The 114,730-nt window shown below is 68.6% G+C and carries 103 protein-coding genes and 1 pseudogene (2 of these 104 running past the window's edge); 61 read left to right on the plus strand and 43 right to left on the minus strand.

The genetic code is table 11. The features are described from left to right. The 4 genes from HZI36_RS01710 to HZI36_RS01725 form a co-directional block, all read right to left on the minus strand. A protein-coding gene (locus HZI36_RS01710) for an MFS transporter (RefSeq protein ID WP_179400872.1) crosses the window boundary here: on the minus strand, positions 1-835 show its 5' portion. Its footprint begins 563 nt before the window's first position; only the first 835 of its 1,398 coding nucleotides appear in the window; the start codon lies at positions 833-835; the stop codon falls past the left edge of the window. 156 nt (positions 836-991) lie between these two features. Next, the gene (gene ahpF / locus HZI36_RS01715) at positions 992-2,569 is read right to left on the minus strand and encodes an alkyl hydroperoxide reductase subunit F (protein WP_179400873.1); all 1,578 of its coding nucleotides are present in this window, start codon (positions 2,567-2,569) and stop codon (positions 992-994) included. A 125-nt stretch (positions 2,570-2,694) separates the two neighbouring features. Continuing rightward, on the minus strand, positions 2,695-3,258 hold the full coding sequence (ahpC, locus tag HZI36_RS01720; RefSeq protein WP_179400874.1) for an alkyl hydroperoxide reductase subunit C: 564 nt from the start codon (positions 3,256-3,258) through the stop codon (positions 2,695-2,697). A 250-nt stretch (positions 3,259-3,508) separates the two neighbouring features. Beyond that, on the minus strand, positions 3,509-4,375 hold the full coding sequence (locus tag HZI36_RS01725; protein WP_179400875.1) for a hypothetical protein: 867 nt from the start codon (positions 4,373-4,375) through the stop codon (positions 3,509-3,511). Positions 4,376-5,317: 942 nt separating this feature from the next. Between HZI36_RS01725 and HZI36_RS01730 the strand changes: the two genes are divergently transcribed. The 6 genes from HZI36_RS01730 to HZI36_RS01755 all read left to right on the plus strand — a co-directional run bounded on the left by HZI36_RS01730 (position 5,318) and on the right by HZI36_RS01755 (position 16,210). Further along, on the plus strand, positions 5,318-6,760 hold the full coding sequence (locus HZI36_RS01730) for a circularly permuted type 2 ATP-grasp protein (RefSeq protein ID WP_343049932.1): 1,443 nt from the start codon (positions 5,318-5,320) through the stop codon (positions 6,758-6,760). A gap of 79 nt (positions 6,761-6,839) precedes the next feature. Beyond that, positions 6,840-7,781, plus strand: coding sequence for an alpha-E domain-containing protein (locus tag HZI36_RS01735; RefSeq protein WP_179400877.1), 942 nt, complete (start codon positions 6,840-6,842; stop codon positions 7,779-7,781). 7 nt (positions 7,782-7,788) lie between these two features. Beyond that, positions 7,789-8,805, plus strand: coding sequence for a transglutaminase family protein (locus tag HZI36_RS01740; protein WP_179400878.1), 1,017 nt, complete (start codon positions 7,789-7,791; stop codon positions 8,803-8,805). A 110-nt stretch (positions 8,806-8,915) separates the two neighbouring features. Next, positions 8,916-12,356 (plus strand): transglutaminase family protein, encoded by a 3,441-nt coding sequence (locus HZI36_RS01745; RefSeq protein WP_179400879.1) that lies wholly within the window; start codon positions 8,916-8,918, stop codon positions 12,354-12,356. Between the two features lie 249 nt (positions 12,357-12,605). Continuing rightward, complete coding sequence (locus HZI36_RS01750; protein WP_179401048.1) at positions 12,606-15,212, plus strand: circularly permuted type 2 ATP-grasp protein; 2,607 nt, start codon at positions 12,606-12,608, stop codon at positions 15,210-15,212. Beyond that, positions 15,206-16,210 (plus strand): transglutaminase family protein, encoded by a 1,005-nt coding sequence (locus tag HZI36_RS01755; RefSeq protein ID WP_179400880.1) that lies wholly within the window; start codon positions 15,206-15,208, stop codon positions 16,208-16,210. The genes HZI36_RS01750 and HZI36_RS01755 overlap by 7 nt, the downstream gene beginning before the upstream one ends. A 90-nt stretch (positions 16,211-16,300) precedes the next feature. On the opposite strand, the gene acs is transcribed toward HZI36_RS01755, so the two are convergent. The 6 genes from acs to HZI36_RS01785 all read right to left on the minus strand — a co-directional run bounded on the left by acs (position 16,301) and on the right by HZI36_RS01785 (position 22,607). Next, entirely contained in the window at positions 16,301-18,361 is a 2,061-nt protein-coding gene (gene acs / locus HZI36_RS01760; RefSeq protein ID WP_179400881.1) for an acetate--CoA ligase, read from the minus strand. 131 nt (positions 18,362-18,492) lie between these two features. Continuing rightward, on the minus strand, positions 18,493-19,071 hold the full coding sequence (locus tag HZI36_RS01765; protein ID WP_179400882.1) for an acetate uptake transporter: 579 nt from the start codon (positions 19,069-19,071) through the stop codon (positions 18,493-18,495). A gap of 298 nt (positions 19,072-19,369) precedes the next feature. Continuing rightward, positions 19,370-19,690 (minus strand): pyrimidine/purine nucleoside phosphorylase, encoded by a 321-nt coding sequence (ppnP, locus tag HZI36_RS01770; protein WP_179400883.1) that lies wholly within the window; start codon positions 19,688-19,690, stop codon positions 19,370-19,372. A 169-nt stretch (positions 19,691-19,859) separates the two neighbouring features. After that, positions 19,860-20,183 (minus strand): Rieske (2Fe-2S) protein, encoded by a 324-nt coding sequence (locus tag HZI36_RS01775; protein WP_179400884.1) that lies wholly within the window; start codon positions 20,181-20,183, stop codon positions 19,860-19,862. Next, a complete protein-coding gene (locus HZI36_RS01780; protein ID WP_179400885.1) occupies positions 20,180-20,920 on the minus strand; it encodes a DsbA family oxidoreductase in 741 nt (246 codons plus the stop codon). The genes HZI36_RS01775 and HZI36_RS01780 overlap by 4 nt, the downstream gene beginning before the upstream one ends. A 151-nt stretch (positions 20,921-21,071) precedes the next feature. Then, positions 21,072-22,607 (minus strand): DHA2 family efflux MFS transporter permease subunit, encoded by a 1,536-nt coding sequence (locus HZI36_RS01785; RefSeq protein ID WP_425485189.1) that lies wholly within the window; start codon positions 22,605-22,607, stop codon positions 21,072-21,074. Positions 22,608-22,748: 141 nt separating this feature from the next. On the opposite strand from HZI36_RS01785, the gene HZI36_RS01790 reads away from it, so the two are divergent. After that, positions 22,749-23,189, plus strand: coding sequence for a MarR family winged helix-turn-helix transcriptional regulator (locus HZI36_RS01790; RefSeq protein ID WP_179400886.1), 441 nt, complete (start codon positions 22,749-22,751; stop codon positions 23,187-23,189). A 129-nt stretch (positions 23,190-23,318) separates the two neighbouring features. Here the strand turns inward: HZI36_RS01790 and HZI36_RS01795 are convergent, their stop codons facing one another. Then, positions 23,319-24,590, minus strand: a complete 1,272-nt coding sequence (locus HZI36_RS01795; RefSeq protein ID WP_179400887.1) for a hypothetical protein — start codon at positions 24,588-24,590, stop codon at positions 23,319-23,321. Between the two features lie 241 nt (positions 24,591-24,831). On the opposite strand from HZI36_RS01795, the gene HZI36_RS01800 reads away from it, so the two are divergent. The 4 genes from HZI36_RS01800 (at position 24,832) to HZI36_RS01815 (ending at position 28,100) form a co-directional block, all read left to right on the plus strand. Beyond that, the gene (locus tag HZI36_RS01800) at positions 24,832-26,037 is read left to right on the plus strand and encodes a helix-turn-helix transcriptional regulator (protein ID WP_179400888.1); all 1,206 of its coding nucleotides are present in this window, start codon (positions 24,832-24,834) and stop codon (positions 26,035-26,037) included. Between the two features lie 73 nt (positions 26,038-26,110). Beyond that, on the plus strand, positions 26,111-26,725 hold the full coding sequence (locus HZI36_RS01805; protein WP_179400889.1) for an HAD-IA family hydrolase: 615 nt from the start codon (positions 26,111-26,113) through the stop codon (positions 26,723-26,725). Positions 26,726-26,847: 122 nt separating this feature from the next. After that, on the plus strand, positions 26,848-27,312 hold the full coding sequence (locus HZI36_RS01810; protein ID WP_179400890.1) for a hypothetical protein: 465 nt from the start codon (positions 26,848-26,850) through the stop codon (positions 27,310-27,312). 47 nt (positions 27,313-27,359) lie between these two features. Further along, on the plus strand, positions 27,360-28,100 hold the full coding sequence (locus HZI36_RS01815) for an SH3 domain-containing protein (RefSeq protein ID WP_179400891.1): 741 nt from the start codon (positions 27,360-27,362) through the stop codon (positions 28,098-28,100). Between the two features lie 121 nt (positions 28,101-28,221). Here the strand turns inward: HZI36_RS01815 and HZI36_RS01820 are convergent, their stop codons facing one another. Then, positions 28,222-28,755 (minus strand): cytochrome b, encoded by a 534-nt coding sequence (locus tag HZI36_RS01820; protein ID WP_179400892.1) that lies wholly within the window; start codon positions 28,753-28,755, stop codon positions 28,222-28,224. A 313-nt stretch (positions 28,756-29,068) separates the two neighbouring features. On the opposite strand from HZI36_RS01820, the gene HZI36_RS01825 reads away from it, so the two are divergent. Next, positions 29,069-29,506: a hypothetical protein gene (locus HZI36_RS01825; protein WP_179400893.1), complete on the plus strand. Its 438-nt coding sequence runs from the start codon at positions 29,069-29,071 to the stop codon at positions 29,504-29,506. A gap of 208 nt (positions 29,507-29,714) precedes the next feature. Here HZI36_RS01825 and HZI36_RS01830 read toward each other — a convergent pair whose 3' ends face one another. The 3 genes from HZI36_RS01830 to HZI36_RS01840 form a co-directional block, all read right to left on the minus strand. Further along, a complete protein-coding gene (locus HZI36_RS01830; RefSeq protein WP_179400894.1) occupies positions 29,715-30,734 on the minus strand; it encodes an Ldh family oxidoreductase in 1,020 nt (339 codons plus the stop codon). Continuing rightward, positions 30,727-32,319, minus strand: coding sequence for an aldehyde dehydrogenase (NADP(+)) (locus HZI36_RS01835; protein ID WP_179400895.1), 1,593 nt, complete (start codon positions 32,317-32,319; stop codon positions 30,727-30,729). The genes HZI36_RS01830 and HZI36_RS01835 overlap by 8 nt, the downstream gene beginning before the upstream one ends. An 85-nt stretch (positions 32,320-32,404) precedes the next feature. Further along, complete coding sequence (locus tag HZI36_RS01840; RefSeq protein WP_179400896.1) at positions 32,405-33,325, minus strand: dihydrodipicolinate synthase family protein; 921 nt, start codon at positions 33,323-33,325, stop codon at positions 32,405-32,407. A 250-nt stretch (positions 33,326-33,575) separates the two neighbouring features. Here HZI36_RS01840 and HZI36_RS01845 point away from each other — a divergent pair, with 250 nt between their 5' ends. The 16 genes and pseudogenes from HZI36_RS01845 (at position 33,576) to HZI36_RS01920 (ending at position 49,036) form a co-directional block, all read left to right on the plus strand. Continuing rightward, a complete protein-coding gene (locus HZI36_RS01845; RefSeq protein WP_179400897.1) occupies positions 33,576-34,508 on the plus strand; it encodes a 4-hydroxyproline epimerase in 933 nt (310 codons plus the stop codon). 14 nt (positions 34,509-34,522) lie between these two features. Then, positions 34,523-35,647: an FAD-dependent oxidoreductase gene (locus tag HZI36_RS01850; protein ID WP_179400898.1), complete on the plus strand. Its 1,125-nt coding sequence runs from the start codon at positions 34,523-34,525 to the stop codon at positions 35,645-35,647. Then, positions 35,647-35,880, plus strand: a complete 234-nt coding sequence (locus HZI36_RS01855) for a (2Fe-2S)-binding protein (protein ID WP_179400899.1) — start codon at positions 35,647-35,649, stop codon at positions 35,878-35,880. The genes HZI36_RS01850 and HZI36_RS01855 overlap by 1 nt, the downstream gene beginning before the upstream one ends. Beyond that, positions 35,877-37,139, plus strand: a complete 1,263-nt coding sequence (locus HZI36_RS01860) for an FAD-dependent oxidoreductase (protein WP_179400900.1) — start codon at positions 35,877-35,879, stop codon at positions 37,137-37,139. Before HZI36_RS01855 ends, HZI36_RS01860 begins: the two co-directional genes overlap by 4 nt. A gap of 951 nt (positions 37,140-38,090) precedes the next feature. Then, a complete protein-coding gene (locus HZI36_RS01865) occupies positions 38,091-38,285 on the plus strand; it encodes a Flp family type IVb pilin (RefSeq protein ID WP_179400901.1) in 195 nt (64 codons plus the stop codon). Positions 38,286-38,364: 79 nt separating this feature from the next. Further along, positions 38,365-38,835, plus strand: a pseudogene (locus HZI36_RS01870) (A24 family peptidase); the annotation flags it as partial. Positions 38,836-39,015: 180 nt separating this feature from the next. After that, positions 39,016-40,035, plus strand: a complete 1,020-nt coding sequence (gene cpaB / locus HZI36_RS01875; RefSeq protein WP_179400903.1) for a Flp pilus assembly protein CpaB — start codon at positions 39,016-39,018, stop codon at positions 40,033-40,035. Between the two features lie 22 nt (positions 40,036-40,057). Beyond that, positions 40,058-41,476 (plus strand): type II and III secretion system protein family protein, encoded by a 1,419-nt coding sequence (locus tag HZI36_RS01880; RefSeq protein ID WP_179400904.1) that lies wholly within the window; start codon positions 40,058-40,060, stop codon positions 41,474-41,476. Between the two features lie 42 nt (positions 41,477-41,518). Further along, complete coding sequence (locus HZI36_RS01885) at positions 41,519-41,896, plus strand: CpaD family pilus assembly lipoprotein (RefSeq protein WP_179400905.1); 378 nt, start codon at positions 41,519-41,521, stop codon at positions 41,894-41,896. A gap of 17 nt (positions 41,897-41,913) precedes the next feature. After that, on the plus strand, positions 41,914-43,149 hold the full coding sequence (locus HZI36_RS01890) for a CpaE/TadZ family protein (RefSeq protein ID WP_179400906.1): 1,236 nt from the start codon (positions 41,914-41,916) through the stop codon (positions 43,147-43,149). Next, a complete protein-coding gene (locus HZI36_RS01895) occupies positions 43,110-44,603 on the plus strand; it encodes a TadA family conjugal transfer-associated ATPase (RefSeq protein ID WP_179400907.1) in 1,494 nt (497 codons plus the stop codon). The genes HZI36_RS01890 and HZI36_RS01895 overlap by 40 nt, the downstream gene beginning before the upstream one ends. After that, entirely contained in the window at positions 44,600-45,580 is a 981-nt protein-coding gene (locus tag HZI36_RS01900; RefSeq protein ID WP_179400908.1) for a type II secretion system F family protein, read from the plus strand. Before HZI36_RS01895 ends, HZI36_RS01900 begins: the two co-directional genes overlap by 4 nt. Positions 45,581-45,596: 16 nt before the next feature. Then, a complete protein-coding gene (locus HZI36_RS01905) occupies positions 45,597-46,535 on the plus strand; it encodes a type II secretion system F family protein (protein ID WP_179400909.1) in 939 nt (312 codons plus the stop codon). Between the two features lie 14 nt (positions 46,536-46,549). Further along, the gene (locus HZI36_RS01910; protein ID WP_179400910.1) at positions 46,550-47,470 is read left to right on the plus strand and encodes a tetratricopeptide repeat protein; all 921 of its coding nucleotides are present in this window, start codon (positions 46,550-46,552) and stop codon (positions 47,468-47,470) included. Next, a complete protein-coding gene (locus tag HZI36_RS01915) occupies positions 47,467-47,895 on the plus strand; it encodes a TadE/TadG family type IV pilus assembly protein (RefSeq protein WP_179400911.1) in 429 nt (142 codons plus the stop codon). Before HZI36_RS01910 ends, HZI36_RS01915 begins: the two co-directional genes overlap by 4 nt. Continuing rightward, positions 47,888-49,036, plus strand: a complete 1,149-nt coding sequence (locus HZI36_RS01920) for a TadG family pilus assembly protein (RefSeq protein WP_218883529.1) — start codon at positions 47,888-47,890, stop codon at positions 49,034-49,036. The genes HZI36_RS01915 and HZI36_RS01920 overlap by 8 nt, the downstream gene beginning before the upstream one ends. Before the next feature lie 37 nt (positions 49,037-49,073). Here the strand turns inward: HZI36_RS01920 and HZI36_RS01925 are convergent, their stop codons facing one another. The 3 genes from HZI36_RS01925 to HZI36_RS01935 form a co-directional block, all read right to left on the minus strand. Further along, positions 49,074-49,346: a CppA family protein gene (locus tag HZI36_RS01925; RefSeq protein ID WP_179400912.1), complete on the minus strand. Its 273-nt coding sequence runs from the start codon at positions 49,344-49,346 to the stop codon at positions 49,074-49,076. Between the two features lie 83 nt (positions 49,347-49,429). After that, positions 49,430-50,578, minus strand: a complete 1,149-nt coding sequence (locus HZI36_RS01930; protein ID WP_179400913.1) for an FAD binding domain-containing protein — start codon at positions 50,576-50,578, stop codon at positions 49,430-49,432. 273 nt (positions 50,579-50,851) lie between these two features. Further along, positions 50,852-51,526, minus strand: a complete 675-nt coding sequence (locus HZI36_RS01935) for a TetR/AcrR family transcriptional regulator (protein ID WP_179400914.1) — start codon at positions 51,524-51,526, stop codon at positions 50,852-50,854. Positions 51,527-51,763: 237 nt separating this feature from the next. Here HZI36_RS01935 and HZI36_RS01940 point away from each other — a divergent pair, with 237 nt between their 5' ends. Further along, a complete protein-coding gene (locus tag HZI36_RS01940; protein WP_179400915.1) occupies positions 51,764-52,699 on the plus strand; it encodes a VOC family protein in 936 nt (311 codons plus the stop codon). 55 nt (positions 52,700-52,754) lie between these two features. Here the strand turns inward: HZI36_RS01940 and HZI36_RS01945 are convergent, their stop codons facing one another. Both HZI36_RS01945 and HZI36_RS01950 read right to left on the minus strand, forming a co-directional pair. Further along, positions 52,755-53,660, minus strand: a complete 906-nt coding sequence (locus tag HZI36_RS01945) for a LysR family transcriptional regulator (protein WP_179400916.1) — start codon at positions 53,658-53,660, stop codon at positions 52,755-52,757. A 97-nt stretch (positions 53,661-53,757) separates the two neighbouring features. Beyond that, positions 53,758-54,666: a helix-turn-helix domain-containing protein gene (locus HZI36_RS01950; RefSeq protein ID WP_179400917.1), complete on the minus strand. Its 909-nt coding sequence runs from the start codon at positions 54,664-54,666 to the stop codon at positions 53,758-53,760. Between the two features lie 164 nt (positions 54,667-54,830). Here HZI36_RS01950 and HZI36_RS01955 point away from each other — a divergent pair, with 164 nt between their 5' ends. Further along, positions 54,831-57,833 carry a winged helix-turn-helix domain-containing protein gene (locus HZI36_RS01955; protein ID WP_179401051.1) on the plus strand — a complete coding sequence of 1,001 codons (3,003 nt, stop codon included), beginning with the start codon at positions 54,831-54,833 and terminating at the stop codon, positions 57,831-57,833. A gap of 73 nt (positions 57,834-57,906) precedes the next feature. On the opposite strand, the gene HZI36_RS01960 is transcribed toward HZI36_RS01955, so the two are convergent. From HZI36_RS01960 to HZI36_RS02020, 13 genes are all read right to left on the minus strand, one after another. After that, complete coding sequence (locus HZI36_RS01960; protein ID WP_179400918.1) at positions 57,907-59,028, minus strand: alkene reductase; 1,122 nt, start codon at positions 59,026-59,028, stop codon at positions 57,907-57,909. Between the two features lie 105 nt (positions 59,029-59,133). After that, a complete protein-coding gene (locus tag HZI36_RS01965) occupies positions 59,134-60,351 on the minus strand; it encodes an MFS transporter (protein ID WP_179400919.1) in 1,218 nt (405 codons plus the stop codon). A gap of 156 nt (positions 60,352-60,507) precedes the next feature. Next, on the minus strand, positions 60,508-61,425 hold the full coding sequence (locus HZI36_RS01970) for a LysR family transcriptional regulator (protein ID WP_179400920.1): 918 nt from the start codon (positions 61,423-61,425) through the stop codon (positions 60,508-60,510). Beyond that, complete coding sequence (locus tag HZI36_RS01975) at positions 61,425-63,683, minus strand: xanthine dehydrogenase family protein molybdopterin-binding subunit (protein ID WP_179400921.1); 2,259 nt, start codon at positions 63,681-63,683, stop codon at positions 61,425-61,427. Before HZI36_RS01975 ends, HZI36_RS01970 begins: the two co-directional genes overlap by 1 nt. After that, positions 63,683-64,186 carry a (2Fe-2S)-binding protein gene (locus HZI36_RS01980; RefSeq protein ID WP_179400922.1) on the minus strand — a complete coding sequence of 168 codons (504 nt, stop codon included), beginning with the start codon at positions 64,184-64,186 and terminating at the stop codon, positions 63,683-63,685. The genes HZI36_RS01975 and HZI36_RS01980 overlap by 1 nt, the downstream gene beginning before the upstream one ends. Continuing rightward, complete coding sequence (locus HZI36_RS01985; RefSeq protein WP_179400923.1) at positions 64,183-65,463, minus strand: cytochrome c; 1,281 nt, start codon at positions 65,461-65,463, stop codon at positions 64,183-64,185. Before HZI36_RS01985 ends, HZI36_RS01980 begins: the two co-directional genes overlap by 4 nt. Positions 65,464-65,662: 199 nt before the next feature. After that, the gene (locus HZI36_RS01990) at positions 65,663-66,361 is read right to left on the minus strand and encodes a hydrolase (RefSeq protein ID WP_179400924.1); all 699 of its coding nucleotides are present in this window, start codon (positions 66,359-66,361) and stop codon (positions 65,663-65,665) included. 172 nt (positions 66,362-66,533) lie between these two features. Next, on the minus strand, positions 66,534-67,703 hold the full coding sequence (locus HZI36_RS01995) for an FAD binding domain-containing protein (RefSeq protein ID WP_179400925.1): 1,170 nt from the start codon (positions 67,701-67,703) through the stop codon (positions 66,534-66,536). A 34-nt stretch (positions 67,704-67,737) separates the two neighbouring features. Continuing rightward, the gene (locus tag HZI36_RS02000; protein ID WP_218883531.1) at positions 67,738-69,435 is read right to left on the minus strand and encodes a cation acetate symporter; all 1,698 of its coding nucleotides are present in this window, start codon (positions 69,433-69,435) and stop codon (positions 67,738-67,740) included. Next, the gene (locus tag HZI36_RS02005; RefSeq protein WP_343049939.1) at positions 69,432-69,797 is read right to left on the minus strand and encodes a DUF485 domain-containing protein; all 366 of its coding nucleotides are present in this window, start codon (positions 69,795-69,797) and stop codon (positions 69,432-69,434) included. Before HZI36_RS02005 ends, HZI36_RS02000 begins: the two co-directional genes overlap by 4 nt. Before the next feature lie 47 nt (positions 69,798-69,844). Further along, positions 69,845-71,068, minus strand: a complete 1,224-nt coding sequence (locus HZI36_RS02010; RefSeq protein ID WP_179400926.1) for an FAD binding domain-containing protein — start codon at positions 71,066-71,068, stop codon at positions 69,845-69,847. A gap of 1 nt (position 71,069) precedes the next feature. Continuing rightward, positions 71,070-71,552 carry a VOC family protein gene (locus HZI36_RS02015; RefSeq protein WP_179400927.1) on the minus strand — a complete coding sequence of 161 codons (483 nt, stop codon included), beginning with the start codon at positions 71,550-71,552 and terminating at the stop codon, positions 71,070-71,072. An 89-nt stretch (positions 71,553-71,641) separates the two neighbouring features. Then, positions 71,642-71,926 carry a UBP-type zinc finger domain-containing protein gene (locus HZI36_RS02020; protein WP_179400928.1) on the minus strand — a complete coding sequence of 95 codons (285 nt, stop codon included), beginning with the start codon at positions 71,924-71,926 and terminating at the stop codon, positions 71,642-71,644. Between the two features lie 240 nt (positions 71,927-72,166). Here HZI36_RS02020 and HZI36_RS02025 point away from each other — a divergent pair, with 240 nt between their 5' ends. From HZI36_RS02025 to HZI36_RS02080, 12 genes are all read left to right on the plus strand, one after another. Then, positions 72,167-73,126, plus strand: a complete 960-nt coding sequence (locus HZI36_RS02025; RefSeq protein ID WP_179400929.1) for a LysR family transcriptional regulator — start codon at positions 72,167-72,169, stop codon at positions 73,124-73,126. A gap of 260 nt (positions 73,127-73,386) precedes the next feature. Then, entirely contained in the window at positions 73,387-73,878 is a 492-nt protein-coding gene (locus HZI36_RS02030) for a cupin domain-containing protein (RefSeq protein WP_179400930.1), read from the plus strand. A 58-nt stretch (positions 73,879-73,936) separates the two neighbouring features. Further along, positions 73,937-74,929, plus strand: coding sequence for a hydroxyquinol 1,2-dioxygenase (locus tag HZI36_RS02035; protein ID WP_179400931.1), 993 nt, complete (start codon positions 73,937-73,939; stop codon positions 74,927-74,929). A gap of 166 nt (positions 74,930-75,095) precedes the next feature. Beyond that, positions 75,096-76,559 carry an aldehyde dehydrogenase family protein gene (locus tag HZI36_RS02040; protein ID WP_179400932.1) on the plus strand — a complete coding sequence of 488 codons (1,464 nt, stop codon included), beginning with the start codon at positions 75,096-75,098 and terminating at the stop codon, positions 76,557-76,559. Between the two features lie 19 nt (positions 76,560-76,578). Continuing rightward, the gene (locus HZI36_RS02045) at positions 76,579-77,637 is read left to right on the plus strand and encodes a maleylacetate reductase (RefSeq protein ID WP_179400933.1); all 1,059 of its coding nucleotides are present in this window, start codon (positions 76,579-76,581) and stop codon (positions 77,635-77,637) included. Positions 77,638-77,790: 153 nt separating this feature from the next. Then, entirely contained in the window at positions 77,791-79,080 is a 1,290-nt protein-coding gene (locus HZI36_RS02050) for an ABC transporter substrate-binding protein (protein ID WP_179400934.1), read from the plus strand. 12 nt (positions 79,081-79,092) lie between these two features. Beyond that, positions 79,093-79,815 carry an ABC transporter ATP-binding protein gene (locus HZI36_RS02055; protein ID WP_179400935.1) on the plus strand — a complete coding sequence of 241 codons (723 nt, stop codon included), beginning with the start codon at positions 79,093-79,095 and terminating at the stop codon, positions 79,813-79,815. 1 nt (position 79,816) lies between these two features. Continuing rightward, positions 79,817-80,545: an ABC transporter ATP-binding protein gene (locus HZI36_RS02060; RefSeq protein WP_179400936.1), complete on the plus strand. Its 729-nt coding sequence runs from the start codon at positions 79,817-79,819 to the stop codon at positions 80,543-80,545. Continuing rightward, entirely contained in the window at positions 80,542-81,405 is an 864-nt protein-coding gene (locus tag HZI36_RS02065; RefSeq protein WP_179400937.1) for a branched-chain amino acid ABC transporter permease, read from the plus strand. The genes HZI36_RS02060 and HZI36_RS02065 overlap by 4 nt, the downstream gene beginning before the upstream one ends. A 15-nt stretch (positions 81,406-81,420) precedes the next feature. After that, a complete protein-coding gene (locus tag HZI36_RS02070) occupies positions 81,421-82,536 on the plus strand; it encodes a branched-chain amino acid ABC transporter permease (RefSeq protein ID WP_246326926.1) in 1,116 nt (371 codons plus the stop codon). A 224-nt stretch (positions 82,537-82,760) separates the two neighbouring features. Next, positions 82,761-83,039 (plus strand): Rieske (2Fe-2S) protein, encoded by a 279-nt coding sequence (locus tag HZI36_RS27335; RefSeq protein WP_343049948.1) that lies wholly within the window; start codon positions 82,761-82,763, stop codon positions 83,037-83,039. Further along, positions 83,040-84,149: a porin gene (locus tag HZI36_RS02080; RefSeq protein ID WP_246326927.1), complete on the plus strand. Its 1,110-nt coding sequence runs from the start codon at positions 83,040-83,042 to the stop codon at positions 84,147-84,149. 74 nt (positions 84,150-84,223) lie between these two features. Here HZI36_RS02080 and HZI36_RS02085 read toward each other — a convergent pair whose 3' ends face one another. After that, a complete protein-coding gene (locus tag HZI36_RS02085; RefSeq protein ID WP_179400938.1) occupies positions 84,224-85,045 on the minus strand; it encodes an alpha/beta fold hydrolase in 822 nt (273 codons plus the stop codon). A 306-nt stretch (positions 85,046-85,351) separates the two neighbouring features. Here HZI36_RS02085 and HZI36_RS02090 point away from each other — a divergent pair, with 306 nt between their 5' ends. Together HZI36_RS02090 and HZI36_RS02095 are read left to right on the plus strand one after the other, a co-directional pair. Next, positions 85,352-85,777, plus strand: a complete 426-nt coding sequence (locus tag HZI36_RS02090) for a DUF3331 domain-containing protein (RefSeq protein ID WP_179400939.1) — start codon at positions 85,352-85,354, stop codon at positions 85,775-85,777. Positions 85,778-85,811: 34 nt separating this feature from the next. Next, complete coding sequence (locus HZI36_RS02095) at positions 85,812-86,054, plus strand: DUF1427 family protein (protein WP_179400940.1); 243 nt, start codon at positions 85,812-85,814, stop codon at positions 86,052-86,054. Between the two features lie 86 nt (positions 86,055-86,140). Here the strand turns inward: HZI36_RS02095 and HZI36_RS02100 are convergent, their stop codons facing one another. The 7 genes from HZI36_RS02100 to HZI36_RS02130 form a co-directional block, all read right to left on the minus strand. Further along, on the minus strand, positions 86,141-87,754 hold the full coding sequence (locus HZI36_RS02100) for an efflux transporter outer membrane subunit (protein WP_179400941.1): 1,614 nt from the start codon (positions 87,752-87,754) through the stop codon (positions 86,141-86,143). Next, complete coding sequence (locus HZI36_RS02105; RefSeq protein WP_179400942.1) at positions 87,733-88,878, minus strand: HlyD family secretion protein; 1,146 nt, start codon at positions 88,876-88,878, stop codon at positions 87,733-87,735. The genes HZI36_RS02100 and HZI36_RS02105 overlap by 22 nt, the downstream gene beginning before the upstream one ends. Positions 88,879-88,963: 85 nt before the next feature. Then, positions 88,964-90,592, minus strand: a complete 1,629-nt coding sequence (locus tag HZI36_RS02110; protein WP_246326928.1) for an MFS transporter — start codon at positions 90,590-90,592, stop codon at positions 88,964-88,966. Positions 90,593-90,689: 97 nt separating this feature from the next. Beyond that, positions 90,690-91,343: a hydrolase gene (locus HZI36_RS02115; RefSeq protein ID WP_179400943.1), complete on the minus strand. Its 654-nt coding sequence runs from the start codon at positions 91,341-91,343 to the stop codon at positions 90,690-90,692. A 52-nt stretch (positions 91,344-91,395) separates the two neighbouring features. Beyond that, positions 91,396-92,037 (minus strand): HD domain-containing protein, encoded by a 642-nt coding sequence (locus HZI36_RS02120; RefSeq protein ID WP_179400944.1) that lies wholly within the window; start codon positions 92,035-92,037, stop codon positions 91,396-91,398. A gap of 11 nt (positions 92,038-92,048) precedes the next feature. Continuing rightward, positions 92,049-92,465, minus strand: coding sequence for a DoxX family protein (locus HZI36_RS02125; protein ID WP_179401058.1), 417 nt, complete (start codon positions 92,463-92,465; stop codon positions 92,049-92,051). Between the two features lie 23 nt (positions 92,466-92,488). Continuing rightward, positions 92,489-94,366: an amidohydrolase gene (locus HZI36_RS02130; protein ID WP_179400945.1), complete on the minus strand. Its 1,878-nt coding sequence runs from the start codon at positions 94,364-94,366 to the stop codon at positions 92,489-92,491. A 242-nt stretch (positions 94,367-94,608) separates the two neighbouring features. Between HZI36_RS02130 and HZI36_RS02135 the strand changes: the two genes are divergently transcribed. The 3 genes from HZI36_RS02135 to HZI36_RS02145 all read left to right on the plus strand — a co-directional run bounded on the left by HZI36_RS02135 (position 94,609) and on the right by HZI36_RS02145 (position 98,804). Then, the gene (locus HZI36_RS02135) at positions 94,609-94,980 is read left to right on the plus strand and encodes a CidA/LrgA family protein (RefSeq protein WP_179400946.1); all 372 of its coding nucleotides are present in this window, start codon (positions 94,609-94,611) and stop codon (positions 94,978-94,980) included. Beyond that, positions 94,977-95,714 (plus strand): LrgB family protein, encoded by a 738-nt coding sequence (locus HZI36_RS02140; RefSeq protein WP_179400947.1) that lies wholly within the window; start codon positions 94,977-94,979, stop codon positions 95,712-95,714. The genes HZI36_RS02135 and HZI36_RS02140 overlap by 4 nt, the downstream gene beginning before the upstream one ends. 240 nt (positions 95,715-95,954) lie before the next feature. Further along, on the plus strand, positions 95,955-98,804 hold the full coding sequence (locus tag HZI36_RS02145; protein ID WP_179401059.1) for an ATP-binding protein: 2,850 nt from the start codon (positions 95,955-95,957) through the stop codon (positions 98,802-98,804). Here HZI36_RS02145 and HZI36_RS02150 read toward each other — a convergent pair. Next, the gene (locus tag HZI36_RS02150; protein ID WP_179400948.1) at positions 98,788-99,696 is read right to left on the minus strand and encodes a LysR family transcriptional regulator; all 909 of its coding nucleotides are present in this window, start codon (positions 99,694-99,696) and stop codon (positions 98,788-98,790) included. The genes HZI36_RS02145 and HZI36_RS02150 overlap by 17 nt on opposite strands. Positions 99,697-99,986: 290 nt before the next feature. Here HZI36_RS02150 and HZI36_RS02155 point away from each other — a divergent pair, with 290 nt between their 5' ends. From HZI36_RS02155 to HZI36_RS02180, 6 genes are all read left to right on the plus strand, one after another. After that, on the plus strand, positions 99,987-100,340 hold the full coding sequence (locus tag HZI36_RS02155) for a hypothetical protein (RefSeq protein ID WP_179400949.1): 354 nt from the start codon (positions 99,987-99,989) through the stop codon (positions 100,338-100,340). A gap of 265 nt (positions 100,341-100,605) precedes the next feature. After that, a complete protein-coding gene (locus HZI36_RS02160) occupies positions 100,606-101,520 on the plus strand; it encodes a dioxygenase family protein (protein ID WP_179400950.1) in 915 nt (304 codons plus the stop codon). Between the two features lie 13 nt (positions 101,521-101,533). Further along, positions 101,534-102,283 carry an SDR family oxidoreductase gene (locus tag HZI36_RS02165; RefSeq protein WP_179400951.1) on the plus strand — a complete coding sequence of 250 codons (750 nt, stop codon included), beginning with the start codon at positions 101,534-101,536 and terminating at the stop codon, positions 102,281-102,283. Positions 102,284-102,301: 18 nt separating this feature from the next. Next, on the plus strand, positions 102,302-103,183 hold the full coding sequence (locus HZI36_RS02170; protein ID WP_179400952.1) for a beta-keto acid cleavage family enzyme: 882 nt from the start codon (positions 102,302-102,304) through the stop codon (positions 103,181-103,183). A 108-nt stretch (positions 103,184-103,291) separates the two neighbouring features. Next, positions 103,292-104,269 (plus strand): quinone oxidoreductase family protein, encoded by a 978-nt coding sequence (locus tag HZI36_RS02175; protein ID WP_179400953.1) that lies wholly within the window; start codon positions 103,292-103,294, stop codon positions 104,267-104,269. Beyond that, complete coding sequence (locus HZI36_RS02180) at positions 104,266-104,640, plus strand: cupin domain-containing protein (protein ID WP_179400954.1); 375 nt, start codon at positions 104,266-104,268, stop codon at positions 104,638-104,640. The genes HZI36_RS02175 and HZI36_RS02180 overlap by 4 nt, the downstream gene beginning before the upstream one ends. Positions 104,641-104,708: 68 nt before the next feature. Here the strand turns inward: HZI36_RS02180 and HZI36_RS02185 are convergent, their stop codons facing one another. Continuing rightward, a complete protein-coding gene (locus HZI36_RS02185) occupies positions 104,709-105,773 on the minus strand; it encodes a LacI family DNA-binding transcriptional regulator (protein WP_179400955.1) in 1,065 nt (354 codons plus the stop codon). A gap of 298 nt (positions 105,774-106,071) precedes the next feature. Between HZI36_RS02185 and HZI36_RS02190 the strand changes: the two genes are divergently transcribed. The 8 genes from HZI36_RS02190 to HZI36_RS02225 form a co-directional block, all read left to right on the plus strand. Next, positions 106,072-107,082, plus strand: coding sequence for a sugar ABC transporter substrate-binding protein (locus HZI36_RS02190; protein WP_179400956.1), 1,011 nt, complete (start codon positions 106,072-106,074; stop codon positions 107,080-107,082). Between the two features lie 7 nt (positions 107,083-107,089). Next, the gene (locus tag HZI36_RS02195) at positions 107,090-108,601 is read left to right on the plus strand and encodes a sugar ABC transporter ATP-binding protein (protein WP_179400957.1); all 1,512 of its coding nucleotides are present in this window, start codon (positions 107,090-107,092) and stop codon (positions 108,599-108,601) included. A gap of 2 nt (positions 108,602-108,603) precedes the next feature. Then, on the plus strand, positions 108,604-109,584 hold the full coding sequence (locus HZI36_RS02200; protein ID WP_179400958.1) for an ABC transporter permease: 981 nt from the start codon (positions 108,604-108,606) through the stop codon (positions 109,582-109,584). Further along, a complete protein-coding gene (locus HZI36_RS02205) occupies positions 109,581-110,585 on the plus strand; it encodes an ABC transporter permease (protein WP_246326929.1) in 1,005 nt (334 codons plus the stop codon). The genes HZI36_RS02200 and HZI36_RS02205 overlap by 4 nt, the downstream gene beginning before the upstream one ends. 190 nt (positions 110,586-110,775) lie before the next feature. Next, entirely contained in the window at positions 110,776-111,888 is a 1,113-nt protein-coding gene (locus tag HZI36_RS02210) for a porin (RefSeq protein WP_425485190.1), read from the plus strand. Between the two features lie 111 nt (positions 111,889-111,999). Further along, a complete protein-coding gene (locus tag HZI36_RS02215) occupies positions 112,000-113,130 on the plus strand; it encodes a YncE family protein (protein ID WP_179400959.1) in 1,131 nt (376 codons plus the stop codon). Positions 113,131-113,232: 102 nt separating this feature from the next. Continuing rightward, the gene (locus HZI36_RS02220) at positions 113,233-113,778 is read left to right on the plus strand and encodes a heme-binding protein (RefSeq protein ID WP_179400960.1); all 546 of its coding nucleotides are present in this window, start codon (positions 113,233-113,235) and stop codon (positions 113,776-113,778) included. A gap of 36 nt (positions 113,779-113,814) precedes the next feature. Continuing rightward, positions 113,815-114,730, plus strand: partial view of an acetamidase/formamidase family protein gene (locus HZI36_RS02225; protein WP_246326930.1) — the 5' portion only. 311 nt of this gene lie beyond the right edge of the window; only the first 916 of its 1,227 coding nucleotides appear in the window; the start codon lies at positions 113,815-113,817; the stop codon falls past the right edge of the window.

Below are 114,730 nucleotides of genomic sequence, written 5' to 3' on the forward strand. Positions count from 1 at the left end.
CGAAGCCGATCGCCGCGTCGAACGTGCGGCTGCGGAACAGCTCGGGCGGAATCATCGGCGCCGCGACGCGCCGCTCGATCGCGACGAAAGCAGCGCCGCCGGCGAGCGCGATCGCGAAGCCGATGCCGAGCAGCGCCGGCGGTACGCCGGGCGCATGCAGCTCGATCACCGATGCGGTGAGCGCGGTCAGCGCGACGGTCGCGACGATCTGGCCGGCGCCGTCGATCCGCTTGCGCGTGCGCTGCGCGGCATCGGGCGGCAGGCGCAGCGCGAGTACCACGCCGAGCGAGCACAGCGGCAGATTGACGAGGAAAATCGTGCGCCAGTCGCCGATGCCGAGCAGCAGACCGCCGCATACCGGTCCCGCCGCGATCGAGATGCTGCCGGCCGCGGTCCACCAGCCGATCGCGTGCGCGCGCCGTTTCGGCGCGTCGGCGAACGCGCGGTTCAGCAGCGCGAGCGAATTCGGCAGCATCGCGGCCGCGCCGAGCCCTTGCAGCATGCGCGCGGCGATCAGCGTGTCGACGCCGCGCGCGAGCCCGCAGCCGAGCGACGCGAGCGCGAACAGCACGAGCCCGGCGACGAAGCCGCGCCGGCTGCCGAAGCGGTCGCCGAGCGTGCCCGCGCTCAGCATGCAGGCCGAGAACGCGAGCGTGTACGCATCGACGATCCATTGCAGTGCCGCGACGCTCGCGCGCAGATCCTGCGCGATGCGCGGCAACGCGACGTTGACGATCGTCACGTCGAGCTGGACGACGACGAACGCCAGACTGGTGGTGCCGACCACCAGCGCGAATCCGGGGTGGGCGGGGGTACTGGGGACTTTGGCGGACATGGGACCTCGCGAAACGAGCCGATCGATGAGTCGATCCATGAATCGATCGTAATGGTCCTCGCGGCGCGAACGTTTCGTCCCGTGCTGAAATATGCGTGCGAATGGTGTGTGCGGGGCGACGGGCCTGACCGTCCGCCCCGCACGGAGCCGCGGCCATCAGGCCGCGATCGCCTTCGGCTCCGCCGGCGCGGCCTCCTGCCGGATCAGGTGATCGAACGCGCCGAGCGATGCTTTCGCGCCTTCGCCGACCGCGATCACGATCTGCTTGAACGGCACCGTCGTCACGTCGCCGGCCGCGAACACGCCCGGCACGGACGTCGCGCCGCGCGCATCGACGACGATCTCGCCGTGCGCCGACAGATCGAGGGTGCCCTTCAGCCATTCCGTGTTCGGCACGAGGCCGATCTGCACGAACACGCCTTCGAGCTCGACGCGCTTCACGTCCCCGGTGTTTCGGTCCGTATAGACGAGGCCGTTCAGCTTGCTGCCGTCGCCGGTCAGCTCGGTCGTTTGGGCGTGCGTGACGACGGTCACGTTCGGCAGGCTGCGCAGCTTGCGCTGCAGCACGTCGTCCGCGCGCAGTTGCGCGCCATATTCGATCAGCGTGACTTCGCGCACGATGCCCGCGAGATCGATCGCCGCTTCGACGCCCGAGTTGCCGCCGCCGACCACCGCGACGCGCTTGCCCTTGAACAGCGGGCCGTCGCAGTGCGGGCAGTACGCGACGCCGCGATTGCGATACTCGCGCTCGCCGGGCACGCCGATCTCGCGCCAGCGCGCGCCGGTCGCAAGCACGATCGTCTTCGCTCGCAGAACCGCGCCGCTCGCGAGACGGATCTCGTGCACGTCGCCGGGAATCAGCGCGTCCGCGCGCTGCACGTCCATCACGTCGACGTCGTACTGCTTCACGTGCTGCTCGAGCGCGGTCGCGAACTTCGGCCCTTCGGTTTCCTGAACGGAGACGAAGTTCTCGATCGCCATCGTGTCGAGCACCTGGCCGCCGAAGCGCTCGGCGACGACGCCCGTCGCGATGCCCTTGCGCGCCGAGTAGATCGCCGCCGCAGCACCTGCCGGGCCGCCGCCGACGATCAGCGTATCGAACACCGGCTTGTTCTCGAGCGCCTTCGCGGCGCGCGCGCTCGCGCCGGTGTCGAGCTTCGCGAGAATCTCCTTCACGCTGCTGCGGCCCTGGCCGAAGTGCTCGCCGTTCACGAACATCGTCGGCACCGACATGATCTGGCGCGCGTCGACTTCATCCTGGAACAATGCGCCATCGATCGCGACGTGGCGGATGCGCGGATTGATCAGCGACATCACGTTCAGCGCCTGCACGACTTCCGGGCAGTTCTGGCACGACAGCGAGAAGTACGTCTCGAATGCGTAGTCGCCGTCGAGCGCGCGGATCTGCCCGATCGTGTCGTCGTCGAGCTTGATCGGATGGCCGCCGGCCTGCAGCAGCGCGAGCACGAGCGACGTGAACTCGTGCCCGAGCGGAATCCCCGCGAAGCGGATCGTCGCGTCGCGGCCCGGCTCGCCGATCGAGAACGACGGCTTGCGTGCGTCGTCGTCGCGCTCGATCACGCTGACGCGTGGCGCGAGCGATGCGATCTCGCCGAGCAGCGCGCGCAGTTCCTGCGACTTCGCGCCGTCGTCGAGCGATGCGACGATTTCGATCGGGCGCGTGATCTTGTCCAGATACGTTTTCAGTTGGGTCTTCAGATTGGCGTCGAGCATGGCGATTTGGATTCCGTAATAATGGTGGCCGGGCAGGTCATGCCGGAAAAGCGGGGCGGGCCGCGCGGTTCGGCGCCCGCCCGTCGCGCGCTGGATGAGCGCGCGATCGCTAGCGGTGAGGCGGCTTAGATCTTGCCGATCAGGTCGAGCGACGGCGTCAGCGTGTCCGCGCCGGGCGTCCACTTCGCCGGGCAGACCTCGCCCGGGTGCGCGGCGATGTATTGCGCGGCCTGCACCTTGCGCAGCAGCTCGCCGGCGTCGCGGCCGATGCCGTTGTCGTGGATCTCGCAGAGCTTGATTTCGCCTTCCGGGTTGATCACGAACGTGCCGCGCAGCGCCATTCCTTCTTCTTCGATCAGCACGTCGAAGTTGCGCGACAGCGTGAGCGTCGGGTCGCCGATCATCGGATATTCGATCTTGCCGATCGTGTCCGACGTGTCGTGCCACGCCTTGTGCGTGAAGTGCGTGTCGGTCGACACCGCGTAGATTTCGACACCCAGCTTCTTGAATTCCGCGTAGCGGTCGGCAAGATCGCCGAGCTCGGTCGGGCACACGAACGTGAAGTCGGCCGGATAGAACACGACGACGGACCACTTGCCCTTGAAGGTTTCGTCCGACACGGACACGAAATCGCCTTTGTGGTATGCGGTGGCCTTGAACGGCTTGACTTGGGTGTTGATGATCGGCATCTGGAGCTTCCTTTGCTTGGGTGTTGAATGAGGAGGTGCCAGTATCCGGGGAGGTGGGTGATTTGTGAAATTGATTGTCTGGATGTTTGTGATAGGGGATGTTTATGGGTGTTGCGGCGATGCCTGCTCGCGGCTTCCGGGCCACGAGGGCCGTCGAACGGGTGTCCAATGCGTGAGTGGTCGGTGGCTTGGGGGAGGGCGGCCGGTAGGTGCGAGTTCGTCGACCGCCGCCGCCACGGTGCACCCGGTTTCAATAATGAGTGACTTGACCCGTGCCTATCTTGCAGATATTTCCCCAACACCCCCTTACTTCCGTTTTCGCAAATCGTTGAGACGCCAAGCAAACTACCAATTGGCGCACCTCACTATATCCCTTCGGAGCCGTTCCTATCATTTCCGCCCTACAAGGTCGGCCGCTTTCATAGATTGATGAAACGGAGGAAACCCGGTTCACGCTCGGCGTGTTCAAAAAATTCACGCCAAACATCGCGTGATAATTTTGTCCAAATGGCGTGACTCCGTTGGCAGGAATGGTATCAATTGAGAATGTGCCCAATTGAAGAGGTGTGACGCGCATCGGAATTTGATAAAAAATGGTATCGTTCAATTCTTTGTTGGGCGCTATTCCCACGCCGCCGACGCTTGGCATTCCATTATTAGCGGGTATTCCATACTCGCCAAAGGTATGTGTGCTAGGTTGCGGCGAAGTAATCAAACATGTCGCGGTATCCTTGACAGACGTGGTGATGGTAGTCTGCGTTTCGTCGGTAATGTCTCTTCCGCCGATACTTTCGCAGTACCGTTGATGCAATTCATTCAGCTCGGGCGGTCGCGAATTCGGGAAAATGGTCAGTGTGCCATCCTCATTTTTTTGCATCGGAATTTTCTTGTAAACGTCCACAGGAACGCTCAAATATATGCTCCCATCGATGACGGTTTCACTTACCCGCCCGTCTGTCGGGGGCGAGCCTGCATACGTGGTTGTTGCGATGATTGAAATAATTGTGCCAATAATTTTTTTCATGGTGATAATTTTTATCTGTTGATAAACATTGATTGTTTGCCGCCATTTTCTGCGCGGCTCAAGGTCGTCTTGCAAAATATTGATGAAAATCAAATTTCAGGAAGATCCCGTATTAATCGTCCGTTTTTGGAAAATTTGATTGACTGTGTATTTATTGATTTTTCTTCTGCTCTGTCAATAAGACTTGTCTGATTTTTGCGAGAAACAGCTTCGCCGGGGATGCCGGGGAGCGCGCGGCAGGTGAATTGAGGACGCGGTGCAGCATGTCGTTGCGCGCCCGACGGCGATGCGGGCTGGCGTGCACGACGGCGTGCGGTCGTGATAGGCGGGCGACCCACCGCGCGCATGGTCGCAACCACCGTCGGACGCGGCGCATTCGCCACCCAACCGCGTTATGCGAATCCACGCATACTGCCGGCATCGCGCCATCCGGATTCCGTTGCACTGACTGGTCTGACCACGCGCGACCACGCATGCCCACGCTCGCCGCCCGGCAAGCCGCTGGCCGCGATTTCCGTCCCGTCCCGGCCATCGCGCCGGCTCCCGCGCCGACGCGTTTTTCTCAATACGGATCAACGCGATAACCGAACGCCCGTGCATTTACCGGGCCGATGCCGGCGCCACGCATCCGCATTGCGCATAGGTAAGACCACTGACGCCGCGTCGCCGTCGATCCCTCCGGTTGCACCTCCGCCGTCGTCGGCGCACCTCCCGCGCTCGCCGGGGTGCACCCGCGCCGCGCCGCCGTTCGGGCGTCATGCTCCCGCAGCGCAACGATTGCTAATTTATCTCGGACAGGCGCACTATGTTCGGCATGCGTCGCTTGTCGACTGCGCGCTCCGTGCCGTTGCGCGCGGTGTCGACGGGCCGCGGGGTGTCCGATGCGCCGGTTCGGCGCATCAAGGATCGCTGTCGCGACGCACCTGCACCTGCGTGGTGCGGCATGCCTGCCCGGCGTGCCGAATCCGCCGAAGATTGCGGGAAATGGAAGGCACGCTCCTTGCTCACTCGTCGTTACGCCGGTCCGGCGCCGACATGCCGGTAACGCGATGGAGATATAAATCAATGAAGCCATTCGACGAAATGCTATCCGGCGACACAGTCAGGCCACCTTATTCGCGCCTGAAGCAGTGGCTCGACACGCAGAATCCCGCGAGCCTCGCACAGAAAGCCCACGATGCCGAGGGCGTGTTCCGCAAGACCGGCATCACGTTCGCCGTGTACGGCGACGCCGAGGCCGCCGAACGGCTGATTCCGTTCGACATCGTGCCGCGCATCATCGCCGGCGCCGAGTGGGCGCGGCTGTCGCAGGGGATCGAGCAGCGTGTGATGGCGCTGAACGCGTTCCTCGACGACATCTACCACCGGCAGGAGATCGTCCGCGCGGGGATCGTGCCGAAGCACCTGATCTCGCACAACGCCGCGTTCCTGCCGGAGATGATCGACTTCCGGCCGCCCGGCAACGTGTACACGCACATCATCGGCGTCGACATCGTCCGCACCGGCGAGAACCAGTTCTACGTGCTCGAGGACAACGCGCGCACGCCGTCCGGCGTGTCGTACATGCTCGAGAACCGCGAGACGATGATGCAGCTCTTCCCCGAGCTGTTCCAGCAGGTGAAGGTGCGGCCCGTCGAGACCTATCCGCAGATGCTGCGCCAGTCGCTCGCCGCGGTCTGCCCGCCCGGCGGCAACGAGGACAACCCGACCATCGCGGTGCTCACGCCCGGCATCCACAATTCCGCGTACTACGAACATTCGTTCCTCGCGGACCAGATGGGCGTGCATCTCGTCGAGGGCAGCGATCTGCAGGTGATCGACGGCCGCGTCGCGATGCGCACGACCGAGGGCTTCCGGGCGATCGACGTGCTGTACCGCCGCGTCGACGACGCGTTCCTCGATCCGCTCACGTTCAAGCCCGATTCGGTGCTCGGCGTCGCGGGGATCATGGACGTCTATCGCGCGGGCAACATCACGATCGCGAACGCGCCCGGCACGGGCATCGCCGACGACAAGGCGATCTACTCGTACATGCCCGAGATCGTGCAGTTCTACACGGGCCGCAAGGCGCTGCTCGAGAACGTGCCGACCTGGCGCTGCGCGGAAGAGGACAGCCTCAAGTACGTGCTCGATCATCTCGAGGAGCTGGTCGTGAAGGAAGTGCACGGTTCGGGCGGATACGGGATGCTGGTCGGGCCGGCCTCGACGAAGGCCGAGCGCGAGGCGTTCGCCGCGAAGCTGCGCGCGCGGCCGTCGAACTACATCGCGCAACCCACGCTGGCGTTGTCCACGACGCCGATCCTGACCGACGCGGGCCTCGCGCCGCGCCACGTCGACCTGCGTCCGTTCGTGCTGGTGTCGGACCGGATCCGCATCACGCCGGGCGGACTCACGCGCGTCGCGCTGAAGGAGGGCTCGCTCGTCGTCAACTCGAGTCAGGGCGGCGGCACGAAGGATACCTGGGTGCTCGCGGACTGACGCGCGCGGGGGGGCGCCCGCGTGGCGCCCGCGCGCCCGGCCACGGCGCGCGACACGGATAACAACGGAGTGGACTCAGATGCTGCTAGGACGCACTGCGAGCGGTCTTTACTGGATGTACCGCTACATCGAACGCGCGGAGAACACCGCGCGCATCGTCGACGCCGGGCTGCGGATGGCGCTGACGCGCACGACCGACGCGCCGGCCGAATGGTCGTCGGTGCTGGTCAGCTCCGGCGCGGATGCCGGCTACCGCGAGAAGTACGACGGTTACGCGGCGGACACCGTGACCGACTATCTGCTGCGCGACCGCGACAACGGCTCGAGCGTGCTGTCGTGCATCGAGTACGCGCGCTCGAACGCGCGGATGGTGCGCACCGCGCTCACGCGCGAGGCGTGGGAGAGCGTGAACGAAGCGTGGCTGTCGATCCGGACCGGGCTCGTGCAGCCGGTGCCCGCAAGCGACCTGCCGGCGATCCTCGATCAGGTGAAGCGCGCGACCGCGCTGATTCTCGGCAGCTTCTACAGCACGATGCTGCGCAACGAGATCTTCGATTTCGCGCAGATCGGCGCGCTGATCGAGCGCGCGGACAACACCGCGCGGATCATCGACGTGAAGTACCACCTGCTGCTGCCGTCGGTGTCGCACGTCGGGACGATCCTCGACAACTACCAGTGGGAGTCGATCCTGCGCTGCGTCGCCGCGCACCGGTCGTATCGCTGGGTGTACGACGTGCAGTACAAGCCGATGAACATCGCCGACTACCTGATCCTGAACGGCCGGATGCCGCGCTCGCTGCGCTACTCCTACGGACGCCTCGTGTCGAGCCTCGACCACCTGGCCAAGGATTACGGCGTGACGCACCCGTGTCACGAAACCGCGACGAGCATCCATCAGATGCTTGCCGACAACACCGTCGAACGGATCTTCAAGAACGGGCTGCACGAGTTCCTGACCGATTTCATCACCCGCAACAACGGGCTGGGCGCCGAGATCGCCCAGGCCTACAACTTCGACTGAGACTGCCATGCGACTTGCCATTCGCCATATCTCGCGTTATCGGTTCGACGATCAAGTCACGCACGTGCTGCAGCGCTTGCGTCTGCGGCCGCAGTCCGGGCCGGGGCAGACGGTCCGCGCGTGGCAGGTCACGATCGACGGCATCGAGCCGACGCTGTCCTACGCGGACGGCCTCGGCAACAAGATCGACCTCGTGCGGCACGAGCGCGCGACCCGGGCCGAGATCGTGATCGTCGCGGCCGGCGTCGTCGAGACGCAGGACCGCGCGGGCATTCTCGGGCAGACCGAAGGCTATGCGCCGCCGTGGATCTTCGAGCGCGAGACCGAGCTCACCGGCGCCGGCGACGGGATCCGCGCGCTTGCGGATGCGATGCCGCTCGAGCATCGCAGCCTCGACGCGCTGCACTGGCTGATGACCGAAGTGCACGGCCGGATCGCGTACGCGCCGCAGACGGCCTTCGACGCGCCGGTCGATGCGGAAACCGCGCTGAAGAACGGCGAGGGCACGAGCCGCGACCACGCGCACGCGTTCATCGCGGCGGCGCGCGCGCTGAAGGTGCCGGCGCGCTTCGTGGCCGGCTATCTGCTCGCCGACGGCCCCGCGCAGCGGATGGCCGACGCGATGCAGCAGCAGGGCGGCGCAACGCAGCAGCAACAGCAGGGCGGCGCGCAGCAGGAAGCGCTCGCCGCGATCCAGCTGGCCGAAGAGGACGAAGAGAGCGAAGCGGCCGGGCAGTCGAACCGCGCGGCGCGCCGGTCGTCGGGCACCGCGCAGCCGTCGCTCGGCACGCAGCAGCAGAGCGCCGCGCAGATGCCGTCGCCGGCCGGCCACGCATGGGCCGAGGCCTACGTCGAAGGGCTCGGCTGGGTCGGCTTCGATCCGTTCATGAACCGCTGCCCGGACGAGCGCTACGTGCGCATCGCGGTCGGGCTCGACTATCGCGACACGCAGTCGGTGACCGGGTCCGGCACGCAGCCGATCGGCGTCGACATCAGCGTCGTGCAGTCGCCCGAGCTCGTCTAGCGCGCGGCCGGCGCTTCCGTACCCCATTGCCGCCGATCCCTCGGCGGGCGCGATGCCCGCCGAGGGAAGCGGCCGATGACCCGATTCAACCCGAACCGAGCGGTCCCGCCATGTCCATTCACGTCGCGCTGCATCATGCCACCCGCTACCGTTACGACCGGCTCGTCAATCTCGGCCCGCAGATCGTGCGCCTGCGTCCGGCGCCGCATTGCCGCACGCCGATCCTGTCGTATTCGATGACCGTCAAGCCGGCCGATCACTTCATCAACTGGCAGCAGGATCCGTTCTCGAACTACCTCGCGCGGCTCGTGTTCCCGGAGCGCACGCGCGAGTTCGAGATCACCGTCGATCTCGTCGCCGAGATGTCGGTCTACAACCCGTTCGACTTCTTTCTCGAAGAGAGCGCCCAGCAGTTTCCGTTCACGTACGCCGACGCGGTGCGCACCGAGCTCGCGCCGTATCTCGCGTGCGACCCGCAGACGTCCGAGTCGCCCGCGTTCCGCGCGTATCTCGACGGTATCGACCGCACGCCGACCGGCACCGTGGACTTCCTCGTCGCGCTGAACCAGCAGTTGCAGCGTGACATCAACTACCTGGTGCGGCTGGAGCCCGGCGTGCAGACGCCCGAGCAGACGCTCGAGCTGGCGTCCGGCTCGTGCCGCGACAGCGGATGGTTGCTCGTGCAACTGTGCCGGCATCTCGGCATCGCCGCGCGCTTCGTGTCCGGCTACCTGATCCAGCTGACGCCCGACGTGAAATCGCTCGACGGCCCGAGCGGCACGTCGGTCGACTTCACCGACCTGCACGCGTGGTGCGAGGTCTATCTGCCGGGCGCGGGCTGGATCGGCTTCGATCCGACGTCGGGCCTGCTCGCGGGCGAAGGGCACATCCCGCTCGCATGCACGCCGCAGCCGACGAGCGCGGCGCCGGTCGAGGGGCTGATGGACGAGTGCGAGGTCGAGTTCGAGCACGAAATGGCGGTCACGCGGATCTACGAATCGCCGCGCGTGACGAAGCCGTATACGGATGCGCAATGGAGCGGCGTGCTCGCGCTCGGCGCGCAGGTCGACGCGACGCTCGCGGCCGGCGACGTGCGGCTCACGCAGGGCGGCGAGCCGACGTACGTGTCGATCGACGACCGCGACGGCGCCGAATGGAACACCGACGCGCTCGGGCCGACGAAGCGCGGCTACGCGACGTCGCTCGTGCAGAAGCTGCGCGCCGAGTACGGCGACGGCGGCTTCCTGCATTTCGGGCAGGGCAAGTGGTATCCGGGCGAGCAGCTGCCGCGCTGGGCGCTGTCGATTTTCTGGCGCGCGGACGGGCAGCCGGTCTGGCACGACCCCGCGCTGTTCGCGGACGAGCGCGAGCCGTCGTCGTACACGACCGAAGACGCGAAGCGCTTCATCGACGCGCTCGCCGCGCGGCTGAACCTGACGCGCGACTTCATCCGGCCCGGCTACGAGGACGTCTGGTACTACCTGTGGCGCGAGCGCCGGCTGCCGGTCAACGTCGATCCGTTCGACTCGCGCCTCGACGACGAGCTCGAGCGCGCGCGGCTGCGCAAGGTGTTCGACCAGAAGCTCGACAGCGCGGTCGGCTACGTGCTGCCGATCAAGCCGGTCGAAGGCGCCCCGGCGCTCGGCGGCCCGCGCTGGGAGACCGGCCCGTGGTTCTTCCGCGACGAGCGGATGTATCTGGTGCCGGGCGATTCCCCGATGGGCTATCGGCTGCCGCTCGATTCGCTGCCGTGGGTGAGCCGCGGCGACCAACGGTATCTGATCGACCGCGATCCGTTCGCGCCGCAGGAGCCGCTGCCGAGCGCCGACGCGCTCCGCGCGCGCTACGTCGGGCCCGGCGACGCGCCGCGTTATCTGCCGCTGGCGTCGCCCCTGTCGCCCTTGTCGCCCTCGTCGAGTGACACGCCGGCGCCGCGCACCGTGATGCAGTCGCGCGGCGACGGGCTGCCGGGCGCGCTGCATCCGGCCGCCGATGCGCATCGCTATCCGGCGCGCTTCGAATCGGCCGCGTGGATCACGCGCACCGCGATGTGCGTCGAGGTCCGCAACGGCATCCTGTACGTGTTCATGCCGCCGCTCGCGGCGCTCGAGGATTATCTCGACCTGCTGAATGCGCTCGAGCTGACCGCGCGCACGCTCGACGTGAAGCTCGTGCTCGAAGGCTATCCGCCGCCGCGCGACGCGCGCCTGAAGCTGCTGCAGGTGACGCCGGACCCGGGCGTGATCGAGGTGAACATCCACCCGGCGTCGAGCTTCGACGAGCTCGTCGGCCATACCGAATTCCTGTACGACGCCGCGTACCTGTCGCGCCTGTCCAGCGAGAAGTTCATGGTCGACGGCCGCCACGTCGGCACCGGCGGCGGCAACCACTTCGTGCTCGGCGGCGCGACGCCGGCCGACAGCCCGTTCCTGCGCCGGCCCGACCTGCTCGCGAGCCTGATCGGCTACTGGCACAACCATCCGTCGCTGTCCTACCTGTTCTCGGGGCTGTTCATCGGGCCGACGAGCCAGGCGCCGCGCGTCGACGAGGCGCGCAACGACCAGGTGTACGAGCTCGACGTCGCGTTCAAGGAGATTCAGCGCAACAAGCTGCTGTACGGCCAGGAGATGCCGCCGTGGCTCGTCGATCGCGTGCTGCGCAACCTGCTGATCGACGCGAGCGGCAACACGCACCGCAGCGAGTTCTGCATCGACAAGCTCTACTCGCCGGACTCGTCGACGGGCCGCCTTGGCCTGCTCGAGCTGCGCGCGTTCGAGATGCCGCCGCACGCGCGGATGAGCGTGGTCCAGCAGTTGCTGCTGCGCGCGCTGATCGCGCGCTTCTGGTCGACGCCGTACACGACGCCGCTCACGCGCTGGGGCACCGCGCTGCACGACCGCTTCATGCTGCCGACGTTTCTTCGGATGGATTTCGACGACGTGCTGACCGAGCTGCGCGACGCGGGCTTCGATTTCGACGCCGCGTGGTTCGCGCCGCACTTCGAGTTCCGCTTTCCGCTGTACGGGCAGATCGCGGTGAGCGGCATGGAGCTGTCGCTGCGCGGCGCGCTCGAACCGTGGCATGTGATGGGCGAGGAGGGTGCGCCCGGCGGCACGGTGCGCTACGTCGACTCGTCGCTCGAGCGGCTCGAGGTGCGCGTAAGCGGGCTGAACGACAACCGCCACGTCGTGACCGTGAACGGCCACGCGCTGCCGCTGCAGCCGACCGGCACCGCGGGCGAATACGTGGCCGGCGTGCGCTACAAGGCGTGGGCGCCGCCGTCGGCGCTGCATCCGACGATCGGCATTCACGCGCCGCTGACGTTCGACGTCGTCGACACGTGGATGGCGCGCTCGCTCGGCGGCTGCCGGTATCACGTCGCGCATCCGGGCGGGCGCAACTACGCGACGTTCCCGGTGAACGCGTACGAGGCCGAGAGCCGCCGCCTCGCGCGCTTCGTCGCGATGGGGCATACGCCGGGGCGGATGGACGTCGCGGCGGCCGCGCCGAGCCGCGAGTTCCCGTTCACGCTCGATCTGCGGCGCATCTGACGTTTGACGCGGCGCGCGTGGCGATCCGGGGAAAACCCGCCGGCAATCCCGGGGAAAACCCGCCGGCGGCGACGGGAATTTTGTGCGGCCGAAATGTTAGGATGCCGGCTGGTCCCGCGCCGCCGCGCGCGATTGCCGCGTTTGTGGCGTTTGCGGCAGCGGCGCGGACCGGACGCTGCTCATCCATGACCGATTGAAACCGTGCCGCCCATTTCCCCCGACGACCTCGCCGACGCCGCGACCGACACGATGCCGACGCTCTTCGATACCGGCGCGCAACCCGATGCCGTGGAGCTGGCCGCCGCGCTTGCCGCGCCGGCCGGCGCGGGGCGGTATGACGAGTTGCGCGGCAGCGCGGCGGGCCTGCATGCCCCCGCGCTCGCGCCCGCGTGGCGCGAATTCTTCACGTCCGTCGGCAGCGACGGCGTGGCCGACCTCGACCGCCGCGCGGACGCGCTGCAGCGCCGGATGCGCGAGAACGGGCTGTTCTACCAGCTGCACGAGCAGCGCGCGGGCGACGGCGCGGCCGGCCCGTGGTCGCTCGATCTGCTGCCGCTGATCGTCACGCCGCGAGACTGGGACGCGATCGAGCGCGGCGTGCTGCAGCGCGTGCGGCTGCTGAACGCGATGATGACCGACCTGTACGGCCCGCAGACGATCCTCGAGCGCGGCCTGCTGCCGCCGGCGCTCGTGACCGGGCATCCGGGCTACTTGCGGCCGATGCGCGGCGCGCGCGTGCCGGGCGACACGTGGCTGCACGTCGTCGCGTTCGATCTCGCGCGCGGCCCGGACGGCCAGTGGCGAATGACCGCGCACCACACGCAGGGCGCGGCCGGGCTCGGCTATCTGCTCGAGAATCGTCTGATCGTATCGCGCCTCTTTCCGCGCGCGTTTCGCGGGCTGCGCGTGCAGCGGCTCGCGGCCGCGTACCGCGCGCTGGTGCAGAGCCTGCAGGCGCTGAGCCCCGCGCGGAAGAATTCGCGGATCGTGCTGCTGACGCCGGGGCCGCACAGCGCGACCTACTTCGAGCACGCGTATCTCGCGCGCTACCTCGGGCTGACGCTCGTCGAGGGCGGCGACCTGACCGCGCGCGACAACCGCGTGTTCCTGAAGACGCTGCGCGGGCTGGAGCCGGTGCACGGGATTCTGCGGCGCGTCGACGACGCGTGGCTCGATCCGCTCGAACTGCGTACGGACTCGATGCTCGGCGTGCCGGGGCTGCTGCAGGCGGTGCGCGCGGGCAACGTGCTGCTCGCGAACGCGCCGGGCTCGGGCTTTCTCGAATCGCCGGGCATGCTCGGCTTCCTGCCGCGCCTCGCGGAGGATCTGCTCGGCGAGACGCTGTCGCTGCCCGCCGTGCACTCGTGGTGGTGCGGCGAGGCCGCCGCGTGCGCGGACGCGCTGCCGCACCTTGCGCGCGCGATCGTGAAGCCGACGTTCCCGCCGGACGTGCAGGCGGGCGGCGGCTTCGATCCGGTGATCGGCGCGCGGCTCACGCCGGCACAGCTCGACGAATGGCGCGCGCGGATCGCCGCGCACCCCGCGCACTACACGGTGCAGGCGGACCTGCCGCTGTCGCAGGCGCCGACGTGGGCGAGCCGCGCGGACGCGGACGCCGACGGCAGCGCGCGGATCGTGCCGCAGCCGTTGTTGCTGCGCGTGTTCGCGCTCGCGGACGGCGAGCAGACCTGGCGCGTGCTGCCGGGCGGGCTCGCGCGCGTCGGCACGCGCGATACGCTGTTCAACGCGCCGATGCCGCGCGGCGGCAGCACGATCGACGCGTGGGTGATGACCGAAGGCGCGGTCGACCGGACGACGCTGCTGCCGACCCACCTCGGCCCCGACGATCTGGTCGAGCGCGTGCGCACGATTTCGAGCCGCGCGGCGGAGAACCTGTTCTGGCTCGGCCGCTACACCGAGCGCGCGACGAACCTGATGCGGCTCGCGCGCGCCGCGCTGGAACGGCTGCGCGGCGAGGACGACGCGGACAGTCCCGCGCATCTGCAATTGCTCGACGCGCTGTGCCGCGACACCGGGCTCATCTCGCCGGATACGCCCGACGCGGTCGCGGAGCCGCACGCGTTCCAGGCCGCGCTGACGACGTCGCTCGCGCACGGCACGGATCGCTCGACCGGCATCGCGTCGTGCCTGTTCGGGATGCGCGCGGCGGCGGCCGCGATCCGCGAGCGGCTGTCGCGCGAGCAATGGCGGCTGATCGACGACGCGACGCAACTGTTCGCGGACAGCGCGCGCGCGCTGGAGGCGGAGGATCAGCTCGGCAACGACGCGCTGCAGCTGATCGACCGGCTCGGGCTGCTGCTCGGCGCGATCACCGGCGCGCAGACCGACAACATGACGCGCGACGACGGCTGGCGGCTGCTGTCGATCGGGCGGCAGATCGACCGGCTGGATTTTCTGTGCAGCGTGCTGCGGTTCGCGTTCGATGAAGGGACCGTGCACAAGCAGGACGGCTTCGAGCTCGTACTCGAGCTGTTCGACAGCGCGATCACGTTCCGCTCGCAGTTCCAGCGCCGCTTCGACGTCGCGCCGCTGCTCGCGCTGATCGTGCTCGACACGGACAACCCGCACTCGCTCGCGTGGGCCGCGCAGGCGCTGCGCGGACGGCTGGCGAAGGTCGAGCACGGCGAAGGGTATCCGCTGGCGGGGCTGGCCGAGGCGATGCCGGACATCGCCGCGTGGTCGCTGCACGCGCTGTGCGAGACCGACGGCACGGGCCGCCATCGCACGCTGCTCGCGCAGCTCGCGACGACGTGCGACGCGGTGTGGAATCTGTCGGACCGGATCGGCGAGCGGTATTTCAGCCACGTGCGCGAGGCGGGCAGGACGCTATGGTGACGACGCCGAAGCCTGCTGCCGCGCCGGCGGCCGCCGACGTGCCGGCCGGCACCACGACGCGCGGCCGCGTGCTGCGCGTCACGCACGACACGCATTACATGTATGCGGCGCGCGTCGAGTCGGCGCAGCATCAGGCGCGGCTCACGCCGCTCGCGACGCCTCGGCAACTGCTGCTGTCGTTCGAGCTCGACATCGGGCCGAAGCCGGAGCGGGTCAGCGTCGAGACCGACGCGTTCGGAAATGCGCGCACGTCGTTCTCGCTGAATCAGCCGCACGAATCGCTGTTCGTACGCAGCCGGAGCGTCGTGCGCGTCGTGCCGCCGGCGCTGTCGGCGGGCAAGCGCGGCGAGCCGCCGGACGCGATCGCGCGGCCCGGCGCGGCGCGGGCGAGCGCGTGGGAGGCGGTGCGGGACAGGTTCTGCTACCGCGCGGGCGTGCCGTACGATCCGGCGAGCGAGTTCGTGTTCGCTTCGCCGCACGTGGCCTGCGATCCTGCGCTGGCCGCTTACGCGGCGCAGAGCTTCACGCCGGGGCGGGCGCTGGTGCAGGCGGCGTGGGAGCTGATGCGGCGGATTCATGCGGACTTCAAGTACGAGCCGAACAGCACCGACGTGACGACGAGCGCGCTCGATGCGCTCGCGTTGCGGCAGGGGGTGTGCCAGGACTTCGCGCACGTGATGATCGGCGCGATGCGCTCGCTGGGGCTCGCGGCGCGCTATGTGAGCGGCTATCTGCTGACGCAGCCGCCGCCGGGGCAGCCGCGGCTGATCGGCGCGGATGCGTCGCATGCGTGGGTCGAGGTGTACGACCCGAAGTGGCCCGAGGATGGCGGGTGGCTGCAGCTCGATCCGACGAACGATCGCGCGCCGGGGGACGATTACGTGATGCTGTCCGTCGGACGGGATTATGCGGATGTGACGCCGCTGCGCGGCGTGATTCGCGGCGGCGGCGCGGATCAGGTGCTGAAGGTCGCGGTGACGGTGGAGCCGTGGGCGTGATGCTGCGGGCGTGATGCTGCGGGCGTAATGCGTCGGGCGCGCTGACGGTGTGGCTGGCCCGGGTTGATTCGCCAGCGCGCGGGACTTCCGCTACTTCACAAGCGTACGCAAACTATCGACGATCTCCGGATTCGCCAGCGTCGAAACATCTCCGGGATCCTGATGATTCGACAGTGCCGCGAGCACGCGCCGCATGATCTTGCCCGACCGGGTCTTCGGCATGTCCGGCACGATCAGCACGCGATGCGGTTTCGCGATCGCGCCGATCCTGTCGACCACCGAATCCGACACCAGCTTCGCGACGTGCTTCGACGCTTCCACGCCGGGCTTCAGCGAAACATAGAGCTCGGGCACCCGGCCCTTGATCTCGTCGGCAACCGGCACGACCGCGGCTTCGACGACATCGGGAACCAGCAGCGCCGCCGACTCGATTTCCTTCGTGCCGAGGCGATGGCCCGCGACGTTGATCACGTCGTCGATGCGCCCGAGAATCCGGAAGTAGCCGTCCGCCGCGTCGACCGCGCCATCACCCGCCATATACGGCCAGTCGCGCCAGTCCTTGCTGTCGGGGTTCTTGCAGTACCGCGCGTAATACGTCTTCACGTAGCGCTCCGGCGCCTTCCAGATCGTCTGGAACGCGCCTGGCCACGGATTGCGGATGCAGATGTTGCCGGCCTTGCCGGAGCCTTGCACGAGCTCGTTGCCGTCGTCGTCGTAAATCACCGGATGTATGCCCGGAATCCCCGGCCCGGCGCTCCCCGGCTTCATCCGATGCAGCGCCGGCAACGTGCTGCACAGGAACCCGCCCGTTTCCGTCTGCCACCACGTGTCGACGATCACTGCCTCGCCCTTGCCGACCGACTGGTGATACCACTTCCACACTTCGGGCTCGATCGGCTCGCCGACGGTCGTCATGTGCTTGAAGTGATAATGGTACTTCGCCGGCTCGTCCGGGCCGCTGCGCCGCAGCGCGCGGATCGCGGTCGGCGACGTGTGGAAGATGTTCACGCCGAGGCTTTCGGCGATCCGCCATGGCCGCCCGGCATCGGGGTAGGTCGGCAGGCCTTCGTACACGACCGACGACGCGCCGAGCGCGAGCGGGCCGTAAACGATGTACGAGTGCCCGGTGATCCAGCCGATGTCGGCCATGCACCAGTACACGTCCTCGGGGTGGATGTCCTGGATGTTTTTCGATGTCCACGCAACGTACGACAGATAGCCGCCGGTCGAGTGCTGGCAGCCCTTCGGGCGCCCGGTGGTGCCGCTCGAGTACATCAGGAACAGCGGTGCTTCCGCCGGCATCGGCACGGGCTCGACGCGCTGGCCGCGGAACGCGCCGAGCGCGTCGTTCACGATCACGTCGCGTCCTACGACGAGCGGCGTCGGGCTCGAGTACTTGCCCGGGTGACGCTGCCAGATCAGCACCTTCTCGGCCTGGTGGCCTTTCCCGGCCGCTTCGGCGTACGCGGTGTCGGCCTTCTCCTTGTGATCGAGCAGCTTGCCGGCGCGGTAATACCCATCCATCGTGATCAGCACGCGGCTTTCCGAATCGAGAATGCGGTCCGCGCACGCGGCGCCGCTGAAGCCGCTGAACACCTGCGAGTGAATCACCCCGAGCCGCGCGCACGCGAGCATCGTGATCGGCAGCTCCGCCACCATCGGCATATGCAGTGTCACGCGGTCGCCGGCCTTCAGGCCGCATAGATCGCGCAGCAGCGCGGCGAACTCGTTCACGCGCACATAGAGTTCCTGATACGTGACGTGCTGCACCGCGTCGGTTTCGGATTCGGGCACGAAGTGGATCGCGGCCTTGTTCCGGTACTTCGGCAGATGCCGATCAACGCAGTTGTAGCACGCGTTGAGTCTGCCGCCGACGAACCAGCGCCAGAACGGCGGATGGCTCGCGTCGAACGTGGTCTCCCAGTACTTGTACCAGTCGAGCAGATCCGCGAACTCCTTGAAGCATTCGGGGAATTTGTCGAGCGAGAAGCGTTCGAATATGCCCGCGTCGGTCAGATTGGCCTGCGCGATGAACGAAACGGGCGGCTCGTAGTAGTTCTCTTCAGGCCAGTGCACGGCGATTTGCGCCTCGGAAACATCGGCCGCTCGCCGCTCGTCGGAGGCGCGGCGCGATGACTTGTCTCGTGACATGACGGTTTCTCCTTCCTCCCGGGTGCTTCGGATCACGAAGTATGCCGCTTGCCGACACGTCCGATGCGCGCCGGCAAGCGACTACAAGCGACAACAAGCAACAACAAGCAACAACGATCGGCAACGCGCGATCAGGCCGCTCGCGGATGGGCCTGCGCCCATTCGTGCGTGGGAAGCACGGTATGTCCGAAGCTCTCGTTGATCACCATCGCGGCCGACGCGTAGAACGCCAGCATCGCGGTAATCAGGCCCGCGTAGCCGCCGATCTGCGTGGCCAGGCTCGAACCCATCCATGCGCCGACGGCCAGCAGCAGGAACGTGATCCACAGCGACAGAAACACCAGCTGCACGGACGTGCTCGTGTGCAGGGAGCCGATCCACATATAGAACGTGAAGACGCCCCACACGAACAGATACCAGCCGACGAACGATGGCGGCACCTTGGCGCCGAGCAGCGCGACGAACAGCGCAAACGACCACCAGAACGCGCCGTAACTGAGGAACGCCACCGTGCCGAGCGTGTTGCCGCGCGGAAACTCCATCACACCCGCGATCATCTGCGCGGTGCCGCCGAACGCGAACGCCAGCGCCAGCACGAGGCCCAGCGCATCCGCGTTGTACCAGCCGGCGTTCACCATGCTGAGCATCCATGTGGTGAATGCGAATCCGGCCAGTCCGAGCGGCGCCGGGTTGGAAAACTTACTGTTCATAGACAGCCTCCGTGGGGGTAGTGCCGGGAACACATGTCGGAGGCGATGCGGATGTCCGGGTCGCCACCGAACGCGACCGTGCGACGCTCGCTGCCGATGGCTGCCGATTCGGAAAGATGCGTTGACCCTATTTGCGGCGCGGCCACGGGTGAGCCGGTACGGTCCAACTTAAGTGTAGGTTGCGTTGCGCCGCGCGCAGCGCGGGATCGCACTGATTTGACTGACGAATGGCGGGGCGGGAGAGGAGGCGCGGGGCGACGCCGGAGCCGCTGCGTGCAACGGCTCGGCGTGCTGGGTATTACAGGTAGCTGCAGACGTAGTCGAGCGTATCGATCACGTCGATGTCGAAGCGGCTGTTGCCGGGCACCGAGAACGACTCGCCCGCGCCGTACGTCTTCCATTCGTCGCTGCCGGCGAGGCGGATCCGGCATTGGCCGGCCTGCACTTCCATCAGTTCGGGCGCGTCGGTGCCGAAGTTGAGCGCACCGGGCAGGATCACGCCGAGCGTCTTGCGGGTGCCGTTGGCGAACAGCACGGTGTGCGACACGCACTTGCCGTCGAAATAGACGTTGGCGCGTTTGATAACGGAAACCTGATCGAATTGCGTTGCGGCCGTCATGGCGGTCTTCCTTTGAGTCGTCGTGAATGGATGCGCGGGCTGTCGAACCGGCGCAAGGCCGCCATCATACCGGCTGTGCCGGGCCGTCGAAAGGCGCCTGCCCGCCTGATCCGCCGCCCATCCGCCGCCCGCTGCATTCATCGCGCGGCGCCGGCGGTCGTGCGCCGGATCAGGCGTCGGGCAGGTCGACGACGATGCGCCCGTTGTCGATGCGCACGGTCAATGCGTTCACGCACATCCCGGGCACGCCGGGCACGCCGGGCATTCGGCCGGTCGCGACGTCGAAGCGCAGCCCGTGCGCCGGGCAGCGCAGCAGCGTGCCGTCGAGCGCGCCGCCGGCGAGCGATGCGCCCTGATGCGGGCAGCTGTTCTCGATCGCGTGCAGCGTGCCGTCGATATTGAACACGACGATGCTGTCGCCGTTCGCGAACGCGAGCCGGCGCTGCCCCGGGGGCAGGTCGTCCGTCGCGCAGACGTCGACGGCGCGCGTCATGCCGCTTCCCGGCGAACCAGCGCGCGGCACGCGGCCGCGACGAGCACGTCCGGCGGAACCGCGCCCGACAGCGTCTCGGCGCCGTCGAACACGAACGTCGGCACGCCGTTCGACGCGCGTAGCGCGGCCGGCGGCGCGATCCGCGCGCCGCTCGCTCCGCTGGCTCCGTTCGCGCCGTTCGCATCGGCGCCGAGCACCGCGCGCACGCCGTCCGCCGGCAGCCCGCACGCGACAGCGAGCCGTTCGAGCACAGCCGGATCGCCGATGTCGTCGCCGTCGATGAAGTACGCGGAAAAGATACGGTCGATCAGCGCGGCCTGCAGCCCGTCGGCGCCGGCCGACGCCGCATACGCGGCGACGCGATGCGCGAGCGCGGTGTTCGGCAGCACGCGGATCCGCTCGAACGCGAGCTCGAGCCCGGCGCTGCGCGCGACCGTGCGCACCTGCTCGCGGCGGGCGGCGACGGCGGCCGGGCTGCCGAGCCGGGCGACGTAGAACGCCTGATAGTCGACGCCGGCGCGCGGCGTGTCCGGCAGCAACTGCACGCCGTGCCACGCGACGACCGGCCGGACGTCCCGATCGGCGGTGGCGAGCCGGCGCAGCGCGCGGTCGAGCTGCCGCTTGCCGATCAGGCACCACGGACAGACGAAATCGAACAGCACGTCGATCGTCGGCGCGGCGTGCGGGCCGGCGATGGTGGCGGCAGTGGTGGTGGGGCGAAGCGGAACGGTGGACATCAGCGGGCTCCTCGGACGACGCGCCGCGCAACGGGCGGCCGTGCGGCAACGCGCCCGCGCGAACGTGGGCGCAGGCGTCAGATGATCCTAGCACCGGGCATCGCGCGCGAACCCCTCCGTCTGGGAGGGGGCGGCGGCCGCCGGCCGCGCGTCACTCGAGCGCGGCGTGCGCGAGGTTGTCGTCGGCCGCGCGATGCGTGACCGGCCGGATCAGCAGCAGCAGCGGGATCATCAGCAGCGTCGCGAAGAACATCAGCTTGAAGTCGTTCAGATACGCGATCATCGAGGCCTGCTGGTTGATCGTGCGGTCGAGCAGCGCGACGTCGATGCCGCCGCCCGCGCGCATCATCGCCTGGACCGCCGGATTGAACGGCGTGACCTGCGTCGCGAGATCCGCGTGCGAGATCTGCACGCCGCGGCTCATCAGCGTCTGCACGATCGAGATGCCGATACTGCTGCCGATGTTGCGCATCAGGCTGTAGGTCGCGGTGCCGTCCGCGCGCAGCTCGGGCGACAGCGTCGAGAACGTCAGCGTCGACAGCGGCACGAACACGAGGCCGAGCCCGAAGCCCTGGATCACGCCCGGCCACACGATGTCCGACTCCGACAGCACGAGCGTGTAGCCCATCATCTGCCACAGCGACAGCGCGCACAGCGCGAGCCCGGCGAGCAGCAGCAGCCGCGCGTCGACGTGCTTCAGCAGCTTGCCGACGACCATCATCGCGATCATCGTGCCGACGCCGCTCGGCGCGGTGACGAGGCCGGTCGTCGCGACCGGGTAGCCCATCAGCGTCTGCAGCATCGGCGGCAGCAGCGCGCGCGTCGCGTACAGCACCGCGCCGACGATGAAGATGAACAGCGTGCCGGTCGCGAAATTCGGGTCGCGAAGCAGGGACGACTTGAAGAACGACGCCTTGCCGGCCGTCGCGGTGTGGGCGAGGAAGAACGCGAAGCTGATCGCCGCGATCAACGCCTCGATCTGGATTTCGTGCGAGCCGAACCAGTCGAGCTGTTCGCCGCGATCGAGTAGCGCCTGGAACGCGCCGATCGCGATCGCGAGCGTCGCGAAGCCGAACGCGTCGAGCTTCACGTGCGGGCGAGGCTCGCGCGCCGGCAGGAACGTCATCATGCCGAACAGCGCGAGCGCGCCGATCGGCACGTTGATGAAGAACACCCAGCGCCAGTTGTAGCTGTCGGTCAGCCAGCCGCCGAGCGTCGGGCCGAGAATCGGGCCGACCATCACGCCCATCCCCCAGATCGCCATCGCCTGGCCCTGTTTTTCGCGCGGATTGACGTCGAGCAGGATCGACTGCGACAGCGGCACGAGCGACGCGCCGAACACGCCCTGCAGCAGCCGCGACCCGATGATCTGCACGAGCGATTCGGACAGCCCGCACATCGCCGACGCGATCGTGAAGCCCGCGACCGAGATCAGCAGCAGCTTCTTCACGCTGATGCGGTCGGACAGCCAGCCGGTCAGCGGCGTCGCGATCGCGGCCGCGACGATGTAGGACGTCAGCACCCACGTGATCTCGTCCTGCGATGCCGACAGGCTCCCTTGCATGTGCGGCAGCGCGACGTTCGCGATCGTCGTGTCGAGGGTCTGCATCAGCGTCGCGAGCATGATCGACACGGTCAGCATCGGCCGGTTCAGCGCGGGTTTCGGGGCAGGGGCGGCGGGGGGCAGGCTCAAAATCGTCTCCGTATCGCAATGCGGCCGGCGCAAGGCCGGCCACATCGTAAGCGTGCTTATTATATCCGGGGTTAGCACTTGCCGGAAAATCGGCCCGCACCGCGCCGTGCCGGCGCTTCCCCCTATAATCCGCGGATGGACACGACCTACGAACACCGGTTCGGCTTTCTGATCGGCGACGTGAGCCGGCTGTACGGGCGCCTGTACGACCGGCGCGCGAAGCAGCTGGGCCTGACGCGCGCGCAAAGCCGCGTGCTCGCGTATTTGACCTGGAAGGGCGAGATGAATCAGGCGCGGCTCGCGGAATGGCTCGACATCACGCCGATCTCGCTGACGCGGCTGCTCGACCGGATGGAGATCTACGGCTGGATCGAGCGCGTCGCGAGCGACGGCGACCGGCGCGCGTTCGTGATCCGGCTCACGCGCAAGGCGCGCGGAATCTTTCCGCGGATGCTCGAGGTCGGCGACACGATCGCCGAGGATGGGCTCAAGGGGCTGACGCGGGACGAAAGCGACACGCTGATCCGGCTGCTCGGGCGCGTGCGGAACAATCTCGCCGACAACATCGGCGAGTGAGCGCGGGGTGGGTGCGGGACGGGCGCGGGACGGGCGCGCGGATTGCGCCCAATGTGTGCCCGATGCGCGCCCGACGTGCGCCCGACGTGCGCCGAGACTGAGCGGCGCGCACCCCGCGCGCCGCATCGGTCACTGCTTCGTGCAAAGGCCCTGCACGAAGAAGCCGTTGCCGTTCACTTCGTCGAGGTAGTAGATGTTCGTCGACGATACCGGCAGGAACACCATCGCGCTCTGCACGGTCTGCCCGTTGCTGGTGTTGCTTAGCAGGCCCGCCATCAGGCCGTTGACCCCGTTCGCATAGGTCGGCGTGTTCGCCGACGCAGCCGCATTGAACGTCGCGTTGTAGGTCAGCGTGACCGGGCTGTCGCTCGTGTTTGCCGGCGTCATCGTCGTGCCGGCGATCGTCACGTTCGTCGCGACGACGTTGCCGAGCAACTGGTTGTTGTCGTTCGTGTTCGGCTCCGAGCAGATCCATGCGCCGTCGTACGTGCCGCTCGTCAGCGCCTGCGTCGATTGCAGCACCCACGAGCCGGTGCGGAACGTGCCTTCGCTGTTCGTGCCGGCCTGGTCGAGCATCAGCGTGTTCGCGCCGCCGCTCGTGCTGACGAACAGGCGGCCGAACGACGCGCCGTTCATCGTCACGTCGAACGCGCCAGGATAGGTCGTCTGGTCCGGATCGACCGCAATCGTGCCGGTGTCGGCGGTGCTCGTGTTCGCGTCGTCCATGCAGGTCGGCGAATACGCCTGGCTCGGACACGCGCGGAACGTGCCGTCCCCGTTGATCTTGATCTGGCCGCTGTCCACGCTCTGATCGCCGCTCGGCACGCCGCTCGCCGTGTAGTTGCCCGACAGCTTGATGAAGCTGTACGTGCCCGCGAGGCCCGCGACCGTCGTCACGCCGTTGTTCGACGCGGTGACCTGCCCGCTCAGCAGGCCGTTGCCGGCCTTCACGTTCGGCACGTTGGTCATCTGGCCCGTCAGCGTGCCCTTGTTGCTGCCGTCGGCCGTCACCGTGAACTGCAGGCCGACCGCGTTCGCGCCGGCGGACAGCGCGGCCGGCACGGTGCCGCTCGCCTGGAAGCCGCTGATCACGTAGTGGCCGTTCGTCAGCGTGTAGGTGCCGACGAGCTTGCCGGCGAGGCCGAACTGCGAGTTGACGAAAGTCGTCGTGATCTGGCCTTTCGACGGCGCATCGATCTGCACCGAGATCGTGTCGCCGAAGCTGACGGTGCCGATGTAGGTCTGCTGGGCCGCGAGCGGCTGCGCCTGCGGGCTGCTGGCCGGCGGGTTCGACGATTGATTGTCGTTCGAGCCGTTGTTGTTGCTGTTGTTGTCGCCGCCGCCGCCGCCGCATGCGGAAAGGGCTGCGCACACCCCGATGCAGATCAGTGTCTTTTTCATTTCATGTTTCCGATTGGTCGTTTGGATTTGCGGTTCTTCAAAAACCTTTCTATTTGTCGCGCGGCGCTTTAAAGCCGGTTCGGCAACGATCGAATAACCGTGCGAACGGCGGGCATTATTTCGATTCAGGCCGGCGTTGTGGCATTCTCACGGGTGTTCGTCGGATTCGCATGATCAAAACTGATCACGCATACAGAAAATATCGCCTGAGAGACCAAAGGCAAGCACGGGGAACGCCTGTATGTCGCAAAAGGAAATCAAGACCGGCGACGCCGATGCGCTCGACGGGATTCTGGTTCGCTTCTACGATTCGGTGCTCGAGCCGGATGCGCTGCTCGATGCACTGACGGCTTTCGATCGCTGGATCGGCAGCAGCGTCGCGCATCTGGTCGCATGGGATTCGGCGACGCAGACCGCGCCGCTGAGCCTGATGACGCGGCCGGAATATCTGATGGCCGGCGATGCTTATGCGCAATACTACGGTGCGATCGATCCACGTCGCGCGTTGATGATGCGCCGTCCCGTCGGCGACGTATTTTCGTGCGCGGATCATTTCGACGACCGTTTCGTCGGCCGCGACGAGTTTTATCAGGATCTGCTGATTCCGCACGGCATTCGTTATATCGCCGGCGGCTGTCTTTTTCGCGAAGACACGCTCGATATTTATGTCGCGTTCAATCATTCGATCGGCCAGCCGGCATTTTCTGCGACGCAAAAGCGCGCGATCCGGCGCCTGATGCCGCATCTGAAGCAGACACTGCGGCTGATGATGCGCACCGAATCGCTGCGGGCCGGCCTGTTCGCGGGCGATCGGGCCCTCGATGCGATGGAGCAGGGGGTCGTCGTCATCGATCGGCGCAACGAGGTCGTGTTCTGCAATCGCAGCGCGCAAGCGTGGCTGGGCACGCAGCGGACGGCGCGCGCGTCCGGTCGCCGGATCGAGACCGCGGGCTTCTGGAAAGACGCGCTGCTCGCCGCGATGGAGCGCGTGCGCGTGCATCGCCGCCCGGAGAGCCTGACGGTTCGCGACGCGCGGCAGACGTGGCATCTGACGGTGCTCGCGCTGCCGTCCGCGGAGCGTGGCGCGCCCGCGTTCCGGGCTGCGGACCTGATGCTGACGGTCACGTGCGCGCAGCGGACGGCGGCGGCGACCGAGCGGCAGCTCGCGCAGATGTTCGGCCTGACGCCCGCCGAGGCACGACTCGCGCACGGACTCGCGACGGGCCTGTCGCTCGACGAGCATGCGGCCGCCGGCGGCATCACGACGACGACCGCGCGCAACCAGCTGCGCGCGGTGCTCGCGAAGACCGGACAGCGCCGTCAGCAGGATCTGGTGCGGATGCTCGTATCCCTGCCGTCGTTTGCCGATCAGAGCCCGGTCGATGTCACGACCCTGGGCGAGCCTGGGCCTCGATCGCCGAAGCCGCGCATCGCTGAGGCACAATAGCCAGATCGTTCGCGCGCGGCGCGTCGGGCGCCACATGGCCGCCCGGACGTCTCGCGATCCGGAAGGGGGCGCCATGATCTCGCCGATTGGGCTGCTGCTGTTCGACATGGAAGGCGTGCTGTCCCACTACGACCGCGCCGTGCGCGTCGCGCGGCTGGCGGCGATCACCGGCGCGCCGCCCGACGCGATCCGGCACGCGATCTGGGGTTCCGGGCTCGAGGCGCGCGCCGACGCCGGCGAGCTGTCGCCGGACGACTATCTGACCGCGCTCGGCGATCTGCTGAACTGCCGCGTCACGCGCGACGACTGGCTCGCGTCGCGCCACGCGTCGATCACGCCGAACGACGCGGCGCTCGCGCTCGCCGCGCGGGCCGGCGAACGGCACCGGATCGCGGTGCTGACGAACAACAGCTCGCTCGTCACCGATCACCTCGGCTATCTGAACCCGCCCGTCGCGCGGCTGTTCGGCGCGGACGTGTTTCCGTCGGCGGCGTTCGACGCGGTGAAGCCGGCGGCGCGGACCTATCTGGGCTGCGTCGCGTGCCTCGGCGCGCAGCCGGATGCGACGCTCTTCATCGACGATACCGACGCGAACGTCGCCGGCGCGATCGACGCCGGCCTGCACGGCTACCGGTTCACCGATGCCGATGCACTCGGCGACGAGTTGCGGCGGCGCGGGTTGATCTAACGATCGTCGGTGGCCGGAAACAAACAGTAACCGATCGTGCTGCCGCGAAATTTTACGGAGACATAAGCTAGAAGCGTGCACGGGCGCGTGTCGAGGTCGCCCGGATCGACACTGGAGCTGAAATGAAGCCGATTTCCGCCGCGAAACCCGCGGTTTTCGTCGCCGCCGCCGCTGCCGCCATGCTCGGCGGCTGCTATTACTATCCGGGCCCGTACTACGCGTCGGTGCCGGCCGCGTACACGCAGCGCGACATGCCGGTTTCGCCGGCGCCGGCCAGCGGCGCGGCCGTGAACCCGGGCCCGTACGCGAGCCCCCTGTCGCCGGACTACGGCGAGTCGCCGGTGTACGCGGCGCCGTACCCCTATCCGTATCCCTATCCGTACTACTACCCGCCTTATTACCCCGGCTGGTATGACTGCTGCTGGCCGCCGGTGGCGCTCGGGTTCGGCTTCGGCTTCGGATTCCGCGGTGGCCACGGCGGACATTTCGATGGTCGGCGCGGCGGCGGCCATTTTGGCGGTCATTTCGGCGGCGGCCATATGGGTGGCGGCCATATGGGCGGCGGATCGGGCTGGATCCGGCACTGATCCGGACGCGCGCGGCCGGGCCGGCGGGCCGTGCAGGAGGTGTCATCATGAAAAACGCGATCGTCCGATGCCTGTGCATCGGCTTTCTCGGGCTGCTCGCGCTGCCGGGCGCGGCGTTTGCGCAGACCGAGGCCTACACGAACGGCCCCGCGAACCTGCGCGCCGGGCCCGCGCCCGACTATCCGCTCGTCGCGCAGATTCCGGAAGGCGTGCTCGTCTCCGTGATCGGCTGCGTGAGCGATTACACGTGGTGCGACGTCGCGCTGCCGAACCTGCGCGGCTGGATCTACGCGGGGCGGCTCGACTATCCGTACGAAGGCGGCGAGGTGCCGCTGCTCGATTACGGCGCGACGATCGGCTTCCCGATCGAAGTGTTCGCCATCGATTCGTACTGGGATCAGTTCTATGTGAATCAGCCGTTTTTTCGCGACCGCGATCATTTCCGGCATCGCGTGGGGCCGCGGATGGAGCCGCGCATCGGCCCCGGCGGCATCCCGCCGGCGCACGCGCATCCGCAGATCGAGCGCGGGCCGGGCGGCGTGATCGGGCAGCCGGGCATCAGGCCGTCCGGGCCGCCGGGCGGCTGGGGCGGAGGCCGCGAGCCGCGGCCGCAGGTCGTACAGCCGGGCATTGTGCGTAACCCCGGCGGGCCGATGATGCATGCGCCCGGGCCGGCCCCGCGCGTGACGGTGACGTTGCCGCCGCCGGGCCGGCAGGGTGGCGGAGGCGGCGGTGAGCGCGGCGCCGTCCGCGAAGGGGGCGGCGGCCACGGCGGCAGTCTGGATTAGCGGCACGACTGACCGCGGGCGCACGAGATAAAAAGACCCGGCAGCGCCGGGCTCGAAGCGGGCGACGCGTCCGGACGGCACGGCCGTCGTCCGGCGCGACGTCGCCCGGCGTGGAACGGGTTCAGAACATCCGGTCGAGCACGCCGTCGCGCATCACGAAGCGATGCGCGAGCGCCGCGCATGCGTGCAGGCCGATCAGGATCACGAACGCGGTTGCCATCGCGCTGTGCCACTCGCCGATTGCCGCGCCGAGCGAGTGCGGCGCGGCGAGCGTCGGCAGCGCGAGCGACTGGCCGAGGCCGACGGTCCAGCCGCGGCCGTTCGCGTTCAGCCAGCCGAGCAGCGGCACCACGATCAGCCCCAGATAGAGCAGCTTGTGCGTCGCGTTCGCGACGAGCGCGAGCGCCGGATGCTGGTCGACCGGCGCAATGCCGCGCCGCGCGCCGGACCAGAACAGGCGCGGCACCGCGATCAGCAGCAACAGCACGCCGACGTCGACGTGCAGCAGCATCAGGCCGAGTGGCTTCGACATCGAGTCGGCGTCGGGCATCGTCCAGCCGAGTGCGAACTGCACGACGATCAGCAGCATCGTCGCCCAGTGAAACAGGCGGGTCAGCAGGTCGTGGCGCGACGTGGCGGCGGGGGTGGTGGGCATGATCGGCCTCCGGAGCGGTTGCGCGGCCCGGACGCCCGGCGCGCCGGCATGGCGCGTCGCGGGCGGGCCGCGGATGAGGCGATCATCGGGGCGGGTGGCTTATCGGAACCTTAAGGGCATGCGGGTGCTCAAGAGGGCGCAGGCAGTGACCCTCGGCAGCGGCGGGCGCGGCGGCGGGTGGGGCGGCGGGTGGGGCGGGCCGCCCGATCGCTTTTCTGTTACAAATCTTGCAAACGGGCGACGTTTCAGAAACAAAATGCCGCGTGCCGCTTGGATATACTTCGCCGCGTTCAAACGCGAAGGGCTTTCCAAAATGTCGAAGAAAATCATCCAGATTCTCGCCGTCGCGGCGCTGACCGCCGCGGCTTCCCTGCCGGCAGTCGCAGGCGACCTGAACAACGCGCTCGGCGGCGGCCTCGGCGGCGCGGCCGGCGCGGCGATCGGCGGCGCGGTCGGCGGCAGCACGGGTTCGGTGATCGGCGGCGCGATCGGCGGTGGCGCCGGCGGCGCGGTCACGTCGAACCGTCGCGAGCGCACCGGCGCGATCATCGGCGGCGCGCTCGGCGGCGGCGCCGGCACCGCGGCGGGCAACGCGATGGGCGGCCGCGCGGGCGGGATCGTCGGCGGCGGGATGGGCGGCGCCGCCGGCGCGGCGCTCGGCGGCCACGTGTCGCGCTCGAACTCGTACGCGCACGACTATCGCCGCGGGTATCACGGCAAGCGTCATCACGGGCATCGTCACTGGGACTGATCCGGACCAGCTGTGAGCCCCAGCGGGGCGACGCGATGGCCGCGTCGCCCCGTGTCGTTTGTAGGCGTCGTTTGTGAGTGTCGGTTGTAGGCGTCGTTTGTGGGCAAGATCGACGCGCAACGAGCGTCGCCAAGACCGGCGGCGCGCCGTCAGCGCGTCATTGACGGCACGCTCGGCGTCACGTCCGGCAGACATGCGCCGCCGCCGGTCAATCGAGCAGCGTCAGGATTTCGTCGTACAGCGCGCGCGGCACCCGCACGCCGTTCGCCTCGCTCCGGCGCCGCGCATCGAAGCGCCGCTGCGACGGCAGCCGCGCACCCTGCGCGACGATCGACTCGAGCATCCGCTCGCCGCGCGCGAGCCCGGCGTCGAGTTCGTCGCCGAGAAACACCTTCGGATCGAACGCGATCACGAGCTCGCCGTGGCACGGCGTCGCGCCGACGCCTTCGTCGAACGCCATCGACTCCTGGCTCGTCATGTCGCCGATCAGCGCGCCGCCGAGCAGCTCGACCATCGCCGCGAGCGCCGAACCCTTGTGCCCGCCGAACGTGCGCATCGCGCCTTGCAGCGCGGCCTTCGGATCGGTGGTTGGCGCGCCGTCAGGGCCGATCGCCCAGTGCGACGGAATCGGCTTGCCCTGTTTCGCGTGCAGCTCGATGTCGCCGCGCGCGATCGCGCTCGTCGCGAAGTCGAACACGAACGGCACGCCGCCCGGGCGCGGCCACGCGAACGCGATCGGGTTCGTGCCGAACACCGGCTTCGACCCGCCCTCGGGCGCGACCCAGCTATGGCTCGGATTCATCGCGATGGCCGCCAGCCCGTGCGCCGCGATCGCTTCGACCTCCGGCCACAGCGCCGAGAAGTGGTAGCAGTGGTTGATCGCCATCGCGGCGATGCCGAATTGCTTCGCCATCCGGACGAGTTCCGGCAGCCCCGTCTCGAAACTCAGCAGCGAGAAGCCGCGATGCGCGTCGACCGACACGATGCACGGCGACAGCGCGCGCATCGTCGGCACGGCCTGCGGATCGACCTTGCCCTGCTTCAGCGAGCGCACGCAGACGAGCAGCCGGTACACGCCGTGCGAATGGCACTCATCGCGCTGGCCCTGCGTGATCACGTTCGCGATCGCGCGCGCGTGCGCGTCGGACATCCCGTTGTGCGTGAGTACGCGCAGCGCGAGCGCGTGCACGTCGTCGAGCGACAGGACGACTTCAGCCGAATCAGCCATGATTCGCCTCCCGCGCGGCGACGACGCCGTCGATGCGTTGCGCGACGTTCAGCGGATTGCCGTCGCGCAGCGCTGGCGGCAGCAGCGCGGCCGGCACGTCCTGATACGACACCGGGCGCAGGAAGCGCTCGATCGCGCGCGCGCCGACCGACGTCGTGCGCGTGTCGGACGTCGCCGGGAACGGGCCGCCGTGCACCATCGCATGGCCGACCTCGACGCCGGTGCCGAAGCCGTTCACGAGGATCCGGCCGGCCTTGCGCTCGAGCGTCGGCAGCAGCGTGCGGAACAGCGGCGCGTCGTCGTCGTCGAGGTGCGCGGCGATCGTCAACTGGCCTTCGAGCGACTTCAGCACGCGATGCAGCGTGCCGGCGTCCGCGCAGCGGACGATCAGCGACGCCGGGCCGAACACCTCGTCGCGCAATTCGATGCATTCCATGAACGCGTCGGCCGACGTCGCGAACAGCGCGGCGCGCGCCTGATAGGCGCCGCCCTGCGCGCCTTCGGCGAGCGTGTCGACCGCGTCGTGCGCGCGCAGTTTCGCGACGCCGTCGCAGTAGGCCGCGTGGATCTGCGGCGTCAGCATCGTCTGCGCGGCGGCGGCGTCGAGCGCGGCGGCCGCCGTTTGCTCGAACGCGCGCAGCGCCGGGCCGTCGACCGCGAGGATCAGCCCCGGGTTCGTGCAGAACTGGCCGGCGCCGAGCGTCAGCGACGCCACGAACTGCGGCGCGATCGCTTCGCCGCGCGTCGCGACCGCGCCGGGCATCAGCAGCACCGGATTGATCGAGCTCATTTCGGCATACACGGGAATCGGCTCGTGGCGCGCGGCCGCGATATGCATCAGCGCGACGCCGCCGCGGCGCGAGCCGGTGAAGCCGACCGCCTTGATTCGCGGATCGGCGACGAGCGCCTGGCCGATCTCGCGCGACGCGTCGAACAGCAGCGAGAACGTGCCGTCCGGCATCCCGCATTCGCGCACCGCCTGCTGGATCGCGCGGCCGACGAGCTCGGACGTGCCCGGATGCGCGGAGTGCGCCTTCACGATCACCGGGCAGCCGGCCGCGAGCGCGGACGCGGTATCGCCGCCCGCGACCGAGAAGGCGAGCGGGAAGTTCGATGCGCCGAACACCGCGACCGGCCCGATCGCGACGTTGCGCAGCCGCAGGTCGACGCGCGGCAGTGGTTTGCGGTCCGGGCGCGCCGGATCGATCCGCGCGTCGAGGAAGCCGCCGTCGCGCACGATCTGCGCGAACAGCGCGAGCTGGCCGACCGTGCGGCCGCGCTCGCCTTCGACGCGCGCGCGCGGCAGCCCCGATTCGGCGACGCAGCGGTCGATCAGTTCGTCGCCGAGCGCGAGGATCTGGCGGCCGATCGCGTCGAGGAATGCGGCGCGCGCTTCGAGGCCGGTTTCGCGATAGAGGTCGAACGCGTCGTCCGCGAGTGTGCACGCGGTGTCGAGGTCGTGCAGGCTCGCGCCGCCGAACGCGGGCTCGAGCGGCTCGCCGGTCGCAGCCGCGATCCCGCGTAACGTGCCGTTCTGTCCGGACACCGCGGATTGGCCGATCAGAAGCTGGCCTGTCAGTCGCATGGGGTTCTCCTTGGGGAAAGCCGGTGCCCCGCTGCCGGTTGAATGTTGATCAGCGCGTGGATCGGCGCGTCGATCAGCGCGTCGATCAGAGGCCGACGTCCGGCAGCGTCGGGCGCGTTTCGAGCGCCTTCGCGACGACCGCCTTCACGTGCGCGAGCGCCTCGCCCTCGAGCGCGAGGCGCGGCGGGCGGGTGACCGCGCTGCCGCGGCCGACCAGCTCTTCGCACAGCTTGATGCACTGCACGAGGTCCGGGCGCGCGTCGAGGTGCAACAGCGGCATGAACCAGCGATACAGCGCGAGCGCTTCGTCGAAGCGCTTCTGCTTCGCGAGGCGGAACAGCGTCTCGCCTTCCTTCGGGAACACGTTCGACATCCCCGACACCCAGCCTTGCGCGCCGACCGCGATGCTCTCGACGATCACGTCGTCGAGGCCCGCGAACAGCACGAAGCGGTCGCCGACCGCATTGCGCAGGTCGATGAAGCGGCGCGTGTCGCCCGACGAATCCTTGAAGCAGACGATGTTCTCGCAATCCTGCAGCGCGATCAGCACGTCCGGCGTCACGTCGTTCTTGTAGATCGGCGGGTTGTTGTAGACCATCACCGGCAGATCGGTGCTCGACGCGACCGCGCGAAAGTGCGCGGCGGTTTCGTGCGGCTTCGCCGAGTAGACGAGCGCGGGCATCACCATCACGCCGTCGACGCCGACGCGCTGCGCCTCGCGCACCGTGTTGCGCGCGAACTCGGTCGTGAACTCGGCCACGCCCGCGATCACCGGCACCCGGCCGCCGGCCGCGTCGCGCGCCGCTTCGATCACCGTGAGCTTTTCCGACGTCGACAGCGACGTGTTCTCGCCGACCGTGCCGCAGACGACGAGGCCCGACACGCCGTCGTCGACCAGCTTCTTCACGACGCGGTGCGTCGCGTCGACGTCGAGGGAAAAGTCAGGCTTGAACTGGGTGCTGACGGCCGGGAAAACCCCGGTCCATTGGATGGCATTGCGGCTCACTGAAATCTCCTACATTCGTATCGGTCGGCCGACAGGGTGCGTCGGTATGGCGAGCAGTATCGCTGCGGGAATGCCCGGCAGGCTTGAGCCGTTTCCCGGAGCAAAATGACGAAATCGGCACAATCGCCGGAGGGGGCGGGCTGGCGCCGGAGGCTATGCCGATTTCGTCGTCGGCCTCATCGAAAACCCACAAGCGGACGGACGCCGCACAGAGGAAGCTGTGCTCCTTTCCACCTTTCAGAGACGCGAGATGAAGTCTATCCAGATCATCGATTCGCACACGGGCGGCGAACCCACGCGGCTCGTCGTGTCCGGTTTCCCCGATCTCGGCCGCGGCTCGATGGCCGAGCGGCGCGCGCTGCTTGCGCAGGAATACGACCGCTGGCGCACCGCGTGCGTGCTCGAACCGCGCGGCAGCGACGTGCTGGTCGGCGCGCTGCTGTGCGAGCCGGTGTCGAAGGAAGCCGCCGCCGGCGTGATCTTCTTCAACAACACCGGCTATCTCGGGATGTGCGGGCACGGCACGATCGGCCTCGTGCGCACGCTCTTTTACATGGGCCGCATCGCGCCCGGCGTGCACCGGATCGAGACGCCGGTCGGCGACGTCGAGGCGACGCTGCACGACGACCTGAGCGTCAGCGTGCGCAACGTGCTCGCGTACCGCCATGCGAAGGACGTCGCCGTCGACGTGCCCGGCCATGGCACGGTGAAGGGCGACGTCGCGTGGGGCGGCAACTGGTTCTTCCTGATCAGCGGGCACGGGCAGCGCATCGCCGGCGACAACGTCGCGGCGCTGACCGCGTATGCGTCGGCGGTGCGCGAAGGCCTGGAGAAAGCGGGCGTCACCGGCGTGAACGGCGGCGAGATCGATCACATCGAGCTGTTCGCGGACGATCCGCAATACGACAGCCGCAGCTTCGTGCTGTGCCCGGGCCTCGCATACGACCGCTCGCCGTGCGGCACCGGCACGAGCGCGAAGCTCGCGTGCCTCGCGGCCGACGGCAAGCTCGCGCCGGGCCAGGTGTGGCGGCAGGCGAGCGTGATCGGCAGCGTGTTCTCGGCGAGCTACGCCGAGGCCGATGGCGGGATCGTGCCGACGATTCGCGGCAGCGCGCACCTGAGCGCCGAAGCGACGCTGCTGATCGACGACAGCGACCCGTTCGCGTGGGGCATCGCGTCGTGAGTGTCGCGAGTGCCGTGAGCGACGTGGCCGACGTGATCGTGATCGGCGCCGGCATCGTCGGCGCCGCGTGCGCGCACGAGTTCGCGGTGCGCGGGCTGCGCGTGCTCGTGCTCGACGACGCGAGCGGCGGCGCGACCGGCGCCGGGATGGGGCACCTCGTCGCGATGGACGACAACGCGGCCGAGCTCGCGCTCAGCCATTACTCGATCGACCTGTGGAACGCGCTGCGCGGCGAGATGCCGGACGCGTGCGCGTACCGCAACTGCGGCACGCTGTGGCTCGCGGCCGACGCGCACGAGATGGACCTCGCGCGCGCGAAGCAGGCGACGCTCGCCGCGCACGGCGTGGCCGGCGAACTGATCGACGCGCGCGAGCTGGCGGCGAGCGAGCCGATGCTGCGCGCGGGGCTCGGCGGTGCACTGAGGATTGCCGGCGACGGAATTCTGTACGCGCCGGTCGCCGCGAACTGGCTGCTGCAGCGCCGGCCCGGGATCGTGCGGCGCCGCGCGAAGGCGATCGCGGTCGCCGGCGCGAGCGTGACGCTCGAAGGCGGCGAGACGCTGCGGGCGGCGCGCGTGGTCGTCGCGAACGGCATCGGCGCGCGCGCGCTGCTGCCCGAGCTGCCGCTGCGCCCGAAAAAAGGCCATCTGCTGATCACCGACCGCTATCCGGGCAGCGTGTCGCACCAGCTCGTCGAGCTCGGCTACGCGGCGAGCGCGCATGCGAGCGACGGCACGTCGGTCGCGTTCAACGTGCAGCCGCGCCCGACCGGCCAGTTGCTGATCGGCTCGTCGCGGCAGTTCGACACCGAGGATCCGTGCGTCGAGCCGCCGGTGCTCGCGCGGATGCTGCGCCGCGCGGTCGATTATCTGCCGGCGCTCGCGGACCTGAACGGCATCCGCTCGTGGACGGGCTTTCGCTGCGCGAGCCCCGACGGGCTGCCGCTGGTCGGCGAGCACCCGGCGCAGCCGGGGCTGTGGCTCGCGGTCGGGCACGAGGGGCTCGGCGTGACGACGGCGCCGGGCAGCGCGCGGCTGCTGGCCGCGCAGATGTTCGGCGAGCGGCCGGCGATCGACGTCGAGCCGTATTTGCCCGGACGTTTTTTGTCGACGTCGTCAGTAGCAGGGGAGCTTGCGTGATGAACATTTATCTGGACGGCCGCGCGCTGACCGTGCCGGACGGGATGACCGTCGCCGCGGCGGTCGCGACGAGCGGCGACGACACGACACGCACGTCGTGCACCGGCGCCGCGCGCGCGCCGTTTTGCGGGATGGGGATTTGCCAGGAGTGCAGAATGACGATCGACGGCCGCCGCCGGCTCGCGTGCCAGACGCTGTGCCGCGACGGGATGCGGGTGGAGCGCACGCGATGACGCATGAACATCTGAGGGTCGACGTCGCGATCGTCGGCGCGGGCCCGGCGGGCCTGTCGGCCGCGCGGGCGGCCACGCAAAGCGGCGCCTCGGTCGCGATCGTCGACGACAATCCGCGCGCGGGCGGGCAGATCTGGCGGCAGGGGCCGGGCACGACGCCATCGGTTCTGGCCGCCGAGCGGTTGACTGTGCTTCGGCATCCGAACGTTCGCTATCTGCCGGCGACGCGGATCGTCGCGCAAACGCGCGCGAACATGCTGCTGCTCGAGGACGACGAGCGCGGACTGCTGCTCGAATACGACATGCTGATTCTGTGCTGCGGCGCGCGCGAACTGCTGCTGCCGTTCCCGGGCTGGACGCTGCCCGGCGTGACCGGCGCGGGCGGGCTGCAGGCGCTGATCAAGAACGGCCTCGACGTGCGCGGGCAGCGCACCGTGATCGCCGGGAGCGGCCCGCTGTTGCTCGCGAGCGCGGCGACCGCGCGGCAGACGGGCGCGCAGGTGCTGCGCGTGCTCGAGCAGGCCGCGTGGCGCGACGTGATCGGCTTCGGCGCGCGGCTGTGGCGCTGGCCGGAGAAATTGAAGCAGGCGGCCGGGCTGATTCCGGCGTCGTACCGCGCGGATGCGCACGTCGTCGAAGCGTTCGGCGACGCACGGCTCGAAGGCGTGCGGATCAGCCAGGGCGGCCGGATGTCGGAGCTCGCATGCGACCGGCTCGCGTGCGGCTTCGGGCTCGTGCCGAACACGGTGCTGCCGAGTCATCTCGGCTGCCGGATCGAGAATGGCGCGGTGGCGGTCGACGCGTATCAGCGCACGAGCCGCGCCGGGCATTTCGCGGCGGGCGAGTGCACGGGCGTCGGCGGCAGCGAGCTTGCGATGATCGAGGGCGAGATCGCCGGCCTTGCGGCGACCGGGCAGACTGGCCGGCTCGCGCAACTGGCCGAGCGGCGCGCGCACTGGCAAGGGTTCGCGGACGAGGTGCGGCGGCGCTTCGCGATCCGCGAGCCGATTCGCACGCTCGCGCGGCCGGACACGCTGATCTGCCGCTGCGAGGACGTGCGCTACGACGCGGTCGCGAACGAGACGGGCTGGACCGCTGCGAAGCTTCAGTCGCGTTGCGGGATGGGCGCGTGCCAGGGGCGCGTGTGCGGCGCGGCCGCGCGCGAATTGTTCGGCTGGACGCCGCCCGCACCGCGCTCGCCGCTCGTGCCGGCGCGAGTCGGCACGCTGCTGATCGATGGGAGTGGGGACGGGCAGTGAGGCCGCCGGCGGTCGGGAGGCTGGGTGCGGAGGTTGAATGGTCGTGCGCGGCGGTCGGAGATCCGGGCTCGGAGGTAAAAGTGTCGAGCGCGGCGGTCGAGAGCCGCGTGCGGAGGTTGAACCCCCGTGCGCGGCGGTCAGAGATGCCCGGGCTCGGGGGTTAAACCGCCGAGCTTGGCGGTCAGAGGTCCGGGCTCGGAGGTAAAACCGTCGAGCGCGGCGGTCGAGAGCCGCGTGCGGAGGTTGAACCCCCGTGCGCGGCGGTCAGAGCGGTACGGACTCGGAAGTTAAATCGTCGAGCGCGGCGGTCAGAGGTCCGGGCTCGGAGGTAAAACCGTCGAGCGCGGCGGTCGAGAGCCGCGTGCGGAGGTTGAACCCTCGTGCGCGGCGACCAGAGAGGTCCGGGCTCGGAAGTTAAATCGTCGAACGCGGCGGTCCAAGGTCCGCGTGCGGCGGTTAAACCCTCGCGCAGGCAAGTTCGAGGCCCGGGGGCGGAGGTCAAACCCTCGCGCGCGACGGTCAGGGCGCGAGGCAGGGCTCCGGACGAAATCTTGCTCGTCGTCACTCAAGTCGTGCCGTTCGATGCCGTCAACACGATCAGCGGAACCGCGCACTTTCCTTCGTTTTCCTTGCATTGCAGGCAAAGAGCGTCGACGCGTGTGCTCGCGGCACGGCAATGCTTACGCATGCCTAATCATTCCTTTCTAAATTGAAAATCAACGTAAACCCGAAATTCACGCACATTTACTGAAAAAATGTAAATAAATGTAAAAAGTGTGTGCTATGAATACGTTTGCGGGCCGGCAATCGTTCAACTGGGCGAATCAGGGAAAACCTGTCTCCAGCTGAGCAAACGATTGCCGACAACGCAGGAGAAGGGCGTCTACGTTCTTCCAAGACATCAGGCCAACGTACCACCCGCCGGGCACGGCGTAACTTCGGGGAAATCAAATGATTCGCTTTATTCGATCCATGCTTCGTGACGAGCGCGGCGTTACCGCGCTCGAATATTCGGTTCTTGCAGGCATCGTCGTGCTCGCCGTCGTCGCGGCAGGCGCGGTCTTCAGCAATACCGGCACGGGTCTTCCGGCCCTGTTCGCGAACATGATCACCAACGTGACGACCGCGCAGAACACCGGCAAGTGACCGAGTCGTCAGCGCTTGCGACGTGCGTCGTCGCGAGCGCTGCCGGACCGTGTCGCGTCAAGCAATCAGGCAGGCAATCATGGTGGACTGGATCAATCTCGCGGCCAGCGGGCTACTGGCGGCGCTCGCCGTATCGGATCTGCGCGCGCGGCGATTACCTAATTCGATGATCGCGGCGCTGGCCGCGCTGTACGTCGTGCACGCGCTCGTCGCCGGTCAGGCCGACGCATTCGCGCCAAGCACGCATCTGATGGCGGCAGCCATCGCATTCGCGGTCGCCGCGCTGCTGTGCTTCGTCGGCTGGATCGCCGGCGGCGACGCCAAGCTCGCCGCGGCCGTGTTTCTGTGGGCCGGACCGGGCCATGCGTTGCCCGTGTTCGTCATCGTTTCCATCTGCGGGCTCGTCGTCGCCCTGTGCGCGCTGGGCGCCGGCGCCGCGATGCGGCTCGACGCGCGCGCGGCGCACTGGACCGCGTGGCTCGCTCCGGCGCGCGGCGTGCCGTACGGCGTCGCGCTGGCGTCCGGCGGCGCGGTGGCCGTCTGGTGGCCGCCCGGGTGGCCTCCCGCACACGCGCCCGCGTCGTCCGCGCACAAGCTCGTCGACCGCGCGTTCGATGCCGTCGACGCGGGCTCGTTCCTCGCGCTCGTCCACGGATTCGAACGCGATGCCGTGCGACTGGCGGTCATCCCGCTCGCCCGGCATCTAGGGCTCGCGTAAGAGAGGCGCATCGTGCCGAACGTCCTGAAACTCGTCGCGCTGATCGTCGTGGCGGCACTCGGCGCGCTGTTGCTGCGCGCAACCTACGTCGCCGCGTCGCGCGTGCGTCCGCATGCGCCGCCGGTGGTCGAGCAGATTCGCGTCGCCGCCGCCGACCTGCCCAGCGGGCTGCTGCTGCGCGACAGCGATCTCGTATGGAAGCGCGTGCCGCGCGATGCCGTGCCGCCCGGCGCGCTCGTGCAGGGGCAAGCGGGCGCCGACGATCTGAAGGGGGATCTGCTGCGGCATGCGGTCGTCGCTGGTACGCCGCTGCAGCGCGCCGACCTGATCTCGCCGGACGAGGCCGATTTTCTCGCGGCCGCGCTCATGCCCGGCATGCGCGCGATTTCGGTCGCGATCGACGACGTGTCGGGCAACGCCGGCCTGATCCAGCCCGGCGATTACGTCGACGTGCTGCTCACGCAGCAAATGAGCTCGCCGAACAGCAATTCGGTCCCGCCGGACCGCTCGGTCGAAGCGGAGACCGTCGCGAATCGCGTGCGCGTGCTCGCGGTGGGATCGGCGTTCCAGCGTGCCAGGGACGACGCTTCACAGTCGTCTTCACCGCCCTCTTCACAGCCGTCGTCGCAACCGTCTTCGCAGCCGCATACGAACACACGCGCGCGCACCGTGACCTTCGAAGTCACGCCGCACACGACGCAGGTGATCGCGGTCGCGTCCCATCTCGGCTCGCTGTCGCTCGCGTTGCGCAGCTTCGCGACTAGCGACCGCCGCCCGGCGGGCACCGACGCGCCCGCCGAGCCGCTCGCGCCGCCAGTGTGGGCCGGCGACGTGTCGCGCGCATGGCGCGCGGCGGCACCCGTGCGCGAGATCCGTGCGCGCGTCCCCGCGAGCGCGGCGCCGGTGATCGTGTATCGCGGCACGAAGGTCGGCGAGAGCGCGGGTGCCGTGTCCGCGTCGACCGGCACGTCCGGGTTGCCGCCGCTGCCGGCCGGGCCGGTGCCAGCCGCCGTTCCGGTGCCCGGCGCGTAACGTCATCGACAGGAACAACAGCATGTGCCCTCGCGCCTTCCGCCCGCGTTCATGGCTCCGAGCCGCGGCGCCCGCGCTCGCCTGCGTCGCGCTGCTCGGCGCGGCGGCGGCGGGCGGCGCGTGGCCTGCCGCCGCCCGCGCGAGCGAACCCGATCCGTCGACGCTCGGCGTGCCCGCCGGCGGCGGTGAAATGCTCCGCCTGCCGGAGCCGGCCGTCGCGGTGTTCGTCGCGGATCCCGACGTCGCGGACGTTCACGTGCCGACGTCGCAAACCGTGTTCGTGCTCGGCAAGAAAGCCGGCACGACGACGCTGTTCGCGCTCGGGCCGAACAACCGGACGATCCTGCGCAAGACGATCGTCGTCAGCGCCGACACCGACTCGATGCAGCGTACGCTCGAGTCGCGCTTTCCGCGGCTGCATCTGACGCTAACGAGCGCGCCCGGCTCGCTGATGGTGACGGGCGCGGTGCAGAGCGCCGACGAAGCGGATGCGGTCGAACAGACGCTGAAGCCCTTTCTGCACGACAAGGAAACGATCGTGAACCGGATGGCGGTCGCGCGGCCGATCCAGGTGAACCTGCGCGTGCGGATCACCGAGATCGACCGCAACGTCACGCAGCAGCTCGGAGTCAACTGGAGCGCGCTCGGTCAGCCCGGTCTGGGCAATTTCATCGGTGGGCTGTTCAGCGGCGGGGGCGTCTCGGCGTCGACGGCCGCCAGCCTGGCAACGGGCGGTGCATTCTCCGTGCTTGGTGGGTTCCATACGAAATCAGGATCCTATTCGATCGACGGCGTGCTCCAGGCGCTCGATCAGGAAGGGCTCCTGACGACGCTCGCCGAGCCGAACCTGACCGCGATGTCCGGCGAGACCGCGAGCTTCCTCGCAGGCGGCGAGTTCCCGATTCCCGTGTCGCAGGACACGAGCGGCGCGATCACGGTCGCGTTCAAGCCGTACGGCGTGTCGCTCGCGTTCACGCCGACGGTGCTCGCGGACAACCGGATCAGCCTGAAGGTCCACCCGGAAGTCAGCGAGATCGACCCGAACAACAGCGTGACGACAGGCGGCATCAAGGTGCCGGCACTGACGGTGCGGCGCGTCGACACGACGGTCGAGCTGTCGAGCGGCCAGAGCTTCGCGCTCGGCGGCCTGCTGCAGAGCAATACGAGCGACGTGCTGTCGGCGCTCCCCGGGCTGGGCCGGCTGCCGGTGCTCGGCAAGCTGTTCTCGTCGAAGAACTACCTGAACAACAAGACGGAAGTGGTCGTGATCGTCACCCCGTACATCGTGCAGCCGACTGGCCCTGGGCGCTTGCGCGACGCGCTCGACAGCGTGATGCGGCCGAGCGGCGATATCGAGTTCGCGCTGCAGCGTTCGCTTGGCCTCGATCCGCTGTCCGGCGACGGGCCGCGGCTCGTCGGCGCTGCGGGCTTCGTCTACTGAGCGGAGGGCGATCCGGTGAAACATCGAAATTTCGGATGGCTGATGAAGCAGGTAATGCTGATCGCGCCGGTCGTCGTGCTCGGCGGATGCATGTCCGCGCCGCCGCCGCTCGGCATGCCCGATGTGTCGGCGATCGGCTACGACACACGTGACGGCGGCCGCGCGATACCGCCCGACTGCGCGCAGCTCAACCAGCGGTCGCATCTGGTGGATGCCGGCTTCGCCCGACCCGGGGTCGCGTTCGGCTGCGCGACGTATACGAATCTCGCGACGATGCTCGCGCGGCCGGAGGACATCGTCGCGCCGCTGCCGTACGCAGGCGCGGACGCGTCGCGCGCGGCGGACGCGGTGCGCCGCTACGAAGAGGGGCGGACGACGCCGCTGAGCGCGCCGTCGACCACTTCGTCCGTTTCACACTGAACAGGGATATTCCGACGATGGGTGCGTTCGATCTTTCCGGCCATCATTCCCGCGTGCGCGCCGGCGCGGCATCCGCGGAGCGCCTGATCGCGGTGGTGTCCGATGCCGGCAGCGAGGAAGCGATCCGGAACCTCGTGTTCGATCAGGGCGTCGAGCGCGCGCACGTCGAGCGCGGCACGATCGACGATGCGATCGAACTGATGGCGACGCTCGAGCATTCGCCGCGCCACCTGATCGTCGATCTGTCCGGCTCGTCGATGCCCGTCTCCGACATGATGCGCCTCGCGGACGTCTGCGATCCGTCGGTCGCGGTGATCGTCGTCGGCGAGCACAACGACGTCGGCCTGTACCGGAACCTGCTGCGCATCGGCGTGCGCGAGTATCTGGTCAAGCCGCTGACGGTCGAGCTCGTGCAGCGCGCGCTGGAGGCAACCGACGCCGGAGCCGCGACGCGCGTCGGCAAGGCGATCGGCTTCGTCGGCGCGCGCGGCGGCGTCGGCGTCACGACCATCGCGACCGCGCTCGCGCGCCATATGGCCGACCAGACGCGCCGCCGCGTCGTCTACGTCGATCTCGACCTGCACGGCGGCGGCGCGTGCACGATGCTCGGCGTGACGAGCGGCAACGGGCTCGTCGAATTGCTGCAGAACACGCAGCGGCTCGACGAGCAACTGATCAATCAGGCGATCGTCGCGCAGAGCGACCGGCTGTTCGTGCTGTCGTCGGAGGCGCCGTTCGACAGCCCGTTCGCGCCGCGCACCGGCGCGGTCGCGGAGCTGATCGGCGTGCTGAAGAGCCAGTTTCATTACGTCGTGCTCGATCTGCCGGAGCGGGCCGGGCGCATCGTCGACGAGGCGCTCGACGCGTGCGGCTCGATTCACGTCGTCGCCGACCGCTCGGTGCATGGCGCGCGCGAGGCCGCGCGGCTGTGCCGTTTCGCGGAAGGCCGCGCGGCCGACCCGACGGTGACGCTGCTGATCAACAACGCGCTGCCGCCCGCGCGCGGCCGCGCCGATCCGGCGGACATCGCGCAGGCGCTCGCGCGCGCGTCGGTCCACGAATTTCCGCACGAGCCGCACGCGCTCGCGCTCGCCGAAAACCTCGGCGAGCCGATCGCCGATTCGCACCGCTCGGGGTTCGCGCAGGCGATCGTCGGGCTGGCCCACGCGCTGACGGGCGGCGATGCGAACGCGCTCGCGCGTGCCCGTCGTCCATGGTATGCGCGGTTCTCCGCGAAGCTCGGGAGGGCGTGATGTTCGGCCGCCGCGAATTGAGATCCGTCCCATCCGCGCACGCTGCTGCTGCCGGTGCCGCCGGTGCCGCCGGCGCGCCGCACGACGGCCCGCAGCCGCTCGCCGGATTCGGCGATGCGCAGCAGCCGGCCGCGCCGGCGCCGGGCGCGCACGCGGCCGAACCGTCGGCGCGCGCCGCGGACGGCCACGAGGCGCTGATCCGCTCGGACACGTTCAAGACGATCCGCACGAGCGTGTTCTCGTCGATGAACATGTCGGCGGCGCTCGTGATGTCGCGCGCGCAGGTGCGCGAGGGCATCGAGAAGATCGCGGCCGAGGTGATCCTGCGCGAGCGCTTCACGGTCACGCTCGCCGAGCAGACGCTGATCGTCGAGGAGATCCTGAATGACATGTTCGGCGTCGGCCCGATCGAGCCGCTGCTCGCCGACGAGAAAGTCACCGACATTCTCGTGAACGGCCCCGACCAGGTGTACGTCGAGCGCGGCGGCCGGCTTGAGCTGACGTCGCTGAAGTTCCGCGACAACGCGCACGTGATCAACGTCGCGCAGCGCATCGCGGCGGCGATCGGCCGGCGCGTCGACGAAAGCAGCCCGATGGTCGACGCACGCCTTGCCGACGGCAGCCGCGTGAACGTCGTGCTGCCGCCGATCGCGCTGCGCGGCGCGTCGATCTCGATCCGCAAGTTCGCGAAGCGCAACATCACGCTCGCGCGGATGGCGCAGCAGGGCAACCTGTCGTCGGCGATGGTCGACGTGCTGCGGATCGCGAGCGCATGCCGGCTCAACATCGTGATCTCGGGCGGCACCGGGTCGGGCAAGACGACGCTGCTGAACGCGCTGTCGCACTTCATCGACGTGGGCGAGCGCGTGGTGACGATCGAGGACGCGGCCGAACTGCAACTGCAGCAGCCGCACGTCGTGAGCCTCGAGACGCGCCCGGAGAACAGCGAGGGGCTCGGTGGCGTGTCGCAGCGCGACCTCGTGCGCAACGCGCTGCGGATGCGACCCGACCGCATCATCCTCGGCGAGACGCGCGGCACCGAAGCGTTCGACGTGCTGCAGGCGATGAACACCGGTCACGACGGCTCGATGACGACGATCCACGCGAACACGCCGCGCGATGCGATCACGCGTCTCGAGAGCATGGTGATGATGGCGAACGGCAACCTGCCGCTCACGTCGATCCGCCGGCAGATCGCGAGCGCGGTCCATCTGATTCTGCAGATCGAACGGATGCGCGACGGGATGCGGCGCGTGACGCGCGTCACCGAGATCGCCGGGATGGAGGGCGACGTCGTGATCACGCAGGATCTGTTCGCGTTCCGCTACGACGCGAGCGCGTTCCAGGAGCAGGTGCACGGCGTGTTCGAGTCGTCGTCGCTGCGGCCGGCGTTCGCGCAGCGCGCCGCGTACTACGGGCTCGAAGAGGCCCTGGTCGAGGCGATGCAGTCATGAATCCCGCGGACATCGTCGCTGCCGGCGGATTCTTCGCGATCCTGATCGTCGGGCTGATCGTGCGTCAGGTGCGGCAGATGCGGCGGGACCGTCCGCAGGCGCGCATCCGGTCGCGCGTGATGGTGCTGCACGACGAGCGCCGCGCCGCGCGGCACGCGAAATCGTCTCCGGTCGTGCATCAACTGTTCAGCCGCGAGCTGCGCGAGCACGGCGCGCTGCGCACGTGGATCGACGCGCGCCGCGAGCGCCTGCGCGTGGTCGGCGGGCGCGGTGGCGTGCGCGTGATCGCATTCGCATTCGTGTTCGCATCAGCCGCCGCGCTGATCGGCACGTCGCTCGCGCATCTGCCGGGCTGGGCGCGCGCGCTGATCGACGTCGCCGCGCCGCTCGCCGCGACGCGCTTCGCGTACAACCGGCTGACCGCGCGCTTCAAGCAACGCTTCCTGAGCGCGTTCCCGGATGCGCTCGACCTGATCATCCGCGCGGTGCGCGCGGGCATTCCGGTCACGCAGGCGATCGCGACGGCCGGGATCGAGACCGATGAGCCGGTGCGCACGACGTTCCGCACGATGGGCGACTCGCTGCGCGTCGGCGCGGAACTCAAGGAGGTGCTGGAGCAGGCGGCCGAGCGGCTGCAGATCGCCGACTTCTCGTTCTTCTCGGTGTGCCTGATCCTGCAGCGCGAAACGGGCGGCAACCTGAGCGAAACGCTCGAGAACCTGTCGGCCATCATCCGCACGCGGCGCGACATCCGGCTGAAGACGCGCGCGCTGACCGCGGAAGGGCGCATCTCGACCAATCTCATCTCGGCGATGCCGTTCGCGATCGCGGGCATGCTTTATATGATCAACCGGGCGTACATCTCGCTGCTGTTCGATACGCATGCGGGCCACAAGATTCTGAGCCTGGCGGCGGTCCTGATGGCGATCGGCCTCGTGTCGGTCCGCAAGATCGCGAACCTGAATACGTCCCGATGACACAGGAGCCACTGACATGGTGATCGACATCGCGTTGCTCGGCCTGCTCGTCATCGGCATCGTCTGGTACGTCCGGCGCACGACGGGCACGCGTCAGCGGATCGCGCAGCGTGTGCGCCACGGCGTGTTGCGCGGGGCGGCCGGCTATGCGGCGCGTGTGCCCGGCGACCCCTCGAACAACGTGTCGCAGCGCGTCGCACGCCGCGTCGCGTCGATCGGCGAACGGATGCCCGTCGTCGACGCGACGCAGCGCTCGAAGCTCGCGATGCGGCTCGCGCGAGCCGGCTTTCGGGAGCGCGGCGCGGTATCGATGCTCGCGGGCCTGAAGATCGTCGTCGGCGCGGGCCTGGCGCTCGTCGCGATCGCGACCGGCGGGCATCTGCCGCGCATCGGCGAATACTTCGTGTTCCGCGCGCTGCTGATGGCCGGCGCGTTCATGATCGGGATGATGCTGCCCGAGTTCGTGCTGGGGATCGTGATCGGCCGGCGGCAGAAATCGATCGCCGCGTACCTGCCCGATGCGCTCGACCTGCTCGTGATCTGCACGAACGCCGGCAACAGCCTCGCCGTCGGGATCCGGCGCGTCGCGACCGAAATGACGTGGATCTGCCCGCCGCTCGCCGACGAATTCTCGGTCACCGCGGACCAGTTGCAGATCGGCAGCGACAGCGCGAGCGCGCTCAACGCGCTGGCCGCGCGGATCGGCCTGCCGTCGGTGCGCGCGCTCGTGACGACGCTCGTGCAGTCGCAACAGTACGGCACGCCGATCACGCAGTCGCTGCGCGTGCTGTCGCGCACCGAGCGCACGATGCAGATCGTCGCGCTCGAGGAGAAGGCCGCGAAGCTCGCGCCGAAGATGACACTGCCGATGATGCTGTTCATCGTGCCGACCGTCGCGCTGATCGCGGCGGGGCCGGCCGTGATCCGGCTCGTCTGGGTGTTCCGGCACCAGTAGGAATGGAGAATTCGATGAAAGCGCTGTCCCTCTCGTTTCGCCCGCTGGCGGTCGCGCTCGCGCTGTCGGCACTCGCGTCCGGCTTGCTCGCGGGCTGCGCGTCGCGAGGCATCGACGCGCATCCGGTCGCGTCGCGCCCCGGCCCGGATTCGGCGAGCGACCTGCGCGTGGCCGACAGCGCGCTGCAGGCCGGCGACTCCGACCTCGCGGTGTCGCTGTACGAGCAGGTGCTGAAGGCCGATCCGCGTTCGGTCGGCGCGCAGCTCGGCCTTGCCGACGCGATGTACCAGATGAGCGATCTGCCGCGCGCGGGCGTGCTGTATGCGCAGGTCGCCGCCGCGTCGCCGGACGAGCCGCGCGCGCAGCTCGGCCTCGCGCGCGTCGCGTTGCGCGAGCGGCGGCTCGACGACGCGGTGTCGCGCTACCGCGCGCTCGTGACCGCGCATCCGGGCAACCCGGTCGCGGCGGAGGGGCTCGGCGCCGCGCTCGATCTGCAGGGCAGGCACACGGAAGCGCAGGCGGTGTATCGCGCGGCGCTACGGCTGCATCCGGAAGCGCAGGGGCTGCGGAACAATCTCGGGCTGTCGCTGATCCTCGCGCGGCAGCCGCGTGAAGGGGCGAACGTGCTGCTCGACGTCGCCGGGCTCGCCGACGCGCCCGCGCAGGCACGCCAGAATCTCGCGCTCGCGTACGGGATGCTCGGCAACGACGAAGCGGCGCGGCGCATCCTGAAGGTCGATCTGCCGTCCGCGTCGGTAGACGACGACGTGCGCTTCTACGAACGCGCGCGCGCCGCGCTGCCGGTGCCGTCCGTGCATTCAGCCGGCGATCCCGCGCCGGCGGGCGCGCATGGCGGCTCGAGCACCGCCTCCAGTGCCGCCTCCAGTGCCGCCTCCAGCGTCATCGACGGGGCCGGCCCCGGAGCGCCCGAATGAAACGCCTGACACGGATCGGGCGCGACGAGCGCGGCGTGGTTGCGCTCGAATTCGTGCTCGTTTTTCCGTTCTTCATGCTGCTGCTGTTCGGCATCGTCGATACGAGCCTGATCCTGTGCGACAAGGCGGTGCTCACGAACGCGAGCCGGGAGGCCGCGCGCGCCGGGGTCGTCGTGCACGTGCCGCCGCTGTCGTCGACCGCGATCGCGAACGTCGCGCTCGCCTATGCGCAGAACAATCTGGTGACGGGCGGCATCGCGTCGGCGCCGACGGTCAGCGTCAGCCAGCCGGACGGCACGTCGTCGGGCAGTCCGCTGACGGTCACGGTCAGCTATACGTACAGCGGCCTCGTGCTCGGCTACGTGATGAGCGCGATCACCGGCCCGATCAAGCTGACCGCGGTGACGGTGATGAACTATGAATGAGCGCGCGATCGGGCTGTCGGGCGGAGCGCGGCCGCGCGGGCAATACCGGCCGGACTGGCCGCACGGGCCGCATGGGCCGCATGGGCCGCATGGGCCGCATGGGCCGCAGCGACTGCAGTGGCCGCAGCGTGCGCGGCCGGCACGGGAGCGCGGCTCGGTCGTGCTCTGGTTCCTGCTGACCGTGACGATCTTCATGATCTTCGGCGCGTTCGCGATTGACCTGCCGCGCGTCGCGACGGCGCGCAACGAATTGCAGAACGACGCGGACGCGGCGGCGCTCGCCGGTGCGGCGGTATTGGTGCCGGGCAGTGGCGGCCCCGCGTGGAGCAGCGCCGCGACCGAGACGTCCAACGCGGTTTCGCTGAACGCGTCGGATGGCGCCAAGCTGTCGACCGGCAGCGTGCAGACCGGCTACTGGTCGCTCACCGGCGCGACCGCCGGCATGGAGCCGACGACGATCGCGCCCGGCGAGTACGACGTGCCGGCGGTGCAGGTCACGGTGACGCGCGCGTCGAATCAGAACGGCGGGCCGATCGCGCTGCTGATGGGCGGCTTTCTGAATCTGCTCAGCACGCCGGGCAGCGCGACCGCGGTCGCGGTGGTCGCGGCGCCGTCGACGGTCGAAGGGGGCGGGCTGTTCCCGATGGTGATCGACAAGTGCGTGCTCGATCAGTACTGGAACGCGCAGACGAACGAGCCGGTAATCGACCCGTCGACGGGGCAGCCCAAAGAGTTCGATGTCGGCAACGGCCAGCAATACGGCAGCGGCTGCTATGCCGCCCAGTGGACGTCGTTCCTGATCAACGCGAACGACGTGCCGACGGTACGGAACCTGATCGCGAACGGCAATCCGACGCCGTTGAACATCGGCGACAACATCTGGATCGAACCGGGCGTGAAGACGACGATCTATTACGACGTGCCGAAGGGCGTGACCGTGGTGCTGCCGGTCGCGGAGCAGATCACCAGCAAGACCTACGTGCCGATCGTCGCATTCGCGGCGTTCACGATCGACAACTCGTACGGCAAGAGCGGCAAATATCTGGAAGGGCACTTCGTCGGCGGCTACAAGATTCCGGTCTCCGCGTCCGGCAACGGGCCGAACTACGGCGCGTACGCGGAACCCCGGCTCGCATTCTGAGCACGCGGGCCGTTGCCGCACCGCGAGCGCGCTCACGTCAACGCCCCGCGTGCGTGGCCAGATGCTGGCGAATCAGCAGCAGATAGCGATCGCCGACCGAATGATCGCGCCGCGCGCCCGGCCGGGTGGCCTGGCGCAGCGTGGCCGGCGGATTCATCCCGAGATAGCGGCAGACGGCGGACAGATAAGGCTTGCGGGTGTGCCCGAGCTGACGCGCCGCGCGTTCCACCCGTGCATCGCCGACCTGCGCGCGCAACCACGCGAGCACTTGGCGGTCGGTGTCGTTGACGATCCGGATCAGCTGTTCCATCGCGCACCTCTACTGTTCATCGATACAGTGCTGTAAATATAAACAGTATCGGCGGCGACTGCAAGCGAGCTGGCGATGCCCGATCACGTCGGCCCCATGATGCGCGTGCCGAGCGAGATGCCGCGCTCGGACAGCGACCGGTTGATCCGCTGCTGGTCGCGCTCCCAGCGCGCAAGCGCGGCGTCGAATGCCGGCCCGGGCGCGGCATCGCGCAGCGCGGCGGCGAGCTCGACCGCGTTGTCCGCCGCCTTCGACACGCCCGCTGCCGTATGCGGCCGCACGAGGCACGCGGCGTCGCCGAGCAGCAACGCGCGATCGAACACCATCCTGTCGACCTCGAGATCCAGGATCGACTGCACGAACGGCGCGCGCGTCGCATCGACGAGCGCCGCGAGCGTCGGCCCGAGCAGCCGGTGCGCGGCATCGGCGAGTTCGAGCCGGTGGTCGTCGCGCATCGTGCCGGGCGGCAGCGACCCTTCGCGCTGCGTGCCGTCCCGCTGGACGAACAGCGTCGGCAGGCGATCGTGCGCGAGCCGGCGGTACCACACCCAGTTCATGCGCCGCCGGCCGGGCTCGATGGCGCCGTCGCGACCCGGCACGAGGTAGGTCAGAAACAGATGCGCGTCCCCTTGCTGGAACGTGAAGCGATTGCGCAGCATCCGCAACACCGTATCCGGCAGCTCGGGCTCGTCGACGAGCCCGCGCCACGCCACGTAGCCCGCGTAGATCGGTTGCGCGCCGGGCAGCAACTGCGCGCGCACGCCGGAGCGGCCGCCGTCCGCGCCGACGAGCAGCGCCGCGTGCGCGACGCGGCCGCTCGCGAAACGCGCGGTCACGCGCGCGCCGTCCTGCTCGAGCCGCTCGAACGTCTCGCCCGCGTGAATCACGTCCGCGGGCAGCGCTCGCTTCAACGCGGTGTAGATCACGTTCCACGCGGTCTGTGTCTGCGGCATGTGCAGGCGCTGCACGATCCGGTCGCGTTCGTCGACGTAGATCCGCTCGATCGAATCGACGCCCGTCTGCTCGGGCACGGGCACGCGCCCGGCGGCGAATGCGCGGACGATCGACGGCTGCAGCACGATGCCGCCGCCGCGGCTGTCGAGTTCGCTCGGCGATTGCTCGAACACGTCGACGTGCCAGCCAATGGCGCGCAGCGCGTTCGCGGTGAAGAGTCCGCCCACCGATCCGCCGATCACGATCGCTCGCGGTCCCGATTCCGTTGCATCGCTCATGCTTCGCTCCTGTCGATGGCCGGCACGCGCGCATCGCGCCGGCGCCCGACCGTGGCGTGCCGGCAACCGGGGCAGGCAAGGCCCGCGTTGCCGCGACGCGATTCAGAACGTTTGTCGAGTCGAGAATAGGCGACGCGCCGCGCGCGGCCGCATGAATTGTTCTGAAATGCGGGGCGGCCGACGTCGGGTCGGGCAGGCGGGTCGGGCAGGCGGGTCGGGAAGGCGGGTCGACGCGCGACGTTCGTCGCGCGCGTCACGGGGAATATGCGCGTGTTACGCGCGTTTGCGGCGTCCGTCGGACGAGCCGCCGGCAAGCTGCTTCAGCGTGGCGGGTGCGCCGTGCAGGAACGCGTCGATTTGCCGCGCGATTTCGGCGTCGATGTCGTCCGGCACCGGCAGGCCGTAAATCCACTTTCTGACGCCGAGATAGAAGATACCCGCGTGCAGGCTCCAGATCAGCTCGATCTCCGCGTCGCGCTGCGTGGCCGACGCCGGCGTCGCGATGCCGTACGCGTGCCGCAGCTCGCGCAGCACGGGCAGGAACACGCGCTCGCGCAGCCGCGACAGGTAGCGCGTGTTGAAGCCTTCGCGGCTGAGCCCCGCGAAGATGAACGTGCGGATCCATTCGCGCCGCAGGATCGTCTGCGCATACGAGCGATAGAACGTCACGAGCCGCTCCTGCAGCGGGACCGAGCGGTCGGCGATCAGGTCTTCCCACTCGGGATTCCACGTGTAGACCTCGTCGTACACGCGGTCGATCAGCGCTTCCTTGCTCGGAAAGTAACGGTACAGCAGCGGCTGCGTGATGCCGATCTGCCGCGCGAGTTCGCGCGTGCTGCCGGAGAACCCGTAGGTCGCGAAATACTCGACCGCCTTCTCGACGATCTGCCGCTCGCGCGCCTCCGGTGTGAGCCGGAGGCCCGGCGAGATGGGGTTTTGTTCGCTCATTCGACGACTCCTTGCTGCGGGCAGTCTTGCCTATCGATCGAAAAATAGCAAGGCTGGCGCCTGCCGCTCGTGCTGCGTCGCCGCGTCGCCGCGTCGGTGCGGCCCGGCGGCGCGGCGGCCCCGGATTAAGAAAAATTCAGACGAATCTTCAAGACATGAAGATCGGCCTTCAATACGCTTGTCCCGGAGGTCATGCCGGCCCCTGACCGCGTGTTCACCCGCGACGAGGAGAAGTCGATGATTTCAGTGAAATGGCAGCGCGCGCTGCGGCTCGCGATCGTGTCGGCCGCAGTGCTCGCCGCGTGGCCGACCGCCACGCCGGCCGTCGCCCAGACGGCCACGCTGGACGCCGGCGCGCATGCGCCGATCGTGTCTGTCGCCCCGCAGTACACGACCGCGCATGTCTATGTGCCCGGCCAGGCGCTCGATGCATTCGTGACCAGCCTCATCCAGACGTTCGGCGGGCACGCGTCGTCGCGCGTGGTCCTTACCGTCACGCCGACGCCGAGCACGACGCTGTCGCAATACGTGCAGACGCCGGTCGGGATGCTGTCGGTGTTCGCGTTCCAGACGCCCGTGCCTTACCCGTTCGGCAGCGAGCGCACCGGTTATCTCGTGACCGACATCGAGACGGCCGTGCGCGCCGCGCGTGCCGCGGGCGCAGACGTGACGGTCGGCACGTTCGACGATCCGCTCGGCAAGGACGCCGTGATCCAGTGGCCCGGCGGTGTCACGATGCAGCTGTACTGGCACACGAAGGCGCCGTCGTACGCGCCGCTCGAGACCGTGCCGGACAATCGCGTGTACCTGTCGCCGTACGCGGCCGACACCTTCCTCGAGCGTTTTCTGCGCTTCTCGCACGGAACCATCGTGTCCGACGATCGCCGCGCGGACGGCGGGGAAATCGGCCGTCCGGGCGAGAGGATCCGGCGCGTGCGGATCCAGTCGGGCTTCGGCAATCTGCTCGCGTTCGTGACCGACGGGCACTTGCCGTATCCGTATGGCCGCGAGGTGATGGGCTATCAGGTCCCGAATCTCGACGCGACGCTCGCGAAGGCGCGGGGCGCGGGCGTGACGGTGCTGTCTGAGCCGGTCGCGAGCGCTGACGGGCGCACCGCGATGGTCGAGTTTCCAGGCGGCTACGTCGCCGAAGTGCACGAGCGCACGCGATGACGGTGCCTCCATCGAAGCGCGCGTGGCGGCGGGAGACCGTCAGCGCCCGCCCGTATCAGCCCGGCGCCCCGACGAGCGATGCGACGAAATCGATGAACGCGGTCACGCGCTTCGAGCCGCGCTGGTTCGGCAGATAGAGCGCGGTGACGACCGAGCGCGTCGCGTCGGGCGTCACGTCGTACTGCTCGAAGAGCCGCCGCAAGCGGCCCGACTGGACGTCCGAGTCGACGAGCCAGTCGGGCAGCAGCGCAATGCCGGCGCCGTCGAGCGCGGCGCGCCGCAGCGCCTCGCTGTGGTTCGACTTCAGGCGCCCCGTCACGATCACCTTCATCGTGTCGTGCGCGCCGGCGAACGTCCAGACCTGCTGGTCGACGCCGAAATGAAAGCGCAGGCACGCGTGATCGACCAGCCCGCCCGGCGTGGCCGGCGTGCCGTGCGCATCGAGATAGCCGGGGCTCGCGACGACGTAGCGCCGAAACGTGCCGAGCGGTTTCGCGACCACGTCCGCGGACGGCGTCGCCTCGCCGAGCCGGATCGAGACGTCGATCCGGCTCGGCACGAGGTCGACGCGCTCGTCGGTGAACTGGAGATCGAGGTCGAGCTTCGGATAGCGTGCGAGGAACGCCGACACGTGCGGCGTGATCCGGCGCATCCCGTAGGCCACCGGGACCGACACGCGCAGCGGCCCGGACGGCTCGTCGCCGCGGTCGGATACGAGCGAGTCGGCATCGGCCAGATCCTCGAGCAGCCGCTTCGCGCGCGCGTAATAGACGACCCCCGCGTCGGACAGCGTCACCTGCCGCGTGGTCCGGTTCAACAGCGCGGTGCCGAGCGACGCCTCGAGCGCGTCCACCGCCCGCACGACGGACGACGCCGCAAGATCGAGGCGCCGCCCCGCGCTCGAGAAGCCGCCCGTTTCCGCCACTTCGACGAACGTGCGCAGTGCCGAGAATTTGTCCATGAGGTCGCCTTGGTTCGTGCCGCCATGTAGCGTTGCATGCCATGCGCATGCTATTGCGAGGCCGCGATCGATAACGGAAGCGCCGCGCGGCGCGCGATCAGCGACCCGTGCCGCGCCGCCACGCGCCGGGCGGGTGGCCGTAGACCTTCACGAACACGCGCGTCAGATGGCTCTGATCCGCGAACCCGCAGGCGGTCGCGATGTCCGCGAGCATCATGTCGCTCGTCTCGATCAACTGCCGTGCCTGGTCGACGCGCCGCTCGAGCAGCCACTGATGTGGCGTGCGGCCCGTCGTCCGCGAGAACGCGCGGATGAAATAAGCGCGCGAAAAGCCGCATTCGTTCGCGACATCCGCGATCGATACGCCGAGGTCCGCGTTTTCCATCAGCAGCTCTTTCGCGAGCGCCGTCTTCGCGGGCGACAGCGCGCCTTTGCGCCGAAGATCGCGCGCGAGCGCGTTGCCGTAGCGCCGCGCGAGGTGCGCGCCGATCGCGAGCCCCGTCTGCTCGACGAACAGCGCGTTCAACACGCCCGGCGCGTCGAGGTTGTCGGCGACCGTATGCGCGAGCCGGCCGAGCTCCGGATCGCACGTGTCGATCGCGCAAGTCAGGCCGGCGATCGCCATGTCGTCGTGCTCGTCGCCGAGCCGGTCGAGATACGCGCGCGACAACTCGACGAGCACGAAGTCGAATTTGCCGTACAGGTCCGCGCGGTAATCCTCCGAGAAATCGCGAATATAGATCGAGTCGTGCTGGAAGCGCCGCTCGGCTTGCGCCGCGCCACGGAATATCGTGCGCCGGTGCCCGCCGTTCAATGAAATGCCGACCAGGAAGCCGCGTTCGCTCGCCGGCATCACGATGCGCTCGAACTGCTCGCCGAGCATGCATTTGCGATACAGCGTCAGGCCGCCGACCATCCTTTCGGAATTCTTACCGAGCAGGCCGGGCTCGCATCCAAGCGTGTCCGTCGGTGGCGGCGCGGGGCGCGCGATCGGGGAAAGCAGCATGGCTCGGTATCCTTGGCTGCCCGTGGCGGGCGTGAAAAATGTCTGTGCAGTTTATACGGGACAGATGAACTTCCCAAGCTCGCGTGAACCGCAGCGCACTTTCCTTCAAGACGCGCGCGGAGACGATGTCTACACTCGGCCCACCTTTCCAACTGGAGGCAGCCGTGATCCAGATCGGGATCTTGTCGGTCGATTTCGAGCAGCGGGACATTCGTCGCGACGGGCACACGTTGCGCGTCGGCGCGCGCGCGCTCGACATTCTTGAAGTACTGCACCGCGCCAACGGATCGGTCGTGTCGAAGGACGACATCATGGATGCCGTCTGGCCGGACCAGATCGTCGAGGAGAACCGGCTGCAGGTGCATGTCGCGACGCTGCGCAAGGTGCTCGGCGCGAGCCGGGATCTGATCAAGACCGTGCCGGGCAGGGGGTATTTGCTCGTCGGCACGCCACGAACGACTGCACCAATGCCGGCGCCTGCCGCCGCGCCGCCGTTCGTCTGCCCGCGCCCGCAATCGGCGTCGCTGATCGGGCGGCAGGACGAAATCGCGCAGATCGTCGACATGATCGACCGGACGCCGGTCGTCACGCTGGTCGGGGCGGGCGGCATCGGCAAGACGAGCCTCGCGGCCCGGATCGCGCACGACTTGAGCCGCGCGGCTCGGGAAAGCGTCCATTTCGTCGAGCTGGCGAGCGCGTCGACGAACGACGACGTGCTGCGCGCGCTCGCGGATGCGCTCGGGCTGCCGGCGGACGGCACCGCGTCGATCGACGGCATCGCGGATAGCGTCGCCGCATCGCGCTGCCTGCTCGTGCTCGACAACGCCGAGCACGTCGTCGAACCGGTCGCCCACCTCGTGGAGACGCTCACAGCGCGCGCCGCCACGCTGCGCGTGCTCGTGACCAGCCGCGAACCGCTGCATATTTCGGTCGAGTCCGTCTATCGCGTGAACCCGCTTGCGGTGCCGGGCAGCGACGCGGGTTGCGACGAGATCGCCGCGTGTTCCGCCGTCGAGCTGTTCCTGCGCCGGACCCGCGCGGCGTCGCCCGACTGCGCGATCGACGACGGTGCGATGCGGCTGATCGCCGACATCTGCCGGCGCCTCGACGGCCTGCCGCTCGCGATCGAGCTCGCGGCCGCGCGCGTCGCGACGCTCGGCATCGAGGGTGTCGCGTCGCGTCTCGACGATCGGCTGAATCTGCTGACCGGTGGCCTGCGGTCCGCGCCGCCGCGCCATCAGGCGCTGCGCGCGACGTTCGACTGGAGCTACGTGCTGCTCGATCCCGCCGCGCGGGCGCTGTTTCGCCGGGTCGGGTGCTTCATCGGCCCGTTCACGTTCGACGCCGTGTGCGCGGTGGCGATGGCGCCCGACATGTCGATCGCCGACGTGATTGCCGGTCTCGGCGAGCTTGCCGCGAAGTCCTTGCTGACCGTCGAGCTGGACGGCCCGAATGCGCAGTACCGGCTGACGGGATCCACCCGCGCGTACGCGCTGGAAAAGCTGCACAACGAGGGGGAGCTCGAACGCGTCGCGCTGCGCCACGCGCGCTACGAGCGGGAGCAGGCCGATGCGCGTGCGCGGATCGGATTCGCCGAGCCGGATCGGGAGGTCCGGCCGATCGCCGTCAGCCCGCGCGCCATCAGCCCGAGTGTCATCAACCCGCGCGCCGTCAGCCCGCGCGCCATCAGCTCGAGTGTCATCAACCCGCGCGCCATCACCCCGAGCAAACCGGGGGCCGTCGAGTATCCGCCGACGAGTGCGTCGCTCGTCCGTGCGCTCGCCCGCGATCTGCTGAACCAGTCGACGATGAGCGATTGCCGCGCGCACGCGAAACGGATGCTCGACGAAATCGACACCGCGTCGCGCGGCGCCGTCGACGCGGACAGCGACATGCAGTTGCGCGCCGCGTATGCGTCGGCGCTGCTGCATACCGATGGCGATGTGTTCGCGGCCGCCGCGATGTGGGATCGCACGCTTGGACTGGCGCGCGACGCCGGCGACGACGCGCTCGAGGCGCGCGCGCTCGCGGGGCGGTGGAACGTGATGCTCACGATGTCCGAGATTCATGAGTCGCTCCGTTACGCGACGCGCTTCGAGCGGGCGGCCGAGCGCGGCGGCGAGCGATCGCAGCGGCTGCTCGCGACCGCGATGGTCGCGACGTCGCTCCACTATTTCGGCGAGCATGCGCAGGCGCGCGAGCGGCTGGAGGCGGCGACGGACGCGCTCGCCGACGTCCGCGAGCCGGTGGGCGCGGCGCTCGCGCTCGGCATCGACGTCGCGACGCTCGGCCGCACGATGCTCACGCGGCTCGTGTGGATGCAGGGCGAGCCCGAGCACGCGATGCGGCTGGCCGCGCAGGCGGTCGAATGCGCGCGGCGGCAGCGTTCCCCGATCGCGCTGTGCGTCGCGCTCGGCGCGGCCGCCGTGCCGATCGCGCTGCGCTACGGCGACCACGACGCGATATCCGACTATCTCGCGACGATGCGCTCGGAGGCCGACGCGCATGGGCTCGACCTTTGGCGCAGCCAGGCGGAATGCCTCGCGGGACAGTTCGACATCCAGAGCGGGCACCCGGGCGCGGGGCTCGCGCGGCTCGCGCCCGCGTTGCGCCGGATCGAGGCGAGCGGATTCCGGCGCCTGCTCGCGCCGTTGATCGTCGAGTATGCGGAGGGGCTCGCCCGGACCGGGCGCGCTGCCGAGGCCTGCGCGAAGCTCGACGCGACGCTTGCCCGCTGCCGCGCGAGCGGCGAGCATCTGTTCGTGCCGGAGCTGCTGCGCGCGAAGGGGCTGGCGACGCTCGCGCAGGCGCGCAACGCCGACGCGGACCAGGCCGTCGCATATGAAGCGCAAGGGCGCCGGCATCTGTTCACCGCGATCGACCTCGCGAACGCGCAGGGGGCCGGCATGTGGGCGCTGCGCGCGACGCTCGATCTGGCGGATCATCTGATCGAGCGCGGGCGGATCGGCCAGGCGTCGGCGATGATCGCCAATCTGGACGGGCGCTTCGAGCTGCAGTCCCGCGCATCCGACATTCGCCGTCTGGTTCGTCTGCGCAGCTTCGTTCGCGCGGACGATACGCGTGCCGAGCGCCGGTTGCGCGTGCGGCTCGAACCGACCGCCGACGACAGGTCGACGTGGGGCGGCGTGGCGCCGCAAATCGCGTGACCGCGGGCGCGACGCCATGCGTGACCCCGAGGCAGCTGCGCGAACGGCGGATCCCGACATGCCTGGACCGTCCCTAGACCGTGCGTTTTGCCGGTTCCGCGTCGTCGTGACGCGCATAGTCGACGTAGCCCGCATGGTCGCCGCCATACCAGCCGACCGCCTGCGGCGCCGCGAGCGGCGCATTCGCGGCGAGGCGCTCGACGAGATCCGGATTCGCGATGTACGCGCGCGCGAACGCGACGAGATCCGCGTCGCCCGCCGCGATCAGCTTGTTCGCGGCGTCGGGCGTAATGCCGCCGTTGACGATCAGCGTGCCGCCGAACGCGTGGCGCACGTTCTCGACGATCCGCGGCAGGTCGGGTTCGCCGCTCCAGCCGTTGGTGTCCGCCGCGTGCAGATACGCGACGCCAGCCTCGTCGAGCATGCGGCCGACGTACGCGTAGGTCGCGTCTGGGTCCGCGTCGCGCACGTTGTTGTACTTCGCGTACGGCGAGATCCGCACGCCGACGCGGCCAAGCGGCATCACGCCGCCGACCGCGTCGACGATCTCCTCGAGAAAGCGCGCGCGGTTCGCGACCGAGCCGCCATAGCGGTCGTCGCGGCGGTTCAGCGTCGACGACAGGAACTGGTGCGGCAGATAGCCGTTGGCCGCATGGATCTCGACGCCGTCGAAACCGGCCGCCACCGCGTGCACGGCCGCGCGCCGGAATTCGTCGACCGCTTCGACCACTTCGCCGGTCGTCATCGCGCGCGACGGCGTCGCATGAATCTTCGTGTAATACCCGTTCTGCAACTGCGCCCAGACCTGAAGCTGCTCGAGATCGTCGTTCACGCCGGACGGCGACAACGGCGCGTCGCCGCCGAGCAGCGTCAGCGAGCTGACCCGGCCGCCGTGCCAGAGCTGCGCGAAGATGCGGCCGCCGTTCGCATGGACGGCATCGGTGACGGTCTTCCAGCGGGCCGCCTGTTCGTCCGTGATCAGGCCGGGCGTGAGCTCGAACGACGCGGAGACCGGGCTGACGTTGGTCGCCTCGGAGATGATCAGCCCGGCGGACGCGCGCTGCGCGTAGTACTGGGCCATCAATGCCGTCGGCAGGCCGCGTTGCGGGGCGCGCGAGCGGGTCATCGGCGCCATCACGACGCGGTTCGGCAGCGCGAGACCGCGCAGATCGTATTCATTGAGCAGGGTGGACATGGCGGTATTCCTTTGATGTGAAGGGGGGCAGGGCCGTGCGCGGGCATCGCGGCGAGCGGCGGGCGGCCGGCGCGGCGGGCCCTGCAAAAGGTTCGAGAAAACGGTTCAGACCTGGGCCTGGCGGCGTGCGTGCGGCCGGCCGATCGCGAGATAGTGCGCGAGCGCGATCAGCGGGAACGTCGCGGCGCCCGCGGCGACGAGCGGCCAGCCGCCGTGCTCGTACAGCGGGCTCGCGAGCGCCGAGCCGAGCGCGCCGCCGACGAAGATGCTCGTCATGTACAGCGCATTCAGGCGATTGCGGCTCGCCGCGTGCAGCGCGTAGATCTCGCGCTGGCCGAGCACCATGTTCATCTGCACCGCGAAGTCGAGCACGATGCCGGTGACGACGAGGCCGTACAGGCCCGCGCCGTGGACTAGCCCCGCCGCAAACGCCAGCGAGCCGGCGATCAGCGCGATCAGCGTCGCGCGCACCGTGTGGCCGGCATCCGCGAGACGGCCCGCGACCGGCGCGGACGTCGCGCCGATCGCGCCGACGAGCGCGAACACGCCGATCGCGGTTTGCGACAGCCCGTAGTGGCGCATCAGCTCGACGGGCACCGCGGTCCAGAACAGGCTGAACGACGCGAACATCAGGCCCTGGTAGAACGCGCGATGGCGCAGCACCGGCATCGTGCGGACGAGCTGCAGCAGCGAGCCGATCAACTCGAAGTAGGTCGCGCTGTGATCGGGCCGGCGCGACGGAATCGTCAGCGCGAGCACGGCCGTGACGAGCGTCATCAGCACCGCGGCGGCCGCGAACACGAAGCGCCAGCCGAACGCGTCGGCCACCACGCTCGAGATCGGGCGGGCGAGCAGGATGCCGAGCAGCAGCCCGCTCATGATGGTGCCGACCACGCGGCCGCGCGCGTGATCCGGCGCGAGATGCGCGGCGAGCGGAATCAGGATCTGCACGGCCACCGAGCTGAAGCCGATCAAGAGCGAGATCGCGAGGAACGGCCCCGGCGTGTGCACGACCGCCGCCGCCGCGAGGCTCGCGATCGACACGACCGCCGTCGTGATCATCAGCCGCTTGTTCTCGAGCAGGTCGCCGAGCGGTACGATGAAGAACAGGCCGAGCGCATAGCCGATCTGCGTCAGCGAAACGATCAGGCTCGCCGCGTTGCTGGACATGTGCAGCCCGGGCGCGATCAGCGCGGTGATCGGTTGCGCGTAGTACAGGTTGGCGACGATCGCGCCGCAACTGAATGCGAATAGCGCGATGAGCCCTTGCGTGAGCTTCGCGGCGTGGCCGTGGGCCGCGAGCGGGGTTGATTCTGCTGACATGGTCGACTCCTGGGTGGTGGGATCACTGTCGACAAGCTTATTGATCGTTCGATAACACCGGAATCCCTCCGTCGCGCAATCGAGCGTTGCATGGCGTGCAAAGGCGGCGCGGATGCCGGCTCAGCGCACGCGCGGGGGCGCGTGTTCGGCAAGCGTTCAGCCCCGTTCGCCCTGAAGCGTCGGAATCCGCGCGTACAAACCGGCCAGCCAGTCGATGAACAGCTTCAGCTTGGCCGGCATGTGGCGGTTCGGCGGATACAGCACGGAGATCGGCCGCGGCGGCGAGTTGAACTCGACCAGCGTCTCGCGCAACCGGCCGGACTTCAGATACGGCTCGACCAGATACAGCGAGGTCTTGATCAGTCCGAGCCCCGCGACGCCGCATGCGACATAGGTATCGGCGTCGTTGACCGCGACCGAGCCGCACATCTGCACGATCCGCGCCTCGCCGTCGGCGACGAAATCCCAGCTTCGCGGCCGACCCGTATCGGCCGACACGTGGCTGACCGCGATGTGCTGCGCGAGGTCGTCGATCGTTTCGGGCATCCCGTATTGCTCGAAATACGACGGCGACGCGCAGGTGCAGGTCGTCAGGCTGCCGATCCGCTTCGCGATCATCCCGGAATCGTCGAGCGCGCCGACCCGCACGACGCAGTCGACCCCCTCGCCGATGACGTCGATCTGGCGATCGGTCGCGCCGAGCTCGACCGTGATGTCCGGATTCGCGGCGAGAAACGCGGGCAGCGCGGGAATCACGATCTGCTTCGCCATCGCCGGTGGAACGTCCGCTTTCAGGCGGCCGCGCGCGGTGCTGCGCGAGCGGGACACCGACGCCTCCATGTCGTCGATCTCGCGCAGCACCGCAACGCAGCGCTCGTAGTATTCGCGCCCGTCCTCGGTCAGCGACAGCCGGCGCGTCGTGCGGTTCAGCAGCCGGCTGCCGAGATGCTGCTCGAGCGCGCTCAGCAGCGCGGACACGCGCGGCGTCGTCAGGCCCGTGGTGTCGGATGCTTTCGTCAAACTGCCCGTCTCGACGATGCGGGTGAACACGCGCATCGAAAGCAAGGTATCCATCAGTCCATCCGCTCCCGGAGTTTTTCGCCGGCAAACGGCATGTCCCGCATCCGCTGGCCGGTCGCGTCGAAGATCGCGTTCGCGAGCGCGCCTGCCGTCGGCCCCATCGACGCCTCGGCCGCGCCGAGGAACGGCGCGCCGGGACGATTGATCAGATGGACCGCGAGGCTGCTCGGTGCCGCTGAAAAACGCAGGATCGGATAGCTGCTCCAGTCGAAGCTGCGTATCTTCTGCGTGTCGTATTTCAGTTCTTCATACAACGTCCAGCTCGCCGCCTGGATGATTCCGCCTTCGATCTGATTGCGGATGCCGTCGGGCGACACGATCTGCCCGGCGTCGACCGCCGCTTCCGCGCGATCGAGGCGCACGTGGCCGGTTTCGGGGATGACCGTGACCTCGACCGCGATCGCGACGTAAGCCATGATGTTCTTGTACTTGCCGAACGCGAAGCCGACGCCGCGATTACGCGCGCGCGGCGGCCGCGGCCAGCCGAAGTGCGTCGCCACGAACTGGATCACGTGGCGCGCGCGCGGGTCCTGCATATGGCGTAGCCGGAATTCGACCGGATCGACGCCGGCTTCGTGCGCGAGTTCGTCCATGAAGCTCTCGATCGCCCAGACGTTCGTGTGCGCACCGAGCGATCGCATCGCGGACGTCTGCAGCGGCATCGTCGGCGAGAAGTGGTTGACGATGTGCATGTTCGGGAGCACGTACAGCGGAATCGCGTTGCGGTCCGCGCCGCCCTCGGGCTGCAGCATCGGCGTCGACGGCGCGGACACGAACGGCGGCTCGAGCATCCGCGCGGGCAGCAGCCGGCCGGCGTTGACAATCCGTTCGTTATGCGAACTGCTCCATAACGCATATTGCCAGTCGACGATGTGGCCGCTCGCGTCGAGCGACGCGCTGAGCTCGGTGATCATCGCGGGCGTGAAGTGATCCCATGTGTGTTCCTGCTCGCGCATCCACTGGACCCGGACCGGATGGCCCGGCATCGCGGCCGCGATCAGCGCCGCGTGCGCGGCCGCGTCGTCCGCGCCGTTGTGGCCGTAGCAGCCGGAGCCCTCGGTGTGCACGCAGCGGATGCTCGGCTTCGGCATCGACAGCATCTCGGCGAGCGCGTCGCGCAGCGGATACACGCCCTGCGAGTGGGTCCATACGGTCAGGACGCCGTTGTCGAGGTGAGCGACCGCGCAGGACGGCCCGATCGAGCCGTGCAGCAGGTAGTGCTTCCGGAACGTCGCGCTCAGCGTTTTCGTTGCCGGTGCGCTCGCCGTGTGCGTGTTCGCGATCTCGATCCGTTGCGTCGCGATGCGCTTCAGGTCGTCGTGAACCTGGTCGCGCTCGGGCAGCGCGCGGCCGGGCGACCAGCGGCAGCTTCCGGCGAGCACGCGCTGCGCGACGACCGCCTGCCATTCGCCGCGCGCGACGACTGCGAGCATGCTGCCGTTGCGGACGATCCGCACGACGCCGGGCATCGTCAGGATCGCGGCCTCGTCGAACGACAGCAGCTTCGCGTCGTAGACGGGCGGCATCACGACGCGCGCGTGCAGCATGCCGGGCAGCGTCATGTCCTGCACGTAGCTGGCGCCGCCCGTGACCTTGTTCGGAATGTCGAGCCGGCGCAGCGACGTGCCGATCACGGTGAACGTGGCCGGATCCTTCAGCGGCGACGTCGGCGCTGCGTTGCGATGCAGGTCGACGGTCCGCACCGCGTCGCCATAGCGCATCGTGCGGCCGTCCGGCGCGCGGATCACCGCGTCGCCGACCGTCAGCCTGCCCGGGTCGACGCCGAACTGCTTCGCCGCGCCGTCGACCAGCAGCCCGCGCACCTGCGCGGCCGCGTTCAGCAGCGCGGATCCGCTGTCGGCCATCGTATGGCTGCCGGCCGTCAGCCCCTCGTCGGGCGACGCGCCGGTGTCGGCGGTCAGGAACGTGATCAGCGAGGGCTTCATGCTCAGCTCCTCGGCGGCCACCTGCAGCAGCGCGGTGCGCACACCGGTGCCGAGCTCGACCTTGCCGGTGAACACGGTGACCTTGCCTTCGGGCGTGATCCTGATCCACGCGTCGAGCAGCGGGTTGGTCTTCAGACTGCCGGCCAGCGTCTCGGTCGCCTTCGCCACGTGGACGGCGGCGCCTTCGTCGGCGATCACCTGCTGCGCGACCGCGCGGGCGGCCGGCGCCAGGCTGAACGCGACGAACAGCGCGCCCGAGACCATGAAATGCCGGCGGTTTTCATCGATGTCGTCTTGATCGGTCATCAGAGCGCCTTGTTGACGATCACGGGTTCGGAGGCGGCGTCCGGTTCCGCCGGCAGTCCGGCGACCTGCCGCACGGCCGCGAGGATCCGCATGTGGGTGCCGCAACGGCACAGGTTCGGTTCCATGTGCGCGCGCAACTGTTTCTCGGTCGGCTTCGGGTGGCGCTCGAGCAGCGCCTGCGCGCGCATGATCATGCCGGCGATGCAGTAGCCGCACTGCGCGGCCTGGTGAACGATGAACGCGCGTTGCAGCGGCCCCGGGCGATCGGCCGTGCCGAGGCTTTCGACGGTCCTGACGCGGCGTTCGCCGAGCGACGCGACCGGAATCAGGCACGAGAACATCGGCTTGTCGTCGACGATCACCGTGCAGGCGCCGCACTGCCCGAGGCCGCAGCCGAACTTCGCGCCGTGCAGGTGCAGGTCGTTGCGCAGCACGTACAGCAGCGGCGTCGACGGGTCGACGTCCAGCGTGTGCGGCTCGCCGTTCACGTTGAGCGTGATCATCGCGCGCTGTCCTCCTTTCTGAGCTTCGCGGCCATCGCGTCGACGTCCGTCCACGCGGGCCGGGCCGAATACGCGCCGCGCACGTACGCGGCGAGGTCGGCGATCTGCCGGTCGTCATACTGTTCGACGAACGGCGGCATGTAGTTGAGCGTGTCCTCGCCGTGCCAGCCGATCCCGTAGAACATCATCTGGATCGCGTTGCGCGGCGTATCGGCGTTGACCGCCGTGCTGAACGCGAGCGTCGGCCGCTCGCCGATCGCCTGCATCGGCGACGCCGGCCCGTGGCATTGCGCGCACGATGCCTGGAACAGCACCGAGCCGCGTTGCTCGGTGGGCGTCGGCGCGTGGTCGCCGACGGGCGTCATCGTTGGCCGCGTGGCGCCGGGCTTCTGGATCGACAGGATATAAGTCGCGATGGCGTCGACGTCCTCGACCGGCACCGTCGCGAGGTCGCGCGTGACCGGCTGCATCGGTCCGGCGGCCGCGCCGTGCTCGCTCGCGCGGCCGGTGCGTAGATAGGTGACGAGCTGCGCGAGCGTCCATGGATGCACCGCGTCGCCGAGCGCGTTGAGCGGCGGCGCGTCCCAGCCGTCGACGACGCCGCCGTCGAATGCGCGGCCGGCCTGTTCGCCGCCAATCGCGTTCAGCGGCGAATGGCAGGACGCGCAGTGCCCGAGGCCGTCGACGAGCTGCTTGCCGCGATTCCATGCGGCGGATTGCGACGCATCGGGCTGGTATTCGCGCTGGCGCAGGAACAGGATGTTCCAGAACGCGAGAGGCGGGCGGAAGTTCAGCGGAAAGATCAGGTCGTTCGCGGGCGCCGACGCGTGCACGGGTTCGCGGGTCATCAGGTACGCGTACGCGGCGGCGATGTCCTGATCGGATATCCGCGTGAAATGGATGTACGGGAACGCCGGATAGAGCAAATGCCCGTCGCGCGCGATCCCGCTGCGCAGCGCGCGCGCAAAGGCGCTTTGCGACCAGCGGCCGATCCCGGTGTCGGGGTCCGGCGTGATGTTGGTCGCATAGATCGTGCCGAACGGCGTCGCAAGCGGCAGGCCGCCCGCGAACGGCTGGCCGTCCTTCGCGGTGTGGCAGACGATGCAGTCGCCGAGCGCGACGATGCGCGCGCCGGCGCGAACGAGCTGCGGATCGAACGATGCGCGCGCGGGCGGCTCGATCGGCGCGATCGACGGCTCGACCATGATGCCGATCGCGACCGCCAGGCCGACGAGCACGACGCCGGACGCGCCCCACCATAACGATCTGTGTTTCATGCGCACTCCAGGCGGATCGGTGTACTCGACGCGCGATGCGCTTCGCGCGGCGACTGATGGAATCAGTCTAGGCTTGCGCGACCGCGGAATCCTGAAGCGGCGCTGAAACGTTCTGAAGCGAATGCCGCCGTCCGGAAGCGGGCTCTCGACATCAGGCGCCCGCGTGGCTCGCGTTCGACCGTTCCCGGCCGCTACCCCATTACGTGATCGAGATCGGCGCCGGCACCGGCGCGAGCCGGTCATGCGCGTCCTTCGCCCGCTGAGGCGCCTTGTGGATCATCGTGGCCGCGTAGTCGATGCCCATTCCGTACCCGCCCGAGTGTTCCCGGACGATGTTCGTCACGGCCTCGTAGGTCTCGCGGCGCGCCCAGTCGCGTTGCCATTCGAGCAGCACCTGCTGCCACGTCACCGGCACGACGCCCGCCTGGATCATTCGCTGCATCGCGTAGTCATGCGCTTCCTTCGACGTGCCGCCCGATGCGTCGGCGACCATGTAGATCTCGTATTCACCTTCGTCCATCGCGCACAACGCGAAAGTGAGGTTGCAGACCTCCGTCCACAGGCCGGCCACGACCACCTTCTTGCGGCCGTTCTTCGCGAGCGCGTCGCGCACCTTTTGATCGTCCCACGAGTTCATCGACGTGCGCTCGAGCAACGGATGATCCGGAAACACGTCGAGGAGCTCCGGAAACGCGTAGCCCGAGAAGCTCTCCGTTTCGACCGTGGTGATGGTCGCCGGAATATTGAACACTTTCGCGGCCTTCGCCAGTGCGACGGTGTTGTTTTTCAACGTTTGCCGGTCGATCGATTGCACGCCAAAAGCCATCTGCGGCTGAAAATCGATGAAAATGATTTGGCTGTTTTGAGGCGTCAACACCTCGAGTTTCGGATTGCGCATGACTGTTCAACCTTTATGACGAAAGAAGCGGAAGGGGAGCCGACGGCGCGCGGATCGCGCGCCGCAAGGCAATAGACGGATCGAAGCGCATACAAACAGTCCGCCTTGAAAACGGGTCCAACGGGGTGTCACTGGGGTGTCACTGGGGTGTCACTGGGGTGTCACTGGGGTGTCATTGAGTGTCATTGAGTGTCATTTGTCCATAAGTTAGTTTTCCTAAAATTGAATATCCCAATCCGAACGCGGCGGCCAGCTCGGGGCCCTTGCGCAGCAGCGACGTCACTTCCGCGCGGCGCTCCGCCGACCATCGAGCGAGCCTCTCGACCACGTCGGTCGTGTCCGAAGGCAGCGACTCGGCGAGCGAAACGGCATCGCGCGCGGCCTTCGATGTGCCGGATGCCGTATGGGGCCGCACGGTGCATGCGGCGTCGCCGATCAGCGCGACGCGACCTTGGACGAAGTCCGGGCTCAGCGCGTCGAAAATCGCCTGGTTGAACGGCGCGCGCGTCGCGAGAACCAGTTGCGAGAACACGGCCGGCAGCCGTTCGGTGGCGAGGCGTCCGAGTGTCGCGACGGAGTCGTCCGACAGCTCGCCGGGGTGGATCGACGCGTGATGAACCGCGCCCGCCCGATCGGTCAGATGGCGGCGCAGCGCTTGCGGGTCGGGCTCGTTGCGATACCAGAGCCAGTTGAAGCGTCGCGTGCCGGGTTCGAGCGACCCGTCGAGCGACGGAATCAGAAACGCCATGAACAGTTCGCCCGGCGCCTTGTGCAGCGTCATGTTTTCGACGAGCGACGCGACGGCCGCGGCGTCGAAATCGGCTTCGTCGACGATGCCGCGCCACGCGAGGTAGCCGGCGAACGACGGCGCATAGCCGGGAAAGAGCTGGGTGCGAATCCTCGAACCCGAGCCGTCCGCGGCCAGCAGCACGTCCGCGCGCATGCGGCGATCGCCGGCGTACACGTCGATGCCGTCGGCATCCTGCTCGAAGCCCGTCACCGTGCGGCCGTAATGGATCCGCCCGGGCGGCAGCGTGCCGCACAGTGAGCGGTAGACGGCGTCCCACGACGAGAACGGCAGCATCTCCGGCTCGTCGCGCGTGACGGCGCCGTCGCGGTCGATCCAGCGCCGGCGATGCGTCGGCACACTGATCATGTCGCGGCAGTGATGCCCGTGCTGTTCGAGAAACACCATCATGCGCCTGAGGACCGCGACGCCGCCGCCCAGCCCGCGCAGCGGCGTCGGCGAGCGCTCGTAGATTTCCACGTGGTGCCCGATGCAATCGAGCGTCAGCGCGGCGGCGAGGCCGGCAATCGAGCCGCCGGCAATGATGATCTTCATCGTGGTCGACCTCCATGCTGGGCGAGCGTTCGGCTCAGCCATGGCGCGTGATGCCCATCTCGCACTCGACGAGCTGCGTGTCGAACATCCCGCGTTCCCACCCGGCGCGTGCGGAACGGTCGGTGATCGAGAACACCACGATCCCGACGAACGCGACGGCCATCGAAAAGAGCGCCGGGTACTCGTATGGATACATCGCGTGCGCGTGGCCGAGCACCTGCACCCAGACCGTCGGACTCAGCACGGTCAGCGTGACGGCCGTCGCGAGGCCGAGCATCCCGCCGATGACCGCGCCGCGCGTCGTCAGCCCGCGCCAGTAGACCGAGAGCAGCAGCACCGGGAAGTTCGAGCTGGCCGCGATCGAGAACGTGAGGCTGACGATGAACGCGATGTTCTGCTTTTCGAACGCGATGCCGAGGATGACCGCGAGCACGCCGAGCACGAGCGTGGTCACGCGCGCCACGCGCATTTCCTCGCGGTCGGACGCCTGGCCGCCGCGCAACACGTTCGCATAGAGATCGTGCGAGATCGCGGACGAGCCGGCGAGCGTCAGGCCGGCGACCACCGCGAGAATGGTCGAGAACGCGACCGCGCAGATGAAGCCGAGAAACACGTTGCCGCCGACCGCATGCGCGAGGTGAATCGCGACCATGTTCACACCGCCGATCACGGCGCCCGACGCATTGTGGTACCGCGGATCGGAGGCGACGAGCGCGATCGTGCCGAAGCCGATGATGATGATCAGCACGTAGCCGATGCCGACGATCCCGGTGGCGTACAGGATGCTTTTGCGCGCGGCTTTCACGTCGCCGACGGTGAAGAATCGCATCAGGATGTGCGGCAGGCCGGCGGTGCCGAAGATCAGCGCGAGACCGAGCGACACGGCGGACACCGGATCTGACACGAGGCCGCCGGGGCGCATGATCGCGGCATGCTTCGGATGCACGAGAATCGCCTGCGAGAACAGCGCGTTCAGGCTGAAGCCGAAATGGATCAGCACCGTCAGCGCCATGAACGCCGCGCCGGCGAGCAGCAGAATGGCCTTGATGATCTGGATCCACGTCGTCGCGAGCATGCCGCCGAAGAACACGTAGACGACCATCAGCAGGCCGACGATCAGCACCGCGACGGTGTAGTGCAGGCCGAACAGCAGTTCGACGAGCTTGCCCGCGCCGACCATCTGCGACACGAGGTACAGCAGCACGATGACGATCGAGCTCGACGCCGCGAACGCGCGGATCGGCCGCTGCCGGAGGCGGTAGGACACCACGTCGGCGAGCGTGTACTTGCCGAGGTTGCGCAGCGGCTCGGCGATCAGGAACAGGATGATCGGCCAGCTCGCGAGGAAGCCGATCGAATAGATCAGCCCGTCGTAGCCGCTGGTGAACACGAGCGCCGAGATGCCGAGCAGCGACGCGGCCGACATGTAGTCGCCGGCGATCGCCCAGCCGTTCTGGAACGCGGTGATCTTGCCGCCGGCCGCGTAGTGGTCGGCCACGCTGTGATTCTTGCGGGCCGCCCAGCGCGTAATGAACAGGGTCGACGCGACGAACAGCAGGAACATGCCGATCGCGACGGGATTGTGCCCGTGCGCGATCGACGCGGGCTCCGCCGCGACGGCGGGCGACGCGGCGAACGTGGTGAGCACGGCGAACGCGGCGAACGATGCGAACGATGCGAACGATGCGAACGATGCGAACGATGCGAACGCGGCGCGGAAGAGGCGTTTCATCGGTCATCTCCCAGACGGATCGCGGCGACGATCGCGTCGTATACCGAATTGGCCTGAAACACGTAGATGGCGACCAGCGCGAACGTGACGGCGAACATCCCGAAGCCGACGGGGATGCCCCACGTGGCCGGCTGGCCCTGCACGATGGGCTGGCCGAGCAGACGGGGCGAGAACGCCAGCGTCAGGATGAACGTGAAATAGATCGCGAGCATCGCGGTCGTCAGCGACCACGTGAACGCACGGCGCCTTCTGACCAGATCGAGAAAGCGCGGATCGCTCAGCAGCGGGGGCGCGGCGGCGACCTTGCCGAGCGCTTCCCGGTTCATGGCGGCGGCCGAGGCGGCCGGGGTGGAGTGGTTCACGATGTTTCCTTCATTCGAGTGCGGTGCAAAGAGGCGGCGAGCCGCGATCAGATGTGCGGCGGAACGGCGGTTTCGCGCATCACGGCTTCCGGCGTGCGGTAGCGCTCGGCCATTTCGCGCTCTGTTTCGTTCTTCAGCTGGGCCTGCATGTACGCGCCGAGGTGGCGGGCATGCTGGACGATCGCGGCGCCGTACTGCGTGCGCACGTCGCTGTATTCCGACAGCGCATCGAGCGTATCGGCACGCGTCGCGAGCGCGGCGACGAGCGCCAGCGCGTCGCCGGCGGCCTTCGTGACGCCCATCCCGCAATGCGGCCGCGCAACGAATGCGGCGTCGCCGAGCAACGCGATGCGGCCGAACGCCATTTGCGGCACTTCGAGGTCGTAGATCGGCTGGAACAGCGGCTGGGTCGCCCGTGACACGACTTCAGCGAATTGCGGCGCGAGCAGCGCGTGCGCGGCTTCTTCCATGTCGTCGAGCACCTCGCGGCGAATCAGCGTCGGTGGAATGCCGCCGGCCCATAGCTTGCCCGTCTCGTCGGTCAGCAGGTTCGGCAGATCCTTGTCCTCGCTGGTCGCCCGGTACCAGACGAAGTTGTAGCGCCGCTCGTCCGGCTTCGTGCTGTTGCCCTGGCCGGCGACCGGATAGCCGATGATCTGCTCGCGATGCGGCAGGCCGAACGCGAAACGATCGAACAGCGCGGCGTGCGTGGCGTCCGACAGGTTGAGCTCGTCGACGAGGCCGCGCCACGCGACATACCCCGCATACTGGAGCCGGACGTCCGGCAGGAACTGTTCGCGCACTGCGGAGCGGAACCCGTCCGCCGCGATGACCAGGTCGGCATGCACGACCGTGCCGTCGGACAGCGTGACTGCCGCGCGGTCCGGGCCGTCGGAGACGGCCGTCACGATCGCGCCGGCGTGGTAGTGCTGGTCCGGCAACGCGGCGCGCAGCACGTGATACATCTTGCTCCACGCGGTGAGCGTCTGCGGCAGCCGGCGCTCGGAGACGACCGAGCCGTCCTGCGCGAGCGTGATCCGCGATTCCACCTTCACGCCGATCGATTCGTCGATGCGAACCCCGGCGGCGAGCATCACTTCGAACAGTTCGGGATGCGTAACGATGCCGGCGCCGCGGCCGGACAGCGCTTCCGGCACGCGCTCGAAGACGTCCACGTCCCAGCCGTTGCGCAGAAGGAGATTCGCGGCGAAGAGCCCGCCGAGCGAGCCGCCGATGATGGCGGCCTTGCGGTTCGTCGAAATGCTGTTCATGTCAGTCTCCATCCGTTTCAGTGTTTTGCGTCGCCGCATTCGGGATGCTCAGGTGAGCGACCTCGGCGGCGGGGTAGTTGAGCTCGATCGTGACGCCGGACGGATCCTCGACGAAGACCTGGTGCAGTCCGAGACTCGGCACGGTCCGGTCGCGCCATTCGATCCGCTCGGCGCGAAGCCTGTCCCACATCGCTTCGACGCCGGTGGCGAGAAACGCGATGTGGTCGACGGTGCCGGTGCCCGTCTCCGACGCGTCCTTATCGCCGAGATACGCGGCGAGCCCGTCCGGGTTGTCCGGGTCGACGCCGATGATGTGGACCGTTCCGTAATCGGCTTCGTCGCCGCCCATGTAGAGCCACGCGCCGGGAAAGTCAAACGGAGGACGGTAGCCGCGCTTGAAGCCGAGCACACGCTCGTAGAACCGGCACGATTGCTCGAGATCGAGCGTGCGGATCGAGTAGTGGGCCAGTCTGGATACAGGCATTGAACACCTCTCTGTTTATCGAAAGATAAATTATCGTTCGATAAATATAGTCGAAAACATCGACGGGTCAAGGCGCGAAGTGATCCGTGTTAACCCTGATCCTGAGGCGGGATTTCGCCGGCGACGATTTCGTCCGGGTAGCACCATACCCAGTGCTCGCCGGGCTCGATCGAGCGGACGAGCGGATGGCCGGTCTCGCGATAGTGCCGGCTCGCGTGGCGGTTCGGCGACGAGTCGCAGCAGCCAACGCGCCCGCACGTCAGACACATGCGCAGGTGGACCCAGCGCCCGCCGGACTCGACGCACGTTTCGCAGTAGTCTTTGTCGGTGCGCAGCACGTGCGCTTCACCGAGGTGGGTGCAGTTCGTCGCCATCGTCAGCTCCTTCCGCGCAAGCTCGACAGCGCTGCGCGCGCATGGGTGCAAGCATGATCCGATGAATACATTCTGCATCGTTGCTTGCGCGACGCGCCTTAATCCTCCTGAATGGTTCGGAATCCCGGCTACAGGATCGCAGGCGTGGCGAGGGTGGCGTCCGGCCCGCGCGGCGGCCTTCATGACAACGCCTGACGCGCGGAGTATCCTCGTGGCGCATGTCTATTCGAGGAGACTCCATTGGATCTGTTCCAGTCGATGGAAGCGTTCGTCAGGGCTGCCGAAGCGCAGAGCTTCGCGAACGCGGCGCGCCAGCTCGGCGTCGCGAAATCGGTCGTCACCGCGCGCGTGAAGCAGCTCGAGGAACACTTCGGCGTGCCGCTGTTTCATCGATCGACACGCGCGGTGCGCCTGTCCGAGCTCGGCGAGACGTACTACCGCGAATGCAGCGAGCTCGTGCGCAAGGCGCACGAATTGTCCGCGCGCTCGTCGAGCGATCCTCAGGCGCTCGCGGGCACGCTGCATATCCACGTGCTGCCAGGCTTCGCGCTCGGCCATTTCTCGCGCGTGCTGACCGACTTCCGCGAAGCCTACCCGCGCATCGAGTTCGTCGTGACCGTCAACGATCGCGTGATCGACCCGGTGCAGGAAGGCTTCGATCTCGCGCTGCAGATCTACCCGGCCGCGTCGAACCTGCTGATCGAGCGGCGGCTCTTCCCGGTGCGCGGCGTGCTGTGCGCGGCGCCCGATTACCTGAAGCACGAGCCGGCGGTCGAGACGCCGCTCGATCTGCTGCGTCACGATTTCGCGTGCTATTCGTACTATCCCTGGGGCGAGCGCTGGCCGCTGATGCGCGGCAGCGAGCGCTTCGAGATCTCGCTCGCGCCGGTGCTGAAGACGAACAGCGTGCATCTGCTGCTCGAGTTCGCGCGCGCCGGCGCGGGCATCGCGTATCTGCCGACGATGGTCGCCGCGCCCGACCTGCTCGAGCAGCGCCTCGCGCGCGTGCTGCCGGAGTACGCGGCGCCGCCGCTGTGGCTGTCGGCCGTCTATCCGGCGTCGCATCGCGCGACGACGAAGGTCAAGGTGTTCGTCGATTTCCTGCGCACGCGTTACGCGCGCGAGCCGCAGTGGGACAAGGCGCTCGGGATCGCGCCGCCCGACGAGGAGCCGGGCAGCGTCGACGACGAGCTCGCGTAGCGGCTTGGGCTCACATTCAGCACATTTAATGTGGTCGCGCGGACGCGGTGCTGGCGTCCGGTTCGCATTCAGAAAATTTAAGGTTTCCCCGCGGACGCGGCGCCGGCGTTCGGTTCGGTTGATTTAAGTACTTTCCCTAGCCGCCGATCGCCGCACGCATGGTTCGCGTTTCGCGAACCTCGAACCATTGCCCACCCCCACCGTCCCCGCCTAATCTTCACGTCAACGGAAGCCGCGCTTCCCTTGACATGGAGACAGACATGCAACAGACCCGCCTCGGCAGCCTCGACGATTTCCAGAAAGGCTCGATCGAAATCATCACCGGCCGCGCCGAACACTACGTGATGTCGAACGTATTCGAAGTGGCGAGCCGCTCGAAGCCGTACGAGAAAGTCGTCGTCGGCAAGAACCTGAAGTACGTGATCGAAACGCTGCGCGCGGAAGGCGATTCGCCGTGGTTCGTCGCATCGCACGATGAGTTCGCGATTACGCTCGACGGCGAGATCAAGATCCATTTCGTGAAGCCCGCCGCGGGCCCGCTCGTCGGCGACGACGTCGAGGGCACCGTACGGCTCGCCGGCCAGCCCGAAGGCGCGAGCATGGGCTACGTGCTGCTGCGTCGCGGCCACCAGGCGCTGCTGCCCGCCGGCGCCGCGTATCGCTTCGAGGCGGTCAAGCCGGGCGTCGTGCTGCAGCAGACGATTCTCGGTGCGTGCTCGGTCGAGAAGTGGGCCGAGATCTGCATCCACTGACCGCATACGCCCGACCCGCCCGATCCGCCCGACCCGACGATTTAGACAGGAGCCCGACATGAATTCCGTTCCGCAACAAAACGTGACCGCCACCGATCCGAATCCGGTCACCGGCTACCGCACGTTCCGCCTCGGCGATTTCGAGTTCAGCCGCGATGCGTACTTCGTGACCGTCAAGTGGCCGTCGAACGGCCAGCAGCGCTCGCACCAGATGGACGCCGACGACTTCCTGCGCGCGATGATGCGCGACGTCGCGTGGGGATTCTTCTACGGCTGGGTGAACTTCGACGAAGTGATCGGCACGCGCAACCACTATGGCCGCGTCGACCTGTATGCCGGCGCGTACAACGCGAGCTTCCGCGAAGCCGGCGCCGACTACACGCAGCAGTTCGACACGCCGCTGATCATGGCGACGTTCAAGGCGATCCTGAAGGACTGGGTGAATGAGGGCTTCGATCCGTTCGCGGCGCCCGAGGAGACCGGCTCCGCGTTCGGCCCGAAGCATGGCGACAACATCGCCGCGATCGAGCGCTCGCGGATCGCGACGAAGCGGATGCCCGGCCTCGACGGCGATTCGCCGCTGCGCGACGACCTGCCGGTCAACCGCCAGTTCACGGACATCACGCAGGACGAGCCCGAGATTCATGCGGCGCCCGGCTTCGAGCGCGAGCTGCACGCGTTCAACCTGTTCAAGTACCTGTCGCGCTCTGATGTCACGTGGAACCCGTCGGTCACGTCGGTCTGCAAGCAGAGCCTGTTCTGCCCGACGACCGAGGAGTTCACGCTGCCGGTCTTCCACGGCAACGACCGCGTCGAATGGTTCCTGCAGCTCTCCGACCAGATCATCTGGGACGTCGCGGACAAGAATACCGGCGAGCCGCGCGCGCGAATCACGATGAACGCCGGCGACATCGCCGCGATGCCGGCCGACATCCGTCACAAGGGCTACTCGCAGAAGCGCTCGATGCTGCTCGTGTGGGAGAACGCGACGCCCGATCTGCCGAAGCGCTACGAGAGCGGCGAGCTGCCGCCTTACCCGGTCCAGATGTGATGTGTCGGAGTGCGCTTCGCATCGCTTAGCATCGCGTCGCGCGCCACCGCCGAACACGCCGGATCACCGACTCCCAGGTGACGCAGTGCACGGTGCCGGACAGCCGGCACCGCCGGGCCGACTTCGCCCGCGCGCTCGCGTCGCCACGTTCGAACTCAGGATCGACATGCAAACCCAACTCTTCATCAACGGCCGCTTCGTGCCGGCCGCGAGCGGCGAAACGCTGGCGACGCTGAACCCGCACGACAACTCGGTGATCGCGGATGTCGCGATGGCCGGCCAGGCCGACATCGACCGCGCGGTCGATGCCGCGCAGGCCGCGTTTCCGACGTGGAGCCGGCTCGCGGCGATGGAGCGCGGCCGTCTGCTGCTGAAGCTCGCCGATGCGATCGAAGCGAACGCGGAGCGCCTCGCGCGGCTCGAATCGCTCGACACCGGCCATCCGATCCGCGACACGCTGAACCTCGACGTGCCGCGCACCGCCGCGACGTTCCGCTACTTCGGCGGGATGGCGGACAAGTTCGAAGGGTCGGTGATCCCGGTCGAGGCGGGCTTCCTGAACTATCTGCTGCGCGAGCCGATCGGCGTCGTCGGCCAGGTCGTGCCGTGGAATTTTCCGCTGATGTTCACGAGCTGGAAGATGGCGCCCGCGCTCGCGGCCGGCAACGCGGTCGTGATGAAGCCGGCCGAGCTGACGCCGCTGTCGAGCCTCGCGATCGCCGAGCTGATGGCCGAGGTCGGCTTCCCCGACGGTGTCGTCAACGTGCTGCCGGGGCTCGGGCATGTCGCGGGCCAGTACATCGCCGAGCATCCGGGGATCGGCAAGGTTGCGTTCACCGGTTCCACCGCGGTCGGTCGCAAGATCGTGCAGGCGTCGAGCGGCAACCTGAAGAAGGTGCAGCTCGAGCTCGGCGGGAAGGGGGCGAACGTCGTGTTCGGCGACGCGAACATCGACGCGGTCGTGCAGGGCTCCGCGTTCGGGATCTTCCACAACCAGGGCCAGGCGTGTATCGCCGCGTCGCGGCTGATCGTGCACGAGTCGATCGCCGACGAGCTGCTCGAGAAGTTCACCGCGCTCGCGCGCTCGATCAAGATCGGCGATCCGCTCGATCCGACGACCGAGATGGGGCCGCTGACGTCGCTGCAGCATCGCGACCGCGTGCTGTCGTACGTCGACGTCGCGCGCAGCGAGGGCGGCCGCGTGCTGTCCGGCGGCAACGCGCCGAGCGCGGCCGCGCTCGCGAACGGTTGCTACGTCGAGCCGACGATCGTCGCCGCGAAGGCGACCGACCGTGTCGCGCAGGAGGAGGTGTTCGGCCCGTTCGTCACGGTGACGACGTTCCGCACCGACGACGAAGCGCTCGCCATCGCGAACGGCACCGAGTACGGCCTCGGCGCGGGCCTGTGGACTCGCGACCTGCAGCGCGCGCATCGGTTCGCGCGAAACCTGAAGAGCGGGATGGTCTGGATCAACTGCTACAAGCGCGTGAGCCCGGCTTCGCCGTTCGGCGGCACCGGCTCGAGCGGCTACGGCCGCGAGATGGGCTTCGAGGTGATGCGCGAGTACACGCAGGCGAAGTCGGTCTGGGTGAACGTCGACGCGCAGATCCCGCCGTACTACCCGCGCTGAACGAGATCGAGGAGCCGCCATGGAATCGTTCGTCTACAACGGCCTGCCCGGCCGGGTCGTGTTCGGCGCGGGCAGCCTCGCGCAACTGCCTCGGGAGATCGAGCGGCTCGGCGCGACGCGCGCGATCGTGCTGTCGACGCCACCGCAGCGGGCCGATGCCGAAGTGCTCGCGAAGCGTCTCGGCGACCGCGCGGCCGGCGTCTTCGCTGAAGCGGTGATGCACGTGCCGGTCGAGACCGCGCGTGCCGCGCGCGATTATGCGGCGCGGGTCGGCGCGGACTGTGCGATCGCGATCGGCGGCGGCTCGACGACGGGGCTCGGCAAGGCGATCGCGCTCGAGTCCGGGCTGCCGATCGTCGCGGTGCCGACCACCTACGCGGGCTCGGAGATGACGCCGATCTACGGGCTCACCGAAGCCGGCGTGAAGAAGACCGGGCGCGACCTGCGCGTGCTGCCGAAAACCGTGATCTACGACCCGGAGCTGACGCTGTCGCTGCCGGTGCCGATGTCGGTGACGAGCGGGATCAACGCGATCGCGCACGCGGCCGAAGGGCTCTATGCGCAGGATGCGAATCCGATCGTGAGCCTGATGGCGGAGGAGGGGATTCGCGCGCTCGCCGACGGGCTGCCGCGCATCGTCGCCGATCCCGCCGATGTCGACGCGCGCGCGCGCGGACTCTACGGCGCGTGGCTCTGCGGCGCGGTGCTCGGCAACGTCGGGATGGCGCTGCATCACAAGCTGTGCCACACGCTCGGCGGCACGCTGAATCTGCCCCACGCGGAAACGCACACTATCGTGCTGCCGCACGCGCTCGCGTACAACCGCGACGCGGCGCCGGCCGCGATGCGACGGATCGCGAACGCGCTCGGCACCGACGATGCGGCGCGCGGCGCGTACGACCTCGCCGCGTCGAGCGGCGCGCCGCTCGCGCTGAAGGATATCGGCATGCGCGAAGGGGATATCGACACGGTGCTCGATCTCGCGCTGCAGAACCCGTACTGGAACCCGCGGCCGGTCGAGCGCGCGCCGCTGCGCGCGTTGCTCGAAGCGGCGTACGAAGGGCGGCGACCCGACTGAAGAGAGGTGCGCCTGACGGTGCATCCACCAGGCAGAATATTTAGTTTTACAGAAGATTGGTTAAAGCGCTAATGCGCGGACGCCGATCCACAGCTTTGCACGGGATCGGAGCAAGCGCTAAGGCGCCAACTCCGATCGACACAGGAGACAACCATGAAACGACCGCCCGTCGACGGCACCCGCCGTCGCCTGATTTCGCTTGCCGGCAGCGGCCTGCTGCTCGCGGCTTCGCCCGTGCTGTCGCCGCTCGCGCGGGCGGCCGGCACCCGTACGCTGAAGATCGGCTACGTATCGCCGCAGACCGGCCCGCTCGCGCCGTTCGGCGAGGCCGACCGCTTCACGATCCAACAGATGCAGATGGCACTGAAGAACGGCGTCGCGATCGGCGGGAAGACGTATCCGGTGCAGATCCTCGTGAAGGACAGCCAGTCGAACCCGAACCGCGCGGGCGAGGTCGCGAACGACCTGATCCTGAGGGAGAAGGTCGACATCATGCTGGTCGCGGGCACGCCCGAGACCGCGAACCCGGTCAGCGACGCGTGCGAGCTGAACGAGACGCCGTGCGTGTCGACGGTCGTGCCGTGGCAGCCGTGGTTCTTCGGCCGCAAGGGTGACCCGAAGAAGGGTTTCCGCTACACGTATCACTTCTTCTGGGGCCTCGAGGACGTGATCGCCGTGTTCACCGGGATGTGGCAGTCGGTGCGGACGAACAAGTCGGTCGGCGGCCTGTTCCCGAACGACGGCGACGGCAACGCGTGGGGCGACGCGAAGCTCGGCTTCCCGCCGGTGCTCGCGCAGAAGGGTTTCACGCTGAAGGATCCGGGCCGCTTTCAGAGCATGACCCAGGATTTCTCCGCGCAGATCGCCGCGTACAAGCAGGCGAACGCGCAGATCGTGACCGGCGTCGTGATTCCGCCTGACGCGAAGAACTTCCTCGTGCAGGCGCGCCAGCAGGGCTTCCGACCGAAGGTGATCTCGATCGGCAAGGCGCTGCTGTTCCCGACGTCGATCGAGGCGCTCGGTGATCTCGGCGAAGGGCTGTCGACCGAGGTCTGGTGGTCGCCGTCGCATCCGTTCAAGTCGTCGCTGACCGGGCAGAACGCACGGCAGCTCGCCGACGCGTACGAACTCGCGACCGGCAAGCAGTGGACGCAGCCGATCGGCTTCGCGCACGCGCTGTTCGAGATCGCGATCGATGCGCTCAAGCGCGCGAAGGATCTCGACTCGAACGACGCGGTGCGCGACGCGGTCGCGTCGACGAAGCTCGACACCGTGGTCGGGCGCGTCGCGTGGGGCACGGGTCCGGTGAAGAACGTCGCGAAGACGCCGCTCGTCGGCGGCCAGTGGGTGAAGGGCACGAAGCATCGCTTCGACCTCGCGATCGTCAACAACCAGCTTGCGCCGTCCGTGCCGCTGGCCGGGCCGCTGAAGCTGATCGGCTGACGGAGCGACGCGATGGACACGCTGCTCAGACTTTCCGGCGTCTCGAAGCGCTACGGCGCGCTGACGGTCACCGACGACATCAGCTTCGAGATCGAGCGCGGCGAGACCTACGGGATTCTCGGCCCGAACGGCGCGGGCAAGACGACGCTGTTCAACCTCGTCAGCGGCGACGTGAAGCCCGATGCCGGCCGCGTCGAGTTCGACGGTACGGACGTCGGCGCGCTGCCGCCGCACCGCCGCTGTGCGGCCGGGATCGGCCGCTCGTATCAAGTGCCGCGGCCGTTCGGCGCGATGACGGTGTTCGAGAACCTGCTCGTCGGTGCGACGTTCGGCGGCGGGCTGGCGGGCGACGAAGCCGACGCGATGTGTGTCGACGTGCTCGAGCGCACCGGCCTCAAACACCGCGCGAACCAGCTCGCGGGCACGCTGACGCTGCTCGACCGCAAGCGCCTCGAGCTCGCGCGCGCGCTCGCGACGCGGCCGAAGCTGCTGCTGCTCGACGAGATCGCGGGCGGGCTCACCGATGCGGAGACGCACTCGCTGATCGACGAGATCAAGCAGATCAAGGCGCGCGGCGTGACGATCGTGTGGATCGAGCACGTCACGCATGCGCTGCTCGCGGTCGCGGACCGGCTGCTCGTGATCAATTTCGGCAGGAAGATCGCCGAAGGACTGCCGCGCGACGTGATGGACGACCCGGAAGTGAAGCGGGTCTATCTCGGACTGGAGGCTTGAGATGGTCACATCCACGCAAAACGGCGACGCGCTGCTGCGCACGGCCGGGCTCACCGCGTTCTACGGCGACTTCCAGGCGCTGTACGGCGTCGACGTGACGGTCGGCTCGGGCGAGATCGTCGCGCTGATCGGCGCGAACGGCGCCGGCAAGTCGACGTTCCTGAAATCCGTCGCGGGGCTCCTGCGCTCGCGGCCCGAGCAGATCGTCTATCGCGGCGAATCGATCGGCGCGCTGCCCGCATCGCGCGTCGTCGGGCACGGCATCGCGCTCGTGCCCGAAGGGCGGCGGCTGTTCGCGAGCCTGTCGGTCGAGGAGAACCTGCTGCTCGGCGGCTATGCGAAGCGGCCCGGGCGCTGGAACCTCGACGCGGTCTACGCGCTGTTTCCGGTGCTGAAGGAGCGCCGCCATCATCCGGGAACCGCGCTGTCGGGCGGGCAGCAGCAGATGGTCGCGATCGGCCGCGCATTGATGAGCAATCCTGATCTGCTGATGTGCGATGAACTATCGCTCGGTCTCGCGCCGGTGGTGGTCCGCGAGATCTACGCGGCGCTTCCTTCGATCGTCGGCGACGGCATGAGCGCGCTGATCGTCGAGCAGGACGTGCAGCTCGCGCGCCGCGTGTCGTCGCGCTTCTACTGCTTCCAGGAGGGCCGCGTGTCGCTGTCCGGCGCGTCCGCCGAAGTCTCCGACGAAGCGATCACGCAGGCCTATTTCGGAGTCGCAGCATGAACGCCGTCGTCAACATCGTCGTGCAGGGCGCGCTGCTCGGGGCGCTCTACGGGCTCTTCGCGCTCGGCCAGTCGCTCGTGTTCGGCGTGATGCGGCTCACGAACACCGCGCATGGCGACTTCATCGTGCTGTTCGCGTTCGTGCTGTTCGCGCTGACCGGCGCGCACGTGCCGCTCGTGATCGCGATTCCGGTCGCGTTCGTCGTCGCGTTCGCGGCCGGCTATGCGCTGCAGTTCGCGATCCTGAACCGGGTGAGCGGCCGCGATCCGCTGCCGTCGCTGATCGTCACGTTCGGGCTGTCGATCGTGATTCAGAACGTGCTGCAGCAGATTTTCTCCGCCGATCCGCGCTCGCTGTCGACAGGCGGGTTCGAGGCGCTCAGCGTGACGCTGCCGGGCGGGATCGCGATCGGCTATCTGCCGCTCGTCACGTTCGCGGTGACGGTCGCGCTGACGTTCGTGCTGCAGTGGCTGTTCGGCCGCACGCCGCTCGGACGTGCGCTGCGCGCGACGTCGGACGATCGCGAGATCGTGCAGTTGATGGGCGTGTCGCATCGGCGCATGTACGCGCTGGCGATGGGCATCGCGTTCGTGCTGATCGCTGCGGCTGCGACGCTCTATGCGATGCGCACCGCGGTGTCGCCGTCCGACGGGCCGGCGCTGCTGCTGTACGCGTTCGAGGCCGTGATCATCGGCGGGATGGGTTCGTTCTGGGGGACGTTCGCGGGCGGTGTCGTGCTCGGCGTCGCGCAGCAGGCGGGCTTCGCGTTCGATCCGGGCTGGGGCATCTGGTTCGGCCACGTGCTGTTCCTCGCGGTGCTCGTTGCGCGGCCGCAGGGTCTTTTTCCGAAAACGGCTTGAGGTGGTGCGATGAACATGCAAGCGAAACAGTCTTCCGCGCCGTGCGTCGGCGCACAGTGCGGCATGGCGGTGTCCGCGTTCGACGTGCGGCGCACGACGCGCGCGAGCCGCGTCGCATTCGTCGTCGCGCTCGTGGTCGCGGCCGCCGTCGCGTGCGCACCGCTCTGGGCCACGCGCGGCACGATGCACGATCTCACCGAGTTCGCCGCGTACCTCGTGTTCGCGCTGATGTGGAACCTGCTCGCCGGATACGGAGGGATGGTGTCGATCGGCCAGCAGGCGTTTTTCGGGATCGGCGGCTACGTGATGCTCGCGCTCGCGAATTTCGCCGGCGTGTCTCCGTTCGTCGCGGTGCCGATCGCGGCGGCGGTCGCGGCGCTCGTCGCGCTGCCGGTGTCGCTCGTCGCGTTCCGGCTCGAAGGCGGCTACTTCGCGATCGGCACCTGGGTGATCGCCGAGGTATTCCGGCTGTCGTTCGCGAACGTGTCGGCGCTCGGCGGCGGCTCGGGCACCAGCCTGATCGCGCTCGCCGACGTGCCGCGCTTCTGGCGCGATGCGCTGACCGTCTGGCTCGCGCTCGGAATCGTCGTCGTGACGCTCGGGCTGCTCTACCTGTTCCTGCGCTCGCGCGCGGGGCTCGCGCTGACCGCGATGCGCGACAACGCGGTCGCCGCGGGCAGCCAGGGCGTCGACGTGCGGCGCGCGCGGCTCGTCGTCTATCTGGCCGCGGCGGCCGGCACGGCGCTCGCGGGCGGCCTCTACTTCATCGGCAATCTGCGGATCTCGCCGGATGCCGCGTTCTCGGTGAACTGGAGCGCGTTCGGGATCTTCATGGTGCTGATCGGCGGGCTCGGCACGCTCGAGGGGCCGATCGTCGGCGCGCTCGCGTTCTTCCTGCTGAACAAGTTCCTGTCCGACTACGGGACGCTCTATCTGATCGGGCTCGGCGTGCTCGCGATCGTCGTCACGCTGTTTTTCCCGCGCGGGATCTGGGGATTCGTGTCGCAGCGCTTCGGGCTGCAGTGCTTTCCGCTCGGGCGCCGGGTCGTGTTTCCGGACGCGGCCGCCACGCGGCTCGCGCCGACCGGCGGCGTGAGCGTGGGCACGGCCGCGAGCGGGGAGGGGCGGTGATGAGCCGCGCCGCGAACGGTCCCGAGCGCGGGCTGCTGTGCGCGCTCGACGACGTGCCGGACGGTGGCGGGCATGGCGTGCCGGACGTGGCGGACGTGGCGGATGTATCTGACGTGCCGGACGTAGCGGATGTATCTGACGTGCCGGACGTAGCGGACGGTAAGACGGACCTTGCCGCGAACGGCACGGCAACCGGCGCCGCGAACGGCGCAAGCCGCGACGGCATTGATCCGTCGTGCGCGATCGTGATCGTGCGGCGCGGCGACGACGCGTGGGCCTACCGCAACGTGTGCCCGCATTTCTCGATCCCGCTGAACTACGAGCCGGACACGTTCTGGGCATACGACGCGCAATGGCTGATGTGCGCGCATCACAGCGCGATGTTCCGGTTCGAGGATGGCATGTGCGTCGACGGGCCGTGCGAGGGCGCGGCGCTGACCGCGATCCCGGTGCGGATCGTCGACAGGAAGGTGTTCAAACGTGACAACGAGGAGGAGACATAGATGAAGACACTGACAATGACCTGGGCGTGCGCGTGCGCGCTGTCCGTGCCGGCGCTCGCGAGCGCGCAGAGCAACGTGACGCTGAGCGGCATGATCGATGCGGGCGTCACGTACGTGAACAACCAGCACGGCGGCGCGGCGACACTGTTCGACAGCGGTGTGTCCGCACCGAACCTGCTGACGTTCAAGGGTACCGAGGATCTCGGCGGCGGCAACAAGGCGCTGTTCGAGCTGACGTCGCAGTTCGATCTCGGCAGCGGCGCGACGATTCCGGGCGCCGGGCAGATCTTCAACCGGACCGCGCTCGTCGGGCTGTCGAACGACCGGCTCGGCACGCTGACGTTCGGCAATCAGTACGACTTCATGTTCGAGTCGCTGACGCTCGGGCTGTTCGACGGCGCGTTCCTGTTCGGCGGGATCTACGATTTCCGTCAGGGGCCGTTCACCGCGCTCGGCGTGCCGGACAATCCGACCGGCTCGTTCGACTTCGACCGGATGGGCGGCACCGTGCGCGTGCCGAACTCGGTCAAATACCGCAGCCCCGAGTTCGCGGGCCTGCGGTTCGGCGCGATGTACGGGTTCGGCGGCGTGCCGGGATCGTTCTCCGCCGATTCGACGACGAGCTTCGGGCTGAACTACGAGAACGGCCCGCTCGGGCTCGGCGCCGCATACGTCGACGTCAAGTATCCGCAGCTCGGCAACGGCCACGACGGCATCCGCAACTTCGGGGTCGGCGCGCACTACCAGTTCCCGAGCGTGCTCGCGATGCTGCTGTACACGAACACGAAGAACACCGCGAGCGGCGCGAAGATCGACGTGTACAAGGCGAGCGCGTTGTGGACGATCTCGGGCCCGTGGTCGGCCGGCATCGATTACGCGTACATGCGCGGCAACGCGGCGCTCGACGACAATCGCGCGCAGCAGGTGACGGGCGCGGTCCAGTATCACTTGTCGAAGCGCACGTTCGTGTACGTCGAGGGGATCTACCAGCGCGCGAGCGGCGACAACGCGGTCACGCAGGCGTGGATCAACGGGCTGCTGCAACCGGGGGCCGCAGCCAGCAACCGCTCGCAGACGCTCGCGCGCATCGGCCTCGCGACACGGTTCTGACGGCGGGATGCAGGAAGGAAGCAGGAAGGAAGCGGGCGGCGCAACGCCGCCCGCGAGCCTGGCGGCCGCCGCGCTCAGGCGCCGATGAACGCGAGCAGCGCCGCGTTGATCTGATCGGCGTGCGTCACGCACATCCCGTGCGAGCCGCCTTCGATCACCTTCAGCGTCGCGTTCTTCACGATCTTCGCGGACAGGCGGCCGGAGTCGTCGATCGGCACGATCTGGTCGTCGTCGCCGTGCAGCACGAGCGTCGGCACGTCGATTTTCTTCAGATCGTCGGTGTAGTCGACCTCGGAGAATTCGCGGATGCACAGGTACTGCCCGTGGATCCCGCCCATCATCCCCTGCGCCCAGAACGCGTCGATCGTGCCTTGCGACACCTTCGCGTCCGGCCGGTTGAAGCCGAAGAACGGCGTCGCGAGATCCTTGTAGAACTGCGAGCGATTGTCGGCGACGCCCTGGCGTATTCCGTCGAACACGTCGATCGGCAGCCCGCCGGGATTGGTTGCGGACTTCAGCATGACCGGCGGCACCGCGCCGATCAGTACCGCCTTCGCAATACGTTTCGTGCCGTGCCGGCCGATATAGTGCGCGACTTCGCCGCCGCCGGTCGAGTGTCCGACGAGCGTCACGTCATGCAGATCGAGCTCGCTGATCAGCGCCGCGAGATCGTCCGCGTACGTATCCATGTCGTTGCCCCGCGACGGCTGGCTCGAGCGGCCGTGGCCGCGCCGGTCGTGCGCGATCACGCGATAGCCGTGCTGCAGCAGGAACAGCATCTGGGCGTCCCACGCGTCCGCGCAGAGCGGCCAGCCGTGCGAGAAGACAACCGGGCGACCTTCGCCCCAATCCTTGAAGTAGATCTGCGTACCGTCTTTCGTGGTGATCGTGTTCATCGTGGGGGCTCCAAGGGGCGTGGTGGATACTGATGCAGCATATGCCTCGCGCGCGCGGGTGTCCTGAAATCGCGCTGAATTTTCATGAAGTCGCGTGCCGATCCATGCGCGTGCCCTGTCATACCCAGCCAGAAAATTTCAGGAAAGGTAAAGGACTATTCAGCGGCGACTGACCTATCGTGGTGACGTCGGACGTCCGCAGGGACGTCCGGTCTCCGCCCGTGCCACGGGGCTTCGACACTTACAGCGCGCGCAACGGGCGACGTCGGCGGAGTTCGCGCCATCTGTCAGGACACACACGTCGCCATGGACGAATTCGATCGCTGGAAATGCATGATCACGTCGTTGTATTCGTCGCGCGACGTGTCGTGCGCCGCGCCGTCGACCCGCCGCGAAGGCGCCGGGCCCGCCAGCCGCGCGGCGAGCGCGCCGAGGGCGGGCGGGTCCGGTAGCGCATGGCGCCGGTCGTCGATCGTATGGGTCGAGAAGCAGACCGAGAACGCGCTGCTCGTGTCGTGGAGCGACCCGACGCACTGCCGCTACGACGAGCAGCGCTGGATCGCCGCGAAGTCCCGGATCAGCGGGCGCTGCGCGCTGACCGGCCAGGCGATCGAGATCGGTGATCCGGTCTACAAGCCGCAGTGGCGCGGCGGGTGCCGTCCGGCAAACAGCGGCGAGATGATTCTTGCAAACCAGCTCGACCGGCCCGCGGGCCGCGCGCGAGCGCGATGAGCCGGCGCGTGACGCGTCGGACAACGGAGACGTCATGTCCTATCTGATATCGATGGCGGCCGGTGTGCTGGTCGGCCTGTTGTACTGGCTGTTGCGCGTGAAGTCGCCGGCGCCGCCGCTCGTCGCGCTGATCGGCCTGCTCGGGATGGTCGTCGGCGAGCACGCGGTGCCCGTCGTGCGCACGCTGCTGCAGCGCGATGCGCCGTACGCGCGCAGCGAGCCGCCGGCCGCGCAGCAAGCGCCGGCGGCGCACGAGCGGGACGCGGCGGCGGATTGAGCCGGCGCTCGCGGTCGCGGGCGCGGCGCATCGGTTCGTCGATACGAACGCTTCCGCCGCGCCCGCCCGGTTCTTCGATGACTCGATTACTCCGGCGCGGACGATGCGGCGGACGCGGATGATGCTGCCGACGCCGACGCCGACGCCGACGCCGACGCCGCGAGCGCGTCGTCGCCGCGCTCCGGCCACCCGCCGCCCAACGCCTTGTACAGCGCGACGAGCGCGAGCGCGGTATCGCGCTCGGTCTGCGCGAGCTTGTCGTCGGCCGAGTGCAGCGCGCGTTCCGCGTCGAGCACCGGCAGGAAGTCGGTGAGCCCCTGCCGGTAGAGTCGCGTTGCGATCACGACCGCGTCGCGATCGGCCGCGACCTCGTTTGCGAGCTGCGCGCGCTTCACCTGCATCCGGCCGTATGACGACAGCGCGGTCTCGACGTCGCGCAGCGCGCCGAGCACCGTGCGCCGGTACGCGGCCGCGGCCGCGTCGGTGCGCGCTTGTTCCGCGCGAATCTCGAAGCGCACCTTGCCCGCGTCGAAGATCAGCCACTGGATGCCCGGGCCGATCTTCATATAACGGCTCGGCAGGCCGAGAAACGACGACGCGTCGAGGCTCTCGAGGCCCGCGGCGCCCGTCAGCGAGAAGTGCGGATAGAGATCGGCGGTTGCGACGCCAATCCGCGCGTTCGCGGCCGCCAGATTGCGCTCGGCCGCGCGGATGTCGGGCCGGCGCTTCAGCAGGTCCGACGGCAGCCCTACCGGCACGTCGGCGACCGGCGCCGGGATCGGGCGCGGCGCGTCGAGTTCGGCGACGAGCGCCTCCGGCGGACGGCCGACGAGGGCGCCGATCCGGTAGATCGCCGCGCGCGCGTCGGCTTCGTACGTCGGGATATCGGACTCGGTGTCGTTGACCTGCGCCTGCGCGCGCAGCACGTCGAGACGCGATGCGAGCCCCGCGTCGAATTGCGCGCGGGTCAGCGCGAGCGCGTCGCGCTGGTTCGCGAGGTCGGTCTGCGCGACCGCGATCCGCCGCTGCGCGCCGCGCAGCTCGACGTAGTCGCGCGCGATCTCGGCGTCGAGCGTCAGCATCGCGTCGCCGCGCGACGCGAGCGCGGCCGCGTACGACGCATCGGCCGATTCGACGCTGCGCCGTGTGCCGCCGAACACGTCGATCTCCCACGACGCGTCGAAGCCCGCCTGGTAGAGGTTGCCGTTCGCGCCGCGCCCGAGCCCGCCCGGCTGCACGCCGACCGGCACGTTGGCGCTGCCGTGCGTGCGCGCGTACTGGCCGCCGACGTCGACGGCCGGCCAGTTCGCCGCGCCCGCGATGCCGGCTCGCGCGCGCGCCTCGCGCACGCGCGCGTCGGCCTCGGCCGCGTCGGGCGCGGATTGGGCCGCATCGTCGATCAACCGGTCGAGCACCGGATCGCCGAGATTCTTCCACCACGCGTCGAGGCCGGCCGCCGGCGTGGCGGCCGTGGCGTTGCCCGCGACCGTGACACCGGCAACACCCGCGACACCGCTCGCGCCACCCGGATGCTCCGCGTACGCGGCGGGCAGCGCCAGATGCGGCGCGACATAGTCCGGGCCGACGGTGCAGCCGGCGAGCGCAAACGCGAGCGCCGCTGCTGCGGCGGCCGCGCACGCGATGCGCGGGCGATGCGGCCCGTGGCCGCGCGCCGCCATCAATTCAGGAATCCGAGCCATACGGGCCGCTCCCGAGTCGAGATCCGCGTTTCGACGGACATTCCTGGCGTGATCCATCGCAGTGCGTCGCCGGGGCGATCGAACACGATCTTCACCGGCACGCGCTGCACGACCTTCACGAAGTTGCCGGTCGCGTTCTCCGGCGGCAGCAGCGCGAAGCGCGCGCCGGTGCCGCGCTGGATGCTGTCGACATGGCCGTGCAGGTCGAGATTCGGAAACGCGTCGACGCGGATCGACACGGGCTGGCCGGGCCGCACGTGCGTGAGCTGCGTTTCCTTGTAGTTCGCGATCACGTAGAGCTGTTCCGGCACGACCGACAGCAGCAACTGGCCCGGCTGCACGTAGTTGCCGGCCTCGACGCTCTTGCGCGCGACGGTACCGTCGTCGTCCGCGTAGATCTTCGTATACGACAGGTTCAAGCGCGCCTGATCCAGCGCCGCGCGCGCCTGCGAGACCGCGGCCTCGGCGGTCGCGGCCTGCGAGCGGACGAGCTTCGCCTGCGCGTCGGCGGCCTGGATGCGTACCTGCGCGGCGACGACGGTCGCGCGCGAGCTGGTCGCGGCGGCGCGGCCTTCGTCGACGCGCTCCGACGACACCGCGCGCACGTCCGACACCGACTCGAGCCGGCCGAGATTGGCCTGGGCGAGCCGGGCGTTCGCCTGCGCGACGTCGAGTTCCGCGTGCTGCCGCGCGATTTCCGCATCGGCGACCGGAATCTGGTCGCGTGCTTCCTGCAGCTTGCCTTGCGCATTCGCGAGCGTCGCCTGCGCCTGCTCGAGCTGCACCGCGTAGTCGCGAGGATCGAGCTCGAGCAGCAACTGGCCGGCCTTGACCTTGCTGTTGTCGTCGACGTAGAGCGCCTTCACGTAGGCCGGCACCTTCGGAATCACCGACACGACGTGCGCGTCGACATACGCGTCGTCGGTCGCCTGCCCGTACAGATTCGGCACGACGAACACGAACGCGGCGATCACGAGGATCGCGATCCCGGTCACGGCGATCGTCAACGCACGCCGGTTCGTGGCCGGCGGCGACGCATCGGGTTTCCCGGCGGGCGGGGCCGCGGGCGGGGCGGCGGGCGGCGATGCCTCGGGCGGCTTCGGCGGCGTCGTCGTGTCGTTCATGGCGTTCCTCGGCGGGTATCGTCGTATGTATCGTGGTATCGCATCGGCAGGCGAAAAAGGAAGGAAAGCGAAGGAAAGGAAATCGTCATTTCGGCGGCTGGACCGGCGTCGGCGGCACGATCGGCAGCAGGCACAGCGCGAGTACGCCGACGACCGCCATGAACGCGAACGCATCCGCGTACGCATAGGCGCCGGCCTGGCGCGCGCCCTGCTCGGCGAGCAGCCGCAACGCGGCGGCGGAGCCTTCGACCGGCGTATAGCCGCCGTTCGCGCCGAGCGCCGATGCGGCGGTCGCGAGCCAGTCCCGCGTGATCGCACTGTCGACGCGCACGTGATCGTAGAGCCGCGCCGAATGCAGCGTCTCGCGGTGCGAGATCAGGATCGTCAGCAGCGCGACGCCGAGCGACGCGCCGAACTGGCGGAACGTCATGTACAGCGACACGCCGTCGAGCAGCTTGTTCTGCTCGATCCGCGCGACGGTGCCACTGCCGACGGCCGGCAACAGCGGCGCGAGGCAGCATGCGTACAGCATCAGCGGCAGGACGAAGTACGGGCCGGGGGTGTCGGTCGTCATCAGCCGGTTGAACACAACCATCGATGCGATCAGCATCACGAGCGCGATCGCGATCGCCTTGCGCTGGCCGAGCCGCGCGATCAGGCCGACCATCGGCGCGCGGATCGCGGCCGCGAACAGCGCATAGACGCAGATGATCAGGCCGGCCTGCGTCGCGCTGTACGTCGGCCGCGCGAGATTGCGCAGGAACTCGGGCAGCACGAACACGCTGCCGGACAGGATCATCCCGGTGAACACACCGATCACCGCCGACGACAGCACGTGGCGGTCCTTCAGCAGATCGACGCACATCAGCGGCGTGCGGTTCGACGGGCTCGCCTGCCACGCGACGAACAGCACGAGCGCGGCCGCGCAGGCGAAGCCGAGCGCGCGCAGATGCGCGGAGGCGAACCAGTCGTCGATCTCGCCGCGGTTGAGGATCACCTGCAGTGATATGAGTGCGATCGCGAGCAGCACGATGCCGGGCCAGTCGGTCGCGATGGTGCGCGCCGACGAAGGCGGCGGCAGCGTCGGGAAGTGGCGCGAGATCAGCCACAGCGCGCCGGCCGCGTACAGCAAATTCGGCGCGAAGATGAGCCGCCAGTTCGCGTGCTCGGTAATGTAGCCGCTGACGATCAGCCCCGCGGCGCTCGACAGGTACAGCACCGTCGACACGCGCATCAGCGACGGGCTGCGCTGCGGTTTCGGCATCAGCACATAGATGCTCGCGCGCCACCAGACGACGAGCCCCGCGCCGGAAAAGCCCTGCAGCGCGCGCCAGAACAGCATCGAATGGAGTTCGGGTGCGAGCGACACGCCGATCGACGTCGCCGCGAACGCGACGACGGTCGCGAGCAGGAAGCGCTTGTAGCCGACGTGGCCCGCGAGCCAGATCGACACCGGCACACCGAGGAAGAGTGCGCTGCTGTAGACGGTCAACAGCCAGCTCGCCTCGTCGGCCGATACGCCGAGCGTGCCGGTCAGATCCGGCAGCACGAGGTTCATGCTGTCGAACGTATAGAACTCCATCCCGGTCGCGAGGCCCAGGCCGAGCAGCAGCAGCCGGGTCTGCGACGGCGTCATCGTCACTGCACCCGCGGGCGCAGCGGCGGCGGGCGGCGGCGTGGCCGTGACCGGGATGGACGAGGTGGTTTCGCTCATGTCGGATCGAAAAGGAGCGGGGCGCGCGAATCGACCGAGAATCCGGCTGTGACTCGACCATGAATCGCGATGATACGCGCGCCGCCGCGAGCGGGGGTCAGTGGCCTTCGCTAGCGCCGAACATCGTCTTCGCGTAAATGATGCCGAGCCCGTACGCGCCGCCGTGCTGCGCGGCGGTCGTCGTGGTCTGCACGTACGTGTCGGTGCGGGCCCAGTCGCGCTGCAGCTCGAGCAGATACTGCAGCGACGTCATCGGGCGCGCGCCGGCCTGCACCATGCGGTCCATCGCGCGATCGTGTGCTTCGTCGGATACATCGCCGCACGCGTCGGCGATCACGTAGACCTCGAAGCCCTGATCGATCGCGGACAGCGCCGGGCCGACGATGCAGACCGACGTCCACAGTCCGCAGAGCGTGATCTTGTCACGAGCGATCGCATTCACGCGCTCGGCGATGCGCGGGTCTTCCCACGTATTCATCGACGTGCGGTCGATCAGCGTCTCCTCCGGAAACACCGACGTGATTTCCCCGTACATCGGGCCCGAGAAGGTTTTCTCGGCGACCGTCGTGAGGATCGTCGGCACCTTGAATTCCTTCGCGGCCTTCGCGACGAGGGACGTGTTGTTGCGCAGCGCGACCGCGTCGATCGACTTGGTCGCGAACGACATCTGCGACTGGAAGTCGATCATGATCAGCGCGTGGTTGAACGGATCGAGCAGGGTTTTGCCGGGAGCGGCTTTGGCGGTGGGCATCGTGGCCTCCTTCAGTGATTCGGTTGACGAAAAAAAACCGACTGCGTGTGGGTCATTCCTTCCAGTTCGAGCCGAGAATCAGGCCGCAGAAATTGATGCGCCGGTAGTTCGGGTCGCACCGCTCGAGCACGTCCGCGTTCACCGAGCCGAACGTCGTCGCGGGGCGGTATCCCATCCCTTCCGCGAATGCGTCGATTACCCCCTCCTTGAAGCGGGCGCCGCGCGGCCATTCGCGCAGCACCGCGTCGCGCTCGGCGCGGCTCACCTCGTCGAAGTGCTGCCCGAACAGGTCGGTTTCGACGCCCGCCGCGGTCAGCGCGGTCAGCGGCGCCATGAACGCGTTGATCCCGAACGCCGTGTGCAGCGCGACCGCGCGCCAGACTTCGGCGACGTCGTCGGGCGGCACGCCGAACGTCGCGAGGAACGCTTGCACCGCGTTCGCGCCGTCGACCTCGAAGCGGTTCGGCGACCGGCGGTACGGCACGCACAGCCCGACGTCGTGAAACAGCGCCGCGACGAACAGCAACTCCGCGTCGAACGCGAGCGCGCGGCGCCGGCCGATGATCGACGCGAACACGAACACGCGCATCGAATGCCGATAGAGAATCTCGGGCTCGCTCGCGTGCACGGTCGCGTCCGCCGCGCGCGCGATCGCGCTGTCGGGAATCGGGACGCCCGCGACGACGTGCGGCATCGGCGTTCTCCTTACGGCGCGAGCAGCGCGGCCAGCGAGTAGTGCCCGGCGCCCGCAATCACGAGCGTGCCGAACATGATGATCAGCATCCACGCGAATTGCGCCTGCTGCGGCGTCCATTCCGGATGCACGCGCGCGATCGCGAGCGCGGAAACGATCATCACCGGCAGCGACGCGAGCCGCGTCGCGAGGCCGACGATCACGAGCACCGGGCACGCGACCTCCGCGAAGATCGCGAAGACGATCGACAGCTGCTTGCCGCGTTCGCCGAGATGAAACGGATCCTCGATCGCGTTTTCCTCGGACGTGAAGTGGCGGACCTTCGGCAGCCCGTGCACGATCAGCACGAGCACGCTCGCGCCGATCCGCAGGAACAGCAGGCCGAGGTCGGTGGCGCGCAGCGCATACTGGGCAAGGACGTCGTTCATCATCGAGCGGTCTCCGGGCGGGTTCAGAACGCGAAGCAGCTGCAGCCGAGCGCACCCCAGAAGCCGCGGTCGTCGCCGGCCGGCACGTTGCTGCGCCACGCGAACAGATGGCCGTGTGCGTGCACGCCGCACAGGTTCGCGCAGCCGTCGACGCACGCGCGCGCGGCCGCGGACGGCGCCGGCCGGTAGCGGCTGTAGCCGCCGAACTCGGCGATGGGCGACCAGGTGGGGCTCACCGGCAGCGGCGGTGGCGCGAGCGGCGTGAACTCGTCGTCCGCGTGCACCACCTTGCCGTTCACGACGGTCAGCACCGACGACAGATACTTGATCTGTAGCTCGTCGATCGTGAAGTAGTCGTCGGAGAGCGCGGCGAAATCCGCGTAATGGCCGGGCATGAGCGCGCCCTTCACGTCCTCCTCGCCGGAGAACCACGCGCTGCCGACCGTGTAGCGCCGCAGCGCCTCCATCCGGTCGAGCCGATTGCGCTCCGGGTACATCGTGGTGCCGCCGACCGTGCTGCCGGACACCATCCAGTACAGCGAAACGAACGGGTTGAAGCTCGCGACGCGCGTCGCATCCGTGCCCGCGCCGACCGGCAGCCCGGCCGCGAGCATCTTGCGGATCGGCGGCGTGTGCATGGCCGCGTCGGCGCCGTAGCGCGCGATGAAGTATTCGCCCTGGTAGGCCATCCGGTGCTGTACCGCGATGCCGCCGCCGAGCGCGGCGATCCGCGCGATGTTCGCGTCCGAGATCGTCTCGCAGTGGTCGAAGAACCAGCGCAGCCCGTTGAACGGCACTTCGCGGTTCACTTCCTCGAATACGTTCAGGAAGCGGCTGATCGATTCGTCGTATGTCGCATGCAGCCGGAACGGCCAGCGGTTCTCGACGAGCAGCTTGACGACCGCCTTCAGCTCCGCTTCGAGCGACGCGGGCAGGTCGGGCCGCGGCTCGAGAAAATCCTCGAAGTCGGCGGCCGAGAACACGAGCATCTCGCCGGCGCCGTTCATCCGCAGGAACGCGTCGCCGTCGCCGGGCTTCGTCATCTTCACCCACTTCGCGAAGTCGTCGATCTCCTTCTTCGCGTTCTGCGTGAACAGGTTGTACGCGATTCGCATCGTCAGCTCGCCGCGCTTAGCCAGATCCATGATCACCGCGTAGTCGTCGGGATATGCCTGATAGCCGCCGCCCGCGTCGATCGCGCTCGTCACGCCGAGCCGGTTCAGCTCGCGCATGAAATGGCGCGTCGAATTGATCTGATCGTCATGGCCGAGCTTCGGGCCTTTCGCGAGCGTCGCGTACAGGATCCCCGCGTTCGGGCGCGCGATCAGCATCCCGGTCGGATTGCCGTGCCGGTCGCGTTGAATCTCGCCGCCCGGCGGGTTCGGTGTGTCCTTCGTATAGCCGACCGCGCGCAGCGCGGCCGCGTTCAGCAGCGCGCTGTCGTACAGGTGCAGGATGAACACCGGCGTATCGGGCGCGATCGCGTTGATCTCGTCGAGCGTCGGCAGGCGCTTCTCCGCGAACTGCAACTCGTTCCAGCCGCCGACGACGCGCACCCATTGGGGCGCCGGCGTTTTCGCGACCTGGCGGCGCAGCATGTCGAGCGCGTCCGCGAGGGACGGCACGCCGTCCCAGCGCAGCTCCATGTTGAAGTTCAGCCCGCCGCGAATCACATGCAAGTGAGAATCGTTCAGGCCGGGTATCACGGTGCGACCGTTCAGGTCGATCCGCTGCGTGTTGCCGTGTGCGTGACGCATCACGTCGCGGTCGTTGCCGATCGCGAGCACTTTGCCGTCCTTCACCGCGAGCGCGGTGACGAACGAGCGCTGATCGTCCTGCGTCGCGATCTTGCCGTTGTAGAAGATCGAATCTGCGGTGCTCACGTGCGTATCGGCAGTCATGGCAGGTTTCCGGTAGGTGTTCTGACGAGATGCCTACACGCTACATGGCAGGCATCTGAAAGTCCTTGAGTTCGGCCTGAAATGTTCTGAAGTGGCCGCGCGGCCGGGGTGAATCGGGCAGGCGGGCCAGCGGACGGCGGCACGCAATGTTGATACGATCGCGCATTGTGTTCGCGCGGCGGCAGCGGGCGGGGCCGTCCGGCCCGGCGCCGCGCGGCATTCGAAACAGGGGAGGGCGGCCGATGCTGCGCGCGCTTGCGGTGCTGTTGACGTTTCAGTGTCTCGGGGAGGGCGTGTCCTATCTGTTCGGGCTGCCGGTACCGGGGCCCGTGATCGGGATGCTGCTGCTGTTCGGATTCGTGCTGCTGCGCCCGGGTGTCGCCGATGCGGTCGAGCCGACCGCGCTCGAGCTGCTGCGCCATCTGTCGCTGTTGTTCGTGCCGGCGGGTGTCGGCATCATGACGTCGGCCGCGCGGTTGCGCGGCGAAGTGATCGCGGTCGGCGCCGCGCTCGTCGTCAGCACGACGCTCGCGATCGCGGTCACCGCGCTCGTCACGCGCGCGTTGCTACGCCGTCAGCATCGCGACGACCCATCCGGGGAGGGCGCGCGATGACTGCACTTCCGAAGCTCGGCGCGATCTGGGTCTATCTGGCCGCGAGCCCGTTGCTCGGGCTGACGATCACGCTGATCGCGTATCTCGCCGCGCAGGCGATCTACACGAAGGCGCGCTTCAATCCGCTCGCGAATCCGGTGCTGATCGCGATCGCGCTGCTCGTCACGCTGCTCGAACTCACGCATACGTCCTATGCGACCTACTTCGAAGGCGCGCAGTTCGTCCACTTCCTGCTCGGCCCGGCGACGGTCGCGCTCGCGCTGCCGCTTTATCGCCAATGGCCGAAGCTGCGTCGCGCGGCGCTGCCGCTGCTGGGCGGCCTCGTTGCCGGGTCGCTGACCGCGATCGTATCGGCGGTCGGCATCGCGGCACTGTTCGGCGCGTCCCGTCAGACGATCGCGTCGCTCGCGCCGAAGTCCGCGACGACGCCGATCGCGATGGCCGTCGCGGCCGGGATCGGCGGGATTCCGTCGCTGACCGCCGTGCTCGTGATCTCCACGGGGATCTTCGGCGCGGTGTTCGCGCGCGTGATCCTGAACGGCGTGCGCGTGACCGAACCCGTGGTGCGCGGCTTCGCGCTCGGCGTCGCGTCGCACGGCATCGGCACCGCGCGCGCATTCCAGGTCAGCGAGGAGATGGGCGCGTTCGCGGGGCTCGGGATGGGACTGAACGGCGTGTTCACCGCGTTCGTCGTGCCGGTGCTGCTGCCGATCGTGTCGCGCTGGCTGTCGTGACGGCTGTCGTGACGGTTTTCGCACGGGCGCTGCCGCGTGGGTGATTCGGCCACCGATCGAGCCGTCCGGCGGCGCTCCGCACGGCTCGATCGGCGCTTCCGTCATTTCAAAAAATTCGATCGTTTGGTTCGGAATATTTAAAGCTTCGAAAGAAACAAATGACGTAGCATGGGCGTCCCGGATGACGTCCCGCGCTGTCTCGGAACGTCAATGACCGACTTTCGGAGAGACAGTCTCGCAATGATCCGGATCGGGCCACTTCATGTTTTTCTCGAGCAACGCGAAATACGCTCGAACGGCGAACCGATGCGCATCGGCAGCCGCGCATTCGATGTTCTCGAACTGCTGATCGAGGCGAACGGGCAGCTCGTGTCGAAAGACGACATCATGCGCCGCGTGTGGCCGACCACCGTCGTCGAGGAAAACAACCTGCAGGTGCACATCGCCGCGCTGCGCAAGGCGCTCGGGGCCGATCGCGACCTGATCCGCACCGTGCCGGGCCGCGGCTACCGGCTCGTCGGGCTGCGCGGCGAGGCCGCATCGCGGCCGCCGGACGCGCGGCGTGCAGCCGCATCGCCAGCGCCGGCCGTGCATGTCGAGTCCATCCATCGAGAACCCATGCATCGCGAGCCGCCGTCGGCGCTCGCCACATCGTTGACCATGATGCCGCCGCCGCGCGACGCAGCCGGGCCGACCGCGCTGGTCGGCCGCGAGGACGCGATCGCCGACGTGCTCGACGGGCTCGAGCGCGCGCGCGTCGTCACGCTCGTCGGCCCCGGCGGGATCGGCAAGACGCGGATCGCGGCCGAGGTCGCCGCGCGTGCGGAGAGCCGCTATGCGGACGGCGCGGTGTTCGTGCCGCTCGCGTCGGTGCTGGATCCGCGCTTCGCGCTCGATGCGCTCGCGGGCGCGCTCGGCCTCGCGCAACTGGGCGGCGCGCAGTCGCTCGAGTCCATCGTCGCGGCGCTCGCGGGCCGACGGCTGCTGCTCGTGCTCGACAACTGCGAGCATCTGATCGACGTCGCCGCGCGGATCGCGAGCGCGATCACCAGCGCGCACGACCGGATCACCGTGCTCGCGACGAGCCGCGAAGCGCTGCGGATTCCGGGCGAGCGGCTCCATCCCGTGCTGCCGCTCGACGTGCCCGCCGAGCATGACGCACGCGACGCGGTGTTGAGCGCGAGCGCGGTTCAACTGTTCGTCGCGCGCGTGCGCGCGGCCGATCCGCGCTTTCCGCTCGACGCGCGCTGCATCGCGCTGGTCGCCGCGATCTGCCGCCGCGTCGACGGGATTCCGCTCGCGATCGAGCTGGCCGCCGCGCGCGCGGCGGTGCTCGGGCTCGAGGTGCTGGCCGAGCATCTCGACGATCATTTCCGGCTGCTGACGGGCGGCTTCAGGACCGCATTGCCGCGCCATCAGACACTGAAGGCGACGCTCGACTGGAGCTACCGGCTGCTGTGCGACGCGGAGCGCCTGTTGCTGCGCTGGCTCGGCGTGTTCCTCGACGGATTCTCGTTCGACGCCGCACACCAGATCGTCGGCAGCCTCGGGTTTTCGCGCGAGGAGTTGCTCGATGCGCTCGGCGGGCTCGTCGCGAAGTCGCTCGTGATTCGCGAGAGCGCGCACGGCGCGACGCGCTATCGGCTGCTCGCGACGACGCGTGCGTACGCGTTGCAGCAGCTCGAGGACAACGGCGAGCACAAGGCGGCCGCGCTGGCGCATGCGCGCTACTTCCAGACGCTGATTACGCGGGCCGCGCCCGGGCACGGTGACCGGCGCGCGGATGCCTGGCACGACACGTTCCGCCACGAGCTCGGCAATTTGCGCGCGGCGCTCGACTGGGCATTCGCGCCGGGCGGCGATCTGTCGGTCGGCGTCGCGCTCGCGACGATGGTCGTGCCGTGCCTGTTCGATCTGTCGCTCGTCGGCGAATGCCGCGACCGCGCGCGGACCGCGCTCGACGCGACGCTCGACCCCGAGATCGCACCCGTGGCTGCCGACACGCGGTTGCGGCTGCTGGCCGCGTATGCGACCGCGCTCGTCTACACGGACGGGCCGACGCCGGCGGTGCACGAAGCATGGATCGCGGTGCACGCGCTCGCGCTGTCGACGGGCGACGTCGAGTATGAGTTGCGTGCGCTGTGGGGCCGCTGGAACACCTATCAGACCGCGGGCGACGTGCGCGCCGCGCAGCAATGGGCGCGGCGCTTTCGCGCGGCCGCGCATGCGCTCGACCAGCCCGCGGCGCGCGTGCACGCGCTGCGCAGCGAGGCGGTCGCGCTGTTCTACGCGGGCGAGCCGGCCGCGGCCGGCCGGCGGCTCGAAGGGACGCTGCGCGCGTACGAGCACGGCACGCACTGCGCGACGGCGGCCGGCCTGCACGTCGAGTTCGTGATCATCGCGCGGGCGATGCTCGCGCGTGTGCGCGCGACGCAGCGCGCGCCGGACGACGCGTTGCGGCTCGCGACGCAGGCGTTCGACGCGGCGCTCGCCTGCGCGCACGATCTCGTGATCGGCTACGTGGCCGCCGAAGGGCTCGTGCCGGTTGCGCTGCAGGTCGGCGCATTCGACGTGGCGGCGCGCGGGATCGCGACGCTGCGCGCGTGCGCGACGCGCGCCGGCGCGGCGATCTGGCTCGCGTGCTGCGATTGCTATGAAGAGTGCTTGCGCGCGATGGCGACAGGCGCCGGCGCGACGCGGGTCGTACCATTCGGTGCGGCGATCGACGCGCTGCGCGGGACCGGCTATCTCGCGCCGCTGACGTTCGTGCTCGCGCAGTACGCGTGCGCGCTGCGCGAAGCCGGGCAGGTCGCCGACGCGGCCGACGTGGTCGACGACGCGTTGCGGCACTGCGATGCGACCGGCGAGCGCTGGTTCGCCGACGCGCTTGTGCGCCTGCGCGCGGAGATCGTCGGCTTCGGCGGCGCGATCGTCGCGGGGCCGGCGTTGCTGGACGGGACGGCCGCTGCGGCGGTCGGGGAGACGGCCGCGTTGCCTGACGAGACGATCGCGTTGCCCGATGAGTCGTCCGCGTTGCCTGACGAGCCGGTCGACGCGCCGGGCCGCGACGCGGTCAGTGCAGGGCGATGAAGCGGTCGAGCAGGTCCGGGTGGTCGAGCTGCTCGACCCACCAGCGCAGCGCGCGGCCGGCCTCGTCGTCGCGCCACGCGAGATAGCAGTCGGTGGTTTCGCGCATGCCGGTCACGCGGCGCGCGACGAGCCGGCCATCGGCGATCGCGGGCGCGGCGATGCACTCGGGCAGCGTGCCGACCGCGAGCCCTTCGCACTGCGCGGCGAGCTTCGTCGCGAGGCTCGGCACCGCGAGATACGGCTGGGCCGGATCGAACGCGACCGAGCGCGGCGGCGAGTCGCGCGACGTGTCGCTGATCACCGCGCATCGATGCTGGACGACGGTCTGCAGTGCGATCGGTTCCGGCATCTGCGCGAGCGGATGATCGGGCGCGATCGCAAACACGTGGCGCAGTTTGCCGATCGGTCGGGCGATGATGTTCGGCAGTGCCGGCGGTTCGCCCGCCGCGCCGACGACGAGATCCGCGCGGCGCGAGATCAGCGCGTCCCAGGTGCCGCCGAGCACTTCGGTCGACAGGCGCAGCCGCGTATCCATGTCGAGTGCGTAGAACGCATGCACGTACGGCCAGAACGCCTCGAACGGCAGGATTTCGTCGACGCACACGCGCAGTTCGGTTTCCCAGCCATCCTGGATCCGTTGCGCCTTCAGCTCGAGCTGCTCGGCCGCGTCGAGCAGCCGGCGGCCTTCCTCGACGACGACGCGCCCCGCATGCGTGAGCTTCGCGCGCCGGCCGCTGCGGTCGAACAGCATCACGCCCAGGTCGCTCTCGAGCTTCTGCACCAGATAGCTGAGCGCGGACGGCACGCGATGCAGCAACTCGGCCGCTTCGGCGAACGTGCCGGTGCGGTCGATCGCGTCCAATGCCTCGAGGGCTTCGAATGACAACTTCATTACAACAGATCCTTTGTGTGATATCGACGCGTCAATCTTTCATCGTAACGTCAGTTGACGCGCCGCACACGCGATTCATAACAATTCAGGCCAGGAACAGCGCGCCCGGCACGCGCCCCGTCCACCCGCGCATCGACGACGCAATCAGGAGAATTCAGCCTGCTTTCAGGACAAGCGCGGGTTCGTCGTCTAGTTTGAACGAGCGTGTCCCCGGTTGCCGCGGCGCCGGCGCGCGATCCGGCAGCATCAGGCTATCGGCCATCGACCATCGACAAACAAGGAGAATCGACATGACCCAGTTTCGCGCGGCTTCGGTAGTGCTCGCGGTATCGATCGGCATCGCGTTGCTGCACGCGCCGGCCGCTTTTGCCCAGAATTCGGCGCAGGATTCGGCGCCGGCAGCCGCGCCGGCGACAGTGGCCCCGGCCGGCGCCTCGATGTCCAGGCAGGACCTGAAGGCGCAGCGCAAGGCCAGGCGCAAGGCGGCGCGAGCGAAGCGGAACGCGGACCTGAGCGCAATCGAGAAGAACGGCTATCGGCTGACCGGCGACCAGACCAATTATCCGGAGAACCTGCAGAACGCCGAACGCAAGGCCGCCGACCAGAAGAAGGGCGCCGCTGGCGCGTCGTCGCCCGCGCAATGACGGCCGCCCGCCGCGACACGCACCGCCAGCCGGCGGCGCGTGTTGCGGCGCCCGGACGCTCTCGCCCCCGCGCGCGGTCCCGCGCGCCGCGCAGCCGTGCGGATTCGCCTGGCAAGATCGGCCGATCCAATGCAAACGGTTGCTTTCCATAGATAGCAAAAATCCACCATCTACGCCCCGTTGACTAGGGTTAACGCTCTATTTTCACAGGCTGGATGGCGTGTACTATTGCATCAAATTATGCAAACGATTGCATGGAGGCGTCATGAATGACCAGACTGTTTGGAGCGGCATCACGGACGATCCCGAGTCCGTCACCGCGATCGTGAAGGCGGCGATGGCCGGGACGCAGGACGCGCGGCTGCGCGAGATCGTCGATACGCTCGTCGATTACGGGCACGCGTTCCTGAAGCAGGTGAAGCTGACGGACGAGGAGTTCGAGCGCGGCCTCGCGTTCCTGCGGGACACCGGGCACGCATGCAACGCGCGGCACAACGAGGTCGTGCTGCTGTCGGACGTGCTCGGCTTTTCGACGCTCGTCGCGTTGCTGAACAACTCGGATGCGAGCGAGCGCACGCCGGGTGCGCTGCTTGGCCCGTTCTATCGCGGCGGCTCGCCCGTCTACGAGAACGGCCAGTCGATCGCGAGCGCGGGCTCGCCCGGCGCGCCGCTGTTCATGCGCAGCCGCGTGCTCGACACGTCCGGCCAGCCGGTCGCGAACGCCGCCGTCGAGGTGTGGCAGGCGTCGCCGGTCGGCCTCTACGAGAACCAGGACGACAGCCAGCCCGACCGGAACCTGCGCGGCCGCTTCCATACCGACGCGCAAGGCCGCTTCAGTTTCCGCAGCGTGCGTCCGGCCGGCTACCCGGTGCCGATCCACGGCCCGGTCGGCGCGCTGCTCGCCGCGCAGCAGCGCCATCCGTACCGTCCGGCGCACATCCATTTCGTGATCGTCGCCGACGGCCATGCGACGCTCGTGTCGCAGGTGTTCGCCGACGACGCCGAGCATCTCGATTCGGACGTCGTGTTCGGCGTGAATCGCCGCCTCGTCGGCAAGTTCGAGCGCCAGGAGCCGGGCACCGGGCCGCTGGCGGACGCGGGTGTTGCGTATTACACGCTCGATTTCGATTTCACTCTGGCCGAGGGCACGCCGACGTACCCGACGCCGCCGATCGACTGACGAGGAGCGCACCGTGTCAGGCAAGTTGAACGAAAAAGTGGCCGTCATTCTGGGCGGCACCGGCGGGATCGGCGTCGTGACCGCGACGCGTTTCGCCGAAGCGGGCGCGCGCGTCGTCGTGGTTGGACGGCGCGACACGGAGGAGGCGCGGCGGATCGCTGCCGCGCTGCCCGGCGACGGGCATTCTGCCGCGCTCGCGACGATCACCGACAGCGCGACGCTCGCCGCGCTCGCCGACGATGTGCGCGCGCGCTATGGTCGCGCGGACATCCTCGTGAACGCGTCGGGCTTCACGCAGCCCGTCAGGCACGCGGATCTCGATGCGCTGACCGACGAACTGATCGACGAGATCATGAAGGTCAACTGGCGCGGCCAGTTCGCGGCGATCCGCGCGTTTCGCGCGCTGCTCGACGCGTCGGGCGACGGGCTCGTCGTCAACGTGTCGTCGATCGCCGGCACGACCGGCAACGGCAGCAACGTCGCATACTGCGCGGCGAAGGCCGGGCTCGACGTGATGGCGGTGTCGCTCGGCCGCGCGCTCGCGCCGCGGATTCGCGTGCTGAACGTGTCGCCGGGCGTCGTCGATACGCCGTTCGTGCCGGGGCGCGGCGCCGATTTCAACGAGAAGGCCGCGGCGACGACGCCGCTCGGCCGGATCGGCGCGCCCGACGACGTCGCCGCCGCGATCGTCGCGTGCGCGACGACGCTGACGTTCAGCACCGGCGCGACGATCGTCGTCGACGGCGGCCGCCGCCTGAACTGACCGCCAGGAGAGACATCGATGCATGCCCGCAAGACCATCATCACGTGCGCCGTCACCGGCAACATCACGCGTCCCGACCAGCATCCCGGCCTGCCGATCACGCCCGCGCAGATCGCGAACGCGTCGCTCGAAGCCGCGCAGGCCGGCGCGGCCGCGGTTCATATTCACGTCCGCGACCCATCGACGGGCCGCCCGTCGATGGACGTCGCGCTCTATCGCGAAGTGATCGAGCGGATCCGCGCGGTCGATCCCGAGCTGATCATCAACCTGACGACCGGCCCCGGCGGCCGCTTCATTCCGAGCGACGACGATCCGAAGGTCGCCGCGCCGGGCACGACGCTGCTGCCGCCGGAAAAGCGCGTCGAGCACATCCTCGCGCTGAAGCCCGACATCTGCAGCCTCGATCTGAACACGATGAATTCGGGCGCCGAGGTCGTGATCAACACGCCGAAGAATGTGACGCGGATGGCGAACGTGATTCGCGAGGCCGGCGTGAAGCCGGAGCTCGAGATTTTCGATACCGGCGACATCCATCTCGCGCGCGACCTGATCGCGTCGGGCGTGCTCGACGGGCCCGGTCTCTGGACGCTCGTGACGGGCGTGAAGTACGGCTTCTCCGCGTCGCCGGAAACGCTGCTCTATGCGCGCGACCTGTTGCCCGCGGGGGCGGTGTGGTCCGCGTTCGGGATCGGCCGCTTCGAGTTTCCGATCGTCGCGCAGTCGTGGCTCGCGGGCGGCCACGTGCGCGTCGGGCTCGAGGACAACATCTATATAGACAAGGGTGTGCTCGCCGAAAGCAACGCGGCGCTCGTCGCGCGCGCGCGGGAGATCGTGACGCTGCTGGGCGGCGAGATCGCGACGAGCCGCGATGCGCGCGAACTGCTGGGCCTCGCGCGCTGAGCGCGATCGGCCGGCCTCGCGATGGACGGAGCCGCGCATCGACGCGCGATCCGGCTCCGGGTCGCCACGCAATGCACAGGAATCCAATCATTCAGGAGAACAATCAGCATGAAGAACATTCGCGTTCAGGAAAAGAGCGCCGACATCGGTTCGCTCGCACTGGACATCGGCGCGCAGGCGCGCCCGCGCATCGGCGCGACCGAATGCCTGATCGAAGTCGAGAGCGCGGGCGTGAACCCGAGTGACGTGAAGGCCGTGCTCGGCTACATGCCGCATGCGGTGTGGCCGCGCACGCCCGGCCGGGACTATGCGGGACGCGTGATCGATGGCCCGCCGGACCTGATCGGCAAGGCGGTCTGGGGCAGCGGCGGCGAGCTCGGGATCCGGCGCGACGGCACGCATGCGCGCTATCTCGTCGTGCCCGCGCATGCGGTGCGGGAGAAGCCGGCGAACCTGACGATGGACGAGGCGGGCGCGGTCGGCGTGCCGTTCGTCACCGCGTTCGAGGGCCTGCGGCGCGCGGGTGGCGCGCGGCGCGGCGACGTCGTGCTGGTGCTCGGCGCGAACGGCAAGGTCGGGCAGGCCGCGATCCAGCTCGCGACGATGGCGGGCGCGGAGGTGATCGGCGTCGAGCGCCGTGATCGGCCGTATATCGGCCATGCGAGCGGCGACGTGACGATGATCGACGCATCGGCGGTGCCGTTCGACGAGCTCGTGCTCGACATGACGGCCGGCCGCGGCGCGAACATCGTCTACAACACGGTCGGCAGTCCGTACTTCGAGCGCGCGAACCGCGCGATGGCCGTGCGCGGCACGCAGATCTTCATCTCGACAATCGAGCGCGCGGTGCCGTTCGACATCTTTGCGTTCTATCGCGGGCAGCACACGTACGTCGGCGTCGACACGCTCGCGCTCGACGCGCAGGATGGCGCGCAGATACTCGATACGCTTGCGCCGTCGTTCGAAGAGGGCGTGCTCAAGCCGTTCCCGATCGACGGCGACTTCGTGTTCGATCTCGCGGACGCGGCGCGCGCGTATCAGACCGTGTTCCGGGGTGTCGCGAACCGCGTGCTGCTGAAGCCATGAACGTGACCTGCTTCGCGGATGCCCGCGAATACTTTCCGCCGAATCACTTCATGATGCGCTGCGTGCGGCTGCAGGGGCACGAAGCGGGGCCTGCCGAGTCGCTGTGGCTGGGTGTGTCGACGATCGAGCCGGGCGGATACACGACGATGGACGCGTCCGCGCTCGAGAAGCATTACGTCGTGCTCGAAGGCGAGGTCTGCATCGAGACCGACGGCGGCGAGGTCGTGCTGAACGCGTTCGATTCGTGCCGGCTCGCGCCGGGTGAGCGACGCGCGCTGCACAACCGGTCCGATCGTCCGGCGAAGATACTGCTCGCGATGCCGTTCGCGCAGGCCGTCCCGCCCGTGGCGGCGCGGCCGATATCGGCCTGATCGGCGACGAGCGGCGCATGCGGTAGCGGATGAGTGCCCTCTGCGGGCGCTGTCCGGAGCCGGGCCCGTCAGCCCGCGCGCGCGCGGCTCCCGGCGGCCCGGCGCGCGCCCGTCGACCCGCGCACCACCAACTCGGGCGCGAGCGTGATGCGCAACGGCGACGCGGCCGGCGTCGCGATCATCCCGAGCAGCAGGCGCGCGGCCTGCCTGCCCATTTCGCGATGCTGGATGCGCAGCGTCGTCAGCGGCGGATTCAGCATGTCGAGCAGCGGCATGTCGTTGTGGCCGATCAGCGAGATGTCCCGCGGGCACGCGATCAGCCGTTCCGCGAACACGTCGTAGCAGCCGAGCGCGATCAGGTCGTTCGCCGCGATGATCGCGGTCACGTTCCGGTGCTCGTCGAGCAGCCGCTCGCATGCGGCGCGCCCGGCCTCGCGCGTGAACTCGGCCGCCTCGACGACGACGTTCGCCGCGAGATCGTGTTCCTGCGTCGCGATCCGGAAGCCCTGCAGCCGCGACAGGCCGGTCGCGAGCCGCTCGGGCCCCGACAGGTGCGCGATACGCGTATGGCCGAGTCCGACCAGGTGATCGACCGCGAGCCGCATCGACAGGAAGTCGTCGTTGATCACTTCGGGCACCTGGCCGCCGTCCTCGCCGCGATTGACGAGCACGACGGGCACGCCGTCGAGTACGCAGCGCCGCACCAGCGGATCCTGCCGCGCGGCAGTCGCGAGCACGAGGCCGTCGACCTGGCGCTCCAGCATCTGCTCGAGCATGCGCTCCTGATCCTTCGGCTTCCCGACGATGTTCGCGATCAGCACGCCGTAACCCTCGGCGGAGAGCTCCTCCTCGATCCCGCAGACCATCGGCGGAAACACCGGGTTCGAGATGTCCGGCAGGCACACGCCGATCACCTTCGACTGACCGCCGCGCAGCGCGGACGCGAGCCGGTTCTGGCGATAGCCGAGCGATTTCGCGACCGCCAGCACACGACGCACGACTTCATCGCCGATCAGGTGACGGGTGGCGGGATTCAGCACGCGCGACACCGTCGACGCATTGACGGAGGCCGCGGCGGCCACTTCGCGGATCGTGACGCGGCCGGCGCCGCGCGTTTCGGAAGATGAAGTCATGGAAACGGTCTGTGGAATGACAACCGATTGTATCGATGCAAAGGGTTGCCTTCAATGTTGCAGGTAAAAACCCTGATGTTTTAGGGACTTGAGTGCATTGACAGTCACGTTCTTTGCGGTAGTATATGCATACGTTTGCATAGAAGATTGACCGTGGCGTGGCGGCTATACGTCGGAGGTTGAATGCGTGGTCGCCGTGTTGTCAGCGGTATCTGTCACGCCATGTTTTGCAAACGATTGCATTGACGCGGATCTGGCGATGCGCGAACGCGGACAACCAACGTAAAGGAGTCAGTGGATGGAGACGAATTCGAAACCCGAACGGAAAGCGGCACGCGCGCGCGTCGCGCGGCGCATGGCTGCCGCGTGCGCGGCGGCGCTCGGCATCGGTCACGGCGCGCATGCGCTCGCGGCGAACGAGACGCTCGCCGCGTTCTACAAGAACCAGGTCGATCCGCATTTCGCGCTCGTGCATGCCGGCGTCGATGCCGAGGCGAAGCTGCTCGGCGTGTCGGTCACGCACTACGCACCGACCCGGCCGAACGATCTCGGCGAACAGTTGAGCGAGCTCGAGGACGTCAGCGTGAAAAAGCCTGGCGCCGTGCTGTTTATGGGCGTGAACCCGCGCGGCGTCGTGCCGGAGATCGAGAAGCTCAATGCGATCGGCATCCCGATCGTCAACTACAACGACCGGGTCGCGGGCGGCAAGTTCGCGTCGGTGGTCGTCGCGGACGACTACGACCTCGGGCTCGACGTCGCGCGCTATCTGTTCAAGCGCCTCGGCGGCAAGGGCAACGTCGTGATTCTCGAAGGCGTGAAGGGCTCGACGACGAGCGACGAGCGCGTGCGCGGGTTCAGGAAGGCGCTCGAGGAATTCCCGAACGTGCATCTGCTCGCGTCGCAGCCCGCGAACTACCAGCGCCTGCAGGCGCTGCAGACGATGGAGAACCTGATCCAGTCGAACCCGAAGATCGACGGCGTGCTCGCGGCCGCCGACGTGATGGCGATGGGCGCGATCGAGGCGCTCGAGGCCGCGGGGCAGAAGCAGACGCAGGTCGTCGGCATCGGCGGCGTGCCGGAGTCGGTGAAGGCGATCAAGGACGGGCGCCTGCTCGCGACGGCCGAATTCAACGGCTTCAAGATGGGCTGCATCGCGACGATGGCCGCCGTCCGCACGCTGCGCAAGGAACCGGTGCCGAGCACGGTGCTGATCAAGGGCATCGTGATCGACAAGACCAACTACGCGCCGTTCGAGCTGCCGGGCGACCAGCGGCAGTGCCCGGCGTGGAGCGACGTGGCCCGCAATTGAGGTGAACATGGAAACCCCAACCCCGATCGAGCGCGTGCCGCGCCTCGAGTTGCGCAGGATCTGCAAGAACTTTCCCGGCGTGCGCGCGCTGACCGACGTCGATCTCGCACTCTATCCGGGCGAAGTGCACATGCTGCTCGGCGAGAACGGCGCCGGCAAGTCGTCGCTGATGAAGGTGCTGTTCGGTGCGTACCGCGCCGATGCCGGCGAGATCTACTACGACGGCGAACCGGTCGCGATCGAGTCGCCTGCCGACGCGAAGCGACTCGGCATTGCGGTGATCTTTCAGGAGTTCTCACTGGTGCCGCATCTGTCGATCGCGCAGAACATCTATCTCGGCCGCGAGCCGCGCAACCGCTTCGGCCTGGTCGATCATCGGCGCATGCACGCGGACGCGGCCGCGGTGCTCGCCCGGCTCGGGCTCGCCTACGACACGCGAACCCACGCGGCGGATCTCGGCGTTGCGCAGCAGCAGATGGTCGAGATCGCGAAGGCGCTGTCGCACGACGCGAGCGTGGTCGTGATGGACGAGCCGACCGCGGCGATTTCGGACCGCGAGGCCGACGCGCTGTTCGCGGTCGTGCGCGGGCTGCGCGACGCGGGCGTCGCGATCGTCTACATCTCGCACCGGATGAAGGAGGTGTTCGATCTCGGCGACCGCGTGACGGTGCTGCGCGACGGCCGCCTCGTCACGTCGATGCCGGCTGCCGACGCGACGCCCGACGAGCTGATTGCGCTGATGGTCGGGCGCCAGGTCGGCACCGTCTATGAGCGCCGCCACTTCGGCGCGCCCGGCGAGATCGCGCTCGACGTGCGCGGCCTGACGACGGCGACCGGCGTGAACGGCGTCGATCTGCAGGTGCGTTGCGGCGAGATCGTCGGGCTGTCGGGCCTCGTCGGCGCGGGGCGGACCGAGGTCGTGCGCGCGGTGTTCGGCGCCGATCCGGTCAAGGGCGGGCGCGTCGAGATCTTCGGCGAGCCGGCGTCGGGCGGCCCGCATGCGATCGCCGCGCGCGGCGTCGGCCTGATCCCGGAAAACCGCAAGCAGGAAGGGCTCGCGCTGCGGCGCTCGGTGCACGAAAACCTGCTCGCGGCGAGCCTCTGGCGGCTGTTCCCGACCGGCTGGTATCGCGCGGACCGCGCCAGGCGCGCGACCCGCGCGCTGATCGAGACGCTGCGGATCGCGCCGGGCCAGCCGGGCAAACGCGCGCGCTTCCTGAGCGGCGGCAATCAGCAAAAGATCGTGATCGGCAAATGGCTCAGCGCCGGCTGCCGGCTGTTCATTTTCGACGAGCCGACGCGTGGCATCGACATCGGCGCGAAGACCGAGATCTTCAATCTGATCGAGCGGCTCGTCGAGCAGGGCGCGGCCGTGCTGCTGATCAGCTCCGAGTTGTCGGAGATCGTGCACGTGTGCGACCGCGCGTACGTGATGCGCGACGGCGCGATTTCGGGCGAACTGCCGCGCGAGCGGCTCTCCGAGCAGAACATCCTGAGTCTGGCCATGCATGGAGGTTGACGATGTCCTATGAAACGAAACGGGAAGGCAGGGATCCGGCCGCGCGGCGCAGACGCCCGCTGCCGTCGGTCGTATGGGCGAGCGCCGCGCTGGTCGTGGCGGCCGCGTTCGGCGTGCACGGTTTCGCGTCGCGCGCGAATCTGGTCGACATCGGCCTGCAGGTGTCGATGCTGGTGATGATCGCGATGCCGATGACGCTCGTGATTCTCAGCGAAGGGCTCGACCTGTCGGTCGGCGCGCTGCTGAGCCTCGCGGGCGTCGTGTTCGCGCAGACGCTCGGCATGGGTGCCGGAATCGGCGCCGCGCTCGCGGCGGCGGCCGCGGTCGGCGTCGCGGTCGGTTTCCTGAACGGCACGCTCGTCGCGCGGCTCGGGCTGCCGCCGTTCGTCGTCACGCTCGGCACGCTCGGCATTGCGCACGGCATCGCGCTCGCGCTGACCGACGGCAACGCGGTCGTCGTCGCGACGCCCGCCGTGTCGCAGCTGTACGCGTCGTCGGTGCTCGGCGTGCCGTTCCCGGTGGTGTGCGCGCTCGCCGGATATGCACTCACGCATCTGCTGCTCTATCACACGAAGTTCGGCGCGTACGTGTTCGCGATCGGCGGCAATCGCGACGCGCTGACACTGGCCGGCGTGCGGGCACGCGCGTATCACGTTGCGATCTACGTGCTGAGCGGCCTGTTCGCCGGCCTGGCCGCGCTGCTGCTCGTCGGCCGGATGAATGCGGCGGAGCCGAATGCCGCGATCGGCATGGAGTTCGATGCGATCGCCGCCGTCGTGCTCGGCGGTACGTCGTTCGAGCGCGGCGAAGGGTGGCTGCCCGGCACCGCGATCGGCGTGCTGACGATCGGCGTGCTGCGCAATGCGCTGAATCTGATCGGCGTCGAGTCGTCGCTGCAGGTCGTATCGATCGGCCTGCTGGTGCTCGCGGTCGTCGTCGTCGACAGCGTCCGCAAATCCCGTCTCCAAGGAGCGCAAGCATGAGTATCGAGAACCACTCCCGGTTGGGGTTCGCGCGCGTCGCGCGCGCCGACATGCGCGGCCGGTTGTCGGAAGACACCGTCGCGCTGATCTATCGCGCGTTGCTCGTCGGCGCGATCGCGCTTGCGCTCGTGTTCGCGTCGAATGGCTTCGCCACCTCCGCGAACCTGCTGAACGTGCTGCGGCAGGCGAGCCTGATGTTCCTGCTCGCGTCGGGGCTCACGCTCGTGATCCTGTCCGGCGGCTTCGACCTGTCGATCGCCGCGAATCTGACGCTGTCCGCGTGTCTCGCCGCCGGCGCATTGAAGTCGGGCGGCTCGCCGTGGCTCGCGGTCGCGACCGCGCTGTCGTGCGGCGCGTCGATCGGGCTCCTGAACGGGCTCGCGGTCACGTTCCTGCGGCTGCCGCCGTTTCTCGCGACATACGGCATGTTGTGGGTCGTGCAGGGCTTCGCGTTCCACTATATGGGCGGCAACGAGATCTTCGGTTTTCCGGCGGGCTTTCGCGCGCTCGGCACCGGGTTCTGGTGGGGCGTGCCGATTCCGGTCTACATGATGCTGCTCGTGCTGATCGCGGGCACCGTCGTCACCGCGTGCCTGAACGTCGGCCGGGAGATCTACGCGATCGGCTCGAATGCCGAGGCCGCGCGGTTGTCCGGGATTCCGGTGCGGCGGCGCCGGATCGCGGTCTACACGATCAGCGGGCTGATGGCGGGCATTGCGGCGGTCGTCTACCTCGCGCGCGTGAACGCGGCGGATTCGGCGATGGGCGAGCCGATCCTGTTGCCCGCGATCGCGGCGATCCTGATCGGCGGCGCGTCGCTGTTCGGCGGTGTGGGTTCGTTGCTCGGCACGCTGTTCGGCTGCGTGATCCTCGCGCTCGTGATCGACGGCATGAACCTGCTCAATCTCGATGCGAACTGGCAGCCGCTCGTCGTCGGCGTGGTGCTGCTGATCGCGGTGCTCGCCGATGCGCTCGGCCGCCGGCACGCGGAGAAGGCCTGAGCCTGGCAAAGAAAGAGACGATTTGACAAGCGGCGGGACTGTTCGGCGATGGTGTCAGGTGGAATCGCCCTTAACATGAAACTGAAGCATGCATTTCGATGTGCGAATTAATTGAAGGCATCGAAGGCATCGAAGGAATCGATTGACCAAGGTCCAGTCATGGATCGCAGACATGGAGGGGTAGAACGTGGTGGAGATCAGAAAAACGGCGGTCGTGGCGGCCATCGGCGCGGCGCTGAGCGGCGCGGCGTTCGCGCAGAGCAGCGTCACGCTGTCCGGCAAGATCGACGACGGCATCACTTACGTGACCAACGAGGGCGGGCATTCGAACGTGAAGATGGACAGCGGCGTGCTGTTCCCGAACCTGTGGATCATGTCGGGCCACGAGGATCTCGGGGGCGGTAACGCGGCGGTGTTCAAGCTGTCGTCGATGTACAACCTGAACAACGGCCGGCTCGTCGGCGGGCAGAACACGATGTTCGGGCAGCAGGCGTATGTCGGCTTGCAGACCAACTACGGCACGATCACGTTCGGCAACCAGTTCGACTTCACGGCCGAGTTCCTCGCGCCGCTGAACGTGAGCTCGTCGGGCAGCGGGTACGCGATTCACCTGGGCGACTTCGACCGCACGAACAACGACCGGCTGACGAACTCGATCAAGTACATGAGCCCGACCTGGGGCGGTTTCCAGTTCGGCGCGATGTACGGGTTCAGCAACGTGCCGGGCAGTTTTCACGACAACAGCGGCTGGAGTGCCGGCGTGCAGTACTCGAACGGGCCGCTGACGCTCGCGACGATGTACACGACCGTCGCCACGCCGACGATCGATCCGTACGCGCAGATCGGCGTGCACTCGTTCTTCGGGCAGACGGTCGCGAGCGGCTCGGGCGACAACGTCACCGATCTCGCGCCGTCGTTCCAGATCCGCTCGCTCGGCACGCTCGGCGTCGGCGGATCGTACGCGATCGGCGACGTCACGGTGTATGCGAACTACACGAACACGGTTCTCAAGTACCTGGACGAGAAGTCCGTGATGAACGTGTACGAAGGCGGCGCGACGTGGCAGGTGACGCCCGCGTTCCAGCTCGTCGGCGGCTATCAGCACACGAGCTTCGAAGGGCACGCGTGGAACCAGGTGACGGCCGCGGCGCTGTACGCGCTGTCCAAGCGCACGCAGGTGTATCTGTCGTCCGATTACCTGAAGGCGTCGGCCGGCGTCGACGCGGTGATCGGCGCGAGCTTCGAGCCGGCGCCGACCGGCCATCAGGCGGACGTGCGGATCGGCCTCGCGCATACGTTCTGACCGAATCATGCGCCGTCCGGCCGGCGTGACGCGGGCGGGGCGGCGAACCCTTCGCATCCCGGTTCATGCCGGAACACAGGAACCATCAACAAGCAACTGGAGGAGTCGAAAATGAAACGAGTCTATTGTGCAATCGCACTGGCGAGCATGACCGCGGCGGGCGCCGTCGCATGGGCCGCGGACGCGGCGAGCAGCGGGCCGAAGTGGCTCGCGAACATTCCGATGACGAGCGCGAAGCCGTTCGGCTTCGACATCAGCGCGGCGTCGGACGGCCTCTATTACCTCGCCGACGGCTCGAACGCGACGCTCGACGTGTTCGATGCGAAGACGATGACGCTGCGCGACCGTATCACCGCGGACTTCGCCGGCATCGGCGCGAACCATGACAAGTCGGGCCCGTCCGGCGTGATTCCGATTCCGGGCACGTCGCAGGTGTACGTCGGCGACGTGAACGCGGTCAAGGTGATCGACGTCGCGTCGAAGCAGATGCTGAAGCGCATCGAGGTCAGCACGTCCGGCATTCGCGCGGACGAAGGCTGTCTCGATCCGCAGCATCACGTCGTGATGTTCTCGAGCGGCGCGGAGGAGCCGCCGTTCGCGACGTTCATCAACACCGATACGCAGTCGGTGATCGCGAAGCTGCCGCTGAAGGATTCGACCGGGCTCGAGGCCTGCGCGTACGACCCGAAGAACGACAACTTCGTGCTGAACAACGACGGCACGAAGGCGAACCCGAAGGGCGAGGTCGACCTGATCCCGGCGAAGTCGGTGCTCGAAGGCAAGCCGGTCGTGCAGACGGTGCTGAAGCTGAAGGGCTGCGAAGGGCCGAGCGGCCTCGCGCTCGGGCCGGGCAACGACGCGCTGATCGGCTGCGATCCGGACGAGGGCGGCCGGCAGACGACGCTGATCATCGACCGCACGAACGGCACGCCGCTCGCGGAGCTGCCGTTCGGCGGCACCGACGAGGCGGTCTACGACCCGGTGTCGAACCGCTACTTCCTCGCCGCGGGCCATCACTCGGCGGACAACGTGTCGCGCGTCGGCGCGAAGGGCGTGAAGTTCGACCCGGCGCTGGGGATCATCGACGCGAGCACGCGCAGCCTGGTCGCGATCGTGCCGACCGGCACCGGCTCGCACTCGGTCGCGGTCGACGGCGGCTCCCATCACGTGTTCGTGCCGTATGCGGCCGGGTCCGCCGCGCAGTTCCCGGGGACGGGCGTCGCGGTGTTCGCGACCGAATGACGTTTGTGTCGTAAGCGGCTTGCCGCGGGACGAGCGCGTCCCGCGGTCTTTTGGGGCCGTACCGGGTGTATCGGACGAATGAATCTGAATCAGGATAACGAAGTGAAATTCAGCTTGTGGCGCGGGCGGTGGATGCGGGCAGCGATCGCGTCGATCGGCTGCGCGAGCGCGGTTCACGCCGCGTTCGCGGACGATACGAGCGCGACCGTGCCGGCGCAGGCCTACGTGCTGAGCTATGCGCAGACGCAGAAGCTGCTCGCGTTCGCGGTTGCGGAGGCGAACGTGCGCCATCTGTCGATGGGCTTCGCGGTCGTCGATCCGGGCGGCCATCTGCTTGGTGCGGCGCGGATGGACGGCGCGTCGTTCTCGAGCATCGATTTCGCGCGCGGCAAGGCGTTCGCGTCGGTCGCGCTCGGCGGCCAGTCCGGCGTGACGCTCGAGCAGCGGTATCGCGACGATCCGTCCGAATACAGCAACATGTCCGGCGCCGGCTACTACGCGCCGTTCCTGCCGGGGCGCGGCACGTTCCCGGTGTTCATGAACGGGCATCTGCTCGGCGCGATCGGCGCGGCCGGCGCGCCGTCCGCGATCGATGACCAGGTGGTGCTGCGCGCGATCGACGCGCTCGGCGCCCAATCCGCGCGTTGATCGCGCACTGTCCTTGAAACTCAGTCAGGAAAACGTATGACACACAACATGGAGATCGGACGCTCGGCCGGCACCCCGGCGAGCGATCTGGAGACCGCCGGCGCCGCTGGTGCCGCTGGTGCCGCTGGTGCCGTCACGCAGGACGCGACCGCGCTCTGCCGCCGCACGATGCTGAAGCTCGGTTTCGGCGCGATCGCGGCGGGCCTCGCGGTCACCGCGCGCGCGCAGACGGCGTCGCCCGCCCGTGGCGCGACGATGCGCGCGCTGCCCGGCGGCAGAACCGTGAAGCTCGTGCCGTCGTGGGACACGGTGCAGGTCGGCCAGATGTCGCCGAACGCGAATCCGGCGGTCACGATCCGCTCCGGCGACACGGTCTGGTACGACGGCACGTGGACCAACTGGGGCAACGAGGCGAAGTACGGGATGGGGTTCAAGGAGCGCGAGCCGATCCGCAAGAAATACCCGAACGGCGCGTTCTCGCTGATCGGCCCGGTCGTGATCGACGGTGCGCAGCCGGGCGACGTCGTCGAATGCCGGATGCTGAAGATGCGGCCGATCGACTGGGGCTGGAATTCGGCGCCGCCGGGCGTCGGCGCGCTGCCTGGCGACTTCGGCCCGTACCTGCGCTACCTGAAGTTCAACGACGCGCGCACGCACGCGTCTTACGTGCCGGGCGTGAACATTCCGCTCAGACCGTTTCAGGCGTACCTCGGCACGCAGCCGCCCGGCGACCGGATGACGAGCGCGAACTTCGCGGGCAGCTACGGTGGCAACCTCGACTGCGCGGTGCTCGGCGTCGGCACATCGGTGTTTCTGCCGGTACAGATGGACGGCGCGCGCGTGTGGACCGGCGGCTCGATGGGCGCATCGGGCGAGGGCAATATCGACCAGACGTCGATCGAATCCGCGTTCGAGGAGATGCGGATCCAGTTCTTGCTGCATAAGCGCTCGA

The organism is Burkholderia guangdongensis, from assembly GCF_013403875.1.
Classification (GTDB): Bacteria; Pseudomonadota; Gammaproteobacteria; order Burkholderiales; family Burkholderiaceae; genus Burkholderia; species Burkholderia guangdongensis.

Excerpts from the sequence above, each read along its gene's own strand:
- ahpF (WP_179400873.1), bottom strand. The coding sequence starts at position 2,569 with ATGCTCGACGCCAATCTGAAGACCCAACTGAAAACGTATCTGGACAAG.
- ahpC (WP_179400874.1), bottom strand. The coding sequence starts at position 3,258 with ATGCCGATCATCAACACCCAAGTCAAGCCGTTCAAGGCCACCGCATAC.
- HZI36_RS01730 (WP_343049932.1), top strand. The coding sequence starts at position 5,318 with ATGCCGGTAACGCGATGGAGATATAAATCAATGAAGCCATTCGACGAA.
- HZI36_RS01735 (WP_179400877.1), top strand. The coding sequence starts at position 6,840 with ATGCTGCTAGGACGCACTGCGAGCGGTCTTTACTGGATGTACCGCTAC.
- HZI36_RS01740 (WP_179400878.1), top strand. The coding sequence starts at position 7,789 with ATGCGACTTGCCATTCGCCATATCTCGCGTTATCGGTTCGACGATCAA.
- HZI36_RS01745 (WP_179400879.1), top strand. The coding sequence starts at position 8,916 with ATGTCCATTCACGTCGCGCTGCATCATGCCACCCGCTACCGTTACGAC.
- HZI36_RS01750 (WP_179401048.1), top strand. The coding sequence starts at position 12,606 with ATGCCGACGCTCTTCGATACCGGCGCGCAACCCGATGCCGTGGAGCTG.
- HZI36_RS01755 (WP_179400880.1), top strand. The coding sequence starts at position 15,206 with ATGGTGACGACGCCGAAGCCTGCTGCCGCGCCGGCGGCCGCCGACGTG.
- acs (WP_179400881.1), bottom strand. The coding sequence starts at position 18,361 with ATGTCACGAGACAAGTCATCGCGCCGCGCCTCCGACGAGCGGCGAGCG.
- HZI36_RS01765 (WP_179400882.1), bottom strand. The coding sequence starts at position 19,071 with ATGAACAGTAAGTTTTCCAACCCGGCGCCGCTCGGACTGGCCGGATTC.
- ppnP (WP_179400883.1), bottom strand. The coding sequence starts at position 19,690 with ATGACGGCCGCAACGCAATTCGATCAGGTTTCCGTTATCAAACGCGCC.
- HZI36_RS01775 (WP_179400884.1), bottom strand. The coding sequence starts at position 20,183 with ATGACGCGCGCCGTCGACGTCTGCGCGACGGACGACCTGCCCCCGGGG.
- HZI36_RS01780 (WP_179400885.1), bottom strand. The coding sequence starts at position 20,920 with ATGTCCACCGTTCCGCTTCGCCCCACCACCACTGCCGCCACCATCGCC.
- HZI36_RS01790 (WP_179400886.1), top strand. The coding sequence starts at position 22,749 with ATGGACACGACCTACGAACACCGGTTCGGCTTTCTGATCGGCGACGTG.
- HZI36_RS01795 (WP_179400887.1), bottom strand. The coding sequence starts at position 24,590 with ATGAAAAAGACACTGATCTGCATCGGGGTGTGCGCAGCCCTTTCCGCA.
- HZI36_RS01800 (WP_179400888.1), top strand. The coding sequence starts at position 24,832 with ATGTCGCAAAAGGAAATCAAGACCGGCGACGCCGATGCGCTCGACGGG.
- HZI36_RS01805 (WP_179400889.1), top strand. The coding sequence starts at position 26,111 with ATGATCTCGCCGATTGGGCTGCTGCTGTTCGACATGGAAGGCGTGCTG.
- HZI36_RS01810 (WP_179400890.1), top strand. The coding sequence starts at position 26,848 with ATGAAGCCGATTTCCGCCGCGAAACCCGCGGTTTTCGTCGCCGCCGCC.
- HZI36_RS01815 (WP_179400891.1), top strand. The coding sequence starts at position 27,360 with ATGAAAAACGCGATCGTCCGATGCCTGTGCATCGGCTTTCTCGGGCTG.
- HZI36_RS01820 (WP_179400892.1), bottom strand. The coding sequence starts at position 28,755 with ATGCCCACCACCCCCGCCGCCACGTCGCGCCACGACCTGCTGACCCGC.
- HZI36_RS01825 (WP_179400893.1), top strand. The coding sequence starts at position 29,069 with ATGTCGAAGAAAATCATCCAGATTCTCGCCGTCGCGGCGCTGACCGCC.
- HZI36_RS01830 (WP_179400894.1), bottom strand. The coding sequence starts at position 30,734 with ATGGCTGATTCGGCTGAAGTCGTCCTGTCGCTCGACGACGTGCACGCG.
- HZI36_RS01835 (WP_179400895.1), bottom strand. The coding sequence starts at position 32,319 with ATGCGACTGACAGGCCAGCTTCTGATCGGCCAATCCGCGGTGTCCGGA.
- HZI36_RS01845 (WP_179400897.1), top strand. The coding sequence starts at position 33,576 with ATGAAGTCTATCCAGATCATCGATTCGCACACGGGCGGCGAACCCACG.
- HZI36_RS01855 (WP_179400899.1), top strand. The coding sequence starts at position 35,647 with ATGAACATTTATCTGGACGGCCGCGCGCTGACCGTGCCGGACGGGATG.
- HZI36_RS01860 (WP_179400900.1), top strand. The coding sequence starts at position 35,877 with ATGACGCATGAACATCTGAGGGTCGACGTCGCGATCGTCGGCGCGGGC.
- HZI36_RS01865 (WP_179400901.1), top strand. The coding sequence starts at position 38,091 with ATGATTCGCTTTATTCGATCCATGCTTCGTGACGAGCGCGGCGTTACC.
- HZI36_RS01880 (WP_179400904.1), top strand. The coding sequence starts at position 40,058 with ATGTGCCCTCGCGCCTTCCGCCCGCGTTCATGGCTCCGAGCCGCGGCG.
- HZI36_RS01885 (WP_179400905.1), top strand. The coding sequence starts at position 41,519 with ATGAAGCAGGTAATGCTGATCGCGCCGGTCGTCGTGCTCGGCGGATGC.
- HZI36_RS01890 (WP_179400906.1), top strand. The coding sequence starts at position 41,914 with ATGGGTGCGTTCGATCTTTCCGGCCATCATTCCCGCGTGCGCGCCGGC.
- HZI36_RS01895 (WP_179400907.1), top strand. The coding sequence starts at position 43,110 with ATGGTATGCGCGGTTCTCCGCGAAGCTCGGGAGGGCGTGATGTTCGGC.
- HZI36_RS01900 (WP_179400908.1), top strand. The coding sequence starts at position 44,600 with ATGAATCCCGCGGACATCGTCGCTGCCGGCGGATTCTTCGCGATCCTG.
- HZI36_RS01905 (WP_179400909.1), top strand. The coding sequence starts at position 45,597 with ATGGTGATCGACATCGCGTTGCTCGGCCTGCTCGTCATCGGCATCGTC.
- HZI36_RS01910 (WP_179400910.1), top strand. The coding sequence starts at position 46,550 with ATGAAAGCGCTGTCCCTCTCGTTTCGCCCGCTGGCGGTCGCGCTCGCG.
- HZI36_RS01915 (WP_179400911.1), top strand. The coding sequence starts at position 47,467 with ATGAAACGCCTGACACGGATCGGGCGCGACGAGCGCGGCGTGGTTGCG.
- HZI36_RS01920 (WP_218883529.1), top strand. The coding sequence starts at position 47,888 with ATGAATGAGCGCGCGATCGGGCTGTCGGGCGGAGCGCGGCCGCGCGGG.
- HZI36_RS01925 (WP_179400912.1), bottom strand. The coding sequence starts at position 49,346 with ATGGAACAGCTGATCCGGATCGTCAACGACACCGACCGCCAAGTGCTC.
- HZI36_RS01930 (WP_179400913.1), bottom strand. The coding sequence starts at position 50,578 with ATGAGCGATGCAACGGAATCGGGACCGCGAGCGATCGTGATCGGCGGA.
- HZI36_RS01935 (WP_179400914.1), bottom strand. The coding sequence starts at position 51,526 with ATGAGCGAACAAAACCCCATCTCGCCGGGCCTCCGGCTCACACCGGAG.
- HZI36_RS01940 (WP_179400915.1), top strand. The coding sequence starts at position 51,764 with ATGATTTCAGTGAAATGGCAGCGCGCGCTGCGGCTCGCGATCGTGTCG.
- HZI36_RS01945 (WP_179400916.1), bottom strand. The coding sequence starts at position 53,660 with ATGGACAAATTCTCGGCACTGCGCACGTTCGTCGAAGTGGCGGAAACG.
- HZI36_RS01950 (WP_179400917.1), bottom strand. The coding sequence starts at position 54,666 with ATGCTGCTTTCCCCGATCGCGCGCCCCGCGCCGCCACCGACGGACACG.
- HZI36_RS01960 (WP_179400918.1), bottom strand. The coding sequence starts at position 59,028 with ATGTCCACCCTGCTCAATGAATACGATCTGCGCGGTCTCGCGCTGCCG.
- HZI36_RS01965 (WP_179400919.1), bottom strand. The coding sequence starts at position 60,351 with ATGTCAGCAGAATCAACCCCGCTCGCGGCCCACGGCCACGCCGCGAAG.
- HZI36_RS01970 (WP_179400920.1), bottom strand. The coding sequence starts at position 61,425 with ATGGATACCTTGCTTTCGATGCGCGTGTTCACCCGCATCGTCGAGACG.
- HZI36_RS01975 (WP_179400921.1), bottom strand. The coding sequence starts at position 63,683 with ATGACCGATCAAGACGACATCGATGAAAACCGCCGGCATTTCATGGTC.
- HZI36_RS01980 (WP_179400922.1), bottom strand. The coding sequence starts at position 64,186 with ATGATCACGCTCAACGTGAACGGCGAGCCGCACACGCTGGACGTCGAC.
- HZI36_RS01985 (WP_179400923.1), bottom strand. The coding sequence starts at position 65,463 with ATGAAACACAGATCGTTATGGTGGGGCGCGTCCGGCGTCGTGCTCGTC.
- HZI36_RS01990 (WP_179400924.1), bottom strand. The coding sequence starts at position 66,361 with ATGCGCAATCCGAAACTCGAGGTGTTGACGCCTCAAAACAGCCAAATC.
- HZI36_RS01995 (WP_179400925.1), bottom strand. The coding sequence starts at position 67,703 with ATGAAGATCATCATTGCCGGCGGCTCGATTGCCGGCCTCGCCGCCGCG.
- HZI36_RS02000 (WP_218883531.1), bottom strand. The coding sequence starts at position 69,435 with ATGAAACGCCTCTTCCGCGCCGCGTTCGCATCGTTCGCATCGTTCGCA.
- HZI36_RS02010 (WP_179400926.1), bottom strand. The coding sequence starts at position 71,068 with ATGAACAGCATTTCGACGAACCGCAAGGCCGCCATCATCGGCGGCTCG.
- HZI36_RS02015 (WP_179400927.1), bottom strand. The coding sequence starts at position 71,552 with ATGCCTGTATCCAGACTGGCCCACTACTCGATCCGCACGCTCGATCTC.
- HZI36_RS02020 (WP_179400928.1), bottom strand. The coding sequence starts at position 71,926 with ATGGCGACGAACTGCACCCACCTCGGTGAAGCGCACGTGCTGCGCACC.
- HZI36_RS02030 (WP_179400930.1), top strand. The coding sequence starts at position 73,387 with ATGCAACAGACCCGCCTCGGCAGCCTCGACGATTTCCAGAAAGGCTCG.
- HZI36_RS02035 (WP_179400931.1), top strand. The coding sequence starts at position 73,937 with ATGAATTCCGTTCCGCAACAAAACGTGACCGCCACCGATCCGAATCCG.
- HZI36_RS02040 (WP_179400932.1), top strand. The coding sequence starts at position 75,096 with ATGCAAACCCAACTCTTCATCAACGGCCGCTTCGTGCCGGCCGCGAGC.
- HZI36_RS02045 (WP_179400933.1), top strand. The coding sequence starts at position 76,579 with ATGGAATCGTTCGTCTACAACGGCCTGCCCGGCCGGGTCGTGTTCGGC.
- HZI36_RS02050 (WP_179400934.1), top strand. The coding sequence starts at position 77,791 with ATGAAACGACCGCCCGTCGACGGCACCCGCCGTCGCCTGATTTCGCTT.
- HZI36_RS02055 (WP_179400935.1), top strand. The coding sequence starts at position 79,093 with ATGGACACGCTGCTCAGACTTTCCGGCGTCTCGAAGCGCTACGGCGCG.
- HZI36_RS02060 (WP_179400936.1), top strand. The coding sequence starts at position 79,817 with ATGGTCACATCCACGCAAAACGGCGACGCGCTGCTGCGCACGGCCGGG.
- HZI36_RS02065 (WP_179400937.1), top strand. The coding sequence starts at position 80,542 with ATGAACGCCGTCGTCAACATCGTCGTGCAGGGCGCGCTGCTCGGGGCG.
- HZI36_RS02070 (WP_246326926.1), top strand. The coding sequence starts at position 81,421 with ATGCAAGCGAAACAGTCTTCCGCGCCGTGCGTCGGCGCACAGTGCGGC.
- HZI36_RS02080 (WP_246326927.1), top strand. The coding sequence starts at position 83,040 with ATGAAGACACTGACAATGACCTGGGCGTGCGCGTGCGCGCTGTCCGTG.
- HZI36_RS02085 (WP_179400938.1), bottom strand. The coding sequence starts at position 85,045 with ATGAACACGATCACCACGAAAGACGGTACGCAGATCTACTTCAAGGAT.
- HZI36_RS02090 (WP_179400939.1), top strand. The coding sequence starts at position 85,352 with ATGGACGAATTCGATCGCTGGAAATGCATGATCACGTCGTTGTATTCG.
- HZI36_RS02095 (WP_179400940.1), top strand. The coding sequence starts at position 85,812 with ATGTCCTATCTGATATCGATGGCGGCCGGTGTGCTGGTCGGCCTGTTG.
- HZI36_RS02100 (WP_179400941.1), bottom strand. The coding sequence starts at position 87,754 with ATGGCTCGGATTCCTGAATTGATGGCGGCGCGCGGCCACGGGCCGCAT.
- HZI36_RS02105 (WP_179400942.1), bottom strand. The coding sequence starts at position 88,878 with ATGAACGACACGACGACGCCGCCGAAGCCGCCCGAGGCATCGCCGCCC.
- HZI36_RS02110 (WP_246326928.1), bottom strand. The coding sequence starts at position 90,592 with ATGAGCGAAACCACCTCGTCCATCCCGGTCACGGCCACGCCGCCGCCC.
- HZI36_RS02115 (WP_179400943.1), bottom strand. The coding sequence starts at position 91,343 with ATGCCCACCGCCAAAGCCGCTCCCGGCAAAACCCTGCTCGATCCGTTC.
- HZI36_RS02120 (WP_179400944.1), bottom strand. The coding sequence starts at position 92,037 with ATGCCGCACGTCGTCGCGGGCGTCCCGATTCCCGACAGCGCGATCGCG.
- HZI36_RS02125 (WP_179401058.1), bottom strand. The coding sequence starts at position 92,465 with ATGAACGACGTCCTTGCCCAGTATGCGCTGCGCGCCACCGACCTCGGC.
- HZI36_RS02130 (WP_179400945.1), bottom strand. The coding sequence starts at position 94,366 with ATGACTGCCGATACGCACGTGAGCACCGCAGATTCGATCTTCTACAAC.
- HZI36_RS02135 (WP_179400946.1), top strand. The coding sequence starts at position 94,609 with ATGCTGCGCGCGCTTGCGGTGCTGTTGACGTTTCAGTGTCTCGGGGAG.
- HZI36_RS02140 (WP_179400947.1), top strand. The coding sequence starts at position 94,977 with ATGACTGCACTTCCGAAGCTCGGCGCGATCTGGGTCTATCTGGCCGCG.
- HZI36_RS02145 (WP_179401059.1), top strand. The coding sequence starts at position 95,955 with ATGATCCGGATCGGGCCACTTCATGTTTTTCTCGAGCAACGCGAAATA.
- HZI36_RS02150 (WP_179400948.1), bottom strand. The coding sequence starts at position 99,696 with ATGAAGTTGTCATTCGAAGCCCTCGAGGCATTGGACGCGATCGACCGC.
- HZI36_RS02155 (WP_179400949.1), top strand. The coding sequence starts at position 99,987 with ATGACCCAGTTTCGCGCGGCTTCGGTAGTGCTCGCGGTATCGATCGGC.
- HZI36_RS02160 (WP_179400950.1), top strand. The coding sequence starts at position 100,606 with ATGAATGACCAGACTGTTTGGAGCGGCATCACGGACGATCCCGAGTCC.
- HZI36_RS02170 (WP_179400952.1), top strand. The coding sequence starts at position 102,302 with ATGCATGCCCGCAAGACCATCATCACGTGCGCCGTCACCGGCAACATC.
- HZI36_RS02175 (WP_179400953.1), top strand. The coding sequence starts at position 103,292 with ATGAAGAACATTCGCGTTCAGGAAAAGAGCGCCGACATCGGTTCGCTC.
- HZI36_RS02180 (WP_179400954.1), top strand. The coding sequence starts at position 104,266 with ATGAACGTGACCTGCTTCGCGGATGCCCGCGAATACTTTCCGCCGAAT.
- HZI36_RS02185 (WP_179400955.1), bottom strand. The coding sequence starts at position 105,773 with ATGACTTCATCTTCCGAAACGCGCGGCGCCGGCCGCGTCACGATCCGC.
- HZI36_RS02190 (WP_179400956.1), top strand. The coding sequence starts at position 106,072 with ATGGAGACGAATTCGAAACCCGAACGGAAAGCGGCACGCGCGCGCGTC.
- HZI36_RS02195 (WP_179400957.1), top strand. The coding sequence starts at position 107,090 with ATGGAAACCCCAACCCCGATCGAGCGCGTGCCGCGCCTCGAGTTGCGC.
- HZI36_RS02200 (WP_179400958.1), top strand. The coding sequence starts at position 108,604 with ATGTCCTATGAAACGAAACGGGAAGGCAGGGATCCGGCCGCGCGGCGC.
- HZI36_RS02205 (WP_246326929.1), top strand. The coding sequence starts at position 109,581 with ATGAGTATCGAGAACCACTCCCGGTTGGGGTTCGCGCGCGTCGCGCGC.
- HZI36_RS02215 (WP_179400959.1), top strand. The coding sequence starts at position 112,000 with ATGAAACGAGTCTATTGTGCAATCGCACTGGCGAGCATGACCGCGGCG.